We start from the raw sequence: 113,133 nt of genomic DNA on the forward strand, positions 1-113,133 counted from the left end.
GGCCGCCTGGGGCGCCGGGGCGGAGGCCGCCGAGGCGTAGGTGATGCCGGTGACGGCGAGTGCCGCGGCGGCTCCGGCAGAGGCGGTCACCATGGTGGAACGAGCGAGCTTCATGTCGCTTCTCCCGTCTTGTCTCTCGGAGATGTCGGCTCGTCAGCCGACTGCGATCAAACGTACTCACAGCTGTCATATCGGTCATATCGAAGATTTGAGACGGGGGGCCGATCGGGGTATATGTGACCCGACCTGCCACCCAGCGAGGGGCGTGAAGTAACCGGATAAAAAGGCCTATTGAATGACTTTTAGGCCTTCCGGATCATCTACTGACGCCTGCTCACCCTCTGCCGACCGCGTGTCGCTGCGAAATCCGCACGTTGATCCGTGGTACCGGAAAGGAAGTGCCGGAGACCGCACAGCAGGCGCCGCAGGGTGGCGATGCGTCAGCCGGTCGACTGGACGGGGGCGCGATCGGTGTCGTTCAGTCAGTCACATGTGCGTGCGTGCCGCTGACGTCGGCCAACGGCACAGCCTCTTCCCACACGTCAAACGCTTCGCTGACGAACGGTACTTGAAGCAGTCCTGCTCTGTTATGCGGTCCACCCCCCGTACTGACGGCTGCTAGGGAGACCGGCCCCCTGCGATCGGGCTGCAGTCCTGGCTTTCCCCTGGAGGGAACTCACCGACCGGCAGGGGCCAGACCTGGGGTTCGAGATCCGACACGCTGAACGGCCCCGACCGGCCGGCGCCGGATCGAAGAGCGATGTGGAAGAGCCTGACCGACCAGCAGAACAGCACGTCGACCCTGGCAAGATCCGAGTGTGCCGATTGCCGACGTGTCACCCGGAGCGGGCAGGCCGAGGCGGGCTTCATGGAAGCACCCGTCGACCCTGAACCGCGCCTGGCCGTCCGGCCGACCCGCGCCCTCGCAGCTCTCGCAGCGGCAGGCCGGCGATCCGAGCCGACGTCCGGCTTGTGGCTCCGAGCCTCTCCGCCGCGCCCCGGCCTCGGCCCGCCGTGGCCGTTGCCGTCACATCACCCCTGCCAGACGTCGCCCACCGAAGGGGCCAGGGCACTGGCCTGGGCGCGGCCCGCGCGGGCGGCGGCCGGGCGACGCGTGTCGTCCGCCATGTTGCGGCCCATCGTGCGGCGCGCAGCCCGGTCCGGGGTCAGCAGGAGGACGCGCGTGCCGTCGTCGGACAGTTCCGTGGCCTGCTGCGAGGCGCTCGGATGCGGCCCGATCGCCTGCGGGATCGGCACGACCGCCAGCACTCGGCGGCATCCGCGCGCGAGCTGGAGGTTGGCGGTCGAGCGGCTGCCGCCGTCCATCCAGCGTCGGCCCGCTACGGTGACGGGGGGCCATACGACGGGTACGGCGCAGCTCGCCGCGACCGCTTCGAGGAGCGTCGCCCCGGAACGTGAGTCGAACACCTCGAGTTGTCCGGTCCGCGCGTCGACCGCGGTGATCCGCAGCTCTCGCTCGGGCCAGTCACGGACGTCGCCCAGAAGGGCGCCGACCGTGTCGAAGACCTCCGCCTCCGGGCCGGTCCGGGCGCGTCGCGCTGCCCGGGCGAGGCGTCGGACGGACCGCTCGGGATCGCGGGAACCGAGCGCCGCCCAGAGGAAGCGCGCCGTCTGACGCGCGGTCACCGGCAGTCGGACCGCGTCCGCTCCGGACAGCTGGCGCTCATACAGATCCGCAGCCGGGACACCGGCCAGGAGCCGGGATCCGAAGACGGCACCGCCGGAGGTGCCGATCACGACGTCGGCGCTGCGGAGATCGATCCCCGCCTCGGTGAGCCCTGCGAGCGCTCCGGCCAGCCAGGCCCCGCCCACCGGTCCGCCGCCGCCGAGCACGAGTGCGGTGTCGGGCATGTCTCCCCCTTACCTGTGCACAGCATTCCGTGAACCGCATGCCCGTGGACGGCCGCGAACGGCGCGTCTGGCGGGAAGCGGAACGGGGAACCGTCCCCGCTTGCGATGGTTGACGATAACATCCGTACCGGGGAACGCTCCCCGGTACGGGAATCGAGGTGAAGGGAGACATCATGGGTGACCGTCCGCCGGTAGGACGCCGCGATGCGCTGCGCAATCGGAAGCTGCTGACGGACAAGGCCCGCGAGGTCTTCGCCGAACAGGGCCTGGATGCCCCCCTCGATGACATCGCCCGGCGGGCGGGCGTGGGCAACGCCACCCTCTATCGCCACTTTCCGAACCGTGCCGCGCTGGTCGACGAGGTCTTCCGGGATGCGCTCACCGAAACCACAGCGGCGGGCGACCGGGCACGAACCGCGGAAGACGCGTGGACGGGACTGACGGAATACCTGCGAACCGTCTTCGCGGGCCTGGCGGCAGACCGCGGCACCAACGACCTCATGACCACGCACCTCGAAGGCGTCACCTCCCTGGAGGCGATCCACGCCCACAACCGCACCACCATCGACGGACTGATCCGGCGCGGTCAGGAGCAGGGCACCATCCGCCCCGACGTGACCACCGAGGACCTGCTCTTCGCGCTGGCAGCACTGGGCCGGGCTGTTCCCGCACTCACCACGGTCGCCCCGGATGCCTGGTCCCGCCCGCTCGCCCTCCTCCTCGACGGCCTTCGCGCCCGCCCGGCCGCGCCCCCTCTGCCGACGCCGGCCCTCACGTCCGACCATCTCGGCACGGTCCTGCTCAATCTGGGCCCTCACAGGCGGCGTTGACCAGGTTCCCGCCCCACACGGGGCCATGCCGGCTTCAGTGAGGGTGCGGGTTGCCGGGGCTCGCGAGGGCGGAGCCCGTGGCCGTGTGGCCTACGACGACGAGGTTGGCGTCTTCGGTGAGGCGGGCGAGGTGATCGGTCTTGCAGAAGCCGTCGGGGGTGAAGGACCGGGTGTTCTGGTCGGGGGCTTTGTAGTAGCCGCGCAGGGTGCAGGGGCCTCGGGTCCAGAGCTGTCCGGGAGTGCCTGGCGGTACGTCGGTGCCGTGCGAGTCGGTGATGCGGATCTCGTCCCCGGGCGAGAGGGGGCGACCCTGCGTGTGCTGGATGACATCGTCGGTGTCGGTGAGGCGGGTGAGGGTGAGCAGTCCCTCGGCCATCTCGAAGACCTGTTGGACGCGGCAGTCGAAGGCCGGTGGGATGCGCGCCGTCAGTTCGGGGTGGGGGCGTGCGCCGCCGGTCTGGATGAGGCGCAGGCCGGAGAGGTCGTACGGGCCGTCGAGGAGGGCGTCCAGCCACCGGTGCGCGACGGCGGGGACGAGGGAGGTGACGGTCACCTTCTCCGTCTCGATCGCTCGGAAGGCGGCGGGATCCGGGTCGTCGATCAGGTCGATCAGTACGACGGTGCCGCCGGTGGCGAGGGTGCCGACGATGCCGGGGCAGCCGAAGGTGAGGTTGGACGTGGCCGGGAGGGCCGCGAGGTAGACGTCTTCCGGGCCGAGGCCGATCAGTTCGGCTGCGGCTCGGGTCTGGTAGGCGTAGTCGTTGTGGGTACGCGGGACGAGCTTCGGTGCGGCTGTGCTCCCGCCGGACAGCAGGAAGAACGCGACGTCGTCGGGGTTGTACGTGCGGTCCGGGTCGCGCGGCGCGTCGAGGGAGCGAAGGGGGAAGAACAGGCATCCGCTGGCTGCGGTGGTGAAGCCTCCGTGGATGCCTCGGGTGCCTTCGGGGTCGTCAAGGGTGAAGGCACGGCGCAGACGTGGATTGCCGACGCTGATCTCCGCGGCCATCGCGGCGTGGTCGAAGCCGTGGTGGATGCTGGGGCCGATGTACGCGGCGGCTTCGGTGAGACGTGCGAGACATCCGATCTCGTCGGCGCGGTGGGAGGTGGGCGCGAACACCGGAAGGGCGCCGGCCCGCATCAGGGCGTAGACGGTGATGACGAACTCGGGCACGTTCGGCAGTTGGACGATCGCCCGGTCGCCGGGACGGATGCCCCGCAGCGTGAGCCCGGCCGCCACGCGGTCGACGCGGCGGTTCAGTTCGCGGTAGGTGAGGCGACGGTCGCCGTGGACGAGGGCCGTGCGCGTGGCGTACGTGCGGGCGTGCTCGGCGAGGAGTTGCGGGAGGGCGGCGCCCCGGTAGTAACCGTGGTCGTAATAGCGGCCGTTGCTCTCGGGCAGGAGCGGGGTGCAGCCGTCCAGCATGGTGCGGACTCCTTCCTGGTGGCGTGGATCGCCGACCGTGCGTACGCGTCCCGCGTGGTCCGTTTCCGTCTGCGCCGGCAGATCGTCAGTGTCGTGGATACGGTCCCGGATCGGGCAGTAGAGGATCATCCGAGGAACTGCCCGGTGCAGCGGTGTGGTCGCCCAACGGCCCCGTGCAGGACCGCGCGAAGCGTGCCCATCGGTCCTTGCGTGCAGGGATGACGTGCAGGGATATGGTGCCTCTGTGGAGCGGATGGCCGGCAACTCCCATTGCCCATGGGGTCGTTGGCCGCCGTCGTGGCACACGACGGACACCCCGGCTGCGGCGCCCTTGCGTCTGAGGACACCCCCGTGCCCTACATCCTCGGCACCGGCGACTTCGAGGAAGCCGAGCCCGAAGACGGCCCGCGCGCGCTCCGGAGGAACCGCCGGTGCAGTCGCGGCCGACCGAGTCCGACCTCATGCTGCGCCGCTCCTACGAGGAGGACTTCGGCTCCTGCGGTCAGGCGCCCGGGCTGTCGGGCCGGACGGGCTGAAACCCGCTCCAGGGGGCAGCTCTCAATGGATCGCTGAATTGCAAAATTCTGCAATTGGTTAGATGCTGTATTGGCTGTGCTCGCAGGTAGTCGCGGGCGCAGCTTCTGTACGTCTGACGTCCGCCCCGCGCCCGGGGCTCTGTGAGGGAAGCTGAGGGATCGTGTCGGTTCCGCTGTATCAGGCGAAGGCGGAGTTCTTCCGGATGCTGGGGCATCCGGTGCGCATCCGTGTGCTGGAGCTGTTGCAGGACGGGGCGATGCCGGTGCGCGAGCTGCGGGCCGCCATCGAGGTGGAGCCTTCCAGCCTCTCGCAGCAGCTGGCGGTGCTGCGCCGCTCGGGGATCGTCACCGCCACCCGGACCGGCTCGACGGTGACGTACGAGCTGGCCGGCGGCGATGTGGCCGACCTGATGAAAGCCGCGCGGCGGATCCTGACCGAGATGCTCGCCGGGCGCAACGAACTGCTGGCCGAGCTGCGGGAATCCGAGGTCGTCACCCGATGAGCACATCTCTCGGCCGGGCGGTCCGGTCGCGGATCACCTCGCTGCTGCCGTCCCCCGCCGATGTGGCCCGGATTCGACGTGATCCGCGCCGGGACCTGCTCGCCGGTCTCACCGTGGCGATCGTCGCCCTGCCCCTCGCCCTCGGTTTCGGGGTGTCGTCCGGGCTGGGCGCCGAAGCGGGTCTGGCGACCGCCGTGGTCGCGGGCGCGCTGGCCGCCGTGTTCGGCGGGTCGAATCTCCAGGTGTCGGGGCCGACCGGCGCCATGACGGTCGTCCTGGTGCCGATCGTCGCCCGGTACGGTCCGACCGCCGTGCTCACGGTGGGGCTGATGGCCGGCGTGATGCTCGTCGTCCTCGCCCTGTTCCGGGCCGGTCGCTACATGCAGTACGTGCCGGCGCCCGTGATCGAGGGCTTCACCCTCGGCATCGCCGGGGTGATCGGGCTCCAGCAGGTGCCGAACGCGCTCGGCGTGCCCAAGCCCGACGGTGACAAGGTCCTCGTCGTCACCTGGCACGCCGTCGCGGAGTTCGTGAAGGCGCCGAACTGGACCGCCCTCGCTCTCGCGGCCTGCGTGGTCGTGCTCATGCTCGCGGCCGGGCGCTGGCGGCCGGCCGTGCCGTTCTCCATCGTCGCCGTGATCGCCGCCACCGTCGTCACTCAGGCCGCTCACCTGGATGTGAAGCCGATCGGGGAGCTGCCCTCGGGGCTGCCCGCGCCCTCACTGTCCTTCCTCGATCCCGGTGCGCTCGGCTCGCTGCTCGCTCCGGCCGTGGCGGTGGCCGCACTGGCCGCGCTGGAGTCACTGATGTCCGCGGCCGCCGCCGACGCGATGACGGTGGGGCAGCGGCACGACCCGGACCGGGAGCTGCTCGGCCAGGGGCTGGCCAACATCGCCGCCCCGCTGTTCGGCGGTGTCCCGGCCACCGGCGCGATCGCCCGCACGGCGGTCAACGTACGCACCGGCGCCGGCTCCCGGCTGGCGGCCCTCACCCATGCCGCCGTGCTGGCGGTGATCGTCTTCGCCGCGGCACCCCTGGTGTCCAGGATCCCGCTGGCCGCGCTGGCGGGTGTGCTCATCGCCACCGCGATCCGCATGGTCGAGGTCGGCTCGCTGAAGGCGATGGCGAAGGCGACCCGGTCCGATGCCCTGATACTCGTTCTCACCGCGGTCGCGACCCTCGCCCTCGATCTCGTCTACGCCGTCGTCATCGGCCTGGTCGTGGCCGGCGCGCTCGCCCTGCGGGCGGTGGCCAAGCAGGCCCGGTTCGGCGCGGTGCCCCTGGACCGCGGTGACCACACCGCCGAGGAACACGCGCTTCTGGCCCAGCACATCGTGGCGTACCGCATCGACGGTCCGCTGTTCTTCGCCGCCGCCCACCGCTTCCTGCTGGAACTGACCGAGGTGGCCGAGATCCGGGTCGTCGTCCTGCGGATGTCGCGCGTGTCGACCATGGACGCCACCGGCGCCCTCGTCCTGAAGGACGCGGTGGAGAGGCTGCGGCGGCGCGGCATCCTCGTCCTGGCCTCCGGCATACGTCCCGGTCAGCGCAGGGCCCTCGACTCCGTCGGCGCCCTCGATCTGCTGCGGCACGAGGGCCGGGAGTACGCCACCACGCCGGAGGCGATCCGGGCCGCGCGCGATCACCTGGAGCTGGCAGGTGTCGTTGCCGCCGTCCCCGCCCAGAAGACCGACCCGAAGAACACCGTCCCGAAGAGCACGGACATCTGCGAGGAAGCCGTCCGATGAGCACACCCTCCACCACCCCGCGCCTGGTCGAGGTCTCCGGCGCGGAGGCACTGTGGCTCCTGGAAACCGCACAGCTGGGGCGTCTGGTGTTCGTCCGGCGGGACGTGACCGTCGTTCGCCCCGCCCGGCACGTGTGGGAGTACGGCCGACTGGTCGTGCGCGCCCCCGTCCAGTCGGCCGCGGTCCCACCGACCGTGACCTATCAGGCGGACGACATCCGGGGAACCGTCGGCACCGGCTGGACCGTGACCGCGACCGGCTCGGCCGAGGTGATCACCGATCCGGACGAGGCCGCCCACCACCGGCGCACGCTGTCCGGCTGGACGCACGGCCCGCACGACACGCTCGTGCGCGTCCACCCGCAGACGGTCACCGGGTTCCGCCTGGTCCGGGGAGCGGAGAAGCGATGAGCACGCGGCTGGAGGCCCTGCCGCACCGGCATGTGCTCACGGTGCCGACCCTGCCGGCGGCGGTCCGGGTGGCCCGTGAGACCGCTGAGCAGGCTCTGGTGGAATGGGGCATCGGACTGCGGCACCCCATCGTGGACCCGGCCCTGCTGATCCTGAGCGAGCTGGTCACCAACAGCGTGCGGCACGCAGCGACGCACTCCCCGGAGCTCACCGTGTACTACGCCGCGGGCCGGGACTGCCTGGCCTACGGCGTCCACGACCGTCACCCCCACCAGCCCGCGCTGTACGCGTCGGTCACCGGCACCGGAAGCGGCGGTCTGGGTACCGTGATGGAGCTCGTCCTCGGCTGCGCGGGCACCGCGGTGGTCCGGGGCGACTGCGACGGCAAGGGCAAGACCATCTGGGTCACCCTGCCCTTGTGACCCCCGGCCGCACTCCCCTATGCCTCCGGCAGCACCCCGCAGCAATACAAGGAAGTTCCCCCGCATGACCATCGACTGGCGCCACACCATCGAGCAGGAGCTCGGCATCCTCTCGGTCGCCGGCTATCTCGGCCCCGACGCGGTACGCCGCTTCACCGGCGCGATCGGCTGGGTCGTCGCCCGCGGCAGCGGTCCGGTCGTCCTCGACCTGACCGAACTGCGCGGCTGGTCCGCCGAAGGCCAGCTGGCCATCACCGAGGCCGCCCGCCGGCTCGCCGGCTCCGGGCGTGGCCTGGAACTTGCCGCCATCCCGGCCGACGGCTCCCTGGTCCCGACCGCCGACTGCCCGGACATCCCGGTCCACTGCGACCTGGACGCCGCCCTCGCCGCGCACGGCCGGGGGCCGGTACCGGAGGGGCAGCAGGAGTGGCGCACCGACGGCTGGCCCGCCTGACCCCCGCCTCACGTTCGTATCGATTCACGTATCGACTCACCAAGAGAAAGACATCGGTCCCATGAGCGAAACTCTGCCTCCCTGCCCTGAATGCTCCAGCACGTTCACGTACGAGATGGGCGCCCTTCTCGTCTGCCCCGAGTGCGGTCACGAGTGGTCGTCGTCCGACGCTCCCGGCGACAGCGGCGGGGACAAGCTGATCAAGGACTCGGTCGGCAACGTGCTCGCCGACGGCGACACCGTCACCGTGGTCAGGACCCTCAAGGTCAAGGGGAGCCCGACGGGTATCAAGGCGGGCACCAAGGTGCGCAACATCCGGCTCATCGAGGACGGCGTGGACGGCCACGACATCGACTGCAAGATCGACGGGTTCGGCGCCATGCAGCTGAAGTCCAGCGTCGTCAAGAAGGCCTGAGCCCGTACGTCAGCGGCCGAGTTCGCGCACATGCAGGTGGCCGTCGAGGGGATGCGCGGGTTCGGTTCCGCCCGTGCCAGGCGCGAGGATGGGTCGCATGTTCTTGACGAGTGGGTGGATGCGATGCCGAGTGCACCGGCCGGTCAGGCCGTGCCCTGCTGGACGGGGGACGGCACGGTGAGTACGCCGCTGTACCAGCTGAAGGCCGAGTTCTTCAAGACGCTCGGCCATCCGGTCCGCATCCGTGTCCTGGAGTTGCTGAGCGAGCGCGAGCACGCGGTCGCGGAGATGCTGCCCGAGGTGAAGGTCGAGCCCTCGCACCTGTCCCAGCAGCTGGCCGTGCTACGGCGGGCGAACCTGGTGCGTACCCGCAAGGAGGGGTCGAACGTGTACTACTCCCTCGCCAGCCCGGAGGTGGCGGAGCTGCTGCGCGTGGCGCGGTCGATCCTGTCCGGCGTGCTGGCGGGGCAGGCCGAGCTGCTCGCCGACCTGAAGGCGGCCCAGCCGCAACGGAAGCCTCCGTCGTGACGCCGGCCCCGTGACCGGCGGCCGTCGCGCTCGACGGCACAGGACGGCGATCGCCTCCCGGGAGGCGGACCCGGGAGACGATCGCTCCCTCAACCCCCGATCCCCGTCCGCCATCCCCCTGCCGGCACACGAAACCGTTCCGGCCCGGTCCTGGGCCGTACAGCAAGCGGCAAAGCCTGCTGAAAATAGGCAAAACACCGGAAAAGCGTCGTAACTTCTGCCGCTGGTCGCCTGGTTGGTCACCTGCGGAAGCCCGCATCACCAGCCAGGAGAGGTACATGGGCCTGTTGCGCAAGATCCGGACCACCGGCCGGGTCGCCGAGCCCGCACCGCCACGCCCCGAAGGTCAAGTACAGCCCAGCGCACGGCAGTTGGGCGGCTCGGTCCAGGTGCGCTGCGTGGACGCGGGTTCCTGCAACGGCTGCGAGATCGAGATCGCCGCCGCGTTCAACCCGGTGTACGACGCCGAGCGGTACGGCGCCCGGCAGGTGGCCTCGCCCCGGCACGCGGACGTGGCGCTGGTGACCGGCCCGGTGACCCGGAACATGGCCGCGCCGCTGCGCCGCACCGTGGCAGCGATGGGCGAGCCCCGGCTGGTGGTCGCGGTCGGGGACTGCGCGATCAACTGCGGGGAGTTCGCCGGCGGGTACGGCGTCGAGGGCGCGGTCGCCGATGTCGTACCGGTGGATCTGGCGGTGCCGGGGTGCCCGCCGGAGCCGGAGGCGATCGTGGCGGCGCTCAGGAGGGTGACCGGTCGGTGAGCGCGATTCCGGCCGCCCTCGCGACGGCCACCGCACTGGCCGCTACCGGGGCGCTGGCCGGGCTTGGCCTGCCGTACCGGCTGCGCGTCGCTGTCGTCGGTGTTCTGACAGCCGGTGTGGGCGTTGCGGGCGGCACGGCGGGTGTGGCCGCGCTGGGCGGAAGCCGGTGGAGGGCCGTCTACTCCGGGCTGGTGCCGCTGGCCGGGGCGCATGTGGCGGTGGATGCGCTGGCAGGACTGTTCATGGCCGTGGCGGGGGCGGTCCTGGCCGCGGTCGCGGTGTACGGCATCGGGTACGCGACCGGGCACGGCGCGCACGGGCTCGGCTCGCGCACAGCGCAGGCGGTGCTGCCGGTGTTCGCGCTCAGCCTGGTTCTCGTACCGGTGGCGGCGGCGGTGTCCACGTTCCTGCTGCTGTGGGAGCTGATGGCGCTCACCTCGTTGTTCCTGGTGCTGGCCGAGCACCGAGGGGGGCACCTCCCGCTCGGGCGAAGCCGAGAGCGGGGGAGCCCGTCCGTACGGCAGGCGGGCACCTGGTACGCGGTGATGACCCACCTCGGGCTGGTGCTGCTGCTGGCCGGGTTCGCGCTGTTCGCCGCGCAGGCGGGCGGGGAGACCTTCGCGACGCTGCGAGCGGGCGCACACGGCATCCCGCCGACCGTGCGCGGGCTCGTCTTCGTTCTCGTGGCGCTGGCGTTCACCTCGAAGGCGGGCGCCGTCCCGCTGCACGCCTGGCTCCCCCGTGCCCATCCCGAAGCGCCCAGTCCCGTCTCGGCGTTGATGAGCGCCGCCATGGTCAATCTCGGCATCTACGGCCTGGTCCGCACCGGGCTCGATCTGCTGGGCGGTGGTCCGGCGTGGTGGTGGCTGGGGCTGCTGGCGATGGGCGGGGCAAGCGCCGTGTACGGCATCTTGCAGGCGGCGATGGCGTCCGACCTCAAACGGCTGCTGGCGTACTCGACCAGCGAGAACATGGGGCTGGTCCTGACCGGAGTCGGGGCGTCCGGGCTGTTCGCCGCGCACGGCGACAAGCCGCTGGCCGCGCTGGCCCTGGCGGCGGCGCTGCTGCACGTGGTCAACCACGCGGCGTTCAAGGCCCTGTTGTTCTGCGCGGCCGGATCGGTGCTGCGGGCCACCGGTCTGCGTGATCTGGACCGGCTGGGCGGGCTGCGTGCCCGGATGCCCGTCACCGCCGCCCTGTTCGCGCTCGCCGCGCTCGGCGCGGTGGCGCTGCCGCCGGGCAACGGCTTCATCAGTGAGTGGCTGCTTCTGCAGTCCCTCGTCCACGGCCTGGCGGTGCCCGGCGTCGCGGTCGCCGTCGTACTCCCCCTGTCGGTGGCGCTGATCGCGCTGTCGACCGGGATCGCCGCGGCCGTGTTCGTCAAGGCCCTCGGTGTCGGATTCTTCGCCCGGCCGCGCGACGAGCGGGCGGCTGCGGCGCGGGAGGCACCACCGCTGATGCTCGCCGGGATGACCCTGCTCGCCGCCGGAGTCGTGGCGCTGGCGCTGGTGCCGGGCCTGCTCGGGCACGGACTCGACCGGGCCGTGGGCGCCGTCGGGCTGCCCGGCAGCGGGGCGCTCACCTGGGGCGGGCTCGGGGTACGGCTGACGGACATCTCCGCCCGGTTGGAGCCGCTGTGGGTGGTGGCCGCCCTCACCGCCGCGATCGTGCTCGCGACCGGCCTGCCCCGGCTCTACGGACGGCGTCGGCGGCGCGTGAACGCCCGGCTGTGGGATTGCGGGGGCGGGGCGCCGACCCCGCGCATGACGTACACGGCGACCTCGTTCGCCGAGCCACTGCAGCGCGTCTTCGACGACGTCCTCGCCCCCGAGCAGGACGTGGACGTCACCCCGGTGCGCGAGTCGGCGTACCTGGTGGAACGCGTGCGCTTCCAGCACCGGGTCCCCGACCGGATCGAGCACCGCCTGTACGAGCCGGTGCTGCGCGCGCTGGCCTCGACCGGGCGGGCGGCCCGGCGCCTGGCCGGCGGCAGTGTGCACCTGTATCTCGGCTACGGCTTCGCCGGGCTGGTCGTCCTGTTGCTGGCACTGGTGGTGGGCTGGTGAGGAACACGATCGGGTACGCGGCCGTCGTCGGCCAAGTGGTGGTCCTGGCGGCGGGGGCGCCGCTGCTGACCGGGTGGATGCGGCAGGTGCGGGCCCGGCTGGAGGGCCGGGCCGGCGCCGGGGTGCTCCAGCCCTGGCGGGACACGCGCAAACTGCTGCGCAAGGAGCCGATCACGCCGGTGGGGACCGGCCCCGCGTTCCGGGCCGCGCCCGCCCTGCTGGTCGCCACCACCGTGGTGGCTGGCGCGCTGGTGCCGCTGCTGTCCACCGACACCCCGGTGAGCGGGCACGCCGACCTGATCGTCGTGGTGGCACTGGTCTCGCTCGGCACCCTGGCCCTCGCCCTGGCCGGGCTGGACACCGGCACGGCGTTCGGCGGGATGGGCGCCTCGCGGGAGATGACGGTCGCCTCCCTGGTGGAGCCGACCCTGCTGCTGTCGGTGTTCGCGCTGTCGATACCGGCCGGGACCACCAACGTCCCCGCGATCGTCTCCGGAGCCATCCACTCCCCGGCCCGCCTCGCCTCCCCCGCCGGGCTGCTGGCCGTGGCCGCCCTCGCGGTCGCCGTGCTCGCGGAGACCAGCCGGATCCCGGTCGACAACCCCTCGACCCACCTCGAACTGACCATGATCCACGAGGCGATGGTGCTGGAGTACGCCGGGCCCGACCTCGCGCTGGTGGAACTCGGCGCGCAGATGCGGCTGACCCTGCTGCTGGGCTTGCTGTCCTCCCTGTTCGTGCCGTGGGGCATCGCCACCGGCCTCTCCTGGACGTCCCTGGTCGTGGCGGCGGTGCTGTTCGCGGTCAAGGTGGCCGTCCTGGGAGCCGTGCTGGCGGCGGCCGAGGTGTTCTGGGCCAAGGTGCGCCTGTTCCGCGTTCCGGAACTGCTCGCCGGCTCCTTCCTCCTCGCGCTGCTCGCCGTGACCGCCTCGTACTTCCTGAACGGAGCCTCATGAGCGCCGGCCTCTACACCCAGCTCCTCGACCTGGCCTGCGGCGCCTTCCTCCTGGCGGCCGTCCTCGTGCTGTGGGGGCGCGAACTCGCAGCGATCGTCCGGGTCTTCGCCCTCCAGGGCGTCGCGCTGGCCGCCGTCGGCCTGCTGCTCGGCGCCCACGAGGCACGGTGGGACCTGATCCTGGTGGCCCTTGCCGTGGGGGTGCTGCGCGCGGGCGTCCTGCCGTACCTGATCCGGCGTGCCCTGGCCGTGTCGGCCGCCGACCGTGGCAGCGACGAGGTCCGCGAGACCCAGCCGCTGGTCAACGTCGCCGCCTCCCTGCTCACCGCGGCCCTGCTGACCCTGCTCGCCTACGCGGTCGCCCGGCCCCTGACCGAGCTGAACCCGACGCCGGCCACCCGCGCCCTGCCGGTCGGTCTCGCCGTCGTCCTGATCGGCTTCTTCGTGCTGGTCACCCGAAGGCGCGCCCTGGCCCAGGTGGTCGGCTTCCTGCTGCTGGACAACGGCATCACCGCCACCGCCTTCCTGGCCACCTCCGGTGTCCCCGTCATCGTCGAACTCGGGGTCTCCTTCGACGTACTGCTCGCGGTGCTGGTGCTGCAGATCCTCACCACGCGTGTGCGGGAGGCGTTCGGCACGACCGACATCGACGACCTGCGGGAGCTGCACGACTGATGCCGTATCTGTCACATGGGGCGGCGCTGCTGCTGACCGCCCCCGTCGCGGCACCGCTGGTCGTCGCGGCCGCCTGTGCCCTGCCCCACGCACGCATGCCTCGCCCGGCAGCGGTCCGTTCGCACGACCGGCTCCCGTCGGTCCCGGCCGCGGAACCCTTTCCCGCGCAGCCGCGGCATCGTCATCCGGCGGACTGGGCCGGGCTCGTCCCGCCCGTCGTGATCGTGCTGTGCGGGAGTCTGCTGGCGGTGGACGTCCTCGGTGCCGGACCCGTCTCCGCCTGCTCGGGGCTGCTGCGCGCCGATGCCCTGACCGCGTGGATGCTGCTCGTCGTCGGCTCCGTCGCGCTCATCGCCTGCGGGGCGGCGCCCGGGTATCTGGCGGGCGAACGCGCCGCCGGACGGGCGAGCGCGCGCACCGGCTGGCACTACCAGGTGCTCGTGCAGTCGTTCCTGGCCGCGATGTGCCTGGCCGTGCTGACCGCCAACCTCGGTGTGCTGTGGGTCGCCATCGAGGCCACCACCATCGTCACCGCGTTCCTCGTCGGGCACCGTCGCACCCGCACCTCGGTGGAGGCCGCCTGGAAGTACGTGGTGATCTGCTCCGCCGGCATCGCGCTCGCGTTCCTCGGCACCGTGCTCCTCTACTACGCGGCCCGCCAGGCCGGCATCGCCGAGGCATGGGCCCTGGACTGGCCCACGCTCGCCGCCCACGCCGACCGGCTCGACCCGTCCGTCACCCGGCTCGGCATCACCCTCGTGATCCTCGGTTTCGGCGCCAAGGCCGGTCTGATCCCGTTGCACGCCTGGCTGCCCGACGCCCACAGCCAGGCACCCGCGCCCGTCTCCGCGCTCATGTCCGGGGTCCTGCTCTCCGTCGCCTTCGCAGCGATCCTGCGCTACCGGGCCATCGCCGACGCCGCCCTCGGCGCCGACTTCACACGCGTCCTGCTCGCCGGGATCGCGCTGCTCACCCTCGCCCTCGCGGCCGGTCTGCTCCTCGGTCAGCGGGACTACAAACGGATGCTGGCCTATTCGTCCATGGAACACATGAGCCTGATCGCCCTCGGTGCGGCGATCGGCAGCCCGCTGGCCCTGTCCGCCGTACTGCTGCACATCGCCGGCCACGGGCTGGCCAAGTCCGCCGCGTTCTGCGCCTCCGGCCGCATCCTCCACCTGACCGGCACCAGCAGGATCGGCCGGGTGAACGGGCTGCTCGCCCGGGCGCCGTCCGTGGGCGGGGTGTTCGGGTTCGCGGTCGTCGCGCTGCTGGCGTTTCCGCCGTTCAGCCTCTTCGCTTCCGAACTCGGCATCGCCCGCGCCGGTTTCACCGCCGGAACCGTGCTGGCCTGGGTCACTTCGGCGGCGCTGCTGCTGGTGCTCACCGCCTTCGCCGCGCTCGCCGCCCGCACCGCACGGATGCTCCTCGGCCCCGCCCCCACGGCGGCGGGCTCCCCGGGTGCGACGGAGCCGGGAATCTGGCCGCTGGCCCTGGGACTGACAGCCTGCGCCGCCCTGGGCGTGGGGCTCGGCCCGCTCACCGACCTACTGCACGCCGCCGCCCAGGCGATCGGAGACCGCTGACCCCGATGCGCACCACAGAGGACATCGCCGCCGCCGGACTGCCCCGGCGGGTCGCACAGTTGCTGACCGGCGGGCATCGCCTCGCCCTGGTCGCCGCCCATCACGACGAACGCGGCATCCGGGTGGTGTACCTGTTCGCGGCGGGGCCGCCCGACACCCGCACCGAACTGCACGTCCGCCTCGATCCCGACCGGCCCGCGCTGCCGACCCTGGCCCATCTCTCCTTCCCCGCAGGCCGGTTCGAACGCGAGATGCGCGACCTGTTCGGCATCGTTCCGCAGGACCACCCCCTGCCCCACCGTCTGGTACGGCACTTCCACTGGCCCCGCGGCTGGTACCCGATGCATCCCGACGCCGGTCCCCCGCCGCCCTTCGGCGAGCAGGAGGGTCCCTATCCCTTCCTGGAGGTCGAGGGCGACGGCGTCTACGAGATCCCCGTCGGCCCCGTGCACGCCGGGCTCATCGAGCCCGGCCACTTCCGCTTCTCCGTCGTCGGCGAGACGATCCTCCGGCTCAAGGCCCGTCTGTGGTTCGTGCACAAGGGCATCGAGAAGCTCTTCGAGGGCCGCACGATCGCCGCCGGTCTGCCGCTGGCCGAACGCATCAGCGGCGACACCACGGTCGGCCACGCCCTGGCCTACTGCCTGGCCGTCGAGGAGGCCACCGGCACCGCCGTACCCGCCAAGGCCCAGCAGGCGCGCGCGATGCTGCTGGAGCTGGAGCGGATCCACAACCACGTCGCCGACCTCGGGATGCTCTGCAACGACGTCGGCCACGGCATCCTCAACGCCCACGCCCAGCGCGTCCGCGAGCAGCTCCTGCGCCTGAACCGGCGGACCACCGGCCACCGGCTGCTGCGCGGCGGCGTCGTGCCCGGCGGAGCCGTCCTCCGGTCCGTGCCCGACCCGCGGGCCCTGGCGACGATCGGCGAGGACGTTCGCGAGATCACCGGCCTCGCCCTCGGCCACTCGACCGTACGCGACCGCTTCACCGGCACCGCCGTCCTGAAGACCCGGGCGGCACGGGAGATCGGCTGCCTCGGCTACGTCGCCCGTGCCAGCGGCCTCGCCCACGACGCCCGCGCCGCACACCCCTTCACCGACTACGGCCCACACCTCGACGTGCCCGTCCACACCGACGGCGATGTCCTGTCCCGCTTCCTCCTGCGCGCCGAGGAGATCGACATCTCCCTCGCCCTGGTCCGGCACCTGGCCGACGGCCTCACCGCCGCGCACACCGTCGTGGGCCTCTCCCCCGCACCCGGCGACCAGGTCCGTGACGGTGTGGGGCTGGTGGAGGGCTGGCGCGGCACCATCGCCACGCGCGTGGAACTCGCCGCCGACGGCACCCTGGCCCGGGTCAAACCGGTCGACCCGTCCTTCTTCAACTGGCCCGCCCTGCCCGTCGCGCTGGCCGACACGATCGTCCCGGACTTCCCCCTGACGAACAAGAGCTTCAATCTCTCCTATGCGGGCAACGACCTCTGAGGGTACGTCCGAGATCTCGGGCATGCTCGGGTTCGCCCGGTAACGGCACCTGGTCGAGGCTCAGGTGAGGAGCCGGATGGCGGGCGCGTTCTTGCTGGTGGCGGGCCCACCAGTAGTCGACGGCGGCCCGCAGCGCCGTCGCTGTCCCTGCCCTCCCGTTGGACCAGCCTGCCCCGTCGGGCCGCCCTGGCTCGGGGCATGAGAGTCCAGGGGCCGTCGGTGCGGTGGAGGGCGGCCGAGTGCCATGGGGTGGTCCACGCGTCCGGGGTGTCCGGGAGGCGGATGCCCAACGTGGCGGCGCCGCTGGGCTGGGGGTGGATGGATAGCCGTACGGCGTGCGGGTGGGGGTGCTCGGCGATCAGATCGCCCCAGGCTCGGCTGCGCCGGATGCCTCAACGGCACGAGGTCGCCCACCTGCCAGCCCGCCGCAGCACGCAAGGTCACGTCCACACCCGCCGGCAGCATGGACAACGCCCCGCCCGCGGGGACGGCGGCCTGAGTCCGCCTCGGTCCGGTAGGCCGCCACGCCGCCGGTCATACGGTCCCGGCTGAGCGCGATTCCCGCCGCGGCCGGAGGTGAGCGTGCCGGTCTTGTCCGGCACCGCCGTGTCGATGTGCTGAACCCCTCCGACGCCAGCGGCCCGCTGACGAGCACGCCCAACTGTGTGCCCCGCCCGGTCGCGGCCATGAGCGCGGTCGGTGTCGCCAGGCCCAGCGCGCAGGGACAGGCGACGACCAGGACGGCCACGCACGGGGTGATCGCGGCATGCGGATCCGTCCCGGCCCCGAGCCAGAACCCGAGCGCGCTGACGGCCAACGCCGGCACGAAGGCCACCGCGTAGGTCCACCGCCGGACTGCCCTCCACCACCTCACCGTCCATGGCCAAGCACTCTCCGGTCCGTACGACGAAGACCTGAAGAACTGCCCGGGCACCAACTCCTCGATCGGCACGAGCCGTTCGGAGCCGCCGCCGTCCCGTAGCGCGACCTCCTTGACGGCGGGTCGGGCCAGCGACCGCGGCGCGGTCCCGTGGTGCTCGGGCGGTGCGGGCAGGGTTGCCGTGTACCCGGCCTTCTCCACCGCCGCGAGCCGTTCCTCGGGGGCGATCTCCGGCGGATGGCTCGCCCGGGCCCCGGTGGCCGGACTGACGGTCGCCGTGACCCCGTCCGGCTTGCCGGGCTTCTTCTCGACCCGCCGCACGCAGGCCGCGCAGGAAGAGGGCTGCCTCGACTCGTGCATCAACCCGGTCCCGGATCACGTCGTACGGCGCCGGCCGGATCGGGCCGTACCGCTGGCGCACGTCACGCGGTTTCAAGAGTCGGCGGGTACGTCGGCCGACACCTGCGTGGCGGTGGCCGTGAGCGCCCGGACCATGCGGTCCGGGCGCTCCTTGCGCTTCCCGCGTCACCGCGGACCTGCCATCAGTAGCGGATGACCGGCGGCCGTTCGGCGGGTGTGTGCGGCGCACGGACGGTGCCGCTCGGCGTCATGGAGAAGGAGCCGCCGGACAGCGGTCCCGGCGTGTAGCCGCCGCTGGTGAAGGCCTGGGGATTCGTCGCGTCGAACGACTTGCCGTCCACCGTCACGCCCGAGAAGTCCAGCTTGCTGAAGGACGGATAGCTCTGCGTGGGGGATTCGATGACCGCTTCGGCGCTGGCGTTGTGGGCACCGAGGTTCTGGCTGACGTGTTCGGTCCAGCCCTTGGTGTTGTCGGTGAGTGTCAGCGTGTAGCTGCCGCCGCCGTTGGAGACCACCTTGGCGGTGATGCTGTCGCCTTCGGAGACGGGGTCGTTCCAGTACACCGGGGCGGCAGGGTACATCTCGTACCAGGCGGAGAGGACCGGCGACCCGCTGGAGCAGTCGGTCTGCACACCGGTCTGCTCCACCGTCTGGGAACCGTAGCCGTCCAGGCCGACCCAGGGGGCGAACAGGTCGTTGCTGCTGTTGCACGTGGCGTGCGGTTCGGTCCAGGAGCCGCTGATGGTGCCGAAGCTGCCGGTGGCGACGTATCCGCCCCAGTTGCTGTCCTGGAATCCTCCCTGGTACGGGCCAAAACCCGTACCGGTGGCGGCCGCTGACGTTCCGGCACACGCCGGGACGAGAGCGACGGCGGCGAGGAGCAGACCCGCGGCTGCCGCTCGGCCGGTGAAACGACTGTGTCTGGCTTGTGTGTTCGTGCCCATGTAACCGGTCTCCTGTGGGGGATGGAGTCGATGATCGGGGGCCTGTCAGACCGGGGTTCATCGTGGGTGTGGCCTGCGTGAACCCTCAAGAGTCAGGCGCCAACCGGAACCCGCCATGGCGAGAACATGACACAATGGCCGGGTGGTGAGTACCGCGCGTCGCGTCTCGCCACCCGAAACCGAAGGGCGGTCAGGGTGTTCCCAGCCGGTTTCCACACTGTGTCAGGCGGAGCCCAGCCGACGGCGCCCATGCGCGCGGCTTCGGGTGGTCTGCTCGAAGGCCTCGGCATTCCTGAAGCGGAACAGAACACCTATCTTCGTGTCCTCGCATCTGCGCACTGTACGACAGCCGATCTCGCCACCGAGTCAGGCATCACCGCGGGCCGCGCCGAACGGCTGCTGACCGCGCTCGCACGACAGGGCCTGGTGACCCGGCACGACGGCGTCCCGGTCCGCTGGTCGGCCACGGCCCCCGATGTCGCCGTCGAGGCGCTGCTGCTGCGCCGGGAGGAGGAACTGCTGCGCACCCGAGGCCGGGTGGGCGAGCTGATGCGGGCCTACCGGAGGGCCCAGCCACCGCAGAGCGCCGACCTCGTGGAGGTGGTCACCGGACAGGCGGCCATCGCCGAGCGCTGGCGGCAGATGCAGGACGGTGCGCGACGGCATCTCCTGCTGTTCGACAAACCCCCGCACATATCCCCCACCGACACCGAGCTGGAGCGCTCCCTGCTCGCCCGCAGCGTGCGCATCCGCGCGGTGTACGAGGCCGGCTCGGTCAGTGCCCCCGGCCGACTCGCCGAGATCCGCGAGGTCGTCGCGGCCGGCGAGGAGGCGCGGATACTGCCCGAACTCCCCTGCAAGCTGGCCATGGTGGACGATCGGTGGGCGATGCTGCCGGTGGCCACCGGCTCCGAGTTGCAGGCCGCCGTGCTGGTCCGCGCCTCGTCCCTGCTGGACGCGCTGACCGGGATGTTCGAGGCGTACTGGCATCGGGCGGTACGGGTGCCGGACGCCGGCGGACCGGCGCTCCGCGCGGGCAACCGCCGAGGGGAACTGCTGACGCTGCTGTCGGCAGGGTTCACCGACGACAGCATCGCGCGCCAGTTGGGCGTTTCACCGCGCACCGTCCAGCGCTGGGTGCACGAGGTCATGGACGACCTCGGCGCGCGGACCCGCTTCCAGGCGGGCATCCAGGCGGCCCGGGCCGGCCTGCTCTAGTACGGGGCAACGGGGCGGGGCGGGACGAGACGGCGTGTCGGGCAGCGGGGTCCAGCGCCGGCCGGAGCGAGCCGATCGCCACCGCGGCGAACGAAGGCCCGGCCCGCCGCTACGGGGGAGAGCAGCGGGCCGGGCTCCTCACGATGCCAGACTCCCCCGCCCGCTCGACAGGGGCTAAATAGCCAGAGCCACTCTGCGGCGGAGCTGCCTCAGGAAAGGCCGGACGGGCCGTGTGGCGGCGGGACCGCCCGGAGCAACTCCCACAGGGGACGTGAGCCGGACGCCCAGGCGCCGAGGGTGTGGCGGTCGACGACGTGCAGCCGCTGCTGTCGGGCGAAGGCCACGGCGGGCGCGGTCACCCGGCCGTTCGTGACGATCACCGCGACGTCGGCGCCGTGGACCTGGCGGGCGGTGCCGTTGAGGACCTGGAGGTCCGGTGTGCCGACCGCGGAGCCGGTCAGGCCGTTGCGCCGGTGCTTGCACTGGATCACCCAGCGCCGCCCGTAGGGGTCGGTGGCCTTCACGTCCGCGCCGAGGTCCCCGCGGCCGCCGACGCGGAGGGCGTCCCGGCAGCCGTCACGGCGCATCAGGTCCCGTACCGCGTCCTCGAACCGGGTGTGATGCAGGGCGTCCAGCTCGGGCAGCCCGTACCGCAGGCCCTCCGCACGAACCGCTTCCCACCGTGCTCCCTGCCGCCGCTGGTGGAACCAGCCCCCGCCTACCAGCGCCGCGAGCACGGCGCCGACGGCCAGAATCCACCAGTGCGCCAGCAGCCAGTGGACGACGGCCACCACCAGGGCGATGCCCACGACCGCGGCCAGGAGGAGACCGATCAGGCGGTCGTCCGCGCGTCGGCGCCGCCTGGCGGGCCTCCGGTTACGCCGCCGCACCGGCGTCCGCCCCTTGCGTGTGCGGGGGCTCACCGGCCGGCCTGCGTGACACCGCTCGGGGCGACCAGCACACCCAGCGCCAGGACGATGACGGCCGTCGGCCTCCCGTCGGAACGACTGCGGGCCTCGGTACGCCGCCGCAGCCTGAAAGAGGCGTTGACCGCGGGCAGCACCGCCACGTCCATGGTCAGCAACCGTCCAGACCTCCCCCGACGACCGGCCATCACCCCACAGGGAACGCGCTGCGCCACCCTGGCCTTCATGTGTAGCGGCGCCTCGGCGGTACGGGAGGCGGATCGCCGACGAATGGCACAAACCAATCGGACCTGGCCGAATACCGCACCACAGGTCAGCCGCCGGCGCAGCACACCGCGCCCTTCTGCCTGTTCGGGCACCTCATGCTGCCCGCCCGTACCTGGCATCGGCCGGCCCCAGCGGTAGTCCAGGAGGAGTTGACCATTTCACGCGGCGGAGGAGGGCCCGTCCCGCGATCGCGAGAACGCCAGAGCTGTCGGGACCGACAACGGCCGCAGCCCTGTCCGCAAGCCCCCACCCGCGCCACTCTCGCCAGGACAGCCTGCTCGGTCTCCAGGCACGGTCGGTGACGTCGCCGTCCTCCAGGTGCTCCGCCGGGCCGAGGAGACCGGTATCCATACGGACCGCGCGTGGGCACGGTGGCGGGCGGCCGTATTCCCGGTGGAGCAGGGGCACCGCCCGTGTGTACCGGCGGCCGGCCGGGATAGATTGTCGGCGATGGCACCCGACGCTGGGCGGGCGCGCGACAGGCCGCCCGTCCCGGGCCCGGGCAACGCGAACACTGCGGGCCGCGCCCGAGCCGTGGGCAGGCCACCACCGGGTACGCGAGCGCCGGGGCCGCCGCATCCGCGACCCGCCGGACCGAGAGGGAGCGCCCAGCATGCACCAGGACGTGACCCCGTCTCCTCCCGAGCCCGGCGCCGCCCTCGTACCACGCCTGGTCCCGGCCCGGCCACGGGCCGCGGTGCTCCTGCTGCACGGCGGGTGCGAGACCAGCCTTCGTCCCTCGCGCCCTTGGCACCCCGCGGCCCTGCGCATGACGCCCTTCCAGCGGGCCATCGCGCTCGCACGGCCGCACGGCGACATGCTGATCGCCCAGGTGCGCTACCGCGTACGCGGCTGGAACGGCGGCCGCGCCGACCCGGTGGCGGACGCCGACGAGGCGCTGCGCCACCTCGCCGCGCTGGCCGGCCCGGTGCCCACTGTCCTCATCGGACACTCCATGGGGGCGAGGGCCGCGCTGCATGCCGCGGGCCATCCTCAGGTGTGTGCGGTGCTCGGTCTGGCGCCCTGGTGGCCGAAGGGAGAGCCGGTGCACCAGTTGAGCGGCCGTCATGTGGTCGCCCTGCACGGCGATCGGGACCGGGTCACCTCCCTCGGTGACTCGGCCGACTGCGTGCGCCGGGCCCGGAGCACGGCGGCCGGCGCGGCGATGGCCGTCATCCGGGGCGGTGATCACGCGATGCTCCGCCGCGTCCGGTTCTGGCACCGCACCGCCGCACACGTCGTCGCGCACCTCGTCGACCCCGACGGCTGTCCGGACCCCCTGCCCGCGGAGTGCTACGGCACAGGGAGGTATCCGCTGCTCTGACCGGTGGTACGCGCCGTGCGCCGCCACGGTCGACCGCAAACGTGTCCGGGGGTTCCGCTCCGACGCCTGCGCCCGTCGCGGGGCCGCAGACCGGCCCGAGCCGCTAGGAGGTCGCGGACGCGACGGCACGTCCTCGTGCGCCCAGGCGGACTGGCGTTCGGCCGTGTCGGTGTGCTCCACCTGGGCCCGGCTGAGCACCTCGCCGACCGTGGCGTCGCCGATCAGCTGCTCCAGAGCGATCACCGCGGCCGCGGCGTGTCCGCACGCTCCGGGCGTCGCGGCTCCGGCGTCCGCTCCCTGGCGGGGACGGTCCCGACCGTCGGGTCGGAACGGGCAACGCGGGGGCGGAGTCGATGCCTGACCGGTCACCAGCGCTCGGCTCCGGCAAGGGGATGACTCGCCCGGCGGGAACCCTCTCGTCGTCCCGTGTGCTTCCGTGCGCCGGATGGGGCGCGACACGGGCGGTGCCTTCGGGGGCCGACAACGGCAGGTTCGAGCGCTGAGAGGCTGAAGTGCCCTTGCTCGCGCCGGTCCTGGCCCCGCGGCGGATGTGTTCCCGCGCGCACTGCGTCGGTTCCTGTGAAGCTTCGGTGCGCCGTCGGTGTCGTCCGACTCCGGGCTCAGTACGCGGAGTTGACGTTGTCGATGGAGCCGTAGCGGTGGGCGGCGTAGTTGGCGGCCGCGGTGATGTTGGCGACCGGGTCCGTGACGCTCTTGGCGGTGCCGGAGACGTGGTAGGCGTTGAAGGTGGGGTCGATGACCTGGAGCAGGCCCTTGGAGGGGGTGCCCTTCTGCGCGTTCACGTCCCAGTTGTTCTGGGCGCTGGGGTTGCCGCCGGACTCGCGCATGATGTTGCGCTTGAGGCCGTCGTAGCTGCCCGGGATGCCCTTGGCCTTCATGATCTGGAGGGACTGCTTGATCCAGCCGTCGAGGTTGTTGCCGTAGCCGGTCTTCTGCTGGGAGGCGGCACGGGTGTCACTCGCCGAGACCTTCTTGGAGACCGTGACCGCGTGGGAGGCGGGCGCCTGCGTCGCTTCGGCGGCCTGCGCGGTCGTCGGCATCAGGGTCAGGGCGGCGGCCGCGGCGCCGGTGGTGGTGATGCCGGTGAGGGCGAGGGTGCGCAGGCGGGCGATGCGGGTGCGAGCGGTCATGGTCATGCGAAAGAAACCCTTCGTGGGGGACAAGGTCGGTGCAGGCCGCCTCTGACGGCTGCGGGGGGGCTGGGCCCCGTGTTGCGGGAGGCGTGACAGTCCGGCGGGAATCCGCTCGGTCCGTCGCTTGGCCCCGGCAACGACAGCAATGGTTAGCGGCGGACCCGGCCGAGCGCAATGATGTGACGTACTACGCAACATCGGAGCAATGTCGGAAATGATGGCTTATGACGGATTTATTCCCTGCTCAGGCCATTCCGGTCCTACGATGCCGCATAGGATGTGATCTGGCTCCTATGGGTGGGGTCACCCCCACAGGCCCCTCAGAGGCGTGACCGGCGGCCTGGCCGAGGGCATTTCCACGACCCTCGCCGTGGTCGGGTGACGAACCAGGAGCGGGTACGGCCGACGACTTGGCTCCCCTGGCCCCGGGGCTTGATGAGCGGCACGTCGCGTGAGAACGGACGGAACCCGACGCCGTAGTACAGCCCGCGTGCTGCGGGATGCCCTGGCGCTCCCGGACAGGCGACCGTCATGTGACCGGCCCCGGCCGCCCGTGCCAGGTGCATCCCGCGCAGCAGCATCGCGCGGCCCAGCCCGAGCCGCCGGTAGTCCGGATGCGTGCCGACCGGCTCGAATTCGCCGGTCCGGTTCGCCTCGTCGAGCCACATGACCGTCGATGCGGCCATCGTCCCGTCCGGCGCCTCCACCAGGACGTGCAGATCACCGCGGTACGGCCGTGTCCGCCGGACCCCCTCGTAGGCCTCGGCCGTGTACGTCGGCGGAGCCCAGGCGTCCACATGAGCCCGGACCGCGGCTCGCGGCCCGGCCTCGTCGGCCGTGCGGAACCGGAAGCCGTCCGGCAGCACCGGATGCTCCGGGACATCGAGGTCCCGCCCGTTGAGCTGAGTCCAGGAGCCGGTCTCGCCGAGCGAGTCCGGGTCGATGTCATAGCCGTGTGCCGCCCATCGCTCCAGGGCGAACTCATCGGCACCGGACACTACGACGGTGCGCTCGATGCCGGCCGCCACGGCGTCGTACCAGTCGATCACCTCGTCCACCAGCTCGCTGTGGTCGGGATGGACCTGATACACCAGACAGGCACTGGTGACGTCCGCCACCGACCCGTCGCTCCGCCTCGCCCGGTGCGGCAGACGGACCCAGCCCCACGCGACCGGATCGGCAGCGGAGAACCACAGTCGGCGTAGCCAGCTCTCGCCGGCGTGTGCGTGCCCCTTGCCCCAGTTCCAGGCCGGCTCTCCGTACGACGCGTCGCTGTCGACCAGGTCGGGACGGACGGCGGTGACCCGCAGCGCCAGGCGCTGCATGAGCTGTACGTCCGCAGCCGTCAGAAGCACGGAGTCATCCATGGTGCGCCACTGTGCCAGGGCTCGGCGACGCCATCGACCTATTTCCCAGGGTTCGATGATCACAGCGGCCGACGGCGCAACTCTCCCCCGGCACACCGCGCTTCTCCCGGCGGGACCAGCAGGGACGGCGGCATCCGCGTGCGGCGTCCGCGTGCGCCGTCCTCGCCAGGACTCAGGAGCCGACCTCGTACCGGCCGTGCTCCAGGAAGTACCGCAACGCCTCCGGCGTGCCGTCGTCGAGGGCCCGCTCCGCGGCCGCGCGGAGTGCCGCGCCGGTGGCCGGACCGGCGAGGATCCGGAAGACGGCCACGCGGTCGTCCTCCGCCCGGGCCAGCCGGTAGCCGGTCTCCAAGAAGGCGCGCAGGGCGGCCGGTGAGCCGTCGTCGAGGGCCTTGGTGGCCTCCCTGACGACCGCCTTGTCGTTGTTCTGGCGAGCCACGGCGAGGATCCGGAAGACGGCCACGCGGTCGTCCTCCGCCTGGGCCGCCGAACGGCCGGTCTTCAGGAAGGTCCGCTGGTCCTCGATGGTGCCGTCCATGGCCTTCTGCGCGGCGGCGTACACCGCCTTGCCGGTGCTCGGGTCGGCGATGACGCGCATGATCGCGATCCGCACCTCGTCGTCGGACATCTCGTCCACCGGCGTGGTCGAGCCGCCCGCGTCGGACGTGGCCGCCACGGAGGTGGTCGAGGCGCCCGCCGGGCCGGGCGCGGACGTGGGGGCGGCGGACGCGGGGGCGGCGATCAGGAGCGCCGGAGCCAGAGCGGTGGCCGCGACGGCCAGGGCAGCGCGGGTCAGTCTCACGGGTGGACCTTCCTTGTGAGCGTCGAGAACACGGACTTCGCCGGTGATCATCGTGGGGAAGGCTCCGGAATCCATTGCCCGAACCAGGAAGTCTTTACGGTGCCTTGGCTGCCGGTGCGACGAGCTTCGTCACTCACCGGGCACGGCCTCCCGGGGCGGTACCGCGCGTCGGCCGTCGTGTCGGCCCACACTGGAGGGGCAGGCGTGACAGGACAGGGGGCACAGCCGATGCGTGCGTGGGTGGTGGACCGGCCGGGGCCTGTCGAAGAGGGGCCGTTGCGGCTCGTGGAGCGGCCCGTGCCGGAGCCGGGATCCGGCGAGCTGCTCGTGCGGGTGCGGGCGTGCGGTGTGTGCCGAACCGATCTGCACGTCACCGAGGGTGACCTGCCGGTGCGCCGGCCCGGGGTGACGCCCGGCCACGAGGTGGTCGGCGTGGTCGACGGCGTCGGTGCGGGTGTGAGCGGGTGGGCGGCCGGCGACCGTGTGGGCGCGGCGTGGCTGCGCCGGACGGACGGCACGTGCCGTTACTGCCTGCGCGGGGACGAGAATCTGTGCCCCGGCTCCGAGTACACCGGCTGGGACGCCGACGGCGGCTACGCCGAGTACACCACCGTCCCGGCCGCCTTCGCCTACAGGTTGCCTGCGGACGTCGACGATGTCGCACTCGCGCCGTTGCTGTGCGCGGGCATCATCGGCTACCGGGCGTTGCTGCGGACATCACTGCCGCCGGGCGGGCGCCTCGGGCTGTACGGATTCGGCGGCAGCGCCCATCTGTGCGCGCAGGTGGCCCTGGCGCAGGGAGCGACGGTCCATGTCCTGACCCGCGACGAGGCCTCGAGACGGCTCGCCCTCGACCTGGGCTGTGCGTCGGCCCGCGGGGCGCACGACCAGCCGCCGGAGCCGCTGGACGGGGCGATCCTGTTCGCACCGGCCGGTGAGCTCGTGCCGGTGGCACTGCGCGCACTGGACCGGGGAGGGGTCCTGGCGGTCGCGGGTATCCATCTCAGCGATGTCCCGGTACTGCGCTACGAAAGCGAGCTGTTCTACGAGAAGGAACTGCGCAGCGTCACCTCGAACACCCGGGACAACGGCCGGGACTTCCTGGCGCTCGCGGCCCGGTACGGCGTCCGGGCCACCACACATCCCTACCCTCTCTCCGAGGCGCCGCGGGCACTGAGCGATCTGAAGGCGGGCCGGTTCGACGGGGCGGCCGTACTGCTGAACGACCTGTGAGTCCCGGCACGGGAACCGGTCAGGGAAGCCGGGCCGACAGCGCGGCTCCGGCCGGCCCCCGTCGCGTGGAGCCAGGCGGCTCACTCAGCCGGTCAGGATGTCAGGACAGCCACTCGGCGTAGCTGGTGGGGGCGAGGCGGGCGTTCTTGTCCGTGAGGACGTCGCCCTTGACGGCGGCGAACATGCCGGCGGTGGGGTCGGTGACGACGGTACGGCTGTCGCCCTTGTGGGACAGGGTGATCCGGCCCAGTTCGTCCAGGGGGTAGATCTCGGGGCCGGCGATGTTCCGGATGCCGTTCAGCGGGGCGCCGGCGGCGACCTCCGCCACCGCGGCGGCCACGTCCTTGGAGGCGATGGGCTGGATGGGCGTGGCGGGCAGCCGGACGGTGTCGGCGTCGGCGGTCCAGGACAGGACCGCGTCCATGAAGTCCATGAACTGCGTGGCCCGCACGATCGAGTAGGGCACCGGTCCGGCCGCGAGGATCTTCTCCTGGAGCGCCTTGGCCCGGTAGTAGTCCAGCTCCGGCACCTGGTCCACGCCGACGATCGAGAGGACGACGAAGTGGCCGACACCGCCCTTCTGGGCCGCGGCCAGAAGGTTGTCCATCGAGGTCTGGAAGAAGGCCAGGGAGGCCTCGTCGAAGGTCGGGGAGTTCGTCAGGTTGACGACGACGTCGGCTCCCGCCACCGCCTCGTCCAGCCCCTGACCGCTGATGATGTCGACTCCGGTGGACTTCGAGTGCGGTACCGCCTCGTGTCCGGCCGCGTTCAGGTCCCTGACGACCTGCGACCCGATCAGTCCGGTACCGCCGATGACCGCGATCTTCATGACATACCTTTCGTCTCGATTACATGCGCAATATGGCATACGGGCGGCTATGTGGACGCCGCATGAATCAGCCTGTTGTGGCTGCTGACCGACCGCGGAAGTGCCGTGTCAGAGACCGTCGACGAACGTGACCGTCTCGCCGAGCGGCGCCCGGCCCGTGCGGTCGCCGAGGACCTTGACGTCCTCGTATCCGATCGCCATGCCGCAGAAGAGGAGGAGGTTCTCCGGCGGCGACAACACGTCCGCGACGGTCCTGCGGTACTCCGACCACGCCATCTGCGCGCAACTGTGCAGCCCTTCAGCGCGGAGCAGCAGCATGACGGTCTGCAGGAACATGCCGACGTCGGACCATTGGGCCGGGCCCAGGTCGCGGTCGATGTAGCAGAACAGAGCGGCGGGCGCTCCGAAGCAGTTCCAGTTCTCGGTGGCGGCCCTCCGGCGCGCCTCCCAGTCGTCGCGGGCTATACCGAGTGCGCCGTAGCGCACCTTGCCGAAGTCGGATCGGCGCTCGCGGTACGGGGACTTCAGGTCGGGTGGGTACATCTCGTACTCCCGCTCGTCCCAGGGGTCGCCCGCCGCCAGCCGCTCGCCGGCGCGCTTCTTGATCTCGGCCAGCGGTCCGCCGGTCACCACGTAGGCCTGCCATGGCTGGATGTTCGATCCCGACGGCGCCCAGGCCGCGGCGGACAGGACCCGCTCCAGCGTTTCCCTCGGCACGGGCCGGTCGGTGAACGCGCGCACCGCCCGCCGACTCGCGACGGCCTCATAGACGTCCATGATCGCCCGCCTCCCTCTGTTCAACGGGACCACCTTCGTCACACTCAAGATAGTATCACTCGATACTGTATCTCGCTCAACTATTTTGGCGCATGGATCAGCCCTCGGCGGGGTTCTCCGTGGAGTGATATGAGTGGTGTGACGAGAAGAGGCGCGTCAGTACGACCGGAAACCGGCGCGCAGGCGCGCTTACGCCTCGTCGTCCGCGGGATGCGCGAGCCGGGTCAGCAGCTCCGTCAGCTGCTCGGACTCGCCGGCACCCAGTTCGGTGACCAGACGCCCGGCCAGCGGCTCCGCGGCCACATGAGCCGCGTCGAAGAGTTCGATCCCCTCAGGGGTGATCTCCACCGCTCGCGCCCGCCGGTCCCCGGGAACGGCCTTGCGTACGGCCAGACCCTTGCGCTCCAGGTCGTCCACGACCCGCATGATTCCCGCCTTGTCCGACCCGGTCGCCACCGCCAGGTCCCGCTGCACCGTGGGCCCGCGGTTGACCAGCACGATCAGCACGGCGAAATGCCGCAGCTCGACGCCGAGCGGTCGGAGCGCTTCCCCCATCAACGCGGCCGCACGCCAGTGGGCTCGGCGCAGCAACAGCCCCAGAGCGAAGGGCGACCGGTCTCCGGGACGGTCGGTCGCGCGCGAGACAGCGGGTTGACGAGGAGCGTCGGCGGCCATAAGGGGCACATTACCAGCCATCTGCTCATTCGATACGGTATCGCTTGAAACCAAATGGGCGTCCGCGTCGCCGTCAGCCGGCGGGACGCGGGACCCACAGACGGGCCCGCTCCCCCTCACCAGGTTCAGGCCTTCACTCGCGACGGACGGCACCTCAGGGCGCGACCCCGCCCCGCCGAAGCACGGCTCCGCGTTTGACATCGCCGTCAGACATCCACCATGCTTCCATTAATTCATTAGCACAAGCATGATGGAGCCGAGGAAGGCGACGTGATCGACTACCGGATCGACCGCGGCAGCGGCGTACCGGCCTATGTGCAGATCGTCGAGCAGACCGAACGGGCGCTCCGGATGGGCATCTTGAAGGTCGGGGACAAATTGCCCACGGCCAAGCAGGTGGTGGCGGCGACCGCCATCAACCCCAACACCGTGCTCCGGGCCTACCGCGACATGGAGCAGGCCGGCCTGGTCGAACTGCGCCGGGGCCTCGGAACCTTCGTGACACGCTCGCTCGCCCGGCCCGCCGCGGAGGACGACGCGCCGCTGCGCCGGGAGCTCACCGACTGGGTGGCCCGCGCGCGAACGGCGGGGCTGGAGCGGGCTGATGTCCTCGCCCTGGTCACCACGGCTCTGGACACCTACGACAACGAGCACGTGCACGAGCAGGACAGCCGTACCCCGGGCGACCGGGAACCGAACAAGAAGAAGGAGGAAGACGTATGACCGGGCCTGACGCGCCGGATGCGCTGCGCGCCACGGGACTCGGATTCCGGTACCGGAGGCGGGGCGGCTGGGCCCTGCGGGACTGCGAGTTCACCGTGCCCGGCGGTCGTGTCACCGCCCTCGTCGGACGCAACGGCGCCGGCAAGACCACGTTGCTGCACCTGGCCGGCGGCCTGCTGCGGCCCGGCTCCGGGGAACTGCGCGCACTGGACGCCGTGCCCGGCACGTCCGAGGCCCGTGCCCGGGTGGCTCTGCTCGCGCAGGACAAGCCGCTCTATCCCCGTTTCACCGTGGCGGACACCCTGTTGATGGGCGAGAAGCTGAACTTCTCGTGGGACCGGACGACTGCCGAGCGGACCGTACGCGAGGGCGGCGTCCCGCTCCACGCCCGCGTCGGCGAGCTGTCCCCCGGGCGCCGCACTCGCGTCGCGCTCGCTCTGGCCCTGGGCAAGCGGCCCGAACTCCTGTTGCTCGACGAGCCGTTGGCCGACCTGGATCCCGTGGCACGGGGCGACATCATGGCGGGGCTGATGGCCGAGGCCGCCGAGCGCGGCACGAGCATCGTGCTGTCCTCGCACGTCCTGCCCGAGATCGAGGAGACCTGCGACTGGGTGCTGGTGCTGCGCGACGGCCGCGTCGAGCTGAGCGAGGACGCCTACACGGTGCGCGAGAGCCACGCCGTGCTGACCGGACACGCCGACCAGGCAGACGCCTTGGCCACCGAACACACCGTCGTTCAGCGCCGTACCGCCGGCCGACAGCTGACCGCGCTGATACGGCGGCACGGGCCGTTGCACGGCGCCTGGCACGTCGAGCGACCCAGGCTGGAGGACATCCTGATCGGCTACCTCCAGGACGTCGAACCGAGGCATCCCGCCCCGGCCGAGCGGACGGAGGCGGCGGCGTGAAGGGCTCCCTCTGGCTCGCGTGGCGCCAGCAGCGTGTGTCGGCCGGCATCGGCGCGGCCGCCCTGGTCGTCGCGGTGGCGGTCGCCGTGTACTTCCGCTCGGGCATGCTGGACGCCCTGCACAGCGGGCTGTTCGACCACTGCGCCACCGGGCCGCTGTACTGCACACGGTCCGACACCGGCCTGCCCCTGCTGCTGGACGTCGAGCCGCTGAAGTACCTCGGTGTGCTGAACATCGCCCTGCCCGTCGTCATCGGCGTCTTCTGGGGTGCCCCGCTGCTGGGCCGCGACCGGGAACTTGGCACGCACCGCCTGGTCCTCGCCCAGGGCGTGAGCCGCGGTCAGTGGTTCGCCTCCCGGTTCGCCCTGGCCGCGGCGACCACGATCGCCCTCTCCGGCCTGCTCGCCGGCGTGTTCTCCTGGTGGTGGCGGCCGGCCGCCGACCGGAGCTACGGCCTGTTCTGGTACGACAACACCGCCCTGAGCGGCTCGGGCCCCCGCGTCGTCGCGGCCGCCCTGTTCGGCCTGGCGGCCGGCACGCTGCTGGGCCTGCTGGCCCGCCGGGTCCTGGCGGCGATGGGCCTGACCCTGCTGGCGACGGGGGTGACGACTCTCCTGCTGGAGTGGACACACCGGGCCCGTCTGCTGGTCCCGCCGCACACCTACGTCAGCGCCGGCAGCGTCCCCAAAGCGCCGATGGGCGAGAAGTGGTCGACCGGAACCTACGGCCTGATCACCGCTTCCGGCCGCCACGACGACGTGCTGAAATGCGCCTTCCCGTCAGGCACCCAGCTCAAGGAGTGCATGGCGGCGCACGGGTACGTCGCCCGCTTCTACAAGGCCAACCCGGCCGGTGACTACTGGGCCTTCCAGTGGACCGACACCGCCGTCCTCGGCGGGCTCGCCGTCGTACTCACCGTCGTCACGGTGCTGCTTCTGCGCCGCCGCGTCTGACCAGTTCATCTCGTTTCGTTCACCGCTTCACCTCCTCCCCCGCTCACCGGGATCTCTCTTCGTACGGAGGTCGCTTCGCCATGCCCGCCGACGCCAAGTCGCCGAAGAAACTGCGCGGCAACCGCGCCACCCTCACCCACAAGACCGGTTACGCCCTGCGCCACCCCGGCCTCGTCGTCCCGTACCTGCGCCGGGCCGGCCGGGACGCCTGGCTGCGCCTCATGCACCCCGACCACGTCGGCTACTACCGGGCCGTGATGGCCTCCGACACCCGCCGCAGCCCGGAGGCCGCGGTCGGCAGCCAGACCCACGACAGCTGGCTGGCGCTCGGGCAGATGCAGTTCGACTACCTCGTCGAACACGGACTGCGCCCCGGACACCGGATGCTCGACATCGGCTGCGGCAACCTGCGCGGCGGCTGGCGCTTCATCAGCCACCTCGACACCGGCGACTACTACGGCATCGACATCTCGCCCGACATCCTGACGGCCGCGAAGAAGACGCTCACCGAGCGCCGGCTCCAGGAGAAGCTGCCGCACCTGACCATCACCGGCGACCTCACCCTGGACTTCCTGCCCAGCGACCACTTCGACGTGGTCCACGCGCACAGCGTCTTCTCCCACTCGCCGTTGGAGGTCATCGAGCAGTGCCTCGCGCACGTCGGACGTGTGCTGACGGAAACCGGGTTCTTCGACTTCACCTTCGACCGCACCGAGGGCTCCGAACACCAGGTGCTGCACGAGGACTTCTCCTACCGCACCGAGACCCTCCTGGCCCTGGCACGGCGGCACGGTCTGCACGCGCGGTTCATGGAGGACTGGGAGAAGCGCCCGCACGGCCAGTCGAAGATACGTGTCAGCCGCTCGCCCCTGCCCACCGCCTGAGACGGCCCTGGTTGCGACATGGCATCCGACACGCCTTCCCCCGGACCGTGGGGCGGGCAGACCCGCCTCGCCGCGATAGACGGACTCCGTCTGGTGGCAGCGGTGATGGTGGCCGCATACCACTTCCTCGGGACGCCCACCCCGCACTTCTGGGGACGGACCGAGCTGCGCGATTTCGCCCCGTTCCTGCACGAGATCAGCCGCTACGGCTGGCTGGGCGTCGAGTTCTTCTTCGCCATCAGCGGATTCGTCATCTGCATGAGCTGCTGGGGGCGGACTCCCGCACAGTTCACCGTCTCCCGTATCGCGCGGCTCTTCCCGGCCTACTGGTGCGCCGTGCTCCTGGTCGTCGTGCTCGTCCTGGCCGCACGCGTGGGCCACTGGCCTGCCGCCACCCGCATCGACGCGCGTACGGTCCTGGGAAACCTGACGATGGTTCCTGGACCACTGGGCCTCGACCTGGTCGACGGCGTCAGCTGGACGCTCTGGGTGGAGACCCGTTTCTACCTGCTGATGGCCCTGCTGCTCGTCCTCGGGCTGACCTACCGGCGGGTGGTGGCCTTCTGCGGAGCCTGGCTCCTGGCCGGCGTCATCAGCCTCGAACTCCACGCTCCGCTGCTCGACGAACTCGTACTCCCCCGGTACACCGGCCTCTTCGTCGCCGGAATCGTGCTCCACCTCATGCACAGGTTCGGACAGAACCTGCTGCTGTGGCTGCTGCTGGGTTTCGCCTGGTCCTACGAACTCACCGTGCTCGCACTCCGGGTGGCCGATCACGCCGCCACTCCCCCCGGCGAGCATCGGCCCTCCTGGACCGTGTGCGCGATCGTGCTCACGACCTGTCTCGGCCTGCTGGCACTGGCCGGTGCCGGACCGCTGACGGGGCTGCGCCGACGCTGGCTGGTCACCGCCGGGAGCCTCACCTACCCCTTCTATCTCGTCCACCAGAGCATCGGAATTCCCCTGGCCAAGGGCTTGATCCGGGCATGTCCGGGGCTGGGGGTGCTGCCGTCGACGGCGGTGTCCGTCCTCTGCATGCTGGGGCTGTCCCTGCTCATCCACACAACGGCGGAGCGCCGGCTCGGACGTCTTCTGCGGCATCGCCTGACGCTCGACATCCGGCGGCAGGACCTCGCCGTGCCCCCGGATCTCGCACACTCGTCGCCGCCGCGGCCGCGGCGCCCGTCGTCCTCACCGCCGCACTGACTCCGGCACTTCCAGCACGACGGGGAACCGGGACCTGTCGCTCCGGGCCCGGTGGCCGTGGGGCGCTCCAGCAGTCGGTGCGCGCGCAGGGCCTCGTCGAACAGGTGCTTCTTGTCGCCGAAGTAGACGTAGATCAGCCGCTTGTTCGCCCGTGCCCGAGTACCTTCACCGACGGAACGGAAACCCCGGGCGCTCGTGTGGCGACCTGCTTGGACGCTGAACTTCCGCCCGGATCAGGTCAGTTGCTGGGCCATGCCGGCGTCATGGCCCTGCCGGAACTCACCCGCGCACCGGACGGCCGGGAAACCCGGTTCGCCGTCAACCGCCCCGGGGACTTCGCCCTCGCCGTAGGCCTCCGCCCCGGCCCCGCGGCGGCGGACGGCGCCCGGATCGTCTCGGTGAGTTCCCTCGGCCACCTCTTCTCGGGGAAGTTACCGGGAGTTCTCGGCGGGGAACGCGTTGACGCCCGTCAGCTCCGCCGAGAGCTCCCACAGCCGAGCCGCCTGCTCCGGGTCGATCGCCCAGTCCTTGACGCCGAGGCGCTCGTCGTCGCCCTCCCGTGCGAGTTCGGCGATGTCGCAGTCCTCCAGGTAGACGCCGCCGATCCCGTCCAGCTGCGGCGAGGTCGCCGCCCACACCTGGGTGGCGGCACCCTGCGGCGGGGTCTTGAAGCCCTCGGGGTTGAGCACGTTGCCGTCCTCGTCGATCCAGCCGCGCTCGATCATCTCCTCCTTGGGCAGATGCCGCTGGAGCGGGGTGATGATGCCGCCGGGGTGCAGGGCGAAGGCACGGACGCCGGCATCGCGGCCGAGCCTGTCGAGCTGGACGGCGAACAGGACGTTGGCGGTCTTGGCCTGGCCGTAGGCCTCCCACTTGTCGTAGCCCTGCCGCCAGTGGATGTCGTCCCAGCGGATGCCGGAGAAGTGGTGGCCACGGGAGGAGACGGAGACGATCCGGGCGCCGCCGGGTGCGATCGCGGGCCACAGACGGTTGACGAGGGCGAAGTGACCGAGGTGGTTGGTGGCGAACTGGGCCTCCCAGCCGGGGCCCACCCGGGTCTCCGGGCACGCCATGATCCCGGCGCTGTCGATCACCATGTCGATGGTCCGCCCGGAGGCGAGGAACCGCTCCGCGAAGGCGCGCACGCTCTCCAGGTCGCCGAGGTCCAGCTCGTCCAGTTCGACGCCGGAGATGCCGGCCAGCGCCTGTTCGGCCGTGGCCGGACGGCGGGCGGGCACGATCACCCGGGCGCCCGCCGCGGCGAGCGCCCGGGTGGTCTCCAGGCCGATCCCCGAGTAGCCGCCGGTGACGAGGGCGAGCTTGCCCGTCAGATCGATGCCCCGCAGGACGTCGTCGGCGGTGCTGGTGGCGCCGAAACCGGATCCGATCTTGTGCTGTGCAGTGCTCATGTCCCGAACGCTACGAATTCGAGTGCGCTCGAAGTCAAGTGGCGCTCTGCGTGCCTCTTGGGAAACCGTCGGCGTGCCGGGCGCGCTTCAGGCGAGCAGTGGTGGTCGCAGGGTGGCGGGGGTGGGACCGTCCGGGCGGACCGTGATGCCGTACGCGGCCTTCTCGGGCGTGGAGCTGAAGACCGGCGTGTGGTGCGGCAGCAGGTGTTCGAGCAGGACTGTCGATTCGCGGAGCGCGAACTGCATGCCGAGGCAGGCGCGGGGGCCGAGACCGAAGGGGTAGTACGCGCCGGGCCGGGTCGGGCGGGCGTCCGGGGTGCTGAAGCGCTGCGGATCGAAGCGGTCGGGATCCGACCACAGTCGGGGATCACGGTGGGTGAGGTACGGACAGACCAGGATGTCCGTCCCCGCGTCGACCGCGTATCCGGCGAGGGTGTCGTCCTCGGTGGCGTGGCGGGGCATGATCCAGGCGGACGGGTAGAACCGGAGCGTCTCATGGACGAGAGCCTGGACGGCCTCGCGACGTCGTCCCGATCCTTCACGGCCCGCCGCGAGCGCTTCCGCGCGGGCAGCGGGATGCGCGTCGAGCAGCAGGTAGAGCCAGGTCAGGGTGGTCGCCGTGGTTTCGTGCCCGGCCACGAGCAGCGTGACCAGTTCGTCGCGGATCAGCCGGTCCGTGTATGCGGGGCGCTCGGTCGCGGCGTCGATCAGGACGTGCAGCAGGCCGGGTCCGTCCGGCCCGGTCGATCCGCCGCGCACGGCTTCGACGGCGCTCCGGGCGACCGCGTCGATCCGGGCGAGATCGGCGGCAACGGTGTCCTGGGCGTGGCGGACGTCGGCGGGCAGCGTCGGCAGCGCGGCTGCCACGGAAGCCACGGCGGCCAGCTCATGCTCGGTCGTGTCGTCGAGAGGATGCCCGGTGAGCGAGCGCCAGATGGTGTCCAGGGCGAAGCGCCGCATCTCCTGCCCGACGTCGAAGGGCTGCCCGGTACGGGCGTACGCGGCCCAGCGCCCGGCGGTGGTCAGGGCGGCCTCGGTGATCCGTCGCTCGTAGCGTCGCATCCCGGTGGCGGTGAACTGGCTCTGCAGCAACCGGCGTTGCTGCTTCCAGGCCGTACCGGTCGCGGAGAGGACCCCGTCGCCGATGAGCAGTCGGGCGCGGTGCGAACGTTTGACGTACCGCTCCGGGTGCCTGGCGAGTACGTGCTGGACCGCCTCCGGGTCGGTGACGAGCACGGTGGGGGCCGGTCCCAGACGGAACGCGGCGACGCCTCCGAACTGCTCGCGCACCTGGGACAGCAGTTCCACCAGTTCGCCGCCCTCCGCACGCCACCGCTCCACCAGTGCGGGATCGGCTTCGGGTACCGGGCACCGCGCTCCGGAAACGCGCGGAAGGGAACCGGATGCGGCTTTGATGTCCATGCTTCTTCTCCCGGTCTTCTGGTCTCCTGCTCGGCTCGGCTCGCCGAGGCACCAGACGTAGTGTGAGGTGCCTTCCCACGATCTCCACGATCTACCTTCGCCGGCTGCTGAGTCTCACGAGAAGACTCGTACCATCGCCGTATGAGACGCACGTCGTTCGCGAACTGGCCGTGCTCGGTGGCCAGGACCATGGATCTGCTGGGCGACTGGTGGACTCCCCTGGTGCTGAGGGAGGCCTTCTACGGGATCCGCCGGTTCGACGCGTTCCAGCAGGAGCTGGGCATCGCCCGGAACACGCTGGCGGAGCGGCTGCGCAGGCTGGTGGAGGCGGGCCTGCTGGAGAAGCAGGTGTACGAGACACAGCCCGTGCGCCACGAGTACGTGCTGACCGAGTCCGGTCGTGATTTCTACGGTGTCATCCTCGCCATGACGCGTTGGGGCGACCGGTGGCTCGCGGACGCGGAGGGGCCACCGGTGATCACCCGGCACGAGACCTGTGGCCACGACGCCCACGGCGAGGTGGTGTGCTCGCACTGCAAGGAGCCCCTTGCCTGGGAGGACGTCACCGCACGGCCCGGCCCCGGCTATCCCGCGCGACTCCTCGACCGGCCGGCCGTACAACGGCGCTTCCGGTTGGACGAGGCAGGGGAAGGCACGCCGCCGGATCCCGACGCCGGGGGTCAGCCGCTCCGCGACGACTGAGGGTTCGCGTCGACCTCGCGGACCAGTTCGATCGCCCTGGCGAGGGTGTCAAGACGGTCGCCCAGGGTCTCTCCGGCCGGATAGAGACGTACGGTGGTGACGCCCGCGTCGTGCCAGACCCGTAGCCGCTCGCTGACCATGTCCTCCGTGCCGATGAGCGTCGTGCCGAGCACCATCTCGTCGGTCACGAGACCGACCGCGCCGTCCCGGTCACCGGCCTGCCAGCGTTCGCGCACCTCGGCGGCGACGTCGGCCCAACCCTGTCGGCTGTAGGCGTTGTTGTAGAAGTTGGTGGACGCCGAACCCATGCCGCCCAGGCTGAAGGCGAGCTCCTTCTTGCGTCGGGCGATCATGTGGCCGAGTGCGTCCGCGTCCGGTGCGAAGGCGACTTCGGCGCCCTGGCAGACGTCCAGGTCCGCTCGGGTACGACCGCTGCGGTCCAACCCCTCGTCGAGATGGGCGAAGTAGGCGTCGGCCGCACCTTCGGGTACGAAGCTGGTGCCGAGCCAGCCGTCGGCCACCTCGCCGGTCAGGCGGAGCATGGCCGGGGACAGTGACGCCAGGTAGACGGGGACGTCGTGCTCCGCGCGCATCGACAGTCGCATCGGGACGGCCTCGCTGCCGGGCAGCGGAATCGTGAACTCCGCGCCGGAATAGGAGAGTCGGCCGCCGTCGAGGACCCGTTTCACGATCTCCACGGTTTCACGCATGCGCCTGAGCGGCCGGGCGAAGGGCACTCCGTGCAGTCCCTCGATCACCTGGGGGCCGGATGCGCCGAGGCCGAGCAGGAAGCGCCCGCCCGACAGGTTGGAGAGGGTGACTGCGGTCTGCGCGACGGCCGCCGGTGTCCGGGTGCCCAGTTGCATGACACCGGAGCCCAGGAGCAGCCGGTCGGTGCGTGCCGCGTAGTAGCCGAGGGCCGAGGGCGCGTCGGAGCCCCACGCCTCGGCGACCCAGCAGATGTCCAGACCCAGTTTCTCGGCCTCGACGACGAAGTCCGTGTGGCCGGACCAGGATTCCCCGCCCGAGGCCTCGATGGTGGTGGCCGTCCGCATCACGCCTCCGCCCGCTGCTTGATCTGCGCCAGCGTGTGAGTCATGGCGCGCTCGAACTCGCGCATCCGCACGAAGACGATCTTCTGTTCCTTCTCCGGCATCCGGTCGATCGCCGCGGACAGTCCGGAACGCCCGGGGCCCAGCTGCATCCACTGCGAGAGTTCCGTCCCGCCGTCCCTGGGCCGAAGCCGGAAGCGCCAGACCGCGGAGGGGCGGGCCGGATCCTCCACCGCCCAGGCGAGGACGGACCGCGCTTCGCACTCGATGACGTGGGACGTCGTCTCCCACGCGCCGAACGCCTCGTGCTCGCTGCGGCCGACGAACCGGGCCCCCACCGCGGGACCGGCGGCCCCGTCGAGCCATTCCACGGACCGGAGCTCCTCACTCATGCCCGGCATCAGCTCGATGTCGCTGACCACGGCCCACACCATGTCGGGTGGGGCATCGATCCACACGCGTACCTCGGTCGTGGGTGTGTCCGCGTAACACGCGCCTGTCCATTCCAAGACAGCCCGCCTCCTCGTCGATCGTCCGACCCTGACCTCCAGAGTTGCTTTATGAGACTTACATGTCAAGGAACTCGGGTCCGTGGAGGACCTCGGGCCGCTCCCGTGTCCCGCCGTCACACAACCGGGGCTCTTCGGCCATCTGCCGCTTCGTTCGCGGCGGTTTCCCCCTGTCGGTGAGAGCCTGCCGGTCGGCCGGTGAAGGATCCCGTCTGTGGAGAGCCGAATATCCCGCAGCGAGAGATCGGCCGCCCCCGAGACCGGCAGCGGGCCGGTGGCAAGGGAGAGGGGGCCGTTGTTGACGGTGGGGGTGGAGGAGGAGTTCCTCCTCGTCGATCCGCGGACGCGGCTGCTGATGCCGGTGGCGGCGCCGGTCATCGCGACCGCCGAGGCCAGGCTCGACGACCGGGTCGCCCCGGAGCTGACCCGCTACCAGGTCGAGACGCGCACGGACCCCCACCGGGACCTGGGCGCGCTCACCGAACAGCTCTACGCCCACCGGCTGCACCTGTCCCGTGCGGCCTCCGCGCACGGGGCCGGGCTGGTCTCCAGCGGCACCCCCGTCCTCTCCCCCACGGGCGCCCCGCCGTTCATGCCCGGGGACCGGTACGAACGCAGCGCGCGGGCCTTCGGCGCGCTGGACGAGGAGCAGGTGTGCTGTGCGTGTCACGTGCACGTGGGCATGGACAGCCGGGAGGAGGCCGTCCAGGTCAGCAATCATCTGCGGGCGTGGATCGCGGTACTGATCGCGGTGGCGGCGAACTCGCCGTTGTGGGGCGGGCGGGACACCGGCCACGCCAGTTGGCGCACCGTGTGCTGGGCGCGCTGGCCGGCCGCCGGACCCCCGCCGTACTTCGAGTCCGCCGATCACTACGACGACCTCGTCGCCACCCTGATCGGTACCGGTGTGGTGCTCGATGCCGGCGGGATCTACTGGGACATCAGGCCCTCCCACCACCTGCCCACCCTGGAGGTGCGGGTCGCCGACGCGGCCCTGACCGTGGACGACACCGTACTGATCGCCGCCCTGGTTCGCGCGGCCGCCGCCACCGCGCTCGCCGAAGTCCGGGCCGGCCGGCCCGCCCCACGGCCCGACCCCCACCTGCTGCGCGCGGCGTCGTGGCATTCCGCCCGCGAAGGCCTCACGGGTACGGCCCTCGACCCGGTCTCCCGCCTGCGCACGCCGTCCTCGCGTCGGATGCACAGCCTGCTGGCCTGGATCCGTCCCGCCCTTGCCCGGCACGGCGACACCGCCCTGTTCGACTCCCTGCTCTCCCGGCTCGACCTGCACGGCACCGGAGCGGTCCAGCAGCGCGCCGCCCTGCGGCAGCGGCGGCGCCCGACCGACACCGTCGACTACCTCATCGCCCACACCCTGACGGCTCCGGGCGGCGGTGGCCGCGGGTGACGTCACACGGGCACCGACGGCTGCTGACGGCCGGCCGGTCGGGCGCCGCTCACGGGCGCTCGCCGACTACGCGGCCGGCAAGCTCATCTCTCACTTCCTCGGACAAGGGTGTGCGCTCACGGCACTCGTGGTGCTCGCGGTGCGGCAGTCCGGGAATGGTGAGCACGGCGAGACAGCAGACGACCAGGGCGATGCCGATCCAGCCCGGCACGGGGATCCGTTCACCGACGACCAGGACGGCCAGCACGGCGGCGACGGCGGGCTCCAGCAGCGACAGCGTGGTCGCGGTGCTCGCCGGCACGTGCGCCAGACCCCAGCCGAACAGGACGTAGCCGAGGAACATGGGCACCAGGGACATGTAGGCGCCGACGGCCGTGTTCGACCAGGAGTCGAGGAGCGGACCGCCGGTCGCCAGCAGTACCGGCATGAGCAGCAGGCCGCCCACTCCGAACACCGCGCCCATGGCCGCGCGGGAGCCGATACCCCGGCTGATCAGGCGGTGGGCGGCCCAGGAGTAGAGAGCGTAGGTGAAACCCGCGACCAGGCCGAGCCCGACGCCGAGCACGGTCGACCCCGCGGATCGGGCGCCGGTGTGCTCGTCGGCCGCCGCGACCGCCTCTGCCGCGCACAGCAGCGCCGTGCCGGACAGGCCCAGCACCGCTGCGGCAGTCCAGCGGCGCGTGAGCCGGCGCTTGTCCACGACGCGTTCGACGAGGGCGGAGGCCAGCGGGGCCGAACCGATCGACACCACGGTTCCGGCGGCGACTCCGGCCAGATGCATGGAGTTGTAGAACGCCAGCGGATAGACGCCCACCGCCAGGGCGCCGAGCAGCACCACACCGCGGCGCTCGCGCAGCGCGAGGGCTTCCCCGGCGATACGGGGGCCGGCTATGGCAGCTTGGAGCAGGCCGCCCAGACCCATCGCGACGGCACCGATGGCGAGGGGACCGACGTCGGGGGCGAAGGTCGCGGCGGTGCCGGTGGTGCCCCACAGCACGGATGCCAGCAGCACGCACAGCGATCCCGTGCCGACCGAGCGGGCCGGACGTCCGGCGGGCCGCGTCACAGTCGGTCCAAGAGGTCGGCCGCCATGGTCCGGGCGTGCTCCAGGCGGGTGTCGGCACCCTCCAGGCCGGCCCGGGCCATCGCGCCCTCCAGCAGGAACGCGAGATGCTCCGCCACCGTGCGCGCCTGCTGGGGACGGTCGGGCAGGAGTTGTTCCAGGTGTCCGGCGATCAGGGACTCGACTTCCTCCTTGTGCCGGCGCACGACGGCGCGTCCCTCGTCCCCGGCGGGCAGTTCGGCGGCGGCGTTGAGCAGGCCGCAGCCCCGGAACCCGTGCTCGTACGCGAAGGCCGCGTGATCGGCATACGCGTCGAAGACGGCGAGCACGCTTTCGCGGGCGTCCCGGGCCTCTTCCAGCCGGCGCCGGTACAGGCCCAGCCATTCCTCGTGCCGTGCGTCGAGGTAGGCCCGCACCAGGTCGGACTTGGACGAGAAGTTGTTGTAAAGGCTCATCTTCGCGACGCCCGCCTCTGCGGTGATCGTGTCGATGCCCGTGGCGGAAACGCCGTCCGCGTAGAAGCGGCGGGCCGCGGCGGCGAGCAGCCGTTCACGCGCCGGCCGTCGTCTCTCTTCGGACCGCGCTGCGGCACCGCCGGTCTCGCCCATGACGACCCTTCCCTCCGATTAGGTAGACCAGTCTACCTAATCGGCCCGGGTGGCGTAGGCGTACGGATCAGGTCAGGTGAGGGGTTCGAGGAATTCGAGCCGGTTGCCGACCGTGTCCGTGCTGTAGAAGCGGCGATGCCCTGGGAGGGTGTCGTCCCAGACCACCGGCGCGCCGTGGGCCGCCAGCCGTTGGGCCAGGGCGTCGATGCCCTGCACCCGAAGTCCCGGGTGGGCCTTCTTGGCCGGGCGGAAGGGATCCTCGATGCCCAGATGGAGCTGGACGCAGCCGTCGGCGGTCGCGAACCACACGCCACCGCGCCTGGCCAGCACCGGTGGCTTGGGAATCTCGACCAGGCCCAGCGCATCGACGTAGAAGGACCTCAGGCGGTCCTCGCTGGAGGGCGGTGCGGCGAGCTGGACGTGGTCGAGAGCGACAAGCATGGGGAGCGGCCTCCGGTGAGAAACGTGTCGGATGTGGTTCGGGCCGACCCGGGGCGCGGGGACGGCACCCCGGGACGTACTGACTGACCAGCGTGTTCAGTTGTCGGGTACGACCTGGGCAGGCGTGCCGGCGATCAGGATCCTCACGATGGGCGGGCAGGCGCGCAGGGCGCCGGCAAGGCCGATGGGCCGGACGGTGCCCGGCAGGCCTCGCAGGTCGCCGATGCGTGCGTCGTCGGGTACGACGGGGTGCGGTTTTCTCGGACACCGTGGTCACGAGGCACCATCCCTGCCCCCCACGCGGGGAGGCAAGGGGCGCGCGCGAGTCGCCCGCCACCTACGAACACGCAGGACGACGGCACGGCACGGGGCCGCACGGGGCGAGAGCGCGGGGTCGACCTCATGGGGTGGCGGTCACCGCGAGCCGGAAGAATGCGAGGACGGCCTGCCGCGGGGCCGCGTGCGGCCCGGACTTCTGCCGGAGTCCATGTCTCGCCTCCTTCCGGCCGGGGACACCCGCGTGAGGGCGTCGTCGACGACACGGCGAGGAGCGGACCGGTCCGCGCGCGGCGGGCGGTACGCCCCAACTCGTCGGAGCTCCGGCACTTCATGGCGTCTTCCCGGTGGTCTGCGTCCGCGAAGACGCCTCACCGAGGCGCCTCTTCAAACATCCGGCAGCATAGCCAATTAATTGCGCAATCATGCAATTGATTGGCGAGATCCGACCCCGATGTTGAGCGTCGCCCGGTTGACGCACGGCACCCCGCCGGCACGCGCAGCCAGGCGCACGCGGAGCTCGACTCTGTCCCGCGGGTGACAGCGGAGCGGCGCAGGGCGCCGAGGAAGCAGGCTGCCCAGCCCGCGGCAGGAGGCCGTGGCCGACCCGCACGTGACGGGTGTGGACCAGGGCCTGGCGGTGAGCGACTCGGGCGCCTCGCCCCGCTCGACCCACTTGGTCAGCGCCGCCAGGTCGTCCACCGTGCTCTTGAGCGCGCAGCGGGCCGTGCGCCAGGAGGGAACATGTTGGCGTTCGCCCGGGCCGTCCTCGACGCGGACCGTCTCAAGGAAGCGGGAGCGGCCAGCCTCTGGGTGGGCGACCGCAACCTCGCCGCGGTGCACCCCGTCATCGGCTACGGCGGGCAGGGCACGGCCGTCCCCGAGGAACTCAACGCCGCCGCGGACCCGTTCGTCCTGCTGGGCGTCGCCGCCGGCGCCACCCGGCGGGTGCTCCTGGGCGGCCAAGTGCTCGTCGCACCGCTCTGTCCGCCCCTCCAGCCTGCTCGCTCGCTGACAACCATCGATCTGGTCAGCGGCGGGCGCCTGGTGCCCGGCTTCGGGGTCGGCTGGTCACCCGAGGAATACCAGGCGGCCGGCCTCGACTTCACCCACCGGGGCGCTCGCATGGACGAACTGCTCGACGCCCTCGAAGCGTTGTGGACGACCGATCCGGCGCACTACGAGGGCGCCCGACTGTCCGTCCCACCGCACCACTCACCGTTCAAACCGGACAGGCGGCCGCGGCCTCCGCGCCCGGAGCGAGGCGGTTGAGTGAGTGCCACCTGACGCCGCGCATCGTACCCGCGCGGAGGTCAGCTCTTCGCGCTGTGCCGGCGCGCCCGGTAGGCAGCGGCCTTGACCCTGTTTCCGCACGTCCGCATGGCACACCACTCGCGTCGGTGGCCCCGCGAGCGATCGAGGTAGACCTGGGTGCACCCGGGACGGGAGCACTCGCGCAGCAGCGCGGCCTCGTCGCCCCCGATGATCTCGACGGTCTCGCGGGCGAGGGCGGCGAGACCCTGGATCGCCGTGCCGGTACGCGTGGCGCCGTCGGGACCGATCCGCACGGTCACGGGGAGACCCGCCGCCTGGAGGTTCACCTCGGCGACCGCCTCGGTGGGCAGCGGCCGGCGCTCGATCCTGGCCGCGACCAGGGCGTGGATCGCCTCGCGCAGGTCCACGGCGACGGCGAGGTCGGCCTCGCTCGCACCCGGTGCCAGATCGAGCATCCCGGACTCCAGGAACCAGTCGTCGAGCAGTTCAGGGGTGGCGAGCTTCTCCACCGGCTCGGCGTTGCGCCGCGCACGCAGCGTGCCGACGAAGTCCAGAGGGAGCGTCCCGCAGGGAAAGGCATGATTCACGTAACCATACTGACGAGTGACGCATGGATGTGCAACGTCCCACCCGTGGCAAACCCCTGCCGAGCGGCGTCAGGTGGGAATGCGCACCGTCTCCACCCAGCTCGGGGGCTGCGGCGCGGCGGAGCCGATCAGGGCCGCGACGATACGGCAGGGCGGGTTCTCGTCGGGCCAGGGGGTGAGTCCGTCGGTGAGGACGACGACGATGCTCGGGCGCTCGCGCACCGCGAGGGCCGCCTCGATGCCGACGCGCATGTCCGTGCCGCCACCGCCGCCCAGGGTGATCTGCTCGGTGGCCGTCACCCGGGACACGGCGTGCACATCGGCGTCGCACGCGAGTACGGTCACACGATTGCCCCGTACCCCCACCTCGCGCAGTACGCCCGTGACCTCCGCGAGGGCGGCGGCGAGTTCCGCCTCGCCCGTCGAACCGGAGGTGTCGATGACGACGGCCACCCGTGGCACTGGGCGGCGCAGGCTCGGCAGGACGACACCACGCAGCGCCGGGGTGCGGCGCGAGGGGCGGCGGTAGGTGTAGTCGACGGCCCCACCGGCCCAGGCGGCGGCTTCCCGGACAGCACCCGACAGCGCCCTGCGCCAGTCCACCGTGGGCTCCAGTATCTCCTCGGCCCAGCGCTGCCAGCCCGCGGGCAGGGTGCCGCGGGTGCGCTGATGGGCGCGCATCGCCTGGGCGGTCTGCCGGCGCAGGGCCTGTGCCTCGACGTCGCCGAGCCGTGCCGGACCGGCGGACTCGGGGAGTTCCCAGGGCGCGGGACCGCCGTGGGCGCCCGATCCGCAGTCCGGCGCCCGCACCTGCGGCGGCAGCCGGTCGAGGTACACCTCGAACAACTCGCCCTCGGGTAGCCCGAATCGGCGGGGCTCCATGCATCCCGCAGGCAGGCGCAGGCCGTCGGCGAGCAGGTCGTCGTTGATCTCGCAGTCCTGCGCGACGTTGACGCGGTGCCGGTCGCGCTGGGCGGCGGCGGGAAGCCGGTCGGCCCGGCCGTGGTGGTCGCGCAGCAGGTGCGCCACCTCGTGGGCCCAGACGCCCGCGAGTTCGGGCACCGGCGTCGCGTCGACGAATGCCGGAGACACGTAGCAGCGCCAGTGCCGGTCCACCCCCATCGTCGGCACCTCAGAGCTCGCGACGACGGTCAGGGCGTACAACGCCGAGGCCAGATACGGCCGGTCGGCGGCCGCCCGATAGCGGGCGGCCAGCAGTTTGGTCATCTCCGGCGTGCTGCGGGAACGCCTCGTCATCCCCGCACGCCTCACCGGCCGCCGCCGGGCAGCGCCCCGGACATCTGCAGCAGGTCCAGGAACCCGTCGATGCCGGGCGGTACGGGCCAGTCGACGTGCCGCATCGCCGCGAGGTCGGTGGCGGCCCGGGCGGCCACGTCCGGTACCCCTGCCTCCACGGCCTTCCCCAGAACCGCCCAGCCGGCCTCCCAGCGGGGCCGGGTGAGGTCGCTCTGGACGGCGGCGACCACCGCGATGAGGAACGCCAGCTGGCGGTCGCCGCGTTCGGGCAGGGCGAAGGCGTCCGGATCGGCGAGGACCCGGTCGGGGTCGGGCAGATCGAGGTGTTCGAGGTAGGACAGCAGCTCGATGCCCGCGCCGTCGCCGACGGCGCCGGTGAGTGCGGCGGCCAGTGCCTCGCGGCCCGCGTCGGCCGCGTACCCGGTGGCGAGCAGCTTGAGCGCCATCTCCCACGTGCGCGGGGACGGCCAGGACCGGCCCCGGCTCTCGGCGTCGCCGGGGATGTGGTGGACCAGGCCGGGCCTCGCCGTCAGGAAACCGGAGACGGCGCCACGGGCCCGGGCGACCGCGCCGGCCACCCTGGCGGCCGCCACGACGGGCACGGTCACTTCCGGCCAGGTGCCGGCCATCCCGCGGGCCACGGTCCGGGGGTCGTGGGTCCAGTCGAGGTGGACGAAGCGGTTGGCGAGCGGCGGGCTGAGATGCCAGCCGTCCGCCGCGCTGGACGGCGGGTTGGCGGCGGCGACGATCCGCACGCCCTCCGGCAGCGTCAGGCTGCCGACCCGTCGTTCGAGCACCACCCTCAGCAGTGCGGCCTGCACAGCCGGCGGGGCGGAGGACAGTTCGTCGAAGAAAAGCAGACCCGCTCCGGTGCGGGCGAGACGGACCGCCCAGTCCGGCGGGGCCATCGGCACACCGGTCACGGCCGGGTCGTCGCCGACGACGGGCAGTCCGGCGAAGTCGGAGGGCTCGTGCACACTGGCGATGACCGTCTCCAGCGGCAGACCGAGCCCTGCGGCGAGCTGCTCCAGGGCGGCCGACTTGCCGATGCCCGGCTCTCCCCACAGCAGGACGGGCTGATTGGCCGTCACGGCGAGGGCGAGCGCCTCCAGCTGCGGGTTCGCGGCAGGCTCGGTCCGTCGCGTGCGCAGCCTGCGGTTGAGGTCGTCCGCGGCCGCCAGCGGACCGGACGGCGACGCGGTGGGAGCGGTGCGGTCGGTGCGCGCGGTGCGGTCCGTGCGGTCGGTGTTCAAGAGCGCGGCTCTTCCTCGTCGTCGGGGTCGCCGGACTCGTCGGCGTCGTACTGCTCCTGCTCGTCCATCCATTCGTCCCACCACTCGGCGCCGACGTCCGGATGTTCGGCCCGTACCCGCTCGCGGAGGAAGGCGAGGTCGGGCCGCTTGTACCGGCGGACGAGCTGGTCGAGGGACAACTCGGACTGGTCGGTGACGTCGAGCCGCGCGCCGGCGGCGACGAGCGCCTCCACCAGCTCCTTGGAACCGAGGTCGTTGACCGCCGCGAAGAGCGGCGTGCGCTCCCGCAGGTCGCGGGCTTCGAGGTCGAGTCCCTCGGCCAACAGCCGCGGCAGCAGCGCCTCGTGGTCGAGGAGGTTCAGTACGTGCAGCAGGGTGCGCCCGCAGCCGTCCCGCACGCGGGGGTCGACACCCGCGTCCAGAAGCCGCAGCACGCCGGGGGTGTCCCCGTGCTGGGCGCGCAGGAACAGTTCGTTGCGTTGGGCCCGCAGTGCCTTCGGCAGGCGCCCTTCTCCAGAGGTCCACGTCTGCTCCACCGCGAAGCATCCGGCGACGGCACCGCCGAAGGCACGCAGGGCGCGTTCACGCTGCTGCTCCTCGTCGCTGTGCGGCATGCGCAGCAGACCTCCCGGCCTGAACGCCACCTCGTGCCACTGCCCGCGGCACCTGACCCGCACGGGTGCGGGAGCCGTCGGCCCGGGCGGGCCGACGGGGCCCTGCCGAACCTGGAGGGCGGGGAACAGCGCCTCGCGGACGAGCGGATGGAGCTGCTGAGCCGTGATGCCTCCGTCGCGCATCAGGTCGAGGTCGGGGAGCCTGCGCCACAGGGCCTCGGCAAGGAAGGACCCGCTCTCGACGTCGTCCCGGTCGACGACTCGCACCAACAGACCGCCCGAGCTCCTGGGCTCCAGCTGGATGTAGGTCCGCCAGTGCGCGGCGATGAGGAAGCGGTCGGCGACGCCCTGCGCCAGTTGCCGCCGGATCTCCGGCTCCAGACGGGTGTGGTCGAGCGCGAGCCCGCTCAGCAGCTGCTCCGGGTCCGCGCGGTACCAGCGCGACGTCTGTGGGGGTGTCAGGTCCAGCTCGATACCGGCAGCGGCGAAGGCGGCCTGTGTCTCGCCTCTCTGGTGCAGCAGCGTGGCCCGCTCGGCCCGCGCCGTCGGGTCGCCGTCGCCGGGTTCGGCGGTCGGCAGTTCGTCCATGCCCAGCGGGGTGGCGTCGGCGTGGAAGAAGGGCGGCCGCTCCGTGCCGCCGCAGCGTTCACGCAGTTCGGCGGTGTGCCGTACGTCCCACAGGTGCCGCGCGGAGCGCCAGTCCTCGGTGCCGCGCCCGAACACGCCCGCGGCATGCCCGTCCTTGAGCGTCCTGAAGCGCAGCGTGATCCGCTGCGGTCCGTCGGTCATCGCGGGGGTGGTGACGTGCAGGTACGGCGCGACCCGGGGGGCCTCGTCGGTCGCTTTCGGGTGATATCGGGCAAGGACGACCGACGTGTCCGTGGCGAGCGTGGTCCGCCCGCCGAGCACGCGTGGCAGATGCCAGCGCAGCAGGTCGGGGGCGAGGTGGCGCAGGTCGTCCTCAAGGGCCGTCGCGACGAAGTCGCCGCAGTGGTCGGCGACTTCGGACAGGTCGAAGGCTATGTCGACGTTCGCCGCCGCGCAGGCCCCCCGCCAGTCTCCGGCCAGGCGGCGTTCGGCCGCCCGCTCGATCATCCAGCCGGGCACCGCGTATCTGCGGACACGTCTGCGGCTCGACGCCTCGTCCGGGGGGAGGCAGCGGAGTTCGCCACGGGCGCTCAACGGTAGACGCTCCCTATCGCGCGCAGGTCGGGATGGGCCCTGCCGACGGGCCGCAGACACCGGGTGAAGGACCGCTTCACCTTGCGGGGCAGGCCGGGTCCGAGGCCGACGTACTCCAGGGGCGAGTTGCCGGGCACCGCCGCCAGCAGCGCCTTGGCACCCCGGCCGGTGAGGCCCGTGTGACAGAGCTCCAGTCGGCGCAGCGGGCTGCCCGGCAGGGCGGCGGCCAGCGCGCGGGCGCCGTCGTCCCCGGTGGTGTTGGCGGGGGCGCCGAGGCTGCGTTCCGACGGCGGCCGGCCCAGGTCGAGTGCCTCGATCCCGCCGAGGGAGTCGGCGAGAGCGCGAGCGCCGGCGGGGCCGATCCCGTTGCCGCCCAGGCCGAGGCGTACCGGGCGTGCCGGGTCGGCCGCGGCGGCGAGGAGCGCGGCGCCCTCGTCTCCCAGGTGGTTGGCGGGGAGGTACAGCTCGCGCACACCCGCGTGGCGGATCAGCGCCGCGAGCAGCGAGGCGGCGTCGGCGGTCAGGCCGTTGCCGCCGAGGAACAACCGTTCCACGGGGCTGGAGCGGGTGCTGAGGGCATCGAACAGGACCCGCAGACCTTCCTTCGTCAGACCGGTGTTGACCAGGTCGAGGGTGCGCAGCGTGGTGTTGCGGCGGAGCATCGCGGCGAGTGTGCGGGCGCCGTCGTCGCCCACCGGGTTGCGCTTGAGCCACAGGGCGCGGACGGTGGCGTCCGTGGCCAGCGCGTCGGCGAGCGCGGTGACGCCCTCGGCGCCGATGCGGTTGCAGCCGAGGTAGAGCGTGTGCAGGCCGTGGCCGTCGGCAAGCGCGTCGGCGACCGTGCGGGCTCCCTCGTTCCCGATGGCGTTGGTGCCGAGCAGGACGTGCGCGGCGTGCGGCGAGGCGGCGGCGCCGGGCATCAGCCGGGCGGCGCCGCCCGCTCCGAGGCCCTGCTTGCACAGGTCGACGCGTCCGTCCGCGCGCACCGTTCCGACCGGGAAGGTCTCGTCGGCCTCGACCGGCCGCGCGGACCGCAGTCGGGCCAGCAGCGGCTCCAGGGCGGCCGGGTCGCCGAGCGGGATGTCCGGGTGCTCGATCGCGGGGCAGCGTACGGGTGTCGGCTGCGTCATCACCACTCCACCGGTCCATTGCCGGTGCCCGGCTCGCCGAGGGCGGCATCGCCCTCCGCCCGCCCAGGACGAACCGACGCCAATCGACTTCCTCCACGACAAGGGTGGCAAGGCTGGTCGGATTCGAACCGACGTCCTCCAGCTCGATGCTTGGGCGCGACGACCTCTGCGCTACAGCCCTGCCGCGGAGATCATAGCCGCTCTCGCCCTTGCGTTCGAGGCCAGTTGATCTCGGCCGACGGTCACTCGGAGTCCGGTTCACCCGAGTGAGGCTCGCGCCGGCCGGCCGCCGGGCGGGCCCGGAGAACCACACCACCCGGGACCGCACCCCGTCCCCGAAGTCGAGGGGATACGCGACCCGGCCGAGGTTGCTGACCAACAGGGTCGAGGCCCTCGACGCCGCTGCCCGGCGCACCGTGCGAGCGACCGTCCGCCGAACGCCGACGGGCAGCACGGGCAGCGTCAGCAGGGCCGCGCTCGGGCCGAGTGGCGGACCGGGTGGGGCGGTCTTGAGCGCCTGGGTGCGGTGCGCGGTCTGCCGAAGCAGCCGGGCGACCGCTTCGGGATCGGGGGTCGTGGCGGCCGGCAGCGTCTCGTCGGCGGGGTCTCGCGGGGAGACCGGTACCCGTAGCAGCCGGGTGCCGTTGCCCATCGGCATCAGCGGCCCGTTCGTCCGGTCGTCGACCGGCATGTTGAGCCAGACAGGTCGGTCCGGGACGCCGTGCAGCCGGTTCCAGCACGCCACCATGAGCGAAGCGGCCACCAGCAGTTGGTCGTTGACGGTGTACGGAGCCGTCTCGTCGGGTGCGCGGGGCGGGCGAGCGGGCACCGGGAGTCCGGCGAGGAGCATCCCGTCGGCCGCGGCGTCCGGCGTCCCGTCGGGAGCCGGCCTGTCCGTCCCGGCGGCGGAGGTGTCCGGCGCGATGCGTGCGGGCCGCCCGCGCGGGGACGGCGGCAGTGCTTCGGGCTTCCCCGGCCGTGGGCGGGGACGGACCGGAGCGGCCGCGGGACCGCCCGTCGCCCCGCCGTACACCTCGGCGGTCGTGGCCAGCAGCCGCACCCCTGTCGGTGCGTCGAGAGCGGTGTGGTGCAGGGTCAGGACCAGCACGCTCCCGCCGGCGTCCGGGCCCGGCTCGACGACCTCCAGCCGGAGCGGCGGCGACTCCGACAGGGGCGGGCGGTCGGCGAGGGCCCGCTTCCGGGCCAGGGCCAGGGCATCCGGGCCTGGAGGCGGGAAGTGAAGGGGGTCCACGTCCGGGTCCGGGGTCACCTCCCACGCGTAGCGCCGCCGGTACCAGCGCCCCGAGGCCTCCCGCAGCAGGACGCCGGGGTGGCGGCGCAGCGCCGTTCCAGGACGGAACGCCGACACCGTAGGGGGCCGGAAGGGCGCGGTGCGCGGACGCTGCGGTGCAGGACGCGCGGCGAGCCCGTTGTCCACCCCCGTCAGCGCGCGGATACTCTCGGTGCTGACCGACTCGGCTGTCCCTCGGGGGAGCGACATGCACGGTGATGATCCGCGTACGGACATGGCAACGGCCGAACGGACCCGACGGGCCGAAGACGTGCTGAACCTGCAGCGTGCCGCCCGAAAAGGCGGCACCGCGCGGCTGCTCCGCTGGCTGGCGGCCCGTACCGGTGCCACCGCCTTTCTGGTGAACCGCTCGGGCGTCGTGACGTCCCCGCTCCCCTTCCCCCTCGGCAGGGCGGAGCACGATCTCGTACGGCACGGGGTACGGGAGATCACCGCACGGGGGCTCAAGTCCGTGGCCATCGACGAGGAAGACCTCGCCTGCTTCGTACTTCCCCTCGATGCCCCGCCAGGCGTCCGCGCACCGCTTCTCGCCACCGTGCTGCGCCGGCCGACTCCGCCCGGTCTGGGGCTGCTGCTCGCGGACGCCGCGTCCTGCCTGAGCCTGTGCTGGCAGGTGGAGCACGCCCGACGGCAGCAGCGGTGGCTGCGGCTCGCCGACGCCCGGACTCGCGAGGCCGTCCTGCACCTGCTGATGAACGGTCACGTGACCGCCGCACGCCAGGTCGCCGAGGCGCTGCGCCCCGCACTGCCCGACAGGGTGCGGCTGTACCTCGTCGAGGGACCGCGCGCGATACGCGGCGCGGTGGCGGACATCCTGGCCGGCGCGTTCGACGACGCGTGGATCGTGCCGTGCCCCGTGTACGCCGATCACCTGGCGGTGCTCGTGCCCGCCGACTCCGGGACACCCCCCGGCATCCCCACCGAGCCGGACTGGCCGCGCGCCGTGACGGACGCGTGCTGGATCGGTGTGAGCGACCCCGTGCCCTTACGTGACACCGCCATCGGCTACGCCCAGGCCTTCCACGCTCTGGCCGCCGCACGCCAACGCACCGAACGACACGCCTCGTTCGCCGCCGACCCCGACCTCGCGCTCACCATCGGGCCGCCCGCGGAGGCCTGGGCCGCGGCCTTCCTCGCGCCGCTGCGCACCCACTCCGCACGACGCTCGCAGGACCCGGACAGCACGGAGCTACTGGCCACCGTGACCTCCTGGCTCAACTTCTCCTCCCGTGCGACGGCCCACCTGAAGATCCACCGCAACACCCTGACGGCGCGTCTCACCCACGTCCAGAGACTGCTGAGCCTCGACCTGGACCGCCTCCCCGACCAAGCCGCGTTGGCCCTCGCCCTCCGCGCGATCGCCACCGGCGTCCCGTCCGGCTCGGAGCCCCGCACGTCGGACACCACGGGGGCGGCGCCCTCCTTGGACGAACTCCTCGCACGTCCCCACGTCGTGGCGTGGGCGCAGCGCCAGTTCCGCCCGTTGCGGACGCCCGGCGTCCCGGACTGCACCGCGCAGACGCTCGCCACCTGGCTGCGGCTCGACGCACGCATCGGCCCGACGGCCGCCGCGCTGTCCCTCTCGCCCTCCGCGGTACGCAAACGCCTGGCCCGGAGCGAGGCGTTGCTCCAACGCTCCCTGCTGCGGCCCCCGAGCGCCGTCCACGACCTGTGGCTCGCGCAGCGGGCCCTCGACCTGGCTGAGCGGCGCGGGGCCGGGCGCACGGGCGGCGCCGGAGGTCCGGACCCCGTTGCTCCCGAACCCTCACGCGCCGCGCCGTGAAGGGTCCTTGGCCCGGTGGGCCGCGTGGCATGGGCCGAAGGGCCCCCGGCCGGGTCCTGGCGGCCCGTGGTGGCGGCCACCGAAGGCGCCCAGGCTGGAGGTATCCGCCACGAAGGGAGCCGGTGCGATGACCTCCGCGACGACCATGAGCTCAGCGCTTGAACCCGCGTATCGCGAGCGCCTGATGCACCTCGCCCGCGAGGTGTCCTTCGCGACCGGGACCCGGCTGTTCGAGGAGGGCCGGCGTGCCGACCGCTTCTGGATCGTGCGCACCGGCACCGTCGCCCTCGACCTGCGCGTGCCCGGCCGCCGTGCCGCCGTGATCGAGACCCTCGGGCACGGCGAACTCGTCGGCTGGTCCTGGCACTTCCGGCCGCGCCTCTGGCACCTGGGTGCCGAGGCGACGAGCCCCGTGCGGGCCTGGGAGTTCGATGCCGAGGCGGTACGGACGCTGTGCGCCGAGGACAGCGAGTTCGGCCGGGCGATCGCGGTCTGGATCGGGCAGGTCGTCGCCCAGCGCCTGCACGCCTCCCGGGTCCGCCTGCTCGATCTGTACGCCCCCTACGGAAGCGGAGAGCCGGCGTGACCACCCGGCCCTTCGAGGGCGTGGCCACTCGGCCCTTCGAGAACCACTCGGCCCCTCGAGGAGGAGACCATGGAGACCACCCCGCACCGGGTCAGTGACGTGATGACCCGGGCCGTCGTCGCCGTGGGCCGCGGGTCCCGGTTCAAGGACGTGGTCGAGCGTATGGAGCAGTGGCAGGTCAGCGCGCTTCCGGTGGTGGAGGGCGACGGACGGGTGATCGGGCTCGTGTCCGAGGCCGATCTGCTGCCGAAGGAGGAGTTCCGGGGCAGCGACCCGGACCGGTTCACCCAGCGAAGCCGGCTGGCCGACCTCGCCAAGGCCGGGGCGGTGACCGCCGAGGACCTGATGAGCGCGCCGGCCGTCACCGTGCACGCCGACGCCACGCTCGCCGAAGCGGCGCGCATCATGGCGCTGCGGCACGTCAAGCGGCTGCCCGTGGTGAACGCCGAAGGCCTGCTCGAAGGCGTGGTGAGCAGGGCGGACCTGCTGAAGGTGTTCCTGCGCCCGGACAACGACATGGCCGACGAGATCAGGCGAGACATCGTCGACGTGCTGTTCCCGGCGCCGGTCGAGCCCGTGCACATCACGGTCGTCGACGGTGTCGCGACACTGACCGGCCGGGTCCGGGACGCCACGGACATTCCGCTCGCCGCCCGGCTGGTGCGCGGCGTCGAGGGCCTGGTGGCCGTGGACTGCCGGCTCACCGCGGCCGGGGAGAGGTGACCGCGCCGCCCCGCCGTCCGGGGAGGGGTGACCCCGCGCCCCGCCGTTCAGCCTCTGCCCCCGCTCCCTCCGCTCAGGTTCCCCCACCGCGGTCCGATCCGCTTCCACTCCTCGTCCCATTCGGCCATGCGCCGCCGGATGAGCCGCGTGCGGACCACCCAGCCCGTGCCCCATACCCCGGCGCCGGCGGACACGGCCACGAGGGCGCCCGTCATGCCCGCCTCCAGCGTCGCTGCCGCACCGGTGACCGGTACGGACACCACCCGGTCCCGCGGGTCCGTCCATATCGTGATCCGGGTGCCCGCCGGCGATCCCGGGAAGACCTCGGCCCGGCCCGTGTGCGCCATGCCGTCCGCATCGGTCCAGCGGACGGCGGCCCACACCCTGCCGTCGTCGTGTCCGCCCGCGCCGACCGGGGTACGCGCCGACGCGTCGATGAGGACGGCCGACACCGCGTGCGCCCCGAGCGAACGGTCCACGCTCTGCGCGGCCACCGCCCCGGCGACGCCTCCGGCCAGGATCGTGAGCATCCAGATGACGAGCACGATCCAGCCTTCGACGACATCGCTGTGCCGCCGCAGCGCGTTGCGGCGCCAGCGCCACAGCCGCACGGGGGTGACGGTCGCGGCAGGTGTCCCTGCCATCGTCGCCGCCTCCTGCCCTGTGCCGACGGCTCCGCGTCACGCCGTGCGGGCCCGGCCGGTGCCGGGGAGGCCGGGACCGGGGTCCGCGTGCCGGGGCGGGCCGGTCAGTGCGCACCGCACGTCGACCACGCCCGGCACGGTTCGCGCGAGCCGGGCGACCAGCGGGATCAGGACGGTCTCCCGGACCCGCCCGGACAGTGCGACGACGCCGTCGCGCACCTCGACCCGGACCATGTCCGCGCGCGGGCCGAAGAGCCGTACGACGACGTCGCGCCGTACCTCCTCGGCGATGTCGGCGTCCTCGCGCAGGAAGACCTTCAGCAGGTCGGAGCGGCTGACGACGCCCTTCAGGGCGCCGTCGAGGCCGACGACCGGAAGCCGTTTGACGCCGGTGCGGGCCATGAGGCGCGCGGCGTGGGCGAGCGGGGCGTCGGCTCGCACGGTGACGGCCGGGGCGGTCATCAACTCGCCCGCGGTCACCGCGTCCGCCTTGTACGCGCCGGGCGGCTGCCCCGGTCGCCCGTGGCGTCCGACGACGTCGTCGCTGTACTCCTCCTTGGGCAGCAGATCGGCCTCGGAGACCACGCCCACGACCACTCCGCTGTCGTCCAGGACCGGGAGGGCGCTGACCCGCCACTCGTGCATGGCCTGCACGATGTCCTTGAAGACGGCGCCGGTGCGCAGGGCGACGACCCGGTGGGCCATCACGTCGTTCACGACGGTCGGAGTGCCGTTCATGGCGTCCTCCAAGGGCTCGGCTGCCGTCCCGGGACGCCTTCAAGGCTGCGGCACCCGGGCCGTCCGCGGCATGGGCCGAGTGGGCCCGACACACCGCCCCCGTCGGCCCCGTCCGCCCGGCCGACCCCGCGCTCCCTGGCGCAGCGCTATCGCACGGGCGGGAGCGGAACATGCCACTCCAGCACGGTTCCACCGCTCGCGGGGCCGCTGATCTCCAGCAGCCCGCCGAGCTGTTCCGCCCGCTCGGCCATGTTGCGCAGCCCGCTGCGCCGGCCGCCGGCGGCGATGCCCACGCCGTTGTCCGAGACCTTCAGGCGCACCTCGCGGCCGTCGGTCGTGAGCACCACGTCGGCCCGGCCGGCGTGCGCGTGCCGGGCGACGTTGGTCAGCGCCTCCGAGAGCACAGCCACCACATGGTCGGCGAACTCGCGCGGCACATCGGTGTCGAGCAGTCCCTCCATACGCAGACTGGGCGCGAAGCCCAGTACCTCGGCGGCCTCGCCGGCCACCTGGACGGCTCTGGCCCGCAGTCCCTCGGCCGCGGTGGTCTCGCGGGCCCGCAGGCCGAAGATCGCCGACCTGATGATCTTGATGGTCTCGTCCAGGTCGTCCACGGCCCGCAGCACCCGCTCGGAAGCCTCGGGGTGCTCGATGAAGCGGCCCGCGCTCTGGAGGGTCATGCCGGTGGCGAACAGCCGCTGGATGGCCAGGTCGTGGAGATCGCGGGCGATCCGGTCGCGGTCCTGGAGGACGGCGATCCGCTGGGCGTCCTGCCGGCGTTCGGCCAGTTCCATCGCGATCGCGGCCTGCGCGGCGAAGCCCCGCAGCATCTCCGTCTCCTTGCCCGAGTAGACCGGCCGGCCGGTCTCACGGCACAGCAGCACCACGCCGCGCGAGCCGTCGTCGCCGGTGCCGATGGGAATGGCCACGGCGGGGCCGAGCCCCTGGAAGCGCGGGGGGTCGGGCGAGACCCGCTTGTCGCGGGTGACGTCGTCGCTGGCGACCGGGGCCGCGGCGGAGAACGCCAGCCCCATCAGAGTCCGGTCCAACGGCAGCACGAGTCCCCGGTGTGCCTCCGCGTCCACGCCGACGGCGATCTCCACGTTCAGCAGCCCGCTGCCCGCCAGCGGCATGGCGACCGCGGCGAGAGCGGAGCCGGAGATCTCCCGGGCCCGTTCCGCGATCAGGTTCAGCGCCACCGCGCGGTCGCTGCCGGACATCAGGCTGTGGGTGATGTCCGCGTTCGCCCTCAGCCAGCGTTCGCGCAGCCGGGAGTCCTCGTACAGGCGGGCGTTGTCGATAGCGACGCCGGCCGCGAACGCCAGCGTGGACAGGACCGACTCGTCCTCCTCGTCGAACTCCACCCCGCCGCGCTTCTCGGTCAGATACAGGTTGCCGAAGACCTGGTCGCGCACCCGGATCGGAACGCCCAGGAAGCTGTTCATCGGCGGGTGACGGGCCGGAAAGCCGTACGAGGCGGGGTGCTGGGAGATCTTTTCGAGGCGCAGGGGTTCGGGGTGGCGGATCAGCTCGCCGAGGATGCCGTGGCCCTCGGGGAAGGGGCCGATCTCGGCTATCTGCGCATCGCTGACCCCGACGGTGTGGAACGCCGACAGGGTCCTGCCGTCCGGCCCGATGACACCGAGGGCCGCGTACTCGGCGTCCACCAGGGTCGCGGCGGCCTCGACGATGGAGCGCAGGGCCTGTTCCAGGTTCAGGTCGCGGCCGACGGCGAGGACCGCTCCGAGCAGGCTGTGGACGCGGTCCCGGGTGCCGCGGACAGCGTCGATCCGGGACTGCAGCTCGTCCAGCAACTCGTCGAGCTTCAGCTGCGGCAGCAGATCGCGGGGCCTGTCGGGAGATCCCACCGCGCTCCTCCCGGTCCCTCGGCTCACGGACCCGGCACCGACGGGTCGTGTCCACCGTATCCCGCCCCGGCGCGGGAGGGCACACCCGGTCGCGGCAACCGGTCACCCCGCCGGAGCCGCCCGCCCGGCCACGCCGGCCGTGGGCCGAACGGCCCGGCCGGCGGGACGGTGGGCACCTCCCCCGCCGTCCGGTCCGGACCGACGCTGGAGTGGTACGCACAGACCGTACGGCCGAGGAGCGGCGCCATGGTGCGTTACGTGTACGACTTCCGGGACGGCGACCGGGCCATGGCCGACCTGCTCGGCGGCAAGGGCGCGAACCTGGCCGAGATGACCCGGCTGGGGCTGCCGGTGCCGCCGGGGTTCACCGTCACCACCGAGGCCTGCCGCGCGTTTCTGGCCACCGGTGCGGAACCGGACGGCATGGCGGAGGAGGTGTCCCGGCACCTGTCGGCGCTGGAGGCGGCCACCGGTCGGCTGCTGGGGCAGTCCGACGATCCGCTGCTGGTCTCCGTGCGTTCCGGTGCGCGCTTCTCCATGCCCGGCATGATGGAGACGGTCCTCGACATCGGTCTGACCGACGCCTCCGTCCCCGGACTGGCCAAGGTGTCCGGAAACGAGCGCTTCGCCTGGGACTGCTACCGCCGGCTCATCCAGATGTTCGGCAGTACGGTGCTGGGCGTGGACCCGGCCCTGTTCGACCAGGCCCTGTCTGTGTGCGGAATGACGCGGGAGGCTCCCGACGACCTCCGCGCGGACGCCTGCGGCCTCGCCCGGCTGGTGGAGACCTACAAGCAACTCGTCCGCGACGCGACGGGCCGTGACTTCCCGCAGTCCCCCACCGAGCAGTTGCGGCTGGCGGTCCTCGCGGTGTTCCGCTCCTGGAACGCCGAGCGGGCCCGCCTCTACCGGCGGCGCGAACATATTCCGGACGACCTCGGAACGGCCGTCACCGTGCAGCGCATGGTCTTCGGCAACCTCGGAGCCGACTCCGGCAGCGGCGTCGCCTTCACCCGCGACCCGGCCACCGGACAGCCCGGCCTGTACGGCGACTATCTGCCGGACGCGCAGGGCGAGGACGTCGTCTCCGGGATCCGCGACACCGTGTCCCTCGCCGAGCTGGAGCGGCTGGACCCGCGCTCCTACCGGCAGTTGCGCGACCACGCGCAGACGCTGGAGCGGCACTACCGCGACCTGTGCGACATCGAGTTCACCATCGAGCGCGGCACCTTGTGGATGCTGCAGACCCGGGTCGGCAAACGCACCGCCGAGGCCGCTTTCGCGATCGCCGCGGAGCTGGTCGGTGAGGGACTCGTCACGGCCGACGAGGGACTGCTCCGGGTGGACGGTGACCAGCTCGGCCGCCTGATGTTCCCCCGTTTCGACACCCGCGCGGCCGGCCCGGAGATCGCCCACGGCGTACCGGCCTCGCCCGGCGCGGCGGCGGGTGCGGTCGTCTTCGACTCCCCGACGGCGGTACGGCGTGCCGCCGACGGTGAGCGGGTGGTGCTGGTGCGCGAGGAGACCACCCCCGACGACCTGCCCGGCATGGTCGCCGCACGGGCGGTGCTGACCGGCCGGGGCGGCAAGACCAGTCACGCGGCCGTCGTCGCCCGTGGCATGGGCCGCGTCTGTGTGTGCGGCGCGCAGGACATCACCGTCGACGGCGAGGCCCGGCGTTTCACCACCCGTGCCGGCACGGTCGTCGAGGAGGGGACCGTCGTCTCGGTGGACGGCTCCACCGGTGCCGTCTACGCGGGGGCGGTGCCGCTCGTCGCCTCCGCCACGATGCGGTATCTGGAGTGCGGCGAGCAGGCGGACTGTCTGGTCGCCGCGGTCGCCCGGGCGCTGGAACACGCCGACGCGGTACGCCGGTTGGAGGTGCGGGCCAATGCCGACACCGCCGAGGACGCGGCGCGGGCCCGGCGCTTCGGGGCGCAGGGCATCGGGCTGTGCCGCACCGAGCACATGTTCCTCGGTGAGCGCCGCACGCTGGTCGAGGAGATGATCCTCGCACGGACCGAGGCGGACCGGGACCGGGCGCTGGCGGTTCTTCTCCCGCTCCAGCGGAAGGACTTCACGGACATCCTGCGGGCGATGGACGGCCTGCCCGTCACCGTCCGGCTCCTCGACCCGCCGCTGCACGAGTTCCTGCCCGAGCGCACCGAACTCGCCGTCCGCGTCGCCTCGGCCGAGGCCGCGGGCGGCCCGCCCGACGCGCACGACGTGGAGTTGCTCGCCGCGGTGAACCGGATGCACGAGGACAATCCGATGCTCGGCCTGCGCGGCGTACGGCTCGGGATCGTGGTTCCCGGGCTGGTGGCGATGCAGGTGCGGGCGGTGGCCGAGGCGGTGGCCGAGCGGGTGCGTGAGGGAGGTTCGCCCCGGGCGGAGATCATGGTTCCCCTCGTCGGTTCGGTCGAGGAACTCCGGCTCGCCCGTGCGGAGGTGACGCGCGTGCTGGCCGAGGTGGGCAAGGAGACCGGCGTGCCTCTCGACTGCCCCGTCGGCACGATGATCGAGTTGCCCCGGGCCGCGCTCACGGCGGGCCGGATCGCCGAGGAGGCGGAGTTCTTCTCCTTCGGCACCAACGATCTCACCCAGACCACCTGGGGCTTCTCCCGCGACGACGTCGAGGCCGCCTTCTTCTCCGCCTACCTCGACAAGGGCGTCTTCGCCGCCTCACCGTTCGAGACGCTCGACCGCGAGGGTGTGGGCCGGCTGGTCCGGATCGCCGTCGCGGAGGGCCGTGCGGTCCGGCCGCGGTTGCAGACCGGTGTGTGCGGCGAGCACGGCGGCGACCCGGAGTCCGTCCACTTCTTCCACCGCGTGGGTCTGGACTATGTCTCCTGCTCGCCGTTCCGGGTCCCGGTGGCCCGGCTGGAGGCGGGCCGGGCCGCGCTCGGCGGGAGCGGCGGCGGGGACACCGGGTGAGCGGAGACCGGCCATGATCCGAGGCACCGAGCCCGTACGCCGCCGTATCGACCTCGACCGGGTCGAGGCGCTGCGGCTGCTGGGCAGTGTGCCCCTGGGCAGGATCGTCTTCACCCGCCAGGCCCTGCCGACGGTCCGCCCGGTCAGCCACGTCCTGGACGACGGCGACATCGTCATCCGCACCCACGAGGGCGCGGCACTCACCGCGCACGCCCGGCACGACGAGGGCCAGGGCGTCGTCGTCGCCTACGAGGCCGACGCCATCGACCCCGTCACCCGCCTGGGCTGGAGCGTGGTGGTCACGGGGTACGCCCGCCTCGTCACGGCTCCCGGTGAACTGGCCCGCATCCGCGCCCTGTTGGAGCCCTTGGCGCCGCATCCCGGCAGGGACGACGCGGTGCGCATCCGTCCCGAACTGGTCACAGGCGTGCTGCTCACCGAAGCCGGTCGGCATCGCGACCGCCCCGGCCGTTCCCGGCTGCCGTCGGGCGATCACTCCTGACGCCGTGATCCTCGTGCGCGTGGCCGGGCCGGGCGGCAGGTCGTGGGCACCGCCGGTCAGTCCGTGGGAACCGCCACCTGTGCGTGCGGCTCCTCGCCGAGCACCACCTTCAGCGCGCCGGTCTCGGCGGCGTTGGCGAAGACGTCGTACGCCTCTTCCATCTGCCCGAGCGCGAAGGCGTGGGTGACCAGGTGCCCGGTGGGCAGGCGGCCGGCGGCGGTCATCCGCAGCAGGGTCGGGGTGGAGTAGGTGTCCACCAGGCCCGTCGTGATGGTCACGTCCTTGATCCACAGGTCTTCCAGATGCAGCGTGGCCGGCCTGCCGTGCACGCCGATGTTGGCGACGCGCCCGCCCGGACGGACCATGCGGGTGCACAGCTCGAAGCTGTCGGGGACGCCGACGGCCTCCATGACGACGTCGGCGCCGAGCCCGTCGGTCAGGTCGGCCACCAGCTGGGCGGGGGCCTCCCGGACGTCCGCGACCGCGTCGGCGCCGATCCGGTGGGCCGCCTCCAGCCGGGCCGGGGCCAGGTCCACGGCAATGATCCGCTCGGGCGAGAACAGCCGGGCCGTGACGATCGCGGCGAGCCCGATGGGACCGGCGCCGACGACGACCACGGTGTCCCCGGGACGGACCTGCCCGTTGAGCACGCCCACCTCGTACGAGGTCGGGAAGATGTCCGCGAGCAGGACGGCGTCCTCGCTGCGGACGGCGCCGGGCAGCGTGTGCACCGACAGGTCGGCGTGCGGAACGCGGACGTACTCGGCCTGGGTGCCGTCGATCAGACGGCCGAGGATCCAGCCTCCGCCGTCCCGGCACTGGCCGTAGCGCTGCTCCCGGCAGAAGCGGCACCGGCCGCACGAGGTGATGCAGGACATCAGCACCCGGTCGCCCGGCCGGACGGTGCGCACGTCGCTGCCGACCTCGACGACCTCCCCCACCGCCTCGTGGCCGAGCACCGTTCCGGGAGGCACCTCGGGCACGTCGCCCTTGAGGATGTGCAGATCCGTCCCGCAGATCGTCACGACGCCGACCTGCACGATCGCGTCGGTCGGCTCCTTGATGCCGGGGTCCGGGACGTCCTGCCAGGAGGCCTGTCCGGGACCGTGGAAGACGAAGCCCTTCATGGCGTTCCTCACCCTCTTCGGTCGGTCCGTCGCGAGTCCGGCACTTTCAGCTTCGTCGGTGCGCGGGCGGTTGCGCTTGGGCCGTCCGGCCCTCGCGCCGGGCCGGGCGGTGCGCACGGGCGCCCACGGCCCGGACCGGTGGCGGACGGGTGGCGCGGGTGTCCCGGACGGACCGGCAACCAGGGCCGGACGGCCCTACCGTCGGGTCCGGTCCGCCCGGTTCGATCTCCCCATGGCCGAGAAGCACAGGGCGCACGCGACCGACAGACCCATGGAACCGGTGTCGGCCATGGCCCGCCAGGCGAGCTCCGGAACGACGGTCGTGACCCTGTGGGGCGAGATCGACGTGCTGACGGCGCCCTCTGTCTCGGCACGGCTCGACACGGTCACCCGCGCGTCCCACCTCGACCTGGTGCTGGACCTGCGTCCGGTCGCGTTCATCGACTGCGCCGGGCTCGGCGTGCTGTGCCGCGCGCGCTACCGGGTACTCGCCCGGCAGGGCCGGCTGCGGCTGGTCGCCGGTGACGCGGCCTTCCTGCGCGTCCTGCACGTCACGGGGCTGCGGGACGTCTTCGACGTGCACCCCGAGCTGCCTCGGCCCGCGCCGGCACCCGAGGCGCCCGGCCCCTGACCCGGCGCGGCGGCAGCGCCGCGGCGAGGAAGTACCCGATGAACGAGGCGGCGTGGGTTCGTCCGGTGGCCCGCGACGCCATGGCCACGGTGACGGCGGCCCGTGCCGCACAGGACGTGTGCGCGCAGCAGCGCGCCCACCGGCATGCCGTCCGCGCCGTGCTGACGGCGGACGCACCGGTCGGCGACCCCTCTGGGGGAGTGCGTGCCGGACCCCGGGGCGCCGGCATGATCCGCACGGCGCCCCTGGGGCCGACTGGCTCCGGCGAAGCCGACGGGGCGTGCCGAGGGCACCGTCGAGGCCGGCTGCTTCGGTGCCACGTGGCTGGACCGGCGGCTCATTGCCCGCCGGGACCAGGACGGGGACACCGTGGACCCGCCGGCGCCGCGGGTCCGGTTGACGCGGCCGCGTTCCGTCCCGCGCCCGACCCCGTACGGCGCTACGGCGAGGTGCCCGCGCTCAGCTCTGCCAGCTCCACTCCGCGACCTCGGGCAGATCGGTCCCGTGGGCGCGGATCCAGGCGTGGTGCCGGGTGCGGGCGTCGGCCATGGCCTGGCGTACGGACGCCGCCCGCACGGCGAGGCCCGGGACCCGGTCGATGACGTCCATGACGAGCCGGTAGCGGTCGAGGTCGTTGCGTACGACCATGTCGAACGGAGTGGTCGTCGTGCCGGATTCCTTGTAGCCGCGCACGTGCAGGTTCGCGTGTCCCGTGCGGCGGTACGCCAGCCGGTGGATGAGCCACGGGTAGCCGTGGTAGGCGAAGATCACCGGCTTGTCGGTGGTGAACAGGCCCTCGTACTCGAAGTCGGTCATGCCGTGCGGGTGTTCCTCGTGCGGCAGCAGCCGGGTCATGTCGACGACGTTCACCACGCGCACCGCGAGGCCGCGCAGGTGCCGGCGCAGCAGTTGCGCGGCGGCCAGCACCTCCTGGGTGGGTACGTCCCCGGCGCACGCCAGGACGACGTCCGGTGCGCCGCCGTCCTCGGTGCCCGCCCACTCCCAGATGCCGGCTCCGCGCGCGCAGTGCTCACGCGCCTGGTCCATGGAGAGCCAGTCGAAGCACGGCTGTTTGCCCGCCACGACCACGTTGACGTAGTCGCGGCTGCGCAGGACGTGGTCGGCGACGCACAGCAGGGTGTTGGCGTCCGGCGGCAGGTAGACGCGGACGACGGCGGGGCTCTTGTTCAGGACGTGGTCGACGAAGCCGGGGTCCTGGTGGGAGAAGCCGTTGTGGTCCTGGCGCCACACGTGCGAGGTCAGCAGGTAGTTGAGGGAGGCGATCGGGGCGCGCCAGGTCAGCTCGCGCGAGGTCTTCAGCCACTTGATGTGCTGGTTGACCATCGAGTCGACGATGTGCACGAACGCCTCGTAGCAGGAGAACAGCCCGTGCCGGCCGGTGAGCAGGTAGCCCTCCAGCCAGCCCTGGCAGAGGTGTTCGGAGAGGATCTCCAGCACCCGGCCGTGCCGGTCCAGGTGTTCGTCGACCGGCAGCACGCCCGCCTGCCAGGCCTTTCCGCCGGCGTCGAAGACGGCCTGGAGCCGGTTGGAGGCGGTCTCGTCCGGGCCGACCAGCCGGAAGTCCCGGCGCGACCGCGTGTCGTTCATGACCTGTGCGAGGAGGGTGCCGAGGACCCGGGTGGGTTCGTGCAGGGTCGAGCCGGTCTTGTCGACGGGTACGGCGATGTCGTCGAGGTGCGGGATGGGCAGTTCGCGGACGAGGAGGCCGCCGTTGGCGTGCGGGGTGGCGCCGAGCCGCCTCGGTCCGCCGGGCACGCAGGCCAGGACGTCGGGTACGGGCCGTCCGGCGGCGTCGAACAGTTCCTCGGGCCGGTACGAGCGCAGCCACTGCTCCAACTGCCGCAGATGCACCGGGTTTTCACGGACGCCGGGCAGCGGGACCTGATGGGCGCGCCAGGTCCCCTCGACGGGTTCGCCGTCGACCTCGGCGGGGCCGGTCCAGCCCTTCGGTGTGCGCAGCACGATGACCGGCCAGCGCACCCGTTCGCCGGCCCCGTCCTCCCGCGCGGCGCGCTGCGCCGCGGCGATGCGGTCCAGCGCGTCGTCGAACGCCGCGGCCAGGGCCCGGTGCACGGCGGCGGGGTCGTCACCGGTGACGTGGAGGGGTTCGTGGCCGTATCCGCGCAGCAGCGCGTCCAGTTCCTCCTCCGGGATCCGGGACAGGACGGTCGGGTTGGCGATCTTGTAGCCGTTGAGGTGCAGGATCGGCAGTACGGCACCGTCGTGGACGGGGTCGAGGAACTTGTTGGAGTGCCAGGAGGCGGCCAGTGGCCCGGTCTCCGCCTCCCCGTCGCCGATCACACAGGCGACGAGCAGGCCGGGGTTGTCGAAGGCGGCGCCGTACGCGTGCGCGAGGGAGTAGCCGAGCTCGCCGCCCTCGTGGATCGACCCCGGGGTCTCGGGCGCCACATGGCTCGGGACGCCGCCGGGGAACGAGAACTGCCGGAACAGCCGCTCCATGCCGGCCGCGTCCCGCGACACGTCCGGGTAGGTCTCGCTGTAGCTGCCCTCCAGCCAGGAGCCCGCGAGGACGGCCGGCCCTCCGTGGCCCGGGCCCCACACGCACAGGGCGTCGAGACCGCGCGCCATGATGACGCGGTTGAGGTGGGTGTAGACGAGGTTCAGGCCGGGCGAGGTGCCCCAGTGTCCGAGCAGCCTCGGCTTGACGTGCTCGGGCCGCAGCGGCTCGCGCAGGAGCGGGTTGGCCATGAGGTAGATCTGGCCTGCCGCGAGGTAGTTGGCGGCGCGCCAGTGCGCGTCCACGCTGCGCAGTTCGTCGTCCGTGAGAGTGGTGTGTCCGGTGGGTTCGTCGGGCTCGGTGGGTTCGATCGGGGCGGTGTCGTCCTGGTGAACGGCCTTGGGCATGGGAACCTCGGATTCTTCGTCCGTTGTCAGCCATTTTGCCGGTTTGATCAGGAAAGTTCTGGTACGACGGCCACCGGGCACGCCGCGTGGTGCAGGACGCCGTGGGCGACGCGGCCGAGCTGGAGCCCGTGGCCGGGCCGGCGCCGGGCGCCGACGACGAGCAGATCGGCCTGCCGGGACACCGCGATCAGGGCGTCGCGGGCGTACCCCTCGACGGTGCGGCGGTCCACGTCGAGACCGGCCGGTGCGAACCGCAGGACCTCCTCCAGGATCTCGGCGGCCTGCCGCTCGTGCACGTCCGCCGGTTCACCGGTCGCGTGCACGGGCCGGCGCCATGCCCGTACGACCCGAAGCGGCACTCCCCGCAGCAGGGCCTCCTCGGCCGCGAACCGCGCGGCGGCCGATTCGGCCGGCTTCTCACCGGCGCCGAGGACGACCCGGCCCCGGATCCCGGCGCGGGCCTGGTTGTCGTGACTGCCGCGCAGCACGACGACCGGGCAGTGGGCGTGTCCGGCGACCGTCACGCTCACGGAGCCGAGCAGCGCCTCGGCGATCTCGCCGCGGCCACGGCATCCCAGCACCATCAGCAGGGCGGCACGGCTCTCGCGGATCAGCGCGTAGTCCGGCTCCTCGGGCAGCACCTCAGTCGTCACCTCGACGTCCGGTCGCCTGCGGCGGGCGCGGCGCGAGGCGACCGCCGCGATGTCCTCGATGAGCATGCGCTCGGGCGGCTCGTCCCGGTCGGGGGCGAGCAGTCCGCCCTCGTAGCGTTCCCACAGGGACGCGTGCACGAGCCGGAGCGGCGCCCCGCGCCGGGCTGCCTCGTCGGCCGCCCAGTCCACGGCCCGCAGACTCGGCTCCGAGCCGTCCACGCCGACGACGATCGGAAGGTCTGTCATGGTTCTCCTCTCCACTCTTCTCTTCTCATGCGCTCGGGCTCAGCCGTGCGGGACCACGGCGACGGGCGCCACGACGTGGTGCAGGACGGCATGGGTGACATGACCGATGTGGGCCCCGAGCGGGCTGGTGCGGACGCGCCGGCCGACCACGGCCAGGGAGGCGTCGCGAGCCGCCGTGACGAGGACCTGCGCGGCGCTGCCGCAGCGGCTCGCCTCGATGACGTCGACGTTCGGGAACTTGTGCCGCCAGGGCCGCTCTCCCTCGGTCAGGCGGCCGCCTGACCGAGGGAGAGCGTGCCGGAGAGTTCCGCGTCGCCGTAGAAGCGGTAGAAGGCGGTGGGCGGCTCGGGCCGGCCGTGCACGATCCGCAGGGGAGCGTCGCGGCGTGCGGCGGCGTCGAAGGCGAACTTCAGGAGCGTCTCGTCCACGTCGTCGGTGTCGAGGCCGACGACGACGGGCCAGGATCTGCGAGGGCTCGCCGTGGCTCTGCTCTGTGATCACCTCGAGGCCGGGGTGGCGCAGTCGCAGGCCCTCCGCGGCCTCGAACGGAATCCTCTCCGCCCAGTCCTGGCCGGTCTCGGTGCCGAGCAGCGGCGCCTGCGCCGCGGGCAGGGGCGCGGGCTCGAAGACATGGAGGATCTTCAGCGGCAGATCGCGCAGCCGCGCCTCGCGGGCCGCCCATTCGGCGGCGGCGCGGCTCTCGGGCGAGCCGTCGAGACCTGCCGTGACGACTCGGGTCATGGCCTCCACCTCCCGGGACGAGGTTTCCGGTACCAGCGTGGTGACACCGCCGTCGCGGGGTCAGGGGCCGCAGGTCCCTCCACAGAGCCGAACGGCCCCCTTGCGGACCATGAGGGACGCGCGCATGACACACGACACGGGCACCCGTCGACCCGCCCGGAGGGCCGAGTGGCCCCTGGCCGGCTTCCCCGCACCGGCACAGGCTGGTAAGGGCAGGACCGACCCAGAACCGGCGGAGTTCACCATGTACGGCACCTCGCGCATCGTCAGCGATGTCATGACCCAGACGGTCGCCGCCATCGGCCGCCGGGCCCCCTTCAAGGAGATCGTGCAGCTGATGCAGGACTGGAAGGTCAGCGCGCTCCCGGTGATCGAGGGCGAGGGCCGGGTGGTGGGCGTGGTCTCCGAGGCCGACCTGCTCCCCAAGGAAGAGCTGAGGGACGAACCCGATGCCGCCTACCGCCAACTGCGTCAGCCGGTCGACGTGGCGAAGGCCGAGGGCCTGACGGCGGGCGACGTGATGTCCTCCCCCGCTCTCACCGTAAGGGCGGCCGCCACCGTCGCCGAGGCCGCGCGGATCATGGCGCGGGGTGGCGTCAAACGGCTGCCGGTCGTGGACGGGGCCGGGCTGCTCCAGGGGATCGTCAGCCGCGCCGACCTGCTCACGGTCTTCCTGCGCGACGACGAGGACATCGCCGAGGAGGTCCGGCGGGAGATCGTGTCGTACCTCTTCCCGCTGTCGTCCTCGGCCGTTCAGGTGGAGGTGCGGGACGGCGTCGTGACGCTGGCGGGCCGCATCCGCGACCGGGCGCTGGTTCCGGTGGCCGCACGCCTGGTGCGGGCCGTCGAAGGGGTGGTGGACGTGCGGTTCGACCTCGTGCACGAGGACCCTGGCGTGAGGGGGGCCGGTCGGCCCTAGTGTGTACGGCGCCGACAGGTCATGATCAGCCTCACGGACACTCCGCAGTCCGTTCGCCACCGGGGAACGAGGGGTCGCCATGACCGAGCCACGCACCTTCACCGAGCAGGACCCGATCCGGGTGTTCCTGCTGGACGACCACGAAGTGGTCCGCCGTGGACTGACCGATCTGCTCGACGCCGAACCGGACATCCAGGTGGTCGGCGACGCGGACACCGCTGAGCACGCGCTCTCCCGCGGCCCCGCGCTGCGCCCGCACGTCGCCGTACTGGACGTCCGGCTGCCCGACGGCGACGGCATCACGGTCTGCCGCGAACTGCGCGACCGGGTACCCGGGTTGGCGTGCCTGATGCTGACCTCCTTCGACGACGAGGAGGCCCTGCTGGACGCGATCATGGCCGGGGCGTCCGGTTATGTCCTCAAGCAGATCAAGGGCTCGGACCTCGTCTCGGCGGTCCGCACGGTCGCCTCGGGGCAGTCGATGCTGGACCCCGCGACCACGGCCCGCCTCATGCGCTCCCTGCGGGATCCGGCCGCGACCCCCTCGATGCCGCCGGAGCTCGCCGGCCTGTCGCCCCGGGAGCGGGAGATCCTCGCCCTGATCGGCGACGGCCTGACCAACCGTGAGATCGGCAGGAAGCTGTACCTGTCGGAGAAGACCATCAAGAACCACATCTCGCGGATGCTGTCCAAGCTCGGCGTCCAGCGCCGGGTCCAGGCAGCCGTCCTCGCGTCCCACCTGGAGCCGCAGGGCTCGGCGGGGCACTCGGACCACTGAGGCCCGGGAGACGGCCGGCGACCTGCGTCCGCTGTTCCGAGGTCCGGCATGCCCGCGGTGGGGACCAATGGCCCCTGGTAGGCCGCCACCGCCAGGACCTTCGGTGGAATCGGCGGCGCCGCCCGCCCGCGGCACCGCGGGGAGCAGGGAGGAGACGAGAGCGATGACGGCCCCCGCACGGATGACGGCCCGGGCACGACGGCAGGGCGAGGACCGGGCCGCGCAGGCCATGGGCGGGCGGGCCGGGACAGTCGTACGCGAACGGGTGGACGGCGGCGGCGAGTTGGCGGCTGGAGGCTGCCGTGTCCCGGCCCGGTGACCGTCGGCCGGTCGTGGTGGGCGTCGATCCCGATCCCGCCCGGCGCACCGCGCTGGCGTGGGCTGCCGACGAGGCCGCCCGTCGTCGCCTGCCGCTGCGGGCGGTCCACGTCGAGGGGTGCCGACCAGAGGCCTGCGGGGGCGCGAGGTCCCGCCCTCCCGGACACGGCTGGGCGCCCTTCGAGAAGAACCCGGACGTCGCGCTGCCGGGCACGGCCCGCGACGAGCCCGCGGACGGACCGGCTGCGTGCGGGCCAGGCACTGGAGCGGGTCCTGCTCCAGGCCACCGCGGACGGGTTGGTCACCTCGGTCACGTCCCAGCCCTTGGAGTGGCCGGAGATCCGGTGGGCCGTGCGCGATCCCGTCTCGGACATGACGCACGACCGGACGGTGATCCGGCTCGGCCACGGGCCACGGCCGAACTCACCGGCACAGGAGCCTCGTGGCAGCCGGCTCGTGGAAGTCGGCACAAGGGCTCACGGTCATCGCCGCGGTCCCGAGGACGTGGAGCGCACGATCACGACCGGGCAGCTCGCGTGCTGCGACACGTGCTGGCTGACCGAACCGAGCAGAGCCCGGGCGAATCCGCCCCGCCCCCGGCTGCCGACGACGAGGATCTCGGCTCCCTCCGCGGCGCGCAACAGGACCTCGGCGGCGTTGCCGTGCACCACGTGAGGCCGGACCGAGCCGACCGCGTCCGCGCCGAGTACGTCGGTCAGTTCCTCGCGCAGCGTCTCCCGGGTTTCCTCCTCGTCGACCTCCATGTCCACCGCGGGCGCCGACCAGCCGTGCAGGCCAGGCAGCTCCCACGCCGCGACGGCGTCCACGGTTCCGTCCACCAGGCCGGCGTAACGCACGGCCCAGCGCAGGGCCTCGTACGAGGACGGCGACCCGTCGACGCCGACCACCACCCGGCGCTCGGAGACATCCCTGTCCATGCGTGCCGCCTCTCTTCTTCCGGCCTGTGCGGCTCGTCCGCCCTGTGTGCCGCCCGGCCGGTCCGGCCCCGTACTCCACGCTGCGGGACGCATCGCCGCACCGCCAGAGAAGTGCATCCGGGGGCATGACGGGGGGCTCTGGTCGATGTGGTCAGTGGCGCTGCGGCACGACCGCGACCGGGCATGAGGCGTGGTGCAGCAGGGTGTGGCTCACCCGACCCAGCTGAAGCCCGAGGAGACCCGCGCGGTGTCCCGCCCCGACGATCACGAGATCCGCGGCCGCCGACCGGTCCACGAGGATCCGGCCCGCCATGCCCTCAAGAGCGGCCCGGCACGTGCGGACATGCGGATACGCGGTGACCGCGTCGCCGAGCAGGTCGTCAAGCAGCACCGAGGCACGTTCCGCGTGAGCGTCGGCGGTCGCTGCCCGGGCACCGATCCGGTCGTGGGCGGGCCTGCGCCAGGCGCGCACCACGTCCAGGACGCAGCCGCGTACCTCGGCCTCGTGGAAGGCGAACCGCACGGCTTCCGCCCCCGTCTCCGCATCTCCGAGGCCGAGCAGGATCCGCTCGTGCGTACCCGCCAGGCCTGCCGGGTCGCCGCGCACCACGACCACGGGGCAGGGCGCGCGGGCCGCCACGGCCAGACCGACCGACCCGAGGAGCATGCCCTGGAGCCGCCCGCGCCCACGCGACCCCGTCACCAGCGCGAAGGCGTGGTCGCCCGCGCGCACGAGGGCGTCCGCCGCGTCCTCCGGGAGGATGTCGGTCATGACCTCGACCTCGGTGTCGCGCCGTGCGGCACGGTCGGCCGCGGCGGCCACGATGTGCTCCGCCAACACCTGCTCGGAGGAGCGCTCGTGGCCCACTGGCGGCAGGCCGCCCTCGTAGCGCTCCCAGAGGGAGCCGTACACCAGCCTGAGCGGAAGACCGTGGCGTGCGGCTTCGGCCACGGCCCAGTCGACCGCCCGCAGGCACGAGTCCGATCCGTCCACGCCCACGACCAGAGGGAGCGTCATGTTCCCCACCGCCTTTCACGGGGCCGCCGCGGCAAGCAGCCCGGGGCTCCAGCCCGCCATGCGGGGTGCCGGGGCCGGTTCACTCGCGGTGCAGTACGACCTTGAGAGCACCGGTCGTGGCGCCGTGCGCGAACAGCTCGTAGGCCTCTTCCATGCGGCCGAGACCGAAGGTGTGGGTGACCAGGGCGGAGACGGGCAGGCGTCCGCAGCGCAGCAGCTCCAGCAGCCATGGGGTGGCGGACGTGTCCACCTGACCGGTGCTGATCGTCACGTTCTTGCGCCACAGGGACTCCAGATGCAGCGTCGCCGGCTTGCCGTGCGAGCCGATGTTGGCGATGTGCCCGCCCGAGCGGACGGCCCGCGTGCACAGCACGAAGCCGTCCGGATCACCCGAGGCCTCGATGACCACGTCGGCGCCGGGCCCCTCGGACAGCTCCGCGATCATCGCGCCCGGCGACTCGGCGGCGTCCGCGCCGACCCTGAGCGCGGTCTCCAGCCGGGCGCCCGCCAGGTCCACGACGACGATCCGGCGGGGTGAGTAGAGCCGCGCCACGATCACCGCGGCGAGGCCGACGGGACCGGCGCCCACGACGACGAGGGTGTCTCCCGGAGACACGTGTCCGTTGCGGACCCCGACCTCGTAGGCGGTGGGGAGGAGTTCGGCGAGCAGGACCGCGTCGTCGAGCGGGAGATCGGACGGGCACCGGGTGACGGAGTGGTCGGCGAACGGCACCCGCACCAGCTCGGCCTGGGTCCCGCCGACCAGATTCCCCAGGATCCAGCCGCCGCCCCCACGGCACTGGCCGTACCTGGCCTCACGGCACTCCCCGCAGTCACCGCAGGCCGAGACGGACGACACGATGACCTGGTCCCCGGCACGCAGCCGGTGGACGTCGGCTCCGACGTCCACGATCTCGCCGACGGCCTCGTGGCCGAGGACCGTCCCTGGTCCCACGTCGGGAAAGTCCCCCCGCCGGATGTGCAGATCACTGCCGCAGACGGTGGTGGCGTCGATGCGTACGATCGCGTCGGTCGGCTCCTCGATCACAGGATCCGGGACGCTGTCCCAGGAGGTCTGTGCCGGGCCGTGGTAAACGAGCGCTCGCACGGTTCTCACTTCCTCGCTCCCCTCCTCCACGGTCACCCCCGCCGTACTCCTGGGCAACACGGCCGCCCGGGCGCTGTCGAGCGGGTCGAGGACGGCCATCACGCCGGCCGAGCCTCCCGCCCGTGCGACCGTGCGACCCCGCGCGCCGCGTGGCAGGTTGGATACAGCACCCCTGTGAGGAGAGGGCGGCGATCATGCGAGCTCACCTCGGCGACCTGCTCGTCATCGACAGCCCGACGACCGGCGCCACCAGGCGCGACGGCAAGATCGTCGGAATCCACCACGACGACGGAACGCCCCCGTACGACGTGCGTTGGTCGGACACGGACGAGGTCACCCTCGTCTTCCCGGGGCCCGACGCCCACATCCGTCACGTCGAGCAGAGCGGGCCGGCAGCCGCACAGGAGTCGCGGCCGGGCACGGACGAGGCGGAGGCCGTGTCGCTGACCGTGCCTCCGGCCGGGACGGCGAATCCCGGCGACATCGGCCGGCGCGTGGGGGTCGAACGCCGCAGGAAGGGGCTCAGCCGGGAGGAGACGGCCGGCCGCGCCCGGATGTCCCCCGACTACCTGGCCTACCTGGAAGAGCGGCCCGCGGATCCGACCCTGGCCACGGTCATCAGACTGGCCGACGCCCTGGGCACCACGGTCGCCGCACTGCGCGGCGGAGGCATGGATCTCCCACCGGGGCAGGGCCACGCGCTGCTCCACCCACAACTGCGGGATCTCAGCCCGGACGAATGCCGCGAGCTGCTCTCCACACACGGCGTGGGTCGCGTGGCGGTGTCGTCCTCCGACGGCCGCCCGGTCGTCGTCCCGGTCAACTACGAGGTCGTCGACGACGCCATCGCCTTCCGGACCGCACCCGGTTCCTCGCCGGCGGCCGCCGCGGGCAGGGAGGTCGCCTTCGAGGTCGACCACGTGGACGAGGCGCTGAGCCAGGGATGGAGCGTGCTCGCGGTCGGCCCCGCGAGCGTGGTGACGGAGCCCGATGCCGTACGCCGGCTCACCGAACGGGCCCACACCAGACCTTGGGCGGGTGGCGAGCGCGAGATGTGGGTGTCGATCCGGCCCACACACCTCACGGGCCGCCGAATCACTCCGGCCGGCCGGTAGTCGGCCGCGCGCCGGGACGGAGCCACGGCGCCTTCGCCTGCGCCGTCGCTGCCTCGTCCGCGGTGACGGGCATCCGTACGCCCCAGGGGTCGAGCAACACCGGAGCGCGGGCCGGTTGCCGGCTCCCGTTGTGCACGATGTGGACGCGGCGGTCACGCCGGCGGCCGAAGTGCGTGTGCTCGTACCCGGCCGGGACGCCGCCACGCTCATCGAAGTACCGGTCCCCGGAATGGGACGTGAGCGGGCGGCGGACACGGCACGGCACGGCACGGCACGGCACCGGCGGAGACTTCGGCGAGCTTCGCCGGTGCCACGAACGTCACCGCGTCCGCGTCGAGTTCCTCATCGTGTGAGCAGGGCCGTGATCTCCTCGGCGAGGTGCGGGCCGAGCTCGCCCCAGCCGTCCTTGTAGCCGTAGACGCCGGCCAGGGTGCGGGCCTCGTAGTCGCCGTTCATGATCTCGATGTCGTTGGCGGTGATGAGTGCCGGGTGGGCGACGCCGACGGCCGACGAGACCTTGGTCAGCTCCTTGCGCAGGGTGCGCAGGTAGACAGCGGCCCGGGTGGCCTTCGAGGCCGGGTCGAGGCCGCGGGCCAGCCACTGGTTCTGGGTGGCGATGCCGGTGGGGCACTTGTCGGTGTGGCACTTCTGCGACTGGATGCAGCCGATGGACAGCATCGCCTCACGGGCCACGTTCACCATGTCGGCGCCCAGAGCGAAGGCGACCGCGGCGTTCTCGGGCAAGCCGAGCTTGCCCGAGCCTATGAACGTCAGGTCGTCGGTCAGACCCAGCTCGGCGAAGGCGCCGTAGACCCGGGAGAAGCCCATCCGGAAGGGCAGCGACACCGAGTCGGTGAAGATCAGCGGCGCCGCCCCGGTGCCGCCCTCGCCGCCGTCGACGGTCACGAAGTCGACACCACGGTCGCCGCGCGCCATCAGCGTGGCCAGCTCCTGCCAGAAGCCCATCTCTCCGACCGCGCTCTTGACCCCGACCGGCAGCCCGGTCTCGGCGGCGATCAGTTCGACGAAGTCGAGCATCGAGTCGACGTCGCTGAACGCGGTGTGCCGCGACGGGGAGGCGCAGTCCTTGCCGACCGGGATACCGCGGATCTTGGCGATCTCCGGGGTCACCTTCGCACCCGGCAGCATCCCGCCCAGCCCCGGCTTGGCCCCCTGCGAGAGCTTGATCTCTATCGCCCTGACCGGGGCGCCGGCGACCACGTCCTTGAGCTTGTCGAGGTCGAAGCTGCCGTCCTCGTTGCGGCAGCCGAAGTACGCCGTACCGATCTGCAGGACGAGGTCGCCGCCGTTGCGGTGGTACGGCGACAGGCCGCCCTCGCCCGTGTTGTGCATCGTGCCCGCCAGTGCCGCCCCCTTGTTGAGCGCCGTGACGGCCGCGCCGGAGAGCGATCCGAAGCTCATCGCCGAGATGTTCACGACGCTCGCCGGCCGGAACGCCTTGGCGCGCCCGCGCGGCCCGCCCAGCACCTTCGCCGAGGGCAGCGGCGCCTGCGGGTCGTGCGCGTCGGGCAGAGGTCCGGCGAACGTGCGCTGCTTGAGGTAGGCGTGCCCCTGCACATGCTCGACGTCGACGTCGGTGCCGAACCCGAAGTAGTTGTTCTCCTCCTTCGCCGACGCGTAGATCCAGGAACGCTGGTCACGACTGAACGGCCGCTCCTCCTCGTTGGAGGTCACGATGTACTGCCGCAGTTCCGGCCCGATCGTCTCCAACAGGTACCGGGCGTGCCCGATCACCGGGAAGTTCCGGAGCAGCGCATGCCTCTTCTGGACAAGGTCGCGGGCAGCCAGAAGCGCCACCGCTGTTGCGGCGGCCGCACCGATCCTCCGAGCCTGCATGACCGTTCCTCCTCCATGCACGACACCATCGTCGTGCGGTGGAGTCGTTGTGTCGTCTTGGGGCGTTGAGCGTGGGACGTTGAGCCTTGGACGGCGGGCGCGGCCAAGCTGGCGTCAGCGTCCGTCGAAGAAGGCGAAACGATATTAAGAGGGCGCGCGGACAGGCCTGTGGTCAGGGGGCCGTACTCCCTGAACGGTGAACTCGCCGACACCGGCGTCGCAAGGCGGCGCCGGCGCATGAAAGGCTCCTCGGTCCTCCCAGCGCTCCTCGGGCTCGATGCCACGGTCGGTCACTGTCCGGGCGCGGCCCCGGCGCGGGTGCACCATCGGCCCAGGTAGGCCGTCACCTCTTCGGGACTTCTGGTCTGCAGGGCGATGTGCAGGTCTGGGCGTACAAGTACCAGGGACTGGTCGGGTAGTTGGCGTGAGGCGTGCGTCGGGGACACCGCGCGGACGGTGACCGGCAGGGAGCAGGAGGCCAGTGCCGGGGCGGGTGGGGGGCGTTCGCCGACCGAGAGCAGGGTCCAGTGCCGGTAGGAGAGCAGGGTATGCAGGCTGTGTGCACGGCCGTCCGCCCACACCTGCTGGTCGGGCATCCGGTCACCGCCTCCGTGCGCCGACAGCGGGCTTCCCCGGTGGTCCAGGTCCAGGTCGGCGAGCCGGCCGCGGATGCGGTCGGCCGCCCAACGGGTGCCCAGTACGTGACGGCCGACCAGGCGCATCGTCAGCAGGACCCGCCATGTGCCGGGGGATTCCAGCACGTCACGCCGGGTACGGCGCATCACCCGCAGGGCGGTGCGCCGTTGCTCGGTGGAGTAGGTGTCCAGCAGCTCGGGCGGGGCCCAGCCGCGTACCACACTGGCCAGTTTCCAGGCCAGGTTGTGCGCACCGCGCAGGCCGGTGTTCAGTCCGCGTCCGCCGATCGGCGCCCACAGGTGCGCGCTGTCCCCGGCCAGCAGGGCCCGTCCGGAGCGCAGCGAGCGGGCGAAACGGTCCTGGAAGCGGGCCCGGTTGGTCCACTCCGGCAGTGTCGGGGTGAGCCATACGTCGGAGTCGTGTGCGGCGCGCATCAAGAGCTGTCGCATCTCCTCGACGGTCACCGGGGTGAGCGGTGTCGAGTCCGGTTCGCGGGTGAAGGCGAAGCAGCGGTAGCCGCCTCCGGGGCGGGGCGCGCAGCCGAGCGACAGGTCCTTGTCCAGCAGGAGGTAGGTGCGGTCGCCGTGGTACGGCAGCCTCCAGTCCACCTTCGCGTTGATCTGCGCGACCTGCAGATGGCGCCGCGGACCGCCGTCGAACGGCAGGCCGGCGGCCTTGCGCACCAGGCTGTGCGAGCCCTCGCAGCCGACCACCCACGCGCAGCGCAGCGTCTGCGGCCGGCCGTCCGCGCGGCGGACCTCGACCTCGGCCGCGTCCTCGGCCATCCGGACCGCCGTCGCCTCGGTCGACCACTCGATCGCGCCGCCCACCTCTGTGAGCCGTTCCGCCAGCAGCCGCTCCACCGCGTCCTGTTCGATCGAGAGGGGGTTGGGCCAACGGGTGCCGCTCGCGGTCAGGTCGAGGACTCCGACCGTCCGTCCCTGGACGAACAGCTCGGTCGAGTCGAGCGACACTCCTTCCTCGACGAACCGCTCGGCGCAGCCGAGGTCGGCCAGCACTTCCATGGCCCGGTGCCAGACGATGCCGGCGCGGGCCTCGCGCTTGCCGCTGTCCTGCTTCTCCAGGAGCCGTACGCGCAGCCCGTACAGACGCAGTCCGACCGCGAGGGCCAGGCCCGTCGGTCCGGCGCCGACGATCACGACGTCGCAGTCGTCCTGTGCCATCTCACGCTCCCCCGCTCGCGATCTTCTCCAGGTCACCCACCGCCGCCTGGATCGGTGGGAGGCCGAGCATCCGCCGTTGGGCGTGGCGGCAGCGTGCGGACACCTCGGGGTCGTCCAGCACCTGGCGGCACACCGCGGCCGCCTCGTCCGGCGAGGGGATACGGCGGCCCAGACCGAGTTCCTCCACCCGGTCGGCGTTGGCGGGCTGGTCGCCGAAGCCGGGCAGCACGGCCATCGGCACCCCGGCCCCGACCGCCTCCCTGATGCTGTTGTATCCACCGTGGGTGACGAGGAGTTGGGCGCAGCGCAGCAGCATCGGCTGCGGTACGCGGTCCGCCAGGTGCACATGGCCCGCGGCCCGCGGGCGCTGCACGGGGATGCCGCCGGTCGCCACCACCGCCTGGCAGTCGAGCTCGGCCAGCCCGGCGACGATGGCGTGGAGCAGGGCCGGCACGTCCAGCACGTCGTGCGGGACGGCGGGCAGTACGGTCCCGATCGCGGCGACCACCAGTGGCCGGTCGGCGGGGAGTTCGGCCACCCATGGCGGCAGTACGGCACCGGGATCGATCTCGGAGGGTTGTCGGTAGCGGTAGGACCTGCACGTCGGATGGCGGGCGAAGGAGAACTCCGGGGGCATGCAGTCCAGCCGGCCGTACCGGTGGATGGCGTCGGGGTCGTCCTCGGCCGGTAGTCCGAGCGTGGCGCGCCGATGGTTGAGCTGCGGTTGCAGCGCCGCGGGGTGAAGGTGGTTGGCCGCTCCCGAGGGCGCGGCCAGGTGCGGCAGCCCGAGTGTCTCGGCCACCAGATATCCGGTGAACTCGCCGCCGTCCCGCATGACCAGGTCGGGTGCGAACGAGCGGGCCACGGGCAGCAGTGTGCGGTAGCTGTCGACGAGATGGGCTCCGGCGAACAGGTCCAACGCGCGGCGCTCGGGCGGTCCTTCGGCCTGCGGCGAGAAGGTGGTGTGCGGATCGGTCAGCAGCGGTTCCCGCCGCACCGGCAGGCTGTCGAACGACCCGAGCAGGTGAGCCGGGGCCGCGACGAGCACCTGGTGGCGCGCTGCCGCGAGCGCCGAGACCAGAGGCAGCACGGCGTTCACATGGGAGGACGATCCGGTGACGGTGACGAGGACGCGCATGGTGACAACTCCTGCCGGTGATCGGTCGGTTCGGTGCGTGGCGTACCGGACTGGGGGCACGGCGGATGGGAGTGGGGACATGGCGGACGGGCCCGCCGGGTGAGTGGCGGTTGCGCGGTGCGGAGGCCCGCGCGGAACGTGCGACGTGCGGCTACGTTCCGGGTATTCGGGCAGGCGGCGCGCCCCTGGCAGGCCTCCCGAGGGCGCCAGGGCCGCCGGGTCGGCTCGGGCAGGCGCTGCCGGACGGGCCGAACGTCATCGCCGTCCCCCGCGCACGGTGTCCACCAGGGCACCGGGGTCAGCCGGCAACTCGGTGCCGTGCCAGGCGACATGGCCGTCGGGCCGGATGAGCGCGTACGGGCTGGCGTAGAGCGGGGCCCGGGTCAGTGCGAACGGGACCCGGCGAGCGCCGAAGGCGCGCGCCAGGGCGTCGAGTGCGGGCAGGTCGGCGTGGGGATCGGAGGCGACCAGGTGGAAGGCGTGACCGAACAGGTCCAGGCTGGAGGCACCGTACCCCAGCCGGACGTGCGGGGCCCGGCCGCCGGCCACGAGGTCGGCGCACCAGTCGTGTGCGGTGCGGCCGTCCGGGACGATCACCGGGGAGGCGTAGCGGTAGCCGAAGTGCATGTCCGGGGCCTCGAACTCGCGCCGCACACCGCTGCGTTCGATGGCCCGGGCGAGTCGCGTCCGCGCCGTGGCGCCCTGGGCGGTGTCGAGCAGGATCTCGGTGGGCAGGCGGCGGTCCAGGGTGCGGCGGAGGTTGCCGTCGGCCTCGGTCAGACTGATTTCCGCCACGGGGCGACGTTCCTGCTCGTAGGAGTCGAGCAGTGCGGGACCTGCCCAGCCGGCGAGTTCGGCGGCCAGCTTCCAGCCGAGGTCGGCCGCGTCGGCGATGCCGGTGTTCATCCCGAAGCCGCCGGAGGGCGACAGCGTGTGGGCGGCGTCCCCGGCCAGCAGCACCCGGCCGTGGCGGTAGCGCTCGGCGACTCGGTGGGTCAGGTGCCAGACGTTGTCCGAGAGCACCTCGATGGGTGTCTTCAGGGCGATCGCCGACCGGATGGCCCGGATGGGGTCGGCCGAGGTGCGGTGGCCGACGGTCAGCCGGTACAGGTCCCTGCCGTTCATCGCCCGCAGCGGGTAGCGCAGGTCCGGGGGCTGGGTCAGGAAGTACACCAGGGCGCCGCCCGGGCCGAGTTGCTCGCGGAGGCGAGGAGCACGGAAGAGTATGTTGCGGAAGACCCGCGTCGGGCGCCGGGGCGGTGCCGCGATCCGCAGGGCGGTGCGCACGCGGGAAGCGGCGCCGTCACAGCCGACGAGGTAGCGGGCCCCGATGTCGAGGCGGCTGCCGTCCGTCAGGTCGGTCACGGTGGCCAGGACCTGGCGGTCGTCCTGGACGAAGGACTCCAGTCGGCACTCGCGCCGCAGCACCTCGGGGCCCACGGCCTCGGCGAGGAGCGGGAGCAGCCAGTGCTGCGGGCAGACCTGCTCGGGTTCGGGGGTGTAGGGCAGGGCCGGACGGGAGTCGGTGGTGCCGAAGCCGAGCCGATGGATCTCGTGCCCGCCGACCGCCGTCACCCAGGCGATGTCGAGCGAGTGGTCACCGGGCCAGCCGGTCTTGCGAATCCGCTCGGCCAGGCCCCAGCGGCGCATCAGCTCCATGGACCGCGGGCCGACGGTGCCGACTCTGGGATGGCGCACCCGGCCGTCGGTGGTCTCGAGGACCAGGCAGGACACACCCCGGGAGCGCAGGTCCAGGGCGAGCGCCAGTCCGACCGGCCCGCCACCGATGATCAGTACTTCGGTCTCGTTCACAGTGCCTCCGCGTCCCCGAGGAACCCGTCAGCGTGAAGGGCCGTGGACTCCGCTGTGTTCAGGGGCAGTTGCTCACAGTTCGCAGCGCGCGCAAGAGCGGTCACCGCATCGCATCGGTCGCGGCATTCATCGAGGGGGCGGCACAGCGATCTGTCCGGACTCCCGCAAAAGTACTGCACCACAGGCTGATCCCGGAGCGGACGGACCTGCCGAACAGTTGCAGGATGGTGCGACCGGCGCAGTCACCTCATCATTCACGCCGTCCACGACGGCCGAGCGCGCGGGCGCACCTGCCCGCCTGCCGTCCGTCGCGCTGGGGTCATGGACCGCGGACACTGCTCGACCGGCTCGCCACCACGGGCTGCTCCCGGGTCGCGATCCACTTCGGGCTGCTCCCGGGTCGCGATCCGCTTCGACGTCGGCACCGTCGACGTCACGGAGGGCAGCCTCACCGACGCCGAGGCCGGCCGGTCGCCCGTGACCTGCAGGGCGCCGCCGACGCGGATCGTGGCCGACACCGGCGCCACCGCCGCCCGGTCGGCCCTGCCGGTGCCGCGCCGGTGTCGCTCGATGTCAATAGCCCACCGTGAAGCGCCGGTTGAGGTGCCGGGGAGTCTCGATCTCGTCGACGAGGGCGGCGACGTAGTCCTCGCTTCCACACCCTGACCCTGTTCACCGAGGGAAGCGGCGAACACTCCGTCGACTTCGTCACGTACCCGTGCCGCCCCGGCACACTGCTGTGGGTCCGCCCCGGCCAGGTCCAGCGCTTCGGCTCCCCGGGCGCCGCGAACGGCCCGCATCTGCTGTTCACCCCGTCCTTCCCGGCCCGTGTCGCCGGCACCGACCGCCTGACGCACGGGTGACACGGTCCTGTCTGCCGCCAACTCGGCACCGGCCGTGACCACGCCACCCTGTCCACCTTGCTGGACCAGCTCCGGGCCGGATACGCCCGGCCGCCCGGCGCGGTGTCACAGGAGATCCTCCAGCTCCTGCTCGCCACGCCGCTGCTGCACATCGATCGCCTGCCCGGACAGGACGAGGCAGGCGACCCGCGCTTCGGCGGTGAGATCTACGCCCGCTTCCGCTCCGAGCTCGAACGGTCCTACGCCACGACCCGCCGCGCCGAGGACTACTCCCCGCACCTGGGCTACACCGTCAAGCCCCTCACCCGGGCCTGCCCGGCCGCCACCGGCCGACCCGTCAAACAGGTCATCGACGCACGGGTGGCCCTGGAGGCACAGCGGCTGCTGGCGCACACCGACACGCCGGTCGCGGTCATCGCCCGCCGCCTGGGCTTCTCCGAGCCCACCAACTTCGGCACGTTCTCCACCCGGCACACCGGCAGCCCACCCGGCGACTTCCGCCGCGCCCACCAGGGCCCGCAATGACCTCGCGAGCCTCGCGACGGGAGGGGACACATCCAGACCGCGTCGACGGGCCGGCCCCTACGGCGATACGGCACTCCGTGCGCGTGCACCCGGCTCAGGCGAGCAGATCCCTCAGCGCGGAGCCGATGACGGCGATGCCCTCGTCGAGCTCGTGCGCGGGGCCCGCCGCGTAGCCGAGGACCAGGCCCGGCGGGCCGGGGGTGATGCGGTGCCAGGACAGTGGGTGCGCCTTCACGCCCTCGGCGAGAGCTGCCGCCGCGAGGTCCGTGTCACGAAGGCCGTCGCCGCGGGCCGCGCCCGGCGGGTTGCCGAAGGTGACCGTCAGATGCAGGCCGGCGGCCGCACCGTGGACGTGGGCGCCGGGCAGATGCTTCTCGATCGCGCGCAGCATCGCGTCCCGGCGTCGGCGGTGGCGTTGCCGGACATGGCGCAGGTGCCGTTCCAGCTCACCCGAGTCCATCAGACGGGCCAGGACGAGCTGGGTCAGGACGCCGTTGCCGAGGTCGGCGTACCGTTTGGCCGTCACGACCGCGTCCAGCCGGTTCTGCGGTACGAGCAGCCAGCCCACGCGGAGCGCGGGGGCGAGCAGTTTGGACACGCTGCCCGCGTAGCACACGCCTTCGGGCATCAGCGAGCGCAGTGCCGGCACCGGCGGCCGGTCGTAGCGGTGTTCGGCGTCGTAGTCGTCCTCGATGACCGTACCGCCGTCGGCCGCCCATTTCAGCAGTTCGCGGCGGCGTTCGCCGTCGAGGACGACACCGGTGGGGAACTGGTGGGCCGGGGTCAGCAGCACCGCCCGGGCGCCACTGGCACGCAGTGCTCCGACGTCGAGGCCGGCCGCGTCCACGGGAACGGGCACGACCTCGTGGCCGCCGTACTCCAACTGCTGGCGCGCGCCGAGCGAACCGGGATCCTCGACGGCGATCCGGCGGATCCCGTCCGCCGCGAGGATCCGCCCGAGCAGGCCGAGCGCCTGTGCCACGCCCGCGACCACCACGACCTCGTCCGGTGTGGCGCGGATGCCCCGGTTGCGGGCCAGCCAACCGACGACCGCCGTGCGGAGCGCGGGGGCGCCGCGGGGGTCGCCGTAGCCGAAGTCGGCCGGGGTGACACCTGCGAGGACAGCGCGTTCGGCGCGCAGCCAGCTCGTGCGGGGGAACGCGGCGAGGTCGGGCACGCCCGGGGAGAGGTCGATACGGCTGGGCAGGGCGCGCAGAGCGTCGACGACGCCCTCGCGGTCACCGGAGCCGAAGAGCGCGGCCCCCGGCCCGGGTGAGGCCGCGGCACGGTCATGGTCACGGGACATGGCCGTGGCGCGGGCGCGGTCTCGGTCGCGGGGCATGGCCGTGCCGCGGACGTGGGGTGGGGCAGGCGCCGCCACGACCACCGTGCCCAGCCGGCCGCGCCCGGCGATCTGTCCCGACTCGGCGAGCCGCCGGTACGCCTCTGTGACCACGCCGCGGGTGACGCGCAGTTCCGCGGCGAGTACGCGGCTGGCGGGCAGCCGTGCGCCGACGGGCAGCCTGCCGTCAGCGATGGCCGACCGCAGCCGGTCGGCCAGCCAGGCCGTACGTCCGCCGGGTGGTGCCTGCCCGATGTCCAGCTGGAGGAAGTCCGAGCCGACACCCGCGTCGGCGGCGGGTGTGGTGTCCGCCGGCGCCTCCGCCCCTGTCCTCGTGGCCGGGTGCGATTTTTTGGACCCCTGGACCGACGACGCTGTGGACCTGCTCATGACGTCCATTGTGGAGGCAGCCTGGACGCCATGAACACACCTTCCGCTTCGTTCACCCAGCTCTTGCCGGGCATGGTGGGGATGGCGCTGGTCGGCAGCAGTGTGACCGTCTCGCACACACTCGTCGGCGCCCCGCTGTTCACCACCCAGGCCGTCCGGTACGCGGCCGCGACCGTGATCCTCCTGGTCATCGCCCGGCTCACCGGTGCGCGCCTGCTCCGGCCGCGCGGCCGCGAGTGGCTGTGGCTGGCCGGGATCGCCGTCACCGGGCTGGTCCTGTTCAACGTGGCCGTGGTCCGGGGCGTCGCCCACGCGGAACCGGCGGTGATCGCCGTCGCGGTCGCCTGTGTACCGGTGGTCCTCGGCGTGGCGGGCCCGTTCCTGGAACGGCGCAGGCCGAGCCGGCAGGTCCTGTGGGCGGCGCCCGTCGTCATGGCGGGCGCGGTGCTGGTCGAAGGAACCGGCCGCACCGATGCCGTCGGCGTGGCGTGGGCGATGCTGGCCCTGGGCTGCGAGGCCGCGTTCACGCTGTTCGCCGTGCCCGTGCTCCGTCGGCACTCGCCGTGGGGCGTGTCCGTTCACGCGATATGGCTGGCCGCCGTGATGCTGGCCGCCCTCGGCGCGATGCGGGAAGGGCCGTCGGCGCTCGGCGAGTTGACCGGGCTCCAGTGGGCGGCGGTCGGATATCTGGCTCTGCTGGTGACGGCGGTCGCCTTCGTCCTGTGGTACTCGACGGTACGCGCCGCCGGGTCCGGGCGAGCCGGGCTGCTCACCGGCATCGCACCGCTCGCCGCGGCCGCCGTCGGCACCGTGACGGGCAGCGGCACGCCGAGTCCCTCGGTATGGCTGGGCATCGCCGTTCTGATCCTCGGCCTGATCGGCGGCCTGCGCCCACGCGACGTCCCGGCCGAAGAGGTCACGGGCCCGGCCTGTTCGGCCACGACCGCTCCCCCACCCACGTCGGCTCGCCGTCGACGGTCAACTCCGGTACGCCGGTGACGACTTCGTCGCGATGTCGGCTGCGGTGGACGGTCTCAAGCGGGTGACGAACGGGAAGGTGACCCCATGCGCGGCCGGCAGCAGGTCACAGGAAGGCGAGGCACCCGGCGCCGTGGGCTACCGCGGGGGGCCGCGCCAGCCAGTGCAGGAACGCCTGTGCTCACCTCGAACGCCCGGGACGCACCCGTGAGCGCGGCAGGCAGCGGCCGCTCACGCCGCCCAGCCGCGCAGGGCGCTGAAGTCGACGGCCCGGTCCGCCTCCCGGTGAATCTGTATGCTCACCCGGTTGACCTCCGTGGGGACGTCACCCAACTCCTCGACGAGGCGGGCGTAGATGGGGGTCTCGCTCAGCATCCAGTTGACGCCGTCCTGATGGTTCACTGCTGCAACACTCTCCCCGTTGGCTGACACGGGCAGTCAGTGTACGGGGTGCGCCGAAGCCACAGTGGCCGCCTACGGCAAGCCCGGCCGGAAGCGGAGCGCCGACCAGGTGTCGTCGATGGCGATCTGTCGCACCGGGCGCACGCCCTGCTCGGACAGCGCGGCGGCCAGGGTGTCGCGGTTCAGATCCGTGCCGAGCCTGCCGCCCTTCGGGTACGCCACCCAGGCGAGGGCATCGCGCCGGGCGGCGGCGAGCGCGGCCTGCGCACCCGCCCCGGGAAGGTCACCGGCGGTGGTCACGAAGGCGAGCACGGCATCGGCCGAGGCCGCGTCGCCCACGGACTCGAACTCCAGCTGGACGTCGTCGGGCCTGCCCAGCACGACGACACTCTGACCAGGCTTGATTTGCAGCTTACTCATGACGGACACCCTCCGATCCTGCCATCCGGGGTGCGGCGTCGCGCGCCAGGGGTGCAGCAGCCGGCGTGCGGTCCAGCCACGTCCCATGGCCTCCCGATGCACGTGGCCACACCACACGACGCCGAGACCGCGTGCATGTGTTCAGCACATATCCGGGCTGCGCGTCGCGGGCTATCGTGCGCGACGAGAGAGGGAGTTGCCGAAGATGACACGTGATGTCGAGGCCTGTTCCCGCGCATCAGCGACGGACACCGATGGGTACGAAGAGCTGAGCGTGCCCGTCGACGGCGGTGAACTCGCCGTGCTGCGCTGGCCCGCGGCCGACGCGGACGCCCCCGTCGTGCTCGCGCTGCACGGCATCACCGCCAACGCGCTCTCCTGGGCCCGCGTCGCCCACCACCTCGCCGGCCGCGCCACCCTGCTCGCTCCCGACCTGCGCGGCCGGGCGGCCGACAGGTCGCTGCCGGGGCCGTACGGGATCGCCGCGCACGCCTCGGACGTGGCCGCGATCGCCGACGCGTTCGACCTCCAGGAGGCGGTACTCGCCGGCCACTCGATGGGTGCGTTCGTCGGCGCCGTCACCGGCGTGCACCATCCCACGAGGTTCGCCTCACTCGTCCTCGTCGACGGCGGGCTCGGCTTCCCCGCGCCGGCCCGTCTGGACGCGGATGCCCTGCTCGACGCCGTCCTCGGCCCGGCGATGAACCGGCTCACCATGATCTTCCCCGACCGGCAGGCCTACCGTGACTACTGGCGGAGCCATCCGGCTTTCTCCGGCTCCTGGTCGCCGTGGGCGGACGCCTACATCCAACGCGATCTCGTCGGTGCGGAGCCCCGGTTGCGCTCGTCCTGTGTCCTGGACGCCGTCCGCCTCGACGGCACGCAGGTGCTGTGCGATCCGGACGTCCTGGCTGCGGTACATCAACTGTCCCTGCCCACACGCCTGTTGTGGGCCGAGCGCGGTCTGCTGAACGAACCGCAGGGGCTGTACGACGAGCAACGGCTGGCCGCCGCGGCCCTCGACCCAGTCCGGATGACGACGCACCGGGTGCCCGGCGTCAACCACTACACGGTGCTCATCGGCGACGCCGGGGCTCGTACGGTCGCCGGCCATCTCCTGGACGCCTGCCATGTCCTGGACCTCGCCGAGCACTCCGACTGCACAGGGTCCTGACGAGGCGCCGGGAGTCGGGCGGCACCGCCGTACGGGGCCGCCCGCTCTCAGGCCGGTTCGGGTTGTGGTTCCGGCTTCCGCACCGGTGCGGAAGCCGGCTCCCACAGTCTGGTGGTCCGCAGGTAGCCGACGACCACGGACCCCGTCGCCGCGATGAGCAGCGGTCCGAACACCCACGGGTGCTCGGCCATCTTCATGGGCAGACAGCGATACGACGCCAGGAGCACGGCGAAGACGGTCGCGCCCTGGGCGACGAGTCGGGCCCCCGCTCGGTCCCAGCCCCGTGCGAACGCGCGCAGGGCCGCCTCGACCGTGAGCGCGAACACCACGCCGGCGAGGAGATCCACGCCGTAGTGGTAGCCGAATCCCAGCGTTGCCCCGAGCGTGGCGACCAACCAGAAGGTCCCCGCGTAGCGCAGAATTCGCGGGCCCTTGCGGGAATGCACGAAAATCGTGGTGGCCCAGGCCGTGTGCAGGCTGGGCATGCAGTTGCGCGGGGTGATCTCGTCGAACGGTATCGGGTGCGGGGCGTTGATCGGCGGCGGTGTGTCGGGCCACAGGTTGGCCACCGCCCAGTTTCCGCCCTCGGCGCCGTAGGCGAAGACCGGCCCGACCACCGGGAAGACCATGTAGACGGCCGGCCCGAGGAGACCGATGACCAGAAAGGTCCGCACGAGATGATGGCGCGGGAATCGCCGCTCGGCCGCCACATTCCGCAGCTGGTACATCGCGACGACGACCGCGGCCACCGCGAGCTGGATGTAGACGTAGTCGAGAACGTGGCCACCGATCGGGCCGGTGGCCCGGACGATCCGGCCCGCCACCCATGACGGGTTGCCCAGCGCGTGATCGGCGGTCGCCGCGTACTGGTCGAACACCGCCGGGCGGGTCTTCGAGGTGACGAGCAGCCAGGCGTCACCGGTCTTACGGCCGGCCACCAGCAGCAGTCCCAGGCCGACGCCCTTCAGCAGCAGGACACGTTCGCGCCCCGTACGGCGTGTGACAGCGATGACCGCTTGCCCCAGAATCACCCACAACGCCCCGTTTCCGAAGGGGTGCCCCTCGGTGATCCTGATGCCGGCCGCCCACCGCACCACCAGGAGCGCGACGTCGATGCCGACCGCGACACCGAGTGCGATGAACCGCTGCCGCCAGGTGAGCACCACCATCGTCAACGCCAGGCTGGCGTACAGCAGAAATCCCGACTTCGGGGGGAATATCACCTCTTTCGCCTGATTGGTGATCGGCCCCGGCAGGCCGTAATGACGGGCGGCGATCTCCAGCGAGACGAGGAACCCGAGGGCCACCGCGCCCGCCGCGGCCCACAACATCCCCCGCGGGCGGCGCCGGTCAACGAACCTTGTTCTGCTATCTATTCGCGAAAGCACCCGCGATGTTCTGGATATCAATTATCTGGCCGATGTGTGAGTTGTCGATCAATTGGTCACTCGTCGTGCCGGGCGGCGTGGCTTTCCGACGAGCGGCGCGCGAAGAGGTCACCTTCGCTCGCGAGTTCGATCATGTTATCCGAGCGGTGCGGGTGGATTCCGTGAGCGGCGGTTCGAACCACGTCTCCAGTGCTTCGTGCAGGCCGTCGCCCGTGGTGCCCTGCCAGGCGACATAGCAGTCGGGGCGGAGCAGCAGGGCCGATTCGAGGTGCGGGAGGGTCGCCGTGTCGACGTGTGGCGCCCAACGGCCCGTGTCGAGGGTGCCGGTGGGGTCCAGGAGGAGGGGACGGCCACCGCGGGTGAGTTCGCGCAGTCCCGGCAGGTCCGGTGCCCAGCGGCCGACGAGCGGGCCGGTCGCCGGTCCCATGTCGTACGTAATGTCCGCGCCGGACAGCAGCTCCGCGATGTGCCGCCGTGTCTCGGGCCGGGCGAGCAGTTCGCCGAACAGTTCACGCAGGGCGGTGACTTCACCGCCCGGGCGCGTCATGAGGGACTGGGCCCGGGTGTGCATGGCGACCCGCCGCGCGGCCGGGAGCCGTTCCGACTCGTAGGTGTCCAGCAGTCCCTGCGGTGCGCGGCCGCGCAGTTGCGCGGCCAGCTTCCAGCCGAGGTTCATCGCGTCCTGGAGCCCCAGGTTCAGCCCCGGGCCGCCGATCGTCGCGTGCACGTGTGCGGCGTCCCCGAGGAGGAACACGCGGCCCGCGCGGTATCGGCTCGCGATCCGGGTGTTGCCACCGGCCAGCCGTCGCATCAGGTGCGGTCCCGGTCCGGTCGGCGGGGCGAGGGGAACGTTCACACCGAGGACCCGGGAGACACTGGTCCGAAGGTCGTCGAGCGAGACCTCGCCCCCGGCCGGCTGATCCCACTCCGTGGTGCTGATCAACGGATCGCCGCCCGGGAACGGCGCCCAGCTGACCAGGCCGTGTGCCGTGCGCAGATGCCGGAACGGCGGTATGTCCCCGAAGCCCGGGACGGACAGGCTGCCGTCGCTCCCGACCGACCCCGGGGGCACGCTCACATGCCCGCTGCGCGACACCGAGTCGTCCACGGTCACCCCGGGGAACTCGATCCCGGCGAGCTTGCGGACCAGGCTGTGTCCGCCGTCGGCGCCGACCAGGAAGGCCGCCTCCACCTGCTCCCGCCCGCCCAGCTCGACGATCACCGACTTCTCCCTCTGGGTGAGGCCGGTGACCTCTTGGCCGAGACGCACCTCGACGCCCAGTTCGGCCGCGCGCTCGGCGAGCATCCGCTCGATCCGGCGCTGGGGCACCGCCAACGTGCAGAGCGGGTGGTCCGGCAGATCGCTCAGGTCGAGCGGGAACGCCCCGAAGGTGAACCCGGGGACCGGCCGGGGTCGGGCTCCGGGTGCGGTCAGCCGTTCGTAGAGTCCGCGCCGGTCCAGCATGCGGACCACCTGGCCGACGAGGCCGTTCGCGCGGTGCTCGCCGGACGGCTCGGTGCGGCGTTCCAGGACCAGCGGGCGTGCGCCGGCCAGGGCCAGCTCGCAGGCCAGCATCAGGCCGTTCGGCCCAGCGCCCGCGACAACGACGTCGATCATGGACAAGTTCCTTTACGGGCAGGGGACATCGGCTCGGGCGCCTGCCGGGCTGTCCGTCCGCGGTGGCTCTTCAGGGGGCGGGCAGGCCCGCCGTGAGCTGTGCGAGGGCGTCCGCGAGCAGCGGCCCGAGGGGTACCGGCGGATCGCTGCGGAGATGGTGGGCCATGGCGGTGTTCGTCGCGGCCATGACCGCGGACGCGACGAGGTGCGGGTACAGATCCCGCTCCGGGGCGGTGCCGGTGCGGTCGCCGACGGCCGCCGCGATCTCGGCTTCGGCGACCGCCCCGGCGCGCAGCATCTCGCCTCGCAGCGCCGGTTCCGCGAGCATCATGCGCACGCCCGTCACCCACTGCGCGGTGTCGGCGACCGGGTGCGCGGTGGCAGCCGCGTCGGGCGCGAACTGTGTCAGCACCGCCCGGGTGATCGCGTCCCAGAGCGGTTCCTCCGGGTCTTCGCGCAGTACGTCCGCCACGCGCAGGCACCGGTCGAGGTGGCGCGCGACGATCGCCTCGCCCTTGCCGGAGAAGTAGTTGTTGAACGTGCGAGGCGAGACTCCGGCGGCCTCCGCGATGTCCTCGACCCTGACGTTGTCGAGCCCACGCTCGACGGTCAGTCGCAGCGCCGCCCAACTGAGCGCGGCGCGCGTCTCGGCCTTCTTCCGCTCTCGCAACCCCATGGAACGACGATAGCCAAATCTGCGCGCTACGCAAAGATGCGGATTCCGCAAGATTGAGTCCGAAGAGTGCCCGCGCCGCTCGGCGGACCGGCGCGTCAACGCCCCGCACGCATCGATGCCGCGAACGGGCGACGTAACCCTGCCATCGGACGGGAAGTCATTTCGCGCGACTGTTCCACGGCCGTCCCTCAGCAGCGGACCTCCGGTCGCGGGCGGTGTGTCAGGCGGCTGGTCGCGGTCCGACGTACGGGTGTCCGACCAGGCACCCCGGCAGAAAGAGTGGGAAGTGGCGCATGCCCGAAGTCACGATTGCCTACGCGAGCGGGGCCCCGTGCTGGGTCGATCTGATGACGAAGGACCAGTTGGCCGCGCTGGACTTCTACCGCGACCTGTTCGGGTGGCAGGGGCAGGCCGGGCTGGCCGAGTCCGGCGGATACGCGGTCTGCGAGCTGGGCGGCAAGGCCGTGGCCGGCATCGCCCCGGCCCCTCCCCCGGCCTCGGTCGCTGAGGGGACATCGGCTCGGCCCGCCATGTGGATCAGCTACTTGGCCGCCGCCGACGCCGAAGCCACCCGGGACGCGATCACCGCCGCCGGCGGCACCCCGCTCATCCCGGTGATGGACGGCGGTGCGCTCGGACGCATGCTGCTCGCCCGTGACCCGCAGGGCGCGGTGTTCGGGGTCTGGCAGCCCGGCGAGTTCTCGGGCGCACAGGTGGTCGACGAGCCCGGCGCGCTCGTCTGGAACGAACTGCACACCGACGACGTCCACGGCGCCACGCGCTTCTACCAGGAGGTGTTCGGCATCGGCATCGAACGGACGCCGGGGGCCACGTCGCGCTGGGACCTCCAGGCCGGTGGGCGGACCGTCGGCAGCGTCACACTGCTCGACAACGACCCGCCGGGTACTCCGGCACATTGGCTGACCTGCTTCGCCGTCGACGACGTCGACTCCACCGTGGACTCCCTGGTCAAGCGTGACGGCACCGTCTGCACGGCACCGTTCGACACGGCCACGGGCCGGATGAGCGTGGTCCGCGACCCACAGGGCGCCCTGCTCGCCCTGCTCAAGCCGCTGGCGCCGTAGGACGACGGATCCGCGTCGAAGCCCCAGGCGATGGCCGACCGGGTGCTCCAGCCCCATGACGGAGGCGAAGAAGCGCGCTGCCACGTCGTTGTCGACAGCGGGAACGACGGTGTGGTCCGGCGTGAGGGGCATGCTCCGCCTCTCAGCTGCCGGTCGGCCGGGACAGGGAGCCGCGCAGGAAGCCCCGGGAAGGCCGGCGCGGCCCGCTCGCGCGACGGGCACGACAACTCCCGCTCGGGCTCGAAGAGTTCGGCCGGTCCCTGCCGCACCGGCAGGGACCGGCCACACGATCATCCGGGCCCCGCGCGCGTGCACCGGGTGCCGGTGCACCCGTGGCCGGGAAGGCGGCCGGACCGACGGCACGACGGACGGCGCGCTGCGGGCAGACCGGAGTGGGCGGAGTGGCCGACGACCACTGACCACAAGAAGATCGGGACGATGTATCGGGTCACGGCCCTCGTGTTGTTCGTCGTGGGCGGCGTGACGGCCCAGCTCGTGCGCGCCGAACTCGCCCGCCCGGGCTCCAGATCATGTCGAACGAGCAGTTCGACCAGGTGTTCACCATGCACGGCTCGATCATGCTGCTGATGTCCGCCATTCAACGGCTGGAGCAGCGGCGACGTGATCGCCGTCCTGCTGCTTCTGGCCGAGGCGTGGTGGATCCCCTGCCCCGCGGCCGTCGCAGGTGTGCTGTTCACGGCCTGCCTGCGGATCGGTGCGGCGGTGACACGGCGGACCGAGTCACGCGAAGCCGCCCGTCAGTGGGGCGAGTTGGGCCGCGCCCACCCCTCGCCCCACCCGACCGTTCCCGGTACGTCGTGGCCGTCCGCCTCGGCACCGGGCCGGTGGCCGTCGCCGTGACCGCGATCCTCAAGGTGCCGGGTGGTTGACCCGGTCCCGGTCGTGGCCTTTCATGGCGGTCATGTCTGAGGGATCACGCGGAGCGGCGGATCCGGTCCTCTCCTTCGCCACGCAGGAGGAGTGGGAGCGGTGGCTGGAGGAGCACCACGCGGAGGTGCCGGGCATCTGGTTCAGGATTCCCAGGAGCGGCTCGGGAGTCGAGGGCGTCGACTATGCGACGGCGCTGGAGTCGGCGCTCTGCTTCGGGTGGATCGACGGACAGAAGAGGAAGCTGGACGAGCGGCACTGGCTGCAGCGCTTCACCCCGCGGCGCCCGGGCAGCAGGTGGTCGCAGATCAACCGCGCCAAGGCGACCGCTCTGATCGAGCTGGGCCGGATGCGCCCCGCCGGGCTGCGTGAGGTGGAGCGGGCCAGGGCGGACGGCCGGTGGGAGGCGGCGTACCCGGGTCAGAGCAGGGCGACGGTGCCCGACGACCTCCGGGCCGCCCTGGACGCGGTGCCGGCAGCCCGCGACTTCTTCGCCACCCTGGACAGCCGCAACCGGTACTCCATCCTGCACCGGGTCGAAGCCGCCAAGAAGCCGCAGACCAGGGCCGCCCGCATCGAGAAGTTCGTGGCCATGCTGGCCGAGGAGAAGAAGATCTACCCCTGAGCCCGCCGACGGCACCGCGCTCGCCGGTCGTGTCCTCACGCGGCGACGGGGTCGTCCCAGCGGATCCGGTGGTCGTACTGCCAGGCCGACTTCTCGGGTGTGGCGAGGCGGGCGAACAGCGGCAGGAGTGCGTCCCGCACCACCCGGCCCACGGGACCGGCCGCCTTTCCACTGTTGGTACGGGCGGCCTGGGCGATGACGCGTTCGACCCGGGCACGGCGACAGCCCTCGTAGGCGGCGAAGGCCTCGGGGTGGGGCAGGTCCCGCAGCGCACGCGCGAGTTCGACGGCGCTCTCCGCGGCGAGGGAGACGCCCTGCCCGGAGCTGGGAGAGGTGGCGTGGGCGGAGTCGCCCACGAGCACCATGCGGCCGCGATGCCACTGCGGGACGTGCGGGACGTCCTCCATCGGACCGGTGGTGATCAGTTCCTCGGGCCGGGTGCGCCGCAGCAAGTCCAGGGCGGGGACGCTGTCCTGGGCGAAGGCCTCGCCCAGTCGGCGCAGCCACTCCTCGTTCGAGGTCTGCCCGACCTCCTTCCACGTCAGGTAGGGGTGGGGCAGGTTGGCGAACCAGACGCCGGTGCCGTCGTCGAAGGTCTGGTAGCCGAAGAAGGCCCGTCGGCCGAAGGCCATGTACATGCGGTCGCCGGTGAGCAGCAGTCCTGCGCCGTCGACGCGGGCGCCGAAGCCGAGGAGTCCCGAGTAGCGCGGCCGGGGAGCCGCCGGGTCGATCAGCCGGCGCACGGTGGAGCGCAGGCCGTCCGCGCCGATCAGGACGTCCGCCTCCTCGCTGGTGGTGCCATCGGCGAAGACGGCCCGGATACCGGTGCCGCTCTCGCGGACGTCGACCAGTCGGTGTCCGTGGTGGACCTGGACGTCGTGCTCCCGGGCGAGGTCGTAGAGCCGCCGGTACAGGTCGGAGCGCCAGCTGAACTGCATGGGCTGACGGATCTCGGCGATCACCCGGCCCTTGTGGTTCTGGAGCACGATGGCGTTCATCGGAGCGCCGATCCGGTCGAGTCCGACGAGCCCGAGGGCGGCCCGGCCGTTGGGGGCGACGCCCAGGCCGCCGCCAATGCCGTCGGCGGTGCCGGTGTGGGACTCGTGCACGGTGGCCTCGATCCCGGCCCGGCGCAGCGCGAGGGCTGCGACCGGACCGGCGATGCCGCCACCCACGACGATCGCGGTGCGGGTGCGGGACATGTCAGTGGGTCCTCTCGCGGGTGGGGTCGTCGACGGTGGGCAAGTCGCCGTCGCGGTGGGCCCGGCGCAGGTCGTTCACGTAGGCCCGGGAGCACATGGCGGTGAGCTGGGCGGTGCCGCCGCGGCGGATGCGGATCTCGCCGTCGCCGACCGCTCCGGTCAGCAGCAGCCGGGCCGGACCGGTGCCGGGTTCCGCGTCCTTCACCCGGCCGCGGCCCGAGAAGGCGACGCCCCACCCGTCCACGGCGACGGCGTCGGGCAGCAGCAGGGTGAGGGCGGCGGAGGTGAGGTCGAGCCGCGCGGTGACCGGCTCGTCCCAGCTGATCCGCGGGGAGCGGAGGTCCAGGACGACGGTGGCGCGGCGGGCGCGTACGTCGAACTCGGTGGCCTCGGTCCAGTGTCCGAGGTGCTTCACGGTGGCGTGGTCCGCGTGGATGCGCTCGGCGGACTCGAGCGGGGTCGCTGTCGTCATGCATCGATAGTTGCAGTGAAACTAGTGGCACGTCAACTAGTTCATCTGAGATCGGTTCGGGTAGGCTCCAGGCATGCGCAGCTCCCCTCTCGGCCTCACCGTCCTCTCGCTCCTGCACATGCGGCCGCTGCACCCGTACGGCATCCAGCGGCTGATCAAGCAGTGGGGGAAGGACCAGGTCGTCAACGTCAGCCAGCGGGCGAGCCTGTACCGGACCATCGACCGGCTGCTCGACGCGGGGCTGATCGCCGTGCGCGAGACCAGCCGGGATCAGCAGTACCCGGAGCGCACGGTCTACGAGGTGACCGACCCGGGCCGCACGGCGACGCGCGAGTGGCTGCGGGAGATGCTGGCCGCATCACGGACGGAGTACCCGGAGTTCCCCGCCGCGCTCTCCTTCGCCATGATGCTGCTGCCGCGGGAGGTCGAGGCCGATCTGTCCGCGCGCGCCGGCCAAGTACGGGCGCAGCTGGCCGAGTTGGAATCCGCGGCCGAGGGTGCGCGCGAACTGTCGCTGCCGCGGGTCACGATGCTGGAGGACGAGTACCGCCGGGCCGTCCTGACCGCGGAGCTCGACTGGCTCGACGCGGTCACGGCCGACCTCCGCTCGGGCGCACTGACCTGGGACTTCGAAGCGCTGGCGGCACTGGCCCAGGCCTCGACCTGAGCCGTTCGACCCGACCGCGGCCTCGATGCGTCGCCGCGCCGGGGTCGTACCGACGTCGCGGCGGTCCAGCCGTTCCGGCGCGAGCCTGACTGCCGAGCACCACGTGATCCATGCCGCGTTCGGCGCTCGCCCCGAAGGGGATGCGGGCCGGGTGGCGGTCGACGGTCATATCCCGGGGCCGAAGCCCTCGGCACCGGCCGCGCCCGACCGGCGAAGCCCGTCACCTCCGGCACCTGCGCCACGACCGCGCCGAAGCGGAGCCCGCCGGCCCCTTTCCACCCATTCCTCCCTTCCTTTCGCCGCACCTCCTTACCCCGGGAAACCTCAGATCTTCCACAAACCTTGATCAACACGGTTGCCCGGCCCACAGCTGTTTGCCAGGGTTTCGCGCACCCCCCACCTCCCCGTCATCGACCCCCTCCCAGGAGGGGCGAATCCGGAGGACCTGTGACGACCCGTCGTACCGTGGTGACCGCCGCATCAGCCGCCCTGTTCACTCTCCCCCTGCTCCCCCACACCGCCGCCGCCTCGTCCTCCACCGCGCGGCGAGAGCCGTCGCCCGGCCTCGGGGCACCCGCGAAGCAGGCCGTCGCCGTCGGCAGCGGAGGTGCCGTCTCCAGCGTCAACGCGTATGCCACGCAGGTCGGTATCGACGTGCTGCGGCGTGGCGGCAACGCCGTCGACGCGGCAGTCGCCACTGCCGCCGCACTCGGTGTCGTCGAGCCGTACTCGGCAGGTGTCGGAGGGGGCGGCTACTTCGTCTACCACAACGCCCGCACCGGCGCGGTCCACACCATCGACGGCCGGGAGACCGGCCCGGCCCGGATGCGGCCCGACTCGTTCGTGGATCCCACCACCGGCAAGGCGATCCCGTTCGACGAGGCCGTCAACTCCGGCCTGTCCGTGGGCATTCCGGGCACCCCGGCGACCTGGCAGCGGGCCCTCGACGCCTGGGGCACCCTCTCCTTGGCTCAGGCCCTGCGCCCGGCGACCCGGATCGCGGACGACGGCTTCGTGGTCAGCGACCAGTTCCGGGCCCAGACCGAGATGAACGAGGACCGCTTCCGCGACTTCACCCCGACCGCCCAGCTGTTCCTGCCGAACGGCCAACTGCCCGTCGTCGGCACCCTGTTCCGCAACCCGGACCTGGCCCGCACCTACCGGGAGCTGGCCCGGGCCGGAGTGGCCGCGATGTACCTCGGCGACATCGGGCGCGACGTGGTGCGCACCGTCCAGAACCCGCCGGTGGCCCCGGGATCCACGCGTACCGTGCGCCCCGGGCTGATGGAGCGCGCGGACCTCGCCGCCTACCGGGCGATCCTTCGGGAGCCGACCCACACGACCTACCACGGCCTGGACGTCTACTCCATGGCACCGTCCTCCTCCGGCGGCACCACGGTCGGCGAGGCACTGAACATCCTGGAGAACCTCCATCTCTCGCCGGCCGACACGGTGCAGGCGCTGCACGACTATCTGGAGGCCAGCCGGATCTCGTTCGCGGACCGCAACCGCTGGGTGGGCGACCCGGCGTTCTTCGACGTCCCGGCCAAGGAACTGCTGTCGAAGGAGTACGCCAAGGACCGCGCCTGTCTCATCCGCCCCTCCACGTCGCTGACCAGCCCCGTCGCCCCGGGCGACCCGCGCAACCCGACGGGCTGCACCGCACCGGGCAGGGGCAGCCTGGAGCCGTACGAGGGGCCGTCGACCACCCACCTGGTGACCTCCGACCGCTGGGGCAACGTCGTCTCCTACACGCTGACGATCGAGCAGACCGGCGGTTCGGCCATCACCGTTCCCGGCCGCGGCTTCCTGCTCAACAACGAGCTGACCGACTTCGACTTCACGCCCATCCAGGCGGGTGTGCCGGACCCGAACCTGCCGGGTCCGGGCAAGCGGCCGCGCAGCAGCATGTCGCCGACGATCGTGATGCGCGACGGCAGGCCCGTGATCGCCGTGGGCTCGCCCGGCGGCGCGACCATCATCACCACCGTCCTCCAGACCCTCGTCAACCGCCTCGACCTCGGCATGAGCCTGCCGGAAGCGGTCGCCGCACCGCGCATCTCGCAGCGCAACCGCACCACGACCGAGGCCGAACCCGCCTTCCTCGACTCCCCTGAACGACGTTCTCTCGAAGCCCTCGGTGAACACTTCGTGCTCGCCCCTCCGGCCTTCACCCCGTCACCCGAGATCGGCGCGGTCGCCGCGCTGGAGTTCGGAGCCCGTGGAAAGGTCACGGCGGTGGCCGAGCCGAAGCGGCGCGGCGGCGGCTCGGCCATGGTGGTCCACCCGACGTCCTGACGCCTCACCCCGGGATCGAGAGCTCGCTGGCCTTGACATGAAAAGGCCAGCGTTCTATCCAGGCTGTGAGGAACGTGATCCGGAGGTGAGCCGACGATGGAGCGGGGCCGGTTGCCGGACCCGGATCCCGCCCGGCTGCACGGCCTGCTGGAGGAGCGCACGGCCGACCTGCAACGGGTGAAGGCCGAGTACGACAACTACCGCAAGCGGGTGCACCGGGACCGGCTGGCCATGGGCGAGGCCGCCGTCGCCAACGTCCTGCGCACGCTGCTGCCCGTCCTGGACGCCGTCGACCGCGCCTGCGCGCACGAGACCATGACACCGGGACTCCGGGAGATAGCCGACACCCTGCGAACACAGCTGGGATCCCTGGGAGTCGAGGCGTTCGGCGAGGAGGGTGACCCCTTCGACCCGGCGTGCCACGACGCCCTCACCCATCACGTCCGCGCGGACACGGACCGACCGATCTGCACGAAGATCCTGCGCGCCGGGTACCGCCACGGCACCCGCCTGCTCCGTCCGGCCACCGTCGAGGTCACCGGGCCGCGGCCGCCCACGGGAAACCCGCTCGGGCCCGATCGAGGGGAGCTTCGGTCCGGCACGACGGCGGACGGCGACCGCCCGAGCCTCACGTGTGCAGGGCGTGATCACCGACACCGATGACCGCCCCGGGAAGTGCGGTGCGCTCCCGCCCGGCGGACACGGGCGGTGCGGGAGGCCGTTCGACGGGCACGGGGAGCGGCTGGCGCCAGGGTGTGGAGGCACCGAGCTTCGGCGAGGCCCCGCGCGGCCATCGCCCTCACCAGGGCGCGGCGTGAGGCTCTGCCCCGAGTGCGGCCGGCCTCCCCCTCGCACGTCGCTGTATCGCCGCAGCTCACCATGGGTGCCGCAGCCCCGCAGACGTGTGGGACGCACAAGTCTTGTCCACGCGCCGAGCGGCCCGTCGTCACTGTCGTCGGGCCGTGATCCACGGTGAACCACGGCGGCGTCCGCCGATGAGATGACCGTCACCGGCGACGCGCGCGTGCCCTCGTGGACGCCCAGCGCGTCCTGGCCATGATGCGCGCCGCCGACCCCTCGGCGCCGCAGCGGCACTGCGCGGGCGGGCCGAACGTCCCGACTGCGGCGCGACGTCGGCCGCGTCCGGGAACCGGTACTCGTGGTCGTCGGTGTGGACGACGTCCCCACACCCCTCGCGAACGCCGAGGCCATCCACCGGCTCGTCGCCCACGCGACCGGGCCGTCATCGACGACGCGGGACATCTGCCCGGCGCCGGACAGCCCGACCGCTTCGACGCCGTCGGCGCAAGCGCCGTGCGAGCCCTCACCGTCGGGGCGGGCACTGTGCGACGGACTGGAAGATGTCGCCGACGGCCTTGCCCTCGGTCCTCGCCCCGGCCTCGACGAACCATTCCCGGCCGAGCAGCCGGCCGAAGACCGGGAACGGCAGCCGGACCAGCATTCTCATCACGGGAGCGAGACGCCCCGTCCCCGACACCTCGGTGCGGTGTGCGGCGAGTGCCGCCTGCTTCTGCGCCGCGAACCGTCGGACGTCCATCGTGTGGGTGATGGCCGCGCGCGGGCTGAAGGCGTTCCGCAGCGCGTCCGCGTCGTACCGGAACGGGATCCGCAGCAGGCGGACCAGTCCGACCAGACGGTCCACCCCCTCGCGCGGCAGCGTCGCCTCCAGTACCCGGCTCACCCCGGCCAACTCGGCCGCGCGCTTGCCGACCTCGTGCACCCTGACATGGTCGCGATGACCGTATCCGCCGTTGGCGTCGTAGCTGAGGAGCAGTTCCACGTCCTCCTCGCGCAGGACGGCGGCCAGGCGCTCAGCGGCATCTTCCGGGTCCGCCCGCACAAAACGTGTGCGGTCCGGCGGATCCGGATGGAGCACGGCGCCGTGTCCGCTGTCCGCGTAGCCCAGGTGCACCACACGTGCCACGCCCAGCACGGACGCGCTCGCCCGCAGTTCGCCGAGGCGCGGTGCCTCACCCTCCGGTGCGGCGCCCATGAGACCGTCCGTGGCGACCACGACGACCACGCGGTGCCCCTCGGCCGCGGCCCACGCGAGCGTGCCGCCCGTCAGGAGCACCTCGTCATCCGGGTGCGCGTGAAAAGCAAGTACTGTCGCCATGGCACCCCATCCTGGACCACCGCGCTCATCGGCGGAGCGACCATGGCACAGGAACGCCGTCCGTGGCTCGCGGGCGCGGCTGTCCCGCTCCCGCCGAGCCGTGGGCAGCTACTGCCCGTCCCGGATACGGCCGCGCCGGCCGCCGGAGTCCGAGGAGGGCCAGGGTGGGCGGGACGTACGAGACGGGCGGTCGGGATTCGTGTAGCCGGGGACCGGGGCGTGCGGCGCACCGGGAAGCGGCGGGGCGAGAGGTCCGGCGCCGGCGAGGGCGGCCCGCACACCCTCTCGGCCACCACGGCCGGGGCCCCGGCCGGGATCCCCCTCCCGGCGCCCCGGCGGCGAGCCCGCACGGCGGGCCTCGACGGCCAGGAGGACGAACCAGACGGCGACGCTCACGAGGTGGATGCGCTGGGCGATGCCCTGGCCGCCGGGGTGCCCCAGGTAAGGGCCGACGGTGGCGATCGCCGACGCCATCGACACCGGCATCAGATACGGCGCCCACCGGCCCGCGACCGGTCCCGGACGGCCGGGGACCGGACCGCCCGGAAGGCGGCCCGGAACAGGACTGCCCACGGCAGGGCGGCGCACCGCGAGGCCGAACAACGCCATGGACATGAACAGCGAGCATTCGACCAGACCGCTGGTGGTGGTGTGCTGGAAGTTGTCGGGCGGGCAGCCGTGCTCCACCGACGGCGCGCATCCCATCGGCAGCAGCACGTCCAGGACGGAGCAGCCGCCGAACACCCCGACGGCGCTCCAGCCCGCCAGCGCCAGGCCCCATGGCGCGGACCGCGCGGCCAGCGCGGAAGCGGCGATCAGTATGGCGGCGCAGGACAGTTCGACGGTGCCGAACAGCAGCCGGTGCGGCTGATCCGCCGCGAAGGTCTCGCTGACATAGGAGCTGGCCTGGGGCAGACCGGTGGTCACGAAGAACTGCAGCAACCAGTCGTTGTAGAGAACGGCGGCGACGCACAGCAACGCCGACGCGACCGTCGAAGCCGCGCCCCGCGCCGGACCCCTTGTCACATGAACCAATTCCGTCGGTCTCGCACCGGTGCCGTTACCGTCCGAAAGTCGTACGGTCATTACCGGCATTACGGTACGCGACGGTGCTGCGCGCACGTGGGATCGACGTGCGTGGTGAATTCCCGGCCCAGCGCTGGCCGTGGTCGCTGACACGACCCCGCCCGCCTTCGACAAGGCCGTGCGCCCGGTACGGCTGCTGTCCCCGGCCGCGACCGCCTTCGGACCGACGACGACCAGATCCAGCCGTACGGCCACGTCCGCCACGTCCGCCACGGCCACCAGGACCGACACCGGGCGCTCCGCCGCCTGGGTCGTGGTCCGCGCATCTGAAACCTCGTCCACATCAAGTAGCGGTCCTCGGGGCCGAGTTCGCTTCGCGCGCGGTCGGCCCGGCAGCCCCAGGTCCGTGGCTGTCGGGGCGGTCTCATGAGGAGGTCGGAGTAGGGTCGTGGCATGAGCGACCTCGCGGCACGGGCCATCAGTACCGCGCGAGTGGACCTGCTGCCGCTGCGCGTCGAGCACGCCGACGAGATGGCCGAGGTGCTGTCCGATCCGGCCCTGCACACCTTCATCGGCGGCACGCCTGACACCCCGCAGACCCTGCGCTCGCGCTACCGGCGCCTGACCGCGGGCTCCCCCGATCCGGCCGTCTCCTGGCTGAACTGGGTGATCCTGCTCCGCGACGAGTCCTGTCTCACGGGCACTGTGCAGGCGACGGTCCGCCCCTCCGAGCACGGCCTCACCGCGGAGATCTCCTGGGTGGTGGGCACACCGTGGCAGGGCCGGGGTATCGCCTCCGAAGCGGCCCGGGGACTCGTCGACCGGCTCGGCCGACTGCCGGTGCACACCGTCGTCGCACACGTCCACCCCGAGCACCGGGCCTCCGCGGCGGTGGCCAGGGCCGCCGGACTCGCCCCCACCTGCACCTGGCACGAAGGCGAGATCCGATGGCAGCGGGACATGCACAGGGCTTGACGGCGCCGAGGCCTCAGCGGGGGTTGCCGGCCGGTGTCCGCCGTCCAGCAGAGGCCGTCACGAGGTGAGTGAGCACCGGCCGGGTCTCGTCCGGGTGGCTCAGGAGGGGATGACTCCCGGCCGGAACGGCTCGACGCCGACGATGTGCCGTACCCGCTCGGGCTCGACCAGCACGTGCACCCGCTGCTCGCCTTCGATCAGCCACGGATATCCGTCCAGGCCCAGGTACTTGCGCGCCAGCCGGTCCATACCGCGCTCGGCCTCCTCCCCCTCGACGAAGCGCACCACGCGGCCCGATATCTGCACCCGGTCATAGGGGTTCTCGCCGTCGGCGTGGGAGAGATGGACCCGGGCGTCGTTGCGGAGGTTCTCCTCCTTGATCCGGCCGACCGAGGTGTTGAAGACGACCAGCCCGTCCTCCAGATCCACCCACATCGGCGTGACATGCGGCGCCCCGTCCGGTGTCACCGTGGCCACGTACCAGAAGTTCGGCGCCTCCAGCCGCTCGCGCACCTGCTCGTTCAGCTCCGCCGCCATGGCAGGACCCTCCTCCTCTTGATCACCTCTTGCGGGACCACTCTGTCACAGCTCCCGTTTGACGCCACGTCAGCTCTGTTCGGGTCTTCCTCGGCGGGGTGGGAGACATACGGGTGGCCACCGTAATTTCTCTCGCTACGCCGTTCGGGGTCCTGGCATGATGGGCGGCATGACGATCAACCGAAGGGTCCATGCCGCGTAGCCGGCCGGCACAGCTCCGGGCCGGCGACTCCGGCCGCCGGACGCCCCAGCCAACCCCTGTCATCGACGGCTTGTCCTCGCGTGCGCTCTCCGAGATCTCCGGTCTTGAGCGCACCCGCAACTATCTGCACCCAGGAGACGTCAGCAATGCCGTGCGCCTGTGGCAGGAATACGTCCACCGTCCCCAGCGCGAACTGTGGCGGGATCACGAAGGGGGGAACACGCACTGGGACTGCTGCGGCAGTCCTCTCGAAGCCCGCACTCTGCTCGACACCGTGATGCGGGCCCTGTCACCGCGAAGCGCTCGCGAACTGCGCCGGATCATCGGCCGGTTCGACGCCGTCCGGAACCGGTCGTCACCGCCGTACGACGCAGGCGGAGGGTAGCGATGCCCCCGGATCACCGGAAGTAGATGAGAATGCGTCCGGTGTTGCCCGCGTCGACCTCGCGCCGGATGTACAGCTTCCGGATGTGCTTCTGGTCCAGGAACGCCAGCACGCGGGTCCTGAGCCGTCCCGAACCCTTGCCGGGGATGATCTCCGCGACGGGTTCGCCCGCGTGGTTCGCCTTGAAGAGGAACTGACGCAGCGCCAGTTCGATGTCGCGGTTGTTCCGGAAGATCGGGTGGAGATCGAGCGACATCATGGGGAGCCTCCTGGCGCTGCGGGTGTTGCGCCGACCGCGGGACGGACCGCCCTCGCGGCCCCCAGGAAGCTTCCCATGAGCACGCCCGATCCGGCCTTCCCCGGCGCCCAGCAGCCACCCCCGGAGCGCTGCGGACGTCTGCGATCAGTGCCCGGAATCCCGCGTCGGGTCGAGCGTCTCCTGATCCGGCCCGGGTTTCGTCGTCGGCGGGAACAACAGGTCCTCGTACGCGTCCAGGGCGAACACGACGAGCATGGCCATCACCGGCACGAGCAAGGCCACCACGATCATGACGCCTCCCGGCACAACAGTGATCACGGGATGGGCAACGGATCCGCATCCAGCTTGCCCCAAACGGGCGAATCCGGCATATCGGACCGACAGCGGCGTGCGCCGTTCGGGTGACCCCGCCCTCAGGCTGTGCGCCCGCCGGGCTGGTCACCGGCAAGCCGCGTGCGACCCGCGATCACGGCGCACCAGGTGTTCGCAGACGTCGGTGCCGGGCCCACCGAGAAACCGTGCGGCCGGGAAAGATCGTTAAACATCGCTCACGGCGCGCCCTCCGTAACGTCCGGTGCCAGGTCCACGGGCGACGCACCGGAGCTCTGCTACCGACCAGCCCACCCCGGCTGCCGAGGACGGTGCGCCGTCGGCGCCGGGCGCTGACGGCCTGCGGCACGCCTGAGCAGGGTACGGGCCTCGGCCGCGTCCGGGCGCTTCCCGGGCTCGACCTCCAGGAGCGCGGTGAGCGGTCCGGTGAGCGGGCCCGCCTGTCCCGGGGTGTCCACATGACCTTCGAGGGCGCGGGCCAGGTAGCCCATGACCTGGTCGAACTCCCCGTACGGGGACCGGCCTTCGATCGCCGCGAACAGGCTGGCGCCGAGGGAGAACACATCGGCCTTCGCGTCCGGTGCCTTCCCCCTGGCCACCTCGGGCGCGAGACAGCGGGGCTTGCCGCGCACCGTGCCGGTCGTGGTGTGCGTACCGGTCCGGGTGACCTCGCTCCACAGGGCCCGCGCGATCCCGAAGTCCGTCAGCCGGGCCACCCCGGCCTCCGTGACCAGGTTGTTCTCCGGTGTCACATCGCCGTGCACCACGCCCTCCTCGTGGGACTTCGTCAGCGCCGCCGCGATCCGGCCGCCGATCGAGCCAGGCCTCCCGCGGGGTCAACGGGCCGCGTTCGGCCGCCAGTTGGGCCAGGCTGCGCGAGGGGACGTACTCCATGACGATCCAGCAGGCGTCGCCCTCGGCGACGTAGGCGAACACGGCCACCACGTTGGGGTGGTGCAGCCGCGCCGCGTACCGCGCCTCCTTCATCAGGCGCTGCGCCGCTCTGGCGTCGTCCGCGCGCGCACTTGACCGCCACGCGCCGCTCCAGGAGTTCGTCCCGGGCCTGCCAGACGACGCCCATCCCGCCCCGGCCGATGGGCTCATGCAGCACCGCCCCGCTCCCTGTCCCCACCGACACGCGTGGTTCCGCACGGTGACAGAGTGTACTGAGCGGCGATCAGCCCCTGGAGGCGTCGGCCCGACCATCACAGGATCCCCCAAGGAGCGTGGACGAACCGATGCCGTCCACCTGGGCGAAAGGCGGCACTCCGATTTTGAACGGTTTCAATCGCCACTACGTTGCAGGCCTTGCTGTTCGGTTCTTCCTCATCTTCCTCCCGCTACAACGCTAGACAGCGACCTCATCCGCCACTAGCTTCATCGGCCGATCGAGCTGAATCGATACAAAATTCGGCAGCCGAAGGGATACGGCATGAACGACGGAGTCGACGGCACGACGGGTGAGGGCATACGACGCAGGACCGTTCTGGCCACCGCGCTGGGCTCGGTGCCGGTGGTCCTGGCGGGCGGCGTCGGCGGAGCCGGTACGGCCCGCGCGGCCGAACCGGTCGCAGGAGGTACGCGGTTGGCAGGTCTCACGGTGGAGCACCGCGCGAACCCGCTCGGCGTGGACGCGGCCCGGCCGCGGTGCGGCTGGCGCATGGTCTCCTCGTCCCGGGGCCGGCGGCAGAGCGCCTACCGACTCCTCGTCGCGACCAGCGCAGAGCGACTGCGCGGCGGCCGGGCCGACGTGTGGGACAGCGGACGCACCGCCTCCGCGGACTCGGTCGCCGTGCGGTACGCGGGCGGGCAACTGCGGCCGTCCACCCGCTACTTCTGGACGGTCCAGGTCTGGGACGAGGACGGGCGGGCCGTCCCCGAGGCGCCGGTGGCCTTCTTCGAGACGGGTCTGCTGAGCACGGACGGGACAGCCGGCTGGGACGGCGCCCGCTGGATCACCATGGCGGGCAAGAAGCCGGACACCGCAGGCGCCCCGCTGCTGCGTCACGAGGCCGCGCTGCGGGGGCGGGTGCGCGCGGCCCGGCTGTACGTGTCGGCGCTCGGCGTGTACGAGGCGTACGTCAACGGCCGCCGCGTCGCCGTACCGCTCGACGGATCCCCCGACGGGTCCACGGAGGAACTGCTCACTCCGGGGTGGACGAACTACGACACCACCGTCAGCTACTTCACCTACGACGTCACCGAACTCCTCGGGGCCGGTCGGAAGGTCACGCTCGCGGCCGTCCTGGGCAACGGCTGGTACAACGGCCGGGTCTCCGAGGGCAGCGTCTACTACGCGCAGAACGGCAACCCGCTCGCCCTGAAGGCCAAACTGCTGCTGCGCTACGGCGACGGCTCGACGCAGAGTCTCGTCACCGCGCCGGGCACCGGCTGGAAGGCGACGGACACCGGCCCCTACCGCGCCGACGACATCTACGACGGCCAGACCTACGACGCCCGCGCGGAGTTGCCCGGCTGGACGGACAACGGCTACGACGACTCCGACCGGGCGGAGGTCACCGAGCACCCGTACGCCACACGCTTCCCGGACGCCAAGCTCGTCGCCTACCCCGGCGAGAGCGCCCGGCTGACCCCCGCGTGGGACCGCAGACCGCGCTCCGTCACGGTCTACACCGGGGTCACGGGACGGGACGGCAGCGCCAACGGCAGGGGCCGCATCGTCGTCGACGCCTCACGCACCGTCACCGATCCAGCCGAGGCCGCCACCGCGTCGGTGACCCTCGCCGAGGGCGACACGGCGGTCTTCGACCTGGGGCAGAACATGGTCGGCGTGCCCCGCTACACCCTGCGCGGCCCGGCGGGCGCCCAGGTCGACCTCCGCTTCGGCGAGATGCTCAACGACGCGAGCAAGGGCGCCGACGGCCCGGAAGGCTCCGTCTACCGCGCCAACCTCCGCAGCGCCAAGGCCACCAGCACCTACACCCTCAAGGGTGACCAGCAGGGCGAGAGCCACCAGGACTCGCTCACCTTCTACGGCTTCCGGTACGCCTCCGTCACCGTCACCGGCGGAACGGTCACCGTCACGAGCCTGACCGGCAGGGTCGCCACCTCGGCCCTGCGGCAGATCGGATCGGTCACCACCGACGACGCCACGGTCAACCAGCTGATCGGCAACGTCCATTGGGGGCAGCGCGGCAACTACCTGTGGATCCCCACCGACTGCCCGCAGCGCGACGAGCGCCTCGGCTGGACCGGCGACACCCAGCTGTTCTCCCACACCGGCCTCTACAACGTGGACGCTGTCGCGCTCCTCAGCCACTTCGAGGACATCCTCATCGACTCCCAGCGGACCTACGGCGCGGACCACGCCCAGTTCACCCATGTCGCGCCCGGCAACCGGTACAACTCGCCGGAACCGGCGAGCGGTTGGTCGGACTGCGGCGTCGTCGTCCCCTGGACGGTGTGGCAGATGTCCGGCGACACCACCGTCATCGACCGCAGCTGGGCGGCGATGTCGACGTACATGGACTGGATCCACGCGCGCACCGGGGACAGCTACTCCGGGCAGGGCGCGATCTACGGCGACTGGCTCGCCTTCCAGCAGACCAGCACCCAGTTCATGAGCGACGTCTACTACGGATACAGCGCACGGCTGATGGCGGACATGGCGGCCGCCACCGGCCGTACCGCCGAGGCCCGCGCCTACCAGGAGCTCTTCTCGCGCATCAAACGGGCCTTCATCACGAAGTACCTGAGCACCGAGGGCGGTGTCCTCACCGTGCGCTCCGGTCTCGGCGACGCCTCGCCCGTGACCCCGGGCGGCACCACCAGGACGGAGGACGACTCCCAGACGGCGCTGCTGTGGGTGCTCAAGCTCGGCTTCTACGACACCGAGGCCCAGCGCCGCCAACTGGTCACGCTGCTCGCCGAGAACATCGGCAACGACGCCGCCTACAAGGCCGCCCACCCCGGCAGTACGCGCGTGCAGTACGCCGAGAACACCCTCGCCGTCGGCTTCCTCGGCGTCAACGTCCTCGCCCCGGTCCTCACGGACCAGGGCCGAGCCGACCTCGCGTACGCGCTGCTCCACCAGAACGCCATGCCGTCCTGGCTCTACTCCGTCGACAACGGCGCGACCACCGTCTGGGAGCGCTGGAACTCCTACTCCAAGCAGGACGGCTTCGGCCCGGTCGCGATGAACTCCTTCAACCACTACTCCTACGGCGCGATCATGGAGTGGATGTACGCGAGCATGGCCGGCATCGCCAAGGACCCGGCCGCCCCCGGCTTCCGCCACTTCTTCCTGCGGCCGCACCTCGACCCGACCGGGCGGATCACCCACGTCTCCGGCTCGCACCTGTCCCCCTACGGGGAGATCGTCAGCGAGTGGCGGACCCACCACCGCACCCTCAGCCACCGGGTGACGGTCCCCGCCAACAGCACGGCGACCCTGTCCGTCCCCACCGTCGACCCGTCCGGCGTCCGTGAGGGCAGGACTCCCCTGTCCGGTGTCCGTGGCGTCCAGTACCTGGGATTCTCGGACGGCACCGCCTCGTACCGGCTGCCCTCCGGACACTACGAACTCACGGCACCGCTCGAATGATCCCTCCGGCGCGCCCGAAGACCGGCCTTGGCCCGTAGGGCCCGTCCGTCAGGGAAAAGTCGGCGGGACCCCAAGTGGTGATCGGGGGCTTCCCTGATGTACGGCGGTCGGCGCGGCACCATTCTGGCTGTATGACGAAGCGTCACCCGTACACACGCCGCCCGGCCCTGTGGCTGCGCATCTTTGCCACCTGCACCGTCGCAGCCCTTTGCGCCCTGACGGCCGCCCTGCCCGCCCAGGCGGCCGTCCCCGCCCGCTCCTCTCCACCGCCCGCCCGGAAGCCGACGCCGCCGGTCCCGTCCTGCCGGTACGGCGTTGGTGCGGTTCCGCTGCACCTCGGCCACTCGCCGGGCGGCACCGCAGCCGCACGGACGGTGGACGCCGACCACCGGATCTCCGCGGGCATCGACATGGACTCCCAGCTGCATCTGCGGCTCGTCGACCGGATCGACGCCATCGGCACGATCGATCCGGGCACCGCGATACGCACCAACGAGGCCTACATCACGGCGTACTTCGACCACTGGCTGCGCGGCCACCGCGGGAAGCTGCTGGAAGGGTCGTCGGCACAGTATCCCGACATGGAGTTCGTGCGCTGAGCGAGCTATCCCGCGTGGCCGTCGGAGCGCCTGCGGTGGAGGGTGAAGTTCTCGAAGACCGACAGCTCTCCGTGCGGCTTGTTCACGTTGTAGTACGTCACGTGCATCCGGGTGGTGTCGCCTGCGTGCCGGCCCGGGTCGACGGTGAAGGCCGCGAAGCCGTAGGGGTGTTCGACGTCACGGACGCCCATCCAGACGGCCTCCTCCTTGGTGTAGATGGAGGTGCGCTTGCCGTTCGCGCCGACTGCCGCGGACACCGCGGTGATCACTTTCCCGGTCCCGTCGGCGAAGAAGTTCTGGTTCGTGGTCCCCGAGACCCCTCCGCCGCCGAGGACCATGTGCACGGTGCCCAGCCCCGTGTCGATCGAGTCGGTGCTCCCGGAGACCGGGCGGGGCGTGAGTGTCTCACTGCCCGTGACGACTCCTCGGACCGCCAGCGAACGCTCGTAGTTGTGTTCGTGACCGCACAGGACCAGGTCCACCCCGTACCTGTCGAACAGGGGGCCGTACTTCTGCCGCAGGCCCAGGTCGGCGCCGTTCGCGTCCGTGGAGCTGATCATCACCTGGTGCATGGCGACGACCACCCAGTCGATGTCGCGGGAGGAGCGCGCCGCCTTCAGTTCCCTCTCCAGGAACGCGAGTTGGCGTCCGCCCGAATAGCCGCTGATGTAGACGTCGCCGCCGTCCTGGAGGCAGTTGTCGTCGTTCTGGAGCACGATCACCCGCACCGAGCCGACCGTGAACGCGTACCAGAGACCCGCGAGTTCCGCGTCGGTCTCGGTGGAGGGGAGGGAGAAGTAGGTCTGGTAGGCGCCGAGTCCGAGCGGGCCGTTGGCCTTCTCGATCTCATGGTTTCCGGCGGCCGGCATCCACGGGCGGAAGCGCGCCGAGCGGGTGTTGTTGGTGAAGAAGTTGTTCCAGGTGCGCACCCGGTCGACATCGAGATTGGCGTAACACAGGTCGCCGTTGAGCAGATGGAAGAGCGGTGCGACCTGTTCGATGCCGGTGACGATGTCCTTGGTGGCGGGCGTCGAGTTCGCGTCGAGGGCCGCGGTGCCGTTGGCCGCCCAGGTCACCTGCGGAGCGGACTGGTCGCCGAAGCTGGTGAAGGTGAACGGCATGCGTCCGCGGGGCGCGGTGCGGAACGAACCGCTGTCGGGCGTCGCCCCCGCGTGGGTGGCGAGGTAGAGGTAGTCGGTGCCGGGGGTGAGCCGGTTCAGCGAGGCGTGGTGGACGTAGACCGTACGGCTGGACGTGCCGTCGACGTAACTGACCGTCCGGGCCGCCGCGCTGGACCCGAACCCGTGCTCCAGGGTGCCGTAGTGGACCACGGGTCTGGTCACCGGTCGGTCGGTGATCCACGACACCGTCATCTGGGTCCGCGGGTCGGCCCCGAACGTCAGGTGGAGCCCCTGTACCGGAGGCGCGCCGGAGGAGTCCGCGGTGCGGTGCAGAGCCGGCGCGGTCACCGGGGCCGCCTGCGCCGTGCCCGCTCCCAGCAAGGGGGTGACGGCCGCGCCGGCCCCCGCGGTGCCGAGGAGGCCCAGCGCGTGGCGCCGGCTGACCCCCTCGGATACCTTCGACGCCCCGTCCGGTATATCGGCCTGTGTGGTCATGGAGCCCTCCCTGACGCGCAGTTGAGCTGACGACCACCGCACACTGCCGCTCCTCGACGGCGCCCGGGTGAACACCGCGTGGCTACCTGGTCATGCCGTCCGCCGGGCGGATTCGGATTCGGATTCGGATTCGGTAAGGGAATATAGGTCAACGCTCACCTTCCTTCTTGAGCGGGACACGGGGCGTCCCCGTACTCACAGGTACGACACAAGGCGAAGTCGGCCGCGATCAGCGTCGGTCGACTGCCCGTCATGAAGGGATACGAACGATGTCCTTCGCGAAGATCACACTGGCCAAGAAGGCCAAGAAGAAGGAAGCCGGTGCCGCCGGCAAGGCCAAGCACCACAAGAAGCACCACCGCAAGCACAAGAAGGCCGCCGCCAAGTAGCGGCGCATCGCGGAACACGACCACACAGGCAGACCGTGCCGGGGTCCGCACGCACCGCACAGGTGCGCGCCGGACCCCGGTACGCCGTCGGACCGGGCAGCGCCCAGGAAGCGTCGGCCATGCACACCGCTGCACCCAGCACCATGCCCGTGGCCGGCCCCGGGGCGGGAGCCACGGCCGATGTCCCGTCACCGTCTCCGTCGTCTTCCTCGCCCCCACCACCTTCGTGGCCCCCTTCCGTGCCTTCGGCTCCGTCGCGGATGCGCCATGCCCGCATCTCCCCGCTGGCCGCGTTCCGCACCTTCTGGCCGCTGGTCAGCGTCAACCGCGCGGCCGTACTGGTGTCGGCCGTGCTGCTGGTGGCCGCCGCCGGGTGCGACGCGGGCGCGATCGGCATCGTCGGGGTCCTCACCGATGACGTGCTCACCCCCGGCGACCTCACCGCCTTCTGGGGGCCCGCCGCCCTCTGGCTGGGGCTCGCCGTGGCCGGTGCGGGGGCCTCTGCGGCGGGCGGCTACCTCGCGGGCTGGACCAGCGAGCACTTTCTGCTCGGCCTGCGCGACCGTGTCTTCCAGCATCTGCAAGCGGTCCCTCCGGACGCCCTGGACCGCTTCGGCACCGGCGATCTGGTCGCCCGGCTGACCGGCGACATCGAGACCGTCGAGTCGCTGGTGGCCTCCGCGCCCGTCGAACTGATCACGTCAGCCGCCGGGGCGGTCGTGTTCGCGGTGGCGGCCTTCTGGACGAGCTGGCAGCTGGCTCTGATCACCTTGTCCGCCGCCCCGTTGATCTGGTTCGGCGCCCGATGGTTCGGCACGCTGATGCGCTCCGCCACCCGCGCCGAACGCGACAGCAACGGCCGCCTGGCCACCCTGCTGGAGGAGAGCCTCGCCAACATGCCCCTGGTGCAGGCCTACGGCCGGCAGCAGGCCGAGCGCGGCAAGGTGCACCGTGAGGGTCGCAACTGGATGCGGGCCGGGCTGCGGCAGATCCGGCTGTCGTCGGTGTACGGCCCGATGGGCGAGCTGGTCGAGACCGTCAGCGTGCTGGCCGTGATCGGCGCCGGAGCCTGGCAGATCTCCGAACACCACCTCAGCGTCGGCGGCCTGCTCTCCTTCGCCGCCTTCCTCGGCTATCTCCACCCCAAGCTGCAGGAACTCGGCGAGATCGTCGTCAGCGCCTCCTCCGCGACCGCGGCCTGCGAACGCCTCATCGAGGTGCTGCGCACCGGCACGGTCCGCGACGACGCCCCTCGGCCGGATGTCCCGCCGCTCGCCGAACCGGTGCGCGGCGCCATCACCTTCGAGGACGTCGGCTTCTCCTACCCGGGCAGCGGCGATCCCGTACTCGACGGAGTGCGACTCGACATCGCCCCCGGCCTCCTCGTCGCGGTCACGGGACCGAGCGGCACCGGCAAGTCCACCCTCGGCAAACTGCTGCTGCGCTTCCACGAACCGTCTCGCGGCCGCATCCTGCTCGACGGCCGGGACATCGCCGGACTCCCGGTCGACGAGGTGCGCCGACACATCACCCTGCTTCCGCAGGACAGCATGCTCTTCGACGGCACGGTCCGCGAGAACATCCTCTACGGCCGCCCCGACGCCACCGACGCAGACATGATCGCCGCCGCCGTCGCGGCCGACGCGCACGGCTTCGTCAGCACGCTGCCCGACGGTTACGACAGCCCCGCCGGCAAGCGCGGCAACAACCTCTCCGGCGGCCAGCGCCGCAGGATCGCCCTCGCTCGGGCCATGCTGCGCACGGCGCCCGTGCTGATCCTCGACGAGCCCACGGCCGGACTCGACGACGACTCCACGGCCCGGATCATGGCGCCGCTGCGCCGCCTCACCGCCGGGCGCACGACCTTCCTCATCACCCACGACCTGCGCCTGACGGCCCAGGCCGACCTCGTCCTCCACCTCTCGGACGGCACCGTCACCATGACGGTCCCGAGCCTGCCGGCGAGAACGGGACCTGAGCCGGAGCCCGAGGCCGCCTGAGAACGAGGGCGCCTCGCGGTCACTCGCCGATGAAGCTCACCGTCTCCGTCATGTCCGCCCGCCCGGTACGCAGCCGCGGCACGCCGTCCTTCTCGAACCCCACCGAGACTCCACAGAACAGCACGAGACCGTCGCCTGCTCCGACGGTCCGGTCGACCGTCTTGCGATACATGGTCCACATGACCTGGGGACAGCTGTGCAACCCTTCCGCCCTCAGCAACAGCATGACCGTCTGCAGGAACATCCCCGCGTCACCCCATTGACCGGGCCCCATCGTCCGATCGAGGTAACAGAACAGGACGACCGGCGCCCCGAACGCCTCCGAGTTCAGCGCAGCGATCTTCTTGGGCCTGTCGGGGTCGTCGCGCTCGATTCCGAGCGCCTTGTACCGCTGGGCGGCCGCGGCCGCGAAACGGTCCAGATACGGCGAGGCCAGTTCGGCCGGGTACATCGGATACTCCCGCTCGTCACCGGGGTCTCCCGCCAGCGCCCTGGCCGTCGCACGCCTCTTCAGTTCGGCCAGGGGCTCACCGCTCACGACGTACACATGCCACGGCTGGAGGTTCCCACTCGACGGAGCCCGCGTCGCCGCGGCCAGCACACGTTCGAGCACCTCTCTC

100 protein-coding genes, 1 tRNA gene and 7 pseudogenes (1 of these 108 only partly in view) are annotated in these 113,133 nt (G+C 72.2%); 51 read left to right on the forward strand and 57 right to left on the reverse strand.

Annotated elements, in window-relative coordinates; genetic code table 11:
• Positions 1-1,032 precede the first annotated feature (1,032 nt).
• Complete coding sequence (locus BIV23_RS20455) at positions 1,033-1,872, reverse strand: patatin-like phospholipase family protein (RefSeq protein ID WP_071382355.1); 840 nt, start codon at positions 1,870-1,872, stop codon at positions 1,033-1,035.
• A gap of 173 nt (positions 1,873-2,045) precedes the next feature.
• On the opposite strand from BIV23_RS20455, the gene BIV23_RS20460 reads away from it, so the two are divergent.
• Positions 2,046-2,702, forward strand: a complete 657-nt coding sequence (locus BIV23_RS20460) for a TetR/AcrR family transcriptional regulator (protein WP_071382479.1) — start codon at positions 2,046-2,048, stop codon at positions 2,700-2,702.
• 34 nt (positions 2,703-2,736) lie between these two features.
• On the opposite strand, the gene BIV23_RS20465 is transcribed toward BIV23_RS20460, so the two are convergent.
• On the reverse strand, positions 2,737-4,254 hold the full coding sequence (locus BIV23_RS20465) for an AMP-binding protein (protein WP_245790585.1): 1,518 nt from the start codon (positions 4,252-4,254) through the stop codon (positions 2,737-2,739).
• Positions 4,255-4,822: 568 nt separating this feature from the next.
• Between BIV23_RS20465 and BIV23_RS20470 the strand changes: the two genes are divergently transcribed.
• The 13 genes from BIV23_RS20470 (at position 4,823) to BIV23_RS20530 (ending at position 16,668) form a co-directional block, all read left to right on the forward strand.
• A complete protein-coding gene (locus tag BIV23_RS20470; protein WP_071382356.1) occupies positions 4,823-5,164 on the forward strand; it encodes an ArsR/SmtB family transcription factor in 342 nt (113 codons plus the stop codon).
• The gene (locus tag BIV23_RS20475) at positions 5,161-6,912 is read left to right on the forward strand and encodes a SulP family inorganic anion transporter (protein WP_071382357.1); all 1,752 of its coding nucleotides are present in this window, start codon (positions 5,161-5,163) and stop codon (positions 6,910-6,912) included. The genes BIV23_RS20470 and BIV23_RS20475 overlap by 4 nt, the downstream gene beginning before the upstream one ends.
• Complete coding sequence (locus BIV23_RS20480) at positions 6,909-7,322, forward strand: pyridoxamine 5'-phosphate oxidase family protein (RefSeq protein WP_071382358.1); 414 nt, start codon at positions 6,909-6,911, stop codon at positions 7,320-7,322. Before BIV23_RS20475 ends, BIV23_RS20480 begins: the two co-directional genes overlap by 4 nt.
• Positions 7,319-7,744: an ATP-binding protein gene (locus BIV23_RS20485; protein WP_071382359.1), complete on the forward strand. Its 426-nt coding sequence runs from the start codon at positions 7,319-7,321 to the stop codon at positions 7,742-7,744. The genes BIV23_RS20480 and BIV23_RS20485 overlap by 4 nt, the downstream gene beginning before the upstream one ends.
• Before the next feature lie 64 nt (positions 7,745-7,808).
• Entirely contained in the window at positions 7,809-8,198 is a 390-nt protein-coding gene (locus BIV23_RS20490; RefSeq protein ID WP_071382360.1) for an STAS domain-containing protein, read from the forward strand.
• Between the two features lie 61 nt (positions 8,199-8,259).
• Positions 8,260-8,613, forward strand: a complete 354-nt coding sequence (locus BIV23_RS20495) for a zinc ribbon domain-containing protein YjdM (protein WP_071382361.1) — start codon at positions 8,260-8,262, stop codon at positions 8,611-8,613.
• A gap of 177 nt (positions 8,614-8,790) precedes the next feature.
• A complete protein-coding gene (locus BIV23_RS20500; RefSeq protein WP_071382481.1) occupies positions 8,791-9,141 on the forward strand; it encodes an ArsR/SmtB family transcription factor in 351 nt (116 codons plus the stop codon).
• A gap of 278 nt (positions 9,142-9,419) precedes the next feature.
• Positions 9,420-9,902: an NADH-quinone oxidoreductase subunit B family protein gene (locus BIV23_RS20505; protein ID WP_071382362.1), complete on the forward strand. Its 483-nt coding sequence runs from the start codon at positions 9,420-9,422 to the stop codon at positions 9,900-9,902.
• Positions 9,899-11,968 carry a proton-conducting transporter transmembrane domain-containing protein gene (locus BIV23_RS20510; protein ID WP_071382363.1) on the forward strand — a complete coding sequence of 690 codons (2,070 nt, stop codon included), beginning with the start codon at positions 9,899-9,901 and terminating at the stop codon, positions 11,966-11,968. Before BIV23_RS20505 ends, BIV23_RS20510 begins: the two co-directional genes overlap by 4 nt.
• Positions 11,965-12,924 (forward strand): respiratory chain complex I subunit 1 family protein, encoded by a 960-nt coding sequence (locus tag BIV23_RS20515; protein ID WP_071382364.1) that lies wholly within the window; start codon positions 11,965-11,967, stop codon positions 12,922-12,924. The genes BIV23_RS20510 and BIV23_RS20515 overlap by 4 nt, the downstream gene beginning before the upstream one ends.
• Positions 12,921-13,598 carry a hypothetical protein gene (locus tag BIV23_RS20520; protein WP_071382365.1) on the forward strand — a complete coding sequence of 226 codons (678 nt, stop codon included), beginning with the start codon at positions 12,921-12,923 and terminating at the stop codon, positions 13,596-13,598. Before BIV23_RS20515 ends, BIV23_RS20520 begins: the two co-directional genes overlap by 4 nt.
• The gene (locus tag BIV23_RS20525; RefSeq protein ID WP_071382366.1) at positions 13,598-15,181 is read left to right on the forward strand and encodes a proton-conducting transporter transmembrane domain-containing protein; all 1,584 of its coding nucleotides are present in this window, start codon (positions 13,598-13,600) and stop codon (positions 15,179-15,181) included. Before BIV23_RS20520 ends, BIV23_RS20525 begins: the two co-directional genes overlap by 1 nt.
• Positions 15,182-15,186: 5 nt before the next feature.
• Positions 15,187-16,668, forward strand: coding sequence for a hydrogenase large subunit (locus BIV23_RS20530; protein WP_071382367.1), 1,482 nt, complete (start codon positions 15,187-15,189; stop codon positions 16,666-16,668).
• A 140-nt stretch (positions 16,669-16,808) separates the two neighbouring features.
• Here the strand turns inward: BIV23_RS20530 and BIV23_RS51980 are convergent.
• The 3 genes and pseudogenes from BIV23_RS51980 to BIV23_RS20545 form a co-directional block, all read right to left on the reverse strand.
• Positions 16,809-17,057: pseudogene (locus BIV23_RS51980) on the reverse strand (L-tyrosine/L-tryptophan isonitrile synthase family protein); the annotation flags it as partial.
• A 180-nt stretch (positions 17,058-17,237) separates the two neighbouring features.
• A pseudogene (locus BIV23_RS46475) lies at positions 17,238-17,908 on the reverse strand (heavy-metal-associated domain-containing protein); the annotation flags it as partial.
• A 182-nt stretch (positions 17,909-18,090) separates the two neighbouring features.
• Positions 18,091-18,852, reverse strand: a complete 762-nt coding sequence (locus BIV23_RS20545) for a G1 family glutamic endopeptidase (RefSeq protein WP_071382370.1) — start codon at positions 18,850-18,852, stop codon at positions 18,091-18,093.
• 249 nt (positions 18,853-19,101) lie between these two features.
• Here BIV23_RS20545 and BIV23_RS20550 point away from each other — a divergent pair, with 249 nt between their 5' ends.
• Positions 19,102-20,070: a helix-turn-helix domain-containing protein gene (locus BIV23_RS20550; protein WP_071382371.1), complete on the forward strand. Its 969-nt coding sequence runs from the start codon at positions 19,102-19,104 to the stop codon at positions 20,068-20,070.
• A 209-nt stretch (positions 20,071-20,279) separates the two neighbouring features.
• Here BIV23_RS20550 and BIV23_RS20555 read toward each other — a convergent pair whose 3' ends face one another.
• Positions 20,280-20,960 carry a restriction endonuclease gene (locus tag BIV23_RS20555; protein WP_071382372.1) on the reverse strand — a complete coding sequence of 227 codons (681 nt, stop codon included), beginning with the start codon at positions 20,958-20,960 and terminating at the stop codon, positions 20,280-20,282.
• Between the two features lie 29 nt (positions 20,961-20,989).
• Positions 20,990-21,154 (reverse strand): hypothetical protein, encoded by a 165-nt coding sequence (locus tag BIV23_RS50400; protein ID WP_177239975.1) that lies wholly within the window; start codon positions 21,152-21,154, stop codon positions 20,990-20,992.
• A gap of 722 nt (positions 21,155-21,876) precedes the next feature.
• Between BIV23_RS50400 and BIV23_RS20565 the strand changes: the two genes are divergently transcribed.
• A complete protein-coding gene (locus BIV23_RS20565) occupies positions 21,877-22,587 on the forward strand; it encodes an alpha/beta hydrolase (protein ID WP_071382373.1) in 711 nt (236 codons plus the stop codon).
• A gap of 620 nt (positions 22,588-23,207) precedes the next feature.
• Here the strand turns inward: BIV23_RS20565 and BIV23_RS20570 are convergent.
• From BIV23_RS20570 to BIV23_RS20580, 3 genes are all read right to left on the reverse strand, one after another.
• On the reverse strand, positions 23,208-23,744 hold the full coding sequence (locus BIV23_RS20570) for a transglycosylase SLT domain-containing protein (RefSeq protein ID WP_071382374.1): 537 nt from the start codon (positions 23,742-23,744) through the stop codon (positions 23,208-23,210).
• A 317-nt stretch (positions 23,745-24,061) separates the two neighbouring features.
• Positions 24,062-25,108: a GNAT family N-acetyltransferase gene (locus BIV23_RS20575; protein WP_079173263.1), complete on the reverse strand. Its 1,047-nt coding sequence runs from the start codon at positions 25,106-25,108 to the stop codon at positions 24,062-24,064.
• A 172-nt stretch (positions 25,109-25,280) separates the two neighbouring features.
• A complete protein-coding gene (locus BIV23_RS20580; protein ID WP_071382375.1) occupies positions 25,281-25,910 on the reverse strand; it encodes an ALF repeat-containing protein in 630 nt (209 codons plus the stop codon).
• A gap of 228 nt (positions 25,911-26,138) precedes the next feature.
• On the opposite strand from BIV23_RS20580, the gene BIV23_RS20585 reads away from it, so the two are divergent.
• A complete protein-coding gene (locus BIV23_RS20585; protein WP_071382376.1) occupies positions 26,139-27,143 on the forward strand; it encodes a zinc-binding alcohol dehydrogenase family protein in 1,005 nt (334 codons plus the stop codon).
• 100 nt (positions 27,144-27,243) lie between these two features.
• Here BIV23_RS20585 and BIV23_RS20590 read toward each other — a convergent pair whose 3' ends face one another.
• The 3 genes from BIV23_RS20590 to BIV23_RS20600 form a co-directional block, all read right to left on the reverse strand.
• The gene (locus tag BIV23_RS20590) at positions 27,244-27,972 is read right to left on the reverse strand and encodes an SDR family oxidoreductase (protein ID WP_071382377.1); all 729 of its coding nucleotides are present in this window, start codon (positions 27,970-27,972) and stop codon (positions 27,244-27,246) included.
• 108 nt (positions 27,973-28,080) lie between these two features.
• Entirely contained in the window at positions 28,081-28,749 is a 669-nt protein-coding gene (locus tag BIV23_RS20595) for a nitroreductase (RefSeq protein ID WP_071382378.1), read from the reverse strand.
• A gap of 189 nt (positions 28,750-28,938) precedes the next feature.
• Positions 28,939-29,304, reverse strand: a complete 366-nt coding sequence (locus BIV23_RS20600) for a MarR family winged helix-turn-helix transcriptional regulator (RefSeq protein WP_245790586.1) — start codon at positions 29,302-29,304, stop codon at positions 28,939-28,941.
• Positions 29,305-29,694: 390 nt separating this feature from the next.
• Here BIV23_RS20600 and BIV23_RS20605 point away from each other — a divergent pair, with 390 nt between their 5' ends.
• The 5 genes from BIV23_RS20605 to BIV23_RS20625 all read left to right on the forward strand — a co-directional run bounded on the left by BIV23_RS20605 (position 29,695) and on the right by BIV23_RS20625 (position 34,098).
• Positions 29,695-30,147 (forward strand): GntR family transcriptional regulator, encoded by a 453-nt coding sequence (locus BIV23_RS20605; protein ID WP_071382380.1) that lies wholly within the window; start codon positions 29,695-29,697, stop codon positions 30,145-30,147.
• The gene (locus BIV23_RS20610; RefSeq protein WP_071382381.1) at positions 30,144-31,055 is read left to right on the forward strand and encodes an ATP-binding cassette domain-containing protein; all 912 of its coding nucleotides are present in this window, start codon (positions 30,144-30,146) and stop codon (positions 31,053-31,055) included. Before BIV23_RS20605 ends, BIV23_RS20610 begins: the two co-directional genes overlap by 4 nt.
• Positions 31,052-32,008, forward strand: a complete 957-nt coding sequence (locus tag BIV23_RS20615; RefSeq protein WP_071382382.1) for a transporter — start codon at positions 31,052-31,054, stop codon at positions 32,006-32,008. The genes BIV23_RS20610 and BIV23_RS20615 overlap by 4 nt, the downstream gene beginning before the upstream one ends.
• A gap of 80 nt (positions 32,009-32,088) precedes the next feature.
• Positions 32,089-32,892, forward strand: coding sequence for a class I SAM-dependent DNA methyltransferase (locus BIV23_RS20620; protein ID WP_071382383.1), 804 nt, complete (start codon positions 32,089-32,091; stop codon positions 32,890-32,892).
• Positions 32,893-32,910: 18 nt separating this feature from the next.
• Positions 32,911-34,098: an acyltransferase family protein gene (locus BIV23_RS20625; RefSeq protein ID WP_079173264.1), complete on the forward strand. Its 1,188-nt coding sequence runs from the start codon at positions 32,911-32,913 to the stop codon at positions 34,096-34,098.
• A 431-nt stretch (positions 34,099-34,529) separates the two neighbouring features.
• Here the strand turns inward: BIV23_RS20625 and BIV23_RS20635 are convergent, their stop codons facing one another.
• Together BIV23_RS20635 and BIV23_RS20640 are read right to left on the reverse strand one after the other, a co-directional pair.
• Positions 34,530-35,507 (reverse strand): SDR family NAD(P)-dependent oxidoreductase, encoded by a 978-nt coding sequence (locus BIV23_RS20635; RefSeq protein ID WP_071382386.1) that lies wholly within the window; start codon positions 35,505-35,507, stop codon positions 34,530-34,532.
• An 87-nt stretch (positions 35,508-35,594) separates the two neighbouring features.
• Positions 35,595-36,929 carry a cytochrome P450 gene (locus BIV23_RS20640; RefSeq protein ID WP_071382387.1) on the reverse strand — a complete coding sequence of 445 codons (1,335 nt, stop codon included), beginning with the start codon at positions 36,927-36,929 and terminating at the stop codon, positions 35,595-35,597.
• A gap of 141 nt (positions 36,930-37,070) precedes the next feature.
• Between BIV23_RS20640 and BIV23_RS20645 the strand changes: the two genes are divergently transcribed.
• Positions 37,071-37,631, forward strand: a complete 561-nt coding sequence (locus BIV23_RS20645) for a winged helix-turn-helix transcriptional regulator (RefSeq protein ID WP_079173265.1) — start codon at positions 37,071-37,073, stop codon at positions 37,629-37,631.
• Here BIV23_RS20645 and BIV23_RS20650 read toward each other — a convergent pair.
• Both BIV23_RS20650 and BIV23_RS20655 read right to left on the reverse strand, forming a co-directional pair.
• Positions 37,610-38,686, reverse strand: a complete 1,077-nt coding sequence (locus BIV23_RS20650; RefSeq protein ID WP_071382388.1) for an LLM class flavin-dependent oxidoreductase — start codon at positions 38,684-38,686, stop codon at positions 37,610-37,612. The genes BIV23_RS20645 and BIV23_RS20650 overlap by 22 nt on opposite strands.
• The gene (locus tag BIV23_RS20655; RefSeq protein WP_071382389.1) at positions 38,686-39,192 is read right to left on the reverse strand and encodes an SRPBCC family protein; all 507 of its coding nucleotides are present in this window, start codon (positions 39,190-39,192) and stop codon (positions 38,686-38,688) included. The genes BIV23_RS20650 and BIV23_RS20655 overlap by 1 nt, the downstream gene beginning before the upstream one ends.
• A gap of 304 nt (positions 39,193-39,496) precedes the next feature.
• On the opposite strand from BIV23_RS20655, the gene BIV23_RS20660 reads away from it, so the two are divergent.
• A complete protein-coding gene (locus tag BIV23_RS20660) occupies positions 39,497-40,600 on the forward strand; it encodes a carboxylate-amine ligase (protein ID WP_245790592.1) in 1,104 nt (367 codons plus the stop codon).
• 49 nt (positions 40,601-40,649) lie between these two features.
• Here BIV23_RS20660 and BIV23_RS20665 read toward each other — a convergent pair whose 3' ends face one another.
• The 3 genes from BIV23_RS20665 to BIV23_RS20675 all read right to left on the reverse strand — a co-directional run bounded on the left by BIV23_RS20665 (position 40,650) and on the right by BIV23_RS20675 (position 42,712).
• Positions 40,650-41,666, reverse strand: a complete 1,017-nt coding sequence (locus BIV23_RS20665) for a DMT family transporter (protein WP_281250164.1) — start codon at positions 41,664-41,666, stop codon at positions 40,650-40,652.
• Positions 41,663-42,271: a TetR/AcrR family transcriptional regulator gene (locus tag BIV23_RS20670; protein ID WP_071382391.1), complete on the reverse strand. Its 609-nt coding sequence runs from the start codon at positions 42,269-42,271 to the stop codon at positions 41,663-41,665. The genes BIV23_RS20665 and BIV23_RS20670 overlap by 4 nt, the downstream gene beginning before the upstream one ends.
• Before the next feature lie 72 nt (positions 42,272-42,343).
• The gene (locus BIV23_RS20675) at positions 42,344-42,712 is read right to left on the reverse strand and encodes a VOC family protein (RefSeq protein ID WP_071382392.1); all 369 of its coding nucleotides are present in this window, start codon (positions 42,710-42,712) and stop codon (positions 42,344-42,346) included.
• Between the two features lie 1,020 nt (positions 42,713-43,732).
• On the opposite strand from BIV23_RS20675, the gene BIV23_RS20680 reads away from it, so the two are divergent.
• A complete protein-coding gene (locus BIV23_RS20680; RefSeq protein WP_079173267.1) occupies positions 43,733-44,260 on the forward strand; it encodes an LLM class flavin-dependent oxidoreductase in 528 nt (175 codons plus the stop codon).
• A 41-nt stretch (positions 44,261-44,301) separates the two neighbouring features.
• On the opposite strand, the gene BIV23_RS20685 is transcribed toward BIV23_RS20680, so the two are convergent.
• The 6 genes from BIV23_RS20685 to BIV23_RS20710 form a co-directional block, all read right to left on the reverse strand.
• Positions 44,302-44,850 carry a CGNR zinc finger domain-containing protein gene (locus BIV23_RS20685; protein ID WP_071382393.1) on the reverse strand — a complete coding sequence of 183 codons (549 nt, stop codon included), beginning with the start codon at positions 44,848-44,850 and terminating at the stop codon, positions 44,302-44,304.
• Between the two features lie 69 nt (positions 44,851-44,919).
• On the reverse strand, positions 44,920-46,107 hold the full coding sequence (locus tag BIV23_RS20690; RefSeq protein WP_071382394.1) for a vWA domain-containing protein: 1,188 nt from the start codon (positions 46,105-46,107) through the stop codon (positions 44,920-44,922).
• A gap of 11 nt (positions 46,108-46,118) precedes the next feature.
• On the reverse strand, positions 46,119-47,288 hold the full coding sequence (locus BIV23_RS20695; protein WP_107471220.1) for an AAA family ATPase: 1,170 nt from the start codon (positions 47,286-47,288) through the stop codon (positions 46,119-46,121).
• Between the two features lie 68 nt (positions 47,289-47,356).
• Positions 47,357-49,156 carry an ankyrin repeat domain-containing protein gene (locus tag BIV23_RS20700; RefSeq protein WP_245790587.1) on the reverse strand — a complete coding sequence of 600 codons (1,800 nt, stop codon included), beginning with the start codon at positions 49,154-49,156 and terminating at the stop codon, positions 47,357-47,359.
• The gene (locus tag BIV23_RS20705; protein ID WP_071382396.1) at positions 49,153-50,286 is read right to left on the reverse strand and encodes a leucine-rich repeat domain-containing protein; all 1,134 of its coding nucleotides are present in this window, start codon (positions 50,284-50,286) and stop codon (positions 49,153-49,155) included. Before BIV23_RS20705 ends, BIV23_RS20700 begins: the two co-directional genes overlap by 4 nt.
• Before the next feature lie 105 nt (positions 50,287-50,391).
• Positions 50,392-50,467 (reverse strand) — tRNA-Arg (locus BIV23_RS20710).
• Positions 50,468-51,812: 1,345 nt separating this feature from the next.
• Between BIV23_RS20710 and BIV23_RS20715 the strand changes: the two genes are divergently transcribed.
• The 3 genes from BIV23_RS20715 (at position 51,813) to BIV23_RS20725 (ending at position 54,690) form a co-directional block, all read left to right on the forward strand.
• A complete protein-coding gene (locus tag BIV23_RS20715) occupies positions 51,813-53,381 on the forward strand; it encodes a helix-turn-helix domain-containing protein (protein WP_071382397.1) in 1,569 nt (522 codons plus the stop codon).
• 127 nt (positions 53,382-53,508) lie between these two features.
• Positions 53,509-53,967: a Crp/Fnr family transcriptional regulator gene (locus BIV23_RS20720; RefSeq protein WP_071382398.1), complete on the forward strand. Its 459-nt coding sequence runs from the start codon at positions 53,509-53,511 to the stop codon at positions 53,965-53,967.
• A 69-nt stretch (positions 53,968-54,036) separates the two neighbouring features.
• Positions 54,037-54,690 carry a CBS domain-containing protein gene (locus BIV23_RS20725; RefSeq protein ID WP_071382399.1) on the forward strand — a complete coding sequence of 218 codons (654 nt, stop codon included), beginning with the start codon at positions 54,037-54,039 and terminating at the stop codon, positions 54,688-54,690.
• 47 nt (positions 54,691-54,737) lie between these two features.
• Here the strand turns inward: BIV23_RS20725 and BIV23_RS20730 are convergent, their stop codons facing one another.
• From BIV23_RS20730 to BIV23_RS20740, 3 genes are all read right to left on the reverse strand, one after another.
• Positions 54,738-55,334: an Rv1733c family protein gene (locus tag BIV23_RS20730; protein ID WP_071382400.1), complete on the reverse strand. Its 597-nt coding sequence runs from the start codon at positions 55,332-55,334 to the stop codon at positions 54,738-54,740.
• A 36-nt stretch (positions 55,335-55,370) separates the two neighbouring features.
• Positions 55,371-56,072 (reverse strand): CBS domain-containing protein, encoded by a 702-nt coding sequence (locus BIV23_RS20735; RefSeq protein ID WP_071382401.1) that lies wholly within the window; start codon positions 56,070-56,072, stop codon positions 55,371-55,373.
• A 146-nt stretch (positions 56,073-56,218) separates the two neighbouring features.
• Positions 56,219-57,940 (reverse strand): sensor histidine kinase, encoded by a 1,722-nt coding sequence (locus BIV23_RS20740; RefSeq protein WP_071382402.1) that lies wholly within the window; start codon positions 57,938-57,940, stop codon positions 56,219-56,221.
• A 246-nt stretch (positions 57,941-58,186) separates the two neighbouring features.
• Here BIV23_RS20740 and ppdK point away from each other — a divergent pair, with 246 nt between their 5' ends.
• Positions 58,187-60,874: a pyruvate, phosphate dikinase gene (ppdK, locus tag BIV23_RS20745; RefSeq protein WP_071382403.1), complete on the forward strand. Its 2,688-nt coding sequence runs from the start codon at positions 58,187-58,189 to the stop codon at positions 60,872-60,874.
• 13 nt (positions 60,875-60,887) lie between these two features.
• Complete coding sequence (locus BIV23_RS20750; RefSeq protein ID WP_071382404.1) at positions 60,888-61,376, forward strand: pyridoxamine 5'-phosphate oxidase family protein; 489 nt, start codon at positions 60,888-60,890, stop codon at positions 61,374-61,376.
• A 56-nt stretch (positions 61,377-61,432) separates the two neighbouring features.
• Here the strand turns inward: BIV23_RS20750 and BIV23_RS20755 are convergent, their stop codons facing one another.
• Positions 61,433-62,503, reverse strand: coding sequence for a zinc-dependent alcohol dehydrogenase family protein (locus tag BIV23_RS20755; RefSeq protein ID WP_071382405.1), 1,071 nt, complete (start codon positions 62,501-62,503; stop codon positions 61,433-61,435).
• Positions 62,504-62,735: 232 nt separating this feature from the next.
• Here BIV23_RS20755 and BIV23_RS20760 point away from each other — a divergent pair, with 232 nt between their 5' ends.
• Positions 62,736-63,134 (forward strand): STAS domain-containing protein, encoded by a 399-nt coding sequence (locus BIV23_RS20760; protein ID WP_071382406.1) that lies wholly within the window; start codon positions 62,736-62,738, stop codon positions 63,132-63,134.
• A gap of 459 nt (positions 63,135-63,593) precedes the next feature.
• Here BIV23_RS20760 and BIV23_RS20765 read toward each other — a convergent pair whose 3' ends face one another.
• From BIV23_RS20765 to BIV23_RS20775, 3 genes and pseudogenes are all read right to left on the reverse strand, one after another.
• A complete protein-coding gene (locus tag BIV23_RS20765; RefSeq protein WP_245790588.1) occupies positions 63,594-66,020 on the reverse strand; it encodes a phosphoketolase family protein in 2,427 nt (808 codons plus the stop codon).
• Between the two features lie 47 nt (positions 66,021-66,067).
• Positions 66,068-66,919 (reverse strand): universal stress protein, encoded by an 852-nt coding sequence (locus tag BIV23_RS20770; protein WP_071382407.1) that lies wholly within the window; start codon positions 66,917-66,919, stop codon positions 66,068-66,070.
• Between the two features lie 39 nt (positions 66,920-66,958).
• Positions 66,959-67,660: pseudogene (locus BIV23_RS20775) on the reverse strand (universal stress protein).
• 244 nt (positions 67,661-67,904) lie between these two features.
• Here BIV23_RS20775 and BIV23_RS20780 point away from each other — a divergent pair.
• The 4 genes and pseudogenes from BIV23_RS20780 to BIV23_RS53955 all read left to right on the forward strand — a co-directional run.
• Positions 67,905-68,579: a CBS domain-containing protein gene (locus BIV23_RS20780; RefSeq protein ID WP_071382408.1), complete on the forward strand. Its 675-nt coding sequence runs from the start codon at positions 67,905-67,907 to the stop codon at positions 68,577-68,579.
• 79 nt (positions 68,580-68,658) lie between these two features.
• Positions 68,659-69,357: a response regulator gene (locus BIV23_RS20785; protein WP_071382409.1), complete on the forward strand. Its 699-nt coding sequence runs from the start codon at positions 68,659-68,661 to the stop codon at positions 69,355-69,357.
• Between the two features lie 163 nt (positions 69,358-69,520).
• Entirely contained in the window at positions 69,521-69,676 is a 156-nt protein-coding gene (locus BIV23_RS50405; RefSeq protein WP_177239976.1) for a hypothetical protein, read from the forward strand.
• Positions 69,677-69,692: 16 nt separating this feature from the next.
• Positions 69,693-69,743 (forward strand): annotated as a pseudogene (locus BIV23_RS53955) (hypothetical protein); the annotation flags it as partial.
• Between the two features lie 414 nt (positions 69,744-70,157).
• Here the strand turns inward: BIV23_RS53955 and BIV23_RS20790 are convergent.
• The 3 genes from BIV23_RS20790 to BIV23_RS20800 all read right to left on the reverse strand — a co-directional run bounded on the left by BIV23_RS20790 (position 70,158) and on the right by BIV23_RS20800 (position 72,739).
• Complete coding sequence (locus BIV23_RS20790; protein WP_071382410.1) at positions 70,158-70,613, reverse strand: universal stress protein; 456 nt, start codon at positions 70,611-70,613, stop codon at positions 70,158-70,160.
• Between the two features lie 151 nt (positions 70,614-70,764).
• Positions 70,765-71,631, reverse strand: a complete 867-nt coding sequence (locus tag BIV23_RS20795; protein WP_079173268.1) for a universal stress protein — start codon at positions 71,629-71,631, stop codon at positions 70,765-70,767.
• 79 nt (positions 71,632-71,710) lie between these two features.
• Complete coding sequence (locus BIV23_RS20800; protein ID WP_071382484.1) at positions 71,711-72,739, reverse strand: alcohol dehydrogenase catalytic domain-containing protein; 1,029 nt, start codon at positions 72,737-72,739, stop codon at positions 71,711-71,713.
• Between the two features lie 194 nt (positions 72,740-72,933).
• On the opposite strand from BIV23_RS20800, the gene BIV23_RS20805 reads away from it, so the two are divergent.
• Positions 72,934-73,854 (forward strand): pyridoxamine 5'-phosphate oxidase family protein, encoded by a 921-nt coding sequence (locus BIV23_RS20805; protein WP_071382412.1) that lies wholly within the window; start codon positions 72,934-72,936, stop codon positions 73,852-73,854.
• Positions 73,855-74,196: 342 nt separating this feature from the next.
• On the opposite strand, the gene BIV23_RS20815 is transcribed toward BIV23_RS20805, so the two are convergent.
• The 4 genes from BIV23_RS20815 to BIV23_RS20830 form a co-directional block, all read right to left on the reverse strand.
• Positions 74,197-75,711: an FMN-binding glutamate synthase family protein gene (locus BIV23_RS20815; protein ID WP_071382414.1), complete on the reverse strand. Its 1,515-nt coding sequence runs from the start codon at positions 75,709-75,711 to the stop codon at positions 74,197-74,199.
• Between the two features lie 290 nt (positions 75,712-76,001).
• Positions 76,002-77,531: an FAD-dependent monooxygenase gene (locus BIV23_RS20820; protein ID WP_071382415.1), complete on the reverse strand. Its 1,530-nt coding sequence runs from the start codon at positions 77,529-77,531 to the stop codon at positions 76,002-76,004.
• 1 nt (position 77,532) lies between these two features.
• A complete protein-coding gene (locus BIV23_RS20825) occupies positions 77,533-78,669 on the reverse strand; it encodes a glycosyltransferase (RefSeq protein ID WP_071382416.1) in 1,137 nt (378 codons plus the stop codon).
• A 255-nt stretch (positions 78,670-78,924) separates the two neighbouring features.
• The gene (locus BIV23_RS20830) at positions 78,925-80,481 is read right to left on the reverse strand and encodes an FAD-dependent monooxygenase (RefSeq protein WP_071382417.1); all 1,557 of its coding nucleotides are present in this window, start codon (positions 80,479-80,481) and stop codon (positions 78,925-78,927) included.
• Positions 80,482-81,134: 653 nt separating this feature from the next.
• Between BIV23_RS20830 and BIV23_RS20835 the strand changes: the two are divergent.
• Positions 81,135-81,869 (forward strand): annotated as a pseudogene (locus BIV23_RS20835) (helix-turn-helix domain-containing protein); the annotation flags it as partial.
• 94 nt (positions 81,870-81,963) lie between these two features.
• Here BIV23_RS20835 and pdxR read toward each other — a convergent pair.
• Positions 81,964-83,610, reverse strand: coding sequence for a MocR-like pyridoxine biosynthesis transcription factor PdxR (gene pdxR, locus BIV23_RS20840; RefSeq protein ID WP_071382418.1), 1,647 nt, complete (start codon positions 83,608-83,610; stop codon positions 81,964-81,966).
• Between the two features lie 21 nt (positions 83,611-83,631).
• On the opposite strand from pdxR, the gene BIV23_RS20845 reads away from it, so the two are divergent.
• Entirely contained in the window at positions 83,632-84,600 is a 969-nt protein-coding gene (locus BIV23_RS20845) for a DMT family transporter (protein WP_071382419.1), read from the forward strand.
• A gap of 210 nt (positions 84,601-84,810) precedes the next feature.
• On the opposite strand, the gene BIV23_RS50410 is transcribed toward BIV23_RS20845, so the two are convergent.
• A complete protein-coding gene (locus BIV23_RS50410; RefSeq protein ID WP_177239974.1) occupies positions 84,811-84,981 on the reverse strand; it encodes a hypothetical protein in 171 nt (56 codons plus the stop codon).
• Positions 84,982-85,053: 72 nt separating this feature from the next.
• Positions 85,054-85,401: a hypothetical protein gene (locus BIV23_RS20850; RefSeq protein WP_071382485.1), complete on the reverse strand. Its 348-nt coding sequence runs from the start codon at positions 85,399-85,401 to the stop codon at positions 85,054-85,056.
• A gap of 205 nt (positions 85,402-85,606) precedes the next feature.
• Here BIV23_RS20850 and BIV23_RS20855 point away from each other — a divergent pair, with 205 nt between their 5' ends.
• Positions 85,607-86,575: an alpha/beta hydrolase gene (locus BIV23_RS20855; protein ID WP_071382420.1), complete on the forward strand. Its 969-nt coding sequence runs from the start codon at positions 85,607-85,609 to the stop codon at positions 86,573-86,575.
• Between the two features lie 47 nt (positions 86,576-86,622).
• Here the strand turns inward: BIV23_RS20855 and BIV23_RS20860 are convergent, their stop codons facing one another.
• The 3 genes from BIV23_RS20860 to BIV23_RS20870 all read right to left on the reverse strand — a co-directional run bounded on the left by BIV23_RS20860 (position 86,623) and on the right by BIV23_RS20870 (position 90,257).
• On the reverse strand, positions 86,623-87,906 hold the full coding sequence (locus BIV23_RS20860; protein WP_071382421.1) for a phosphatase PAP2 family protein: 1,284 nt from the start codon (positions 87,904-87,906) through the stop codon (positions 86,623-86,625).
• 187 nt (positions 87,907-88,093) lie between these two features.
• Positions 88,094-89,581: an FAD-dependent monooxygenase gene (locus BIV23_RS20865; RefSeq protein ID WP_071382422.1), complete on the reverse strand. Its 1,488-nt coding sequence runs from the start codon at positions 89,579-89,581 to the stop codon at positions 88,094-88,096.
• Positions 89,582-89,651: 70 nt separating this feature from the next.
• Complete coding sequence (locus BIV23_RS20870) at positions 89,652-90,257, reverse strand: acyl-CoA-like ligand-binding transcription factor (RefSeq protein ID WP_071382423.1); 606 nt, start codon at positions 90,255-90,257, stop codon at positions 89,652-89,654.
• A gap of 293 nt (positions 90,258-90,550) precedes the next feature.
• Between BIV23_RS20870 and BIV23_RS20875 the strand changes: the two genes are divergently transcribed.
• From BIV23_RS20875 to BIV23_RS20885, 4 genes and pseudogenes are all read left to right on the forward strand, one after another.
• Positions 90,551-91,342 carry a VOC family protein gene (locus BIV23_RS20875; protein ID WP_071382424.1) on the forward strand — a complete coding sequence of 264 codons (792 nt, stop codon included), beginning with the start codon at positions 90,551-90,553 and terminating at the stop codon, positions 91,340-91,342.
• A 111-nt stretch (positions 91,343-91,453) separates the two neighbouring features.
• Positions 91,454-91,938: pseudogene (locus BIV23_RS53960) on the forward strand (cbb3-type cytochrome c oxidase subunit I); the annotation flags it as partial.
• A gap of 25 nt (positions 91,939-91,963) precedes the next feature.
• Positions 91,964-92,203, forward strand: coding sequence for a hypothetical protein (locus tag BIV23_RS50415; RefSeq protein WP_071382425.1), 240 nt, complete (start codon positions 91,964-91,966; stop codon positions 92,201-92,203).
• Positions 92,204-92,264: 61 nt separating this feature from the next.
• Positions 92,265-92,855: a YdeI/OmpD-associated family protein gene (locus BIV23_RS20885; protein ID WP_071382486.1), complete on the forward strand. Its 591-nt coding sequence runs from the start codon at positions 92,265-92,267 to the stop codon at positions 92,853-92,855.
• Between the two features lie 35 nt (positions 92,856-92,890).
• Here the strand turns inward: BIV23_RS20885 and BIV23_RS20890 are convergent, their stop codons facing one another.
• On the reverse strand, positions 92,891-94,057 hold the full coding sequence (locus BIV23_RS20890) for an FAD-dependent oxidoreductase (RefSeq protein ID WP_071382426.1): 1,167 nt from the start codon (positions 94,055-94,057) through the stop codon (positions 92,891-92,893).
• A 1-nt stretch (position 94,058) separates the two neighbouring features.
• Positions 94,059-94,529 carry a hypothetical protein gene (locus BIV23_RS20895; RefSeq protein WP_071382427.1) on the reverse strand — a complete coding sequence of 157 codons (471 nt, stop codon included), beginning with the start codon at positions 94,527-94,529 and terminating at the stop codon, positions 94,059-94,061.
• Between the two features lie 73 nt (positions 94,530-94,602).
• Here BIV23_RS20895 and BIV23_RS20900 point away from each other — a divergent pair, with 73 nt between their 5' ends.
• From BIV23_RS20900 to grpE, 3 genes are all read left to right on the forward strand, one after another.
• Positions 94,603-95,196, forward strand: a complete 594-nt coding sequence (locus tag BIV23_RS20900) for a PadR family transcriptional regulator (protein ID WP_071382428.1) — start codon at positions 94,603-94,605, stop codon at positions 95,194-95,196.
• Positions 95,197-95,643: 447 nt separating this feature from the next.
• Positions 95,644-97,494 (forward strand): gamma-glutamyltransferase, encoded by a 1,851-nt coding sequence (gene ggt, locus BIV23_RS20905; RefSeq protein ID WP_079173270.1) that lies wholly within the window; start codon positions 95,644-95,646, stop codon positions 97,492-97,494.
• Positions 97,495-97,590: 96 nt separating this feature from the next.
• Positions 97,591-98,157, forward strand: a complete 567-nt coding sequence (gene grpE, locus BIV23_RS20910) for a nucleotide exchange factor GrpE (protein WP_071382429.1) — start codon at positions 97,591-97,593, stop codon at positions 98,155-98,157.
• Between the two features lie 661 nt (positions 98,158-98,818).
• Here the strand turns inward: grpE and BIV23_RS20915 are convergent.
• Positions 98,819-99,631: a PIG-L deacetylase family protein gene (locus tag BIV23_RS20915; protein WP_071382430.1), complete on the reverse strand. Its 813-nt coding sequence runs from the start codon at positions 99,629-99,631 to the stop codon at positions 98,819-98,821.
• A gap of 108 nt (positions 99,632-99,739) precedes the next feature.
• The gene (locus BIV23_RS20920; RefSeq protein ID WP_245790589.1) at positions 99,740-100,657 is read right to left on the reverse strand and encodes a DUF998 domain-containing protein; all 918 of its coding nucleotides are present in this window, start codon (positions 100,655-100,657) and stop codon (positions 99,740-99,742) included.
• A 453-nt stretch (positions 100,658-101,110) separates the two neighbouring features.
• Between BIV23_RS20920 and BIV23_RS20925 the strand changes: the two genes are divergently transcribed.
• The gene (locus tag BIV23_RS20925) at positions 101,111-101,632 is read left to right on the forward strand and encodes a GNAT family N-acetyltransferase (protein WP_071382432.1); all 522 of its coding nucleotides are present in this window, start codon (positions 101,111-101,113) and stop codon (positions 101,630-101,632) included.
• 99 nt (positions 101,633-101,731) lie between these two features.
• Here the strand turns inward: BIV23_RS20925 and BIV23_RS20930 are convergent, their stop codons facing one another.
• Positions 101,732-102,169 carry a TIGR03618 family F420-dependent PPOX class oxidoreductase gene (locus BIV23_RS20930; RefSeq protein WP_071382433.1) on the reverse strand — a complete coding sequence of 146 codons (438 nt, stop codon included), beginning with the start codon at positions 102,167-102,169 and terminating at the stop codon, positions 101,732-101,734.
• Between the two features lie 272 nt (positions 102,170-102,441).
• Here BIV23_RS20930 and BIV23_RS20935 point away from each other — a divergent pair, with 272 nt between their 5' ends.
• Positions 102,442-102,756 carry a hypothetical protein gene (locus BIV23_RS20935; protein WP_245790590.1) on the forward strand — a complete coding sequence of 105 codons (315 nt, stop codon included), beginning with the start codon at positions 102,442-102,444 and terminating at the stop codon, positions 102,754-102,756.
• A 13-nt stretch (positions 102,757-102,769) separates the two neighbouring features.
• Here BIV23_RS20935 and BIV23_RS20940 read toward each other — a convergent pair whose 3' ends face one another.
• The 4 genes and pseudogenes from BIV23_RS20940 to BIV23_RS53585 all read right to left on the reverse strand — a co-directional run.
• Positions 102,770-103,015 carry a Smr/MutS family protein gene (locus BIV23_RS20940; RefSeq protein WP_071382435.1) on the reverse strand — a complete coding sequence of 82 codons (246 nt, stop codon included), beginning with the start codon at positions 103,013-103,015 and terminating at the stop codon, positions 102,770-102,772.
• Positions 103,016-103,159: 144 nt separating this feature from the next.
• Entirely contained in the window at positions 103,160-103,306 is a 147-nt protein-coding gene (locus BIV23_RS50420) for a hypothetical protein (protein WP_177239977.1), read from the reverse strand.
• A 317-nt stretch (positions 103,307-103,623) separates the two neighbouring features.
• Positions 103,624-104,109: a protein kinase domain-containing protein gene (locus BIV23_RS20945; RefSeq protein WP_281250165.1), complete on the reverse strand. Its 486-nt coding sequence runs from the start codon at positions 104,107-104,109 to the stop codon at positions 103,624-103,626.
• 154 nt (positions 104,110-104,263) lie between these two features.
• Positions 104,264-104,551: pseudogene (locus tag BIV23_RS53585) on the reverse strand (hypothetical protein); the annotation flags it as partial.
• A 226-nt stretch (positions 104,552-104,777) separates the two neighbouring features.
• Between BIV23_RS53585 and BIV23_RS20950 the strand changes: the two are divergent.
• Positions 104,778-107,909, forward strand: coding sequence for an alpha-L-rhamnosidase (locus tag BIV23_RS20950; protein WP_079173272.1), 3,132 nt, complete (start codon positions 104,778-104,780; stop codon positions 107,907-107,909).
• Positions 107,910-108,040: 131 nt separating this feature from the next.
• Complete coding sequence (locus BIV23_RS20955) at positions 108,041-108,508, forward strand: hypothetical protein (RefSeq protein ID WP_071382436.1); 468 nt, start codon at positions 108,041-108,043, stop codon at positions 108,506-108,508.
• Between the two features lie 5 nt (positions 108,509-108,513).
• On the opposite strand, the gene BIV23_RS20960 is transcribed toward BIV23_RS20955, so the two are convergent.
• Complete coding sequence (locus BIV23_RS20960; RefSeq protein WP_071382437.1) at positions 108,514-110,124, reverse strand: purple acid phosphatase family protein; 1,611 nt, start codon at positions 110,122-110,124, stop codon at positions 108,514-108,516.
• Between the two features lie 649 nt (positions 110,125-110,773).
• Between BIV23_RS20960 and BIV23_RS20965 the strand changes: the two genes are divergently transcribed.
• Positions 110,774-112,513: an ABC transporter ATP-binding protein gene (locus tag BIV23_RS20965; RefSeq protein WP_071382438.1), complete on the forward strand. Its 1,740-nt coding sequence runs from the start codon at positions 110,774-110,776 to the stop codon at positions 112,511-112,513.
• A 19-nt stretch (positions 112,514-112,532) separates the two neighbouring features.
• Here BIV23_RS20965 and BIV23_RS20970 read toward each other — a convergent pair whose 3' ends face one another.
• A protein-coding gene (locus BIV23_RS20970; RefSeq protein ID WP_071382439.1) for a nitroreductase crosses the window boundary here: on the reverse strand, positions 112,533-113,133 show its 3' portion. It continues 65 nt past the right edge of the window; the window shows 601 of its 666 coding nt (coding positions 66-666); its start codon lies beyond the right edge, outside the window — the gene reads right to left on this strand; the stop codon is at positions 112,533-112,535.

This window comes from Streptomyces monashensis, assembly GCF_001866665.1.
In the GTDB taxonomy this organism is placed as follows: domain Bacteria; phylum Actinomycetota; class Actinomycetes; order Streptomycetales; family Streptomycetaceae; genus Streptomyces; species Streptomyces monashensis.

Coding starts and splice junctions, on each gene's coding strand:
- BIV23_RS20455 (WP_071382355.1), bottom strand. CDS start 1,872: ATGCCCGACACCGCACTCGTGCTCGGCGGCGGCGGACCGGTGGGCGGG.
- BIV23_RS20460 (WP_071382479.1), top strand. CDS start 2,046: ATGGGTGACCGTCCGCCGGTAGGACGCCGCGATGCGCTGCGCAATCGG.
- BIV23_RS20465 (WP_245790585.1), bottom strand. CDS start 4,254: ATGATCCTCTACTGCCCGATCCGGGACCGTATCCACGACACTGACGAT.
- BIV23_RS20475 (WP_071382357.1), top strand. CDS start 5,161: ATGAGCACATCTCTCGGCCGGGCGGTCCGGTCGCGGATCACCTCGCTG.
- BIV23_RS20480 (WP_071382358.1), top strand. CDS start 6,909: ATGAGCACACCCTCCACCACCCCGCGCCTGGTCGAGGTCTCCGGCGCG.
- BIV23_RS20485 (WP_071382359.1), top strand. CDS start 7,319: ATGAGCACGCGGCTGGAGGCCCTGCCGCACCGGCATGTGCTCACGGTG.
- BIV23_RS20490 (WP_071382360.1), top strand. CDS start 7,809: ATGACCATCGACTGGCGCCACACCATCGAGCAGGAGCTCGGCATCCTC.
- BIV23_RS20495 (WP_071382361.1), top strand. CDS start 8,260: ATGAGCGAAACTCTGCCTCCCTGCCCTGAATGCTCCAGCACGTTCACG.
- BIV23_RS20505 (WP_071382362.1), top strand. CDS start 9,420: ATGGGCCTGTTGCGCAAGATCCGGACCACCGGCCGGGTCGCCGAGCCC.
- BIV23_RS20520 (WP_071382365.1), top strand. CDS start 12,921: ATGAGCGCCGGCCTCTACACCCAGCTCCTCGACCTGGCCTGCGGCGCC.
- BIV23_RS20525 (WP_071382366.1), top strand. CDS start 13,598: ATGCCGTATCTGTCACATGGGGCGGCGCTGCTGCTGACCGCCCCCGTC.
- BIV23_RS20530 (WP_071382367.1), top strand. CDS start 15,187: ATGCGCACCACAGAGGACATCGCCGCCGCCGGACTGCCCCGGCGGGTC.
- BIV23_RS20545 (WP_071382370.1), bottom strand. CDS start 18,852: ATGGGCACGAACACACAAGCCAGACACAGTCGTTTCACCGGCCGAGCG.
- BIV23_RS20550 (WP_071382371.1), top strand. CDS start 19,102: ATGCGCGCGGCTTCGGGTGGTCTGCTCGAAGGCCTCGGCATTCCTGAA.
- BIV23_RS20565 (WP_071382373.1), top strand. CDS start 21,877: ATGCACCAGGACGTGACCCCGTCTCCTCCCGAGCCCGGCGCCGCCCTC.
- BIV23_RS20570 (WP_071382374.1), bottom strand. CDS start 23,744: ATGACCATGACCGCTCGCACCCGCATCGCCCGCCTGCGCACCCTCGCC.
- BIV23_RS20575 (WP_079173263.1), bottom strand. CDS start 25,108: ATGGATGACTCCGTGCTTCTGACGGCTGCGGACGTACAGCTCATGCAG.
- BIV23_RS20585 (WP_071382376.1), top strand. CDS start 26,139: ATGCGTGCGTGGGTGGTGGACCGGCCGGGGCCTGTCGAAGAGGGGCCG.
- BIV23_RS20590 (WP_071382377.1), bottom strand. CDS start 27,972: ATGAAGATCGCGGTCATCGGCGGTACCGGACTGATCGGGTCGCAGGTC.
- BIV23_RS20595 (WP_071382378.1), bottom strand. CDS start 28,749: ATGGACGTCTATGAGGCCGTCGCGAGTCGGCGGGCGGTGCGCGCGTTC.
- BIV23_RS20600 (WP_245790586.1), bottom strand. CDS start 29,304: ATGGGGGAAGCGCTCCGACCGCTCGGCGTCGAGCTGCGGCATTTCGCC.
- BIV23_RS20610 (WP_071382381.1), top strand. CDS start 30,144: ATGACCGGGCCTGACGCGCCGGATGCGCTGCGCGCCACGGGACTCGGA.
- BIV23_RS20620 (WP_071382383.1), top strand. CDS start 32,089: ATGCCCGCCGACGCCAAGTCGCCGAAGAAACTGCGCGGCAACCGCGCC.
- BIV23_RS20625 (WP_079173264.1), top strand. CDS start 32,911: ATGGCATCCGACACGCCTTCCCCCGGACCGTGGGGCGGGCAGACCCGC.
- BIV23_RS20635 (WP_071382386.1), bottom strand. CDS start 35,507: ATGAGCACTGCACAGCACAAGATCGGATCCGGTTTCGGCGCCACCAGC.
- BIV23_RS20640 (WP_071382387.1), bottom strand. CDS start 36,929: ATGGACATCAAAGCCGCATCCGGTTCCCTTCCGCGCGTTTCCGGAGCG.
- BIV23_RS20645 (WP_079173265.1), top strand. CDS start 37,071: ATGAGACGCACGTCGTTCGCGAACTGGCCGTGCTCGGTGGCCAGGACC.
- BIV23_RS20650 (WP_071382388.1), bottom strand. CDS start 38,686: ATGCGGACGGCCACCACCATCGAGGCCTCGGGCGGGGAATCCTGGTCC.
- BIV23_RS20670 (WP_071382391.1), bottom strand. CDS start 42,271: ATGGGCGAGACCGGCGGTGCCGCAGCGCGGTCCGAAGAGAGACGACGG.
- BIV23_RS20675 (WP_071382392.1), bottom strand. CDS start 42,712: ATGCTTGTCGCTCTCGACCACGTCCAGCTCGCCGCACCGCCCTCCAGC.
- BIV23_RS20680 (WP_079173267.1), top strand. CDS start 43,733: ATGTTGGCGTTCGCCCGGGCCGTCCTCGACGCGGACCGTCTCAAGGAA.
- BIV23_RS20690 (WP_071382394.1), bottom strand. CDS start 46,107: ATGACGAGGCGTTCCCGCAGCACGCCGGAGATGACCAAACTGCTGGCC.
- BIV23_RS20705 (WP_071382396.1), bottom strand. CDS start 50,286: ATGACGCAGCCGACACCCGTACGCTGCCCCGCGATCGAGCACCCGGAC.
- BIV23_RS20715 (WP_071382397.1), top strand. CDS start 51,813: ATGGCAACGGCCGAACGGACCCGACGGGCCGAAGACGTGCTGAACCTG.
- BIV23_RS20720 (WP_071382398.1), top strand. CDS start 53,509: ATGACCTCCGCGACGACCATGAGCTCAGCGCTTGAACCCGCGTATCGC.
- BIV23_RS20725 (WP_071382399.1), top strand. CDS start 54,037: ATGGAGACCACCCCGCACCGGGTCAGTGACGTGATGACCCGGGCCGTC.
- BIV23_RS20730 (WP_071382400.1), bottom strand. CDS start 55,334: ATGGCAGGGACACCTGCCGCGACCGTCACCCCCGTGCGGCTGTGGCGC.
- BIV23_RS20735 (WP_071382401.1), bottom strand. CDS start 56,072: ATGAACGGCACTCCGACCGTCGTGAACGACGTGATGGCCCACCGGGTC.
- ppdK (WP_071382403.1), top strand. CDS start 58,187: ATGGTGCGTTACGTGTACGACTTCCGGGACGGCGACCGGGCCATGGCC.
- BIV23_RS20750 (WP_071382404.1), top strand. CDS start 60,888: ATGATCCGAGGCACCGAGCCCGTACGCCGCCGTATCGACCTCGACCGG.
- BIV23_RS20755 (WP_071382405.1), bottom strand. CDS start 62,503: ATGAAGGGCTTCGTCTTCCACGGTCCCGGACAGGCCTCCTGGCAGGAC.
- BIV23_RS20760 (WP_071382406.1), top strand. CDS start 62,736: ATGGCCGAGAAGCACAGGGCGCACGCGACCGACAGACCCATGGAACCG.
- BIV23_RS20765 (WP_245790588.1), bottom strand. CDS start 66,020: ATGCCCAAGGCCGTTCACCAGGACGACACCGCCCCGATCGAACCCACC.
- BIV23_RS20770 (WP_071382407.1), bottom strand. CDS start 66,919: ATGACAGACCTTCCGATCGTCGTCGGCGTGGACGGCTCGGAGCCGAGT.
- BIV23_RS20780 (WP_071382408.1), top strand. CDS start 67,905: ATGTACGGCACCTCGCGCATCGTCAGCGATGTCATGACCCAGACGGTC.
- BIV23_RS20785 (WP_071382409.1), top strand. CDS start 68,659: ATGACCGAGCCACGCACCTTCACCGAGCAGGACCCGATCCGGGTGTTC.
- BIV23_RS50405 (WP_177239976.1), top strand. CDS start 69,521: ATGACGGCCCCCGCACGGATGACGGCCCGGGCACGACGGCAGGGCGAG.
- BIV23_RS20790 (WP_071382410.1), bottom strand. CDS start 70,613: ATGGACAGGGATGTCTCCGAGCGCCGGGTGGTGGTCGGCGTCGACGGG.
- BIV23_RS20795 (WP_079173268.1), bottom strand. CDS start 71,631: ATGACGCTCCCTCTGGTCGTGGGCGTGGACGGATCGGACTCGTGCCTG.
- BIV23_RS20805 (WP_071382412.1), top strand. CDS start 72,934: ATGCGAGCTCACCTCGGCGACCTGCTCGTCATCGACAGCCCGACGACC.
- BIV23_RS20815 (WP_071382414.1), bottom strand. CDS start 75,711: ATGCAGGCTCGGAGGATCGGTGCGGCCGCCGCAACAGCGGTGGCGCTT.
- BIV23_RS20820 (WP_071382415.1), bottom strand. CDS start 77,531: ATGGCACAGGACGACTGCGACGTCGTGATCGTCGGCGCCGGACCGACG.
- BIV23_RS20825 (WP_071382416.1), bottom strand. CDS start 78,669: ATGCGCGTCCTCGTCACCGTCACCGGATCGTCCTCCCATGTGAACGCC.
- pdxR (WP_071382418.1), bottom strand. CDS start 83,610: ATGGACGTCATGAGCAGGTCCACAGCGTCGTCGGTCCAGGGGTCCAAA.
- BIV23_RS20845 (WP_071382419.1), top strand. CDS start 83,632: ATGAACACACCTTCCGCTTCGTTCACCCAGCTCTTGCCGGGCATGGTG.
- BIV23_RS20850 (WP_071382485.1), bottom strand. CDS start 85,401: ATGAGTAAGCTGCAAATCAAGCCTGGTCAGAGTGTCGTCGTGCTGGGC.
- BIV23_RS20855 (WP_071382420.1), top strand. CDS start 85,607: ATGACACGTGATGTCGAGGCCTGTTCCCGCGCATCAGCGACGGACACC.
- BIV23_RS20860 (WP_071382421.1), bottom strand. CDS start 87,906: ATGTTGTGGGCCGCGGCGGGCGCGGTGGCCCTCGGGTTCCTCGTCTCG.
- BIV23_RS20865 (WP_071382422.1), bottom strand. CDS start 89,581: ATGATCGACGTCGTTGTCGCGGGCGCTGGGCCGAACGGCCTGATGCTG.
- BIV23_RS20870 (WP_071382423.1), bottom strand. CDS start 90,257: ATGGGGTTGCGAGAGCGGAAGAAGGCCGAGACGCGCGCCGCGCTCAGT.
- BIV23_RS20875 (WP_071382424.1), top strand. CDS start 90,551: ATGCCCGAAGTCACGATTGCCTACGCGAGCGGGGCCCCGTGCTGGGTC.
- BIV23_RS20885 (WP_071382486.1), top strand. CDS start 92,265: ATGTCTGAGGGATCACGCGGAGCGGCGGATCCGGTCCTCTCCTTCGCC.
- BIV23_RS20890 (WP_071382426.1), bottom strand. CDS start 94,057: ATGTCCCGCACCCGCACCGCGATCGTCGTGGGTGGCGGCATCGCCGGT.
- BIV23_RS20895 (WP_071382427.1), bottom strand. CDS start 94,529: ATGACGACAGCGACCCCGCTCGAGTCCGCCGAGCGCATCCACGCGGAC.
- BIV23_RS20900 (WP_071382428.1), top strand. CDS start 94,603: ATGCGCAGCTCCCCTCTCGGCCTCACCGTCCTCTCGCTCCTGCACATG.
- grpE (WP_071382429.1), top strand. CDS start 97,591: ATGGAGCGGGGCCGGTTGCCGGACCCGGATCCCGCCCGGCTGCACGGC.
- BIV23_RS20915 (WP_071382430.1), bottom strand. CDS start 99,631: ATGGCGACAGTACTTGCTTTTCACGCGCACCCGGATGACGAGGTGCTC.
- BIV23_RS20925 (WP_071382432.1), top strand. CDS start 101,111: ATGAGCGACCTCGCGGCACGGGCCATCAGTACCGCGCGAGTGGACCTG.
- BIV23_RS20930 (WP_071382433.1), bottom strand. CDS start 102,169: ATGGCGGCGGAGCTGAACGAGCAGGTGCGCGAGCGGCTGGAGGCGCCG.
- BIV23_RS20940 (WP_071382435.1), bottom strand. CDS start 103,015: ATGATGTCGCTCGATCTCCACCCGATCTTCCGGAACAACCGCGACATC.
- BIV23_RS50420 (WP_177239977.1), bottom strand. CDS start 103,306: ATGATCGTGGTGGCCTTGCTCGTGCCGGTGATGGCCATGCTCGTCGTG.
- BIV23_RS20950 (WP_079173272.1), top strand. CDS start 104,778: ATGAACGACGGAGTCGACGGCACGACGGGTGAGGGCATACGACGCAGG.
- BIV23_RS20955 (WP_071382436.1), top strand. CDS start 108,041: ATGACGAAGCGTCACCCGTACACACGCCGCCCGGCCCTGTGGCTGCGC.
- BIV23_RS20960 (WP_071382437.1), bottom strand. CDS start 110,124: ATGACCACACAGGCCGATATACCGGACGGGGCGTCGAAGGTATCCGAG.
- BIV23_RS20965 (WP_071382438.1), top strand. CDS start 110,774: ATGCGCCATGCCCGCATCTCCCCGCTGGCCGCGTTCCGCACCTTCTGG.